Here is a 110,400-nt window from a genome sequence, read left to right as displayed (position 1 = left end):
CCTCCGCCCCCGCCGCTGACACCCGCGACAACCGCCGAGGGGCACCGTCAGGTCAGGATGACGGGACGAACCGGTGGGTGTCCAGAGACGTGCGCAGCATCTCCATGCCGATGCCCGGGGCGAGCGGGGCGCGGTAGCGGCCGCCGGCCAGCTCGACCGGCGCGACGAAGTGCTCGTGCAGGTGCTTGGTGTACTCGATCATCCGGCCCTCCTGGGTGCCGGTGACCGCCACGAAGTCGAACATGGAGAAGTGCTGCACCGCCTCGCAGAGCCCGACGCCCCCGGCGTGCGGGCACACCGGGACGCCGAACTTCGCCGCCAGCAGCAGGATGGCGATGTTCTCGTTCACGCCGGCGACGCGGGTCGAGTCGATCTGCACGATCGCGGCGCCCTCGGCCTGCAGGAGCTGCTTGAAGAGCACCCGGCTCATGCCGTGCTCGCCGGTCGCGATGGGCACCGGCGCCACCGCGCGCGCGATCGCGGCGTGCGCGAGGATGTCGTCGGGGCTGGTCGGCTCCTCGACCCAGGCGAGGTCGAAGGGCTCGAGTGCGCTGATCCAGTCGATCGCCTGGTCACGGTCCCAGCGCTGGTTGGCGTCGATGGCGATGCGGATGTCCGGGCCGACCTCCTCGCGCGCGATGCGCAGGCGGCGGATGTCGTCCTCCAGCCGGTCGCCGACCTTGAGCTTGATCTGCTGGAAGCCCTCGTCCACGGCCTCCCGCGCCAGCCGGCGCAGCTTGTCGTCCGAGTAGCCCAGCCAGCCCGGGGTCGTCGTGTAACCGGGATAGCCGGCGCTCAGCAGCTCGGCCTCCCTCGCCGCACGGCCGGGCTCGGCGGCGCGGAGGATGGCCAGCGCGTCCTCCTGGGTCAGCGCGTCGCTGAGGTAGCGGAAGTCGACCAGGCCGACCAGCTCCTCCGGCGTCATCCGCGCGAGGAGCTGCCACAGCGGGAGGCCCGCGCGCTTGGCCTTCAGGTCCCAGAACGCGTTGACCACGGCGCCGATGGCCATGTGCATGGCGCCCTTCTCCGGTCCGAGCCAGCGCAGCTGCGAGTCGTGGACGAACTCCCGCCAGAACCCGCCGAGGTCGTCGACGATCGCCTCGACGTCGCGGCCGATCACGCGGTGCGCCAGGGCCTCGATCGCCGCGACCTGGATGTCGTTGCCGCGGCCGATGGTGAAGACGAAGGCGTGGCCCTCCAGCCCGTCCGCAGCATCGGTGGTCACACGCAGGTAGGCGGCGGAGTAGTCGGGATCGGGGTTCATCGCGTCGGAGCCGTCCAGAAGGAGGGAGGTCTCGAAGCGCACGTCCACGGTCTCGAAGCCGGTCACGATACTCATAACCAACATCCTATTGGATATAGCAACCTCGACGCCAGTGTGAGACCCCTTACTCCTCGGTCGCCTCCATGCTCGCCGCGATGCGCGCGTACGACTTCTGGATGTGGTCGAGCATCGCCTGCTCGGCGCCCGCCGCATCCCCGGCCCGGAGCGCCGCCAGCACCGCCTCGTGCTCGCCGGAAGTCGCCTCGACCACGCCGTGCTGGAAGTAGATGCGGTACTGGTGCGTGTGCGCGCGCAGCCGGAAGATCGCGTCGGCGAGCAGGGCGTTGCCGGAGTGCAGCGCGATGAGCCGGTGGAACTCGGCGTCCTGGTAGGCGAAGTCCTTGTAGTCCTTGAACCGGTCCTCGCCGGCGTGCGCGACCGTCCCGCTGCGCTGCATGTCGTCGCAGATCCGCTGCAGCAGGTCCAGCGTCTCGGCGTCGATCCGGCCCGCTGCGCTGCGTGAGGCGTACGGTTCGAGCAGGCGCCGCATCTCGAACAGCTCGGCCAGGCCGTCCGCGTCGAGCAGCGGCGCGGCGGTGTAGCCCTTGAGCGCCTTCTTCACGACCAGCCCCTCGGACTCCAGGCGCGCGAGCGCCTCGCGCACCGGGGTCGGCGAGACGCCGAGCTGGCGCGCGATGCCGTCGATGCTGGCCCGGCTCCCCGGCTCGATCAGCTGGTCCATGAGCAGGCCGAGCACGGCGTCGTAGACGTCGTCGGCGAGCGCCCGGCGCGCGGGCAGGAAGTGTTCGCCGGCGGAAGGGTCGATGCTCATGTGCACATCCTAGGCGCGCGTGGCGGCAGGCTAGAGGAAAGAGGATGCAGGATCGGCGGCCGGCGTGAGCCCTTCGGCCGCCAGCTCCGCCCACAGCTCGTCCGGCACCGGCGGAGCGGCGAGCCCGGCGTTGCGGACGATCTGCTCCCCGCTCTCCGCGCCGAGCACGACGGTCGACACCGCCGGGTGCCGCAGCGGGAACTGGACGGCCAGCTGAGGGAGGACGACGCCGTACGGCGCCGCGACCTCGGCGATCCTGCGCGCGCGCTCGAGCAGCGCCGCCGGCGCCGCGCCGTAGTCGAAGGTCGCACCGGCGACCGGCCGGTCGGTCGCGAGGATGCCCGAGTTGAAGACGGCGGCGATCACCACGTCCACCCCCCGCTCCTGCGCCGCGGGCAGCAGGTCGGCGGCGGCCGTCCCGTCGAGCAGGGTGTAGCGCCCGGCGCACATGACGATGTCGAGGTCCGTGCGCCGCACGAAGCGCTCCAGCATCGCCGACTGGTTCATCCCGGCGCCGTACGACCGGATGACACCCTGCGACCGCAGCTCCTCCAGCGCCGGGAACGCGCCGTCGAGCGCCTCCCGCTCGTGCTCGTCGGGGTCGTGGACGAACAGGATGTCGATGCGGTCGAGGCCCAGCCGGTTCAGCGAGTCCTCGACTGACCGCAGCACGCCGTCGCGCGAGTAGTCGACGCGGCGTTTGCGCGTTGCGGGCACGTCGTACAGGTTGGCGATGTCGGTCTCGCCCGGCCGGTAGTCCGGATTCGGCTCGATGACGCGGCCGACCTTGGTCGACACGACGTAGTCGTCGCGCGGGAGGCCGCGCAGCCCCGCGCCGAGCCTCTCCTCGGCGAGGCCGAGGCCGTAGTGCGGGGCGACGTCGAAGTAGCGGATGCCGGCCTCCCACGCCGCGGGCACCACACCCGGCCAGACGTCGTCGGGTCGCGGGCTGTAGAGGTTCCCGAGCGCGGCGGCGCCGTAGCCGATCGGGCCGCGCGCCGCGCCGTCGTTCCCGGCGGCCATCAGGCCACCCGCCGGTCGTCGATCGCGTCGAAGTCCCACGCGATCCCGAGGCCGGGCGCGTCCGGCGCGACGCCGTGGCCGTCCCTGACCTCCAGCTCGCGCGTGGTCACGGCCCGCAGCTGCGGGATGTGCTCCAGGTACAGCGCATTGGGCACCGCGCAGCACAGCGAGACGTGCAGCTCCATGAGGAAGTGCGGTGCGACGGCGACGTTGAACGACTCGGCGAGGTGCGCGACCTTCAGCCACGGCGTGATGCCGCCGACGCGCGCGACGTCCACCTGCACGATGGAGGCCGCGCCGGACTGCAGGTACTCCCGGAAGTGCCCGACCGAGTACAGCGACTCCCCCACCGCGACCGGCAGCGTCGTCGACTGCGCGAGCCTGCGGTGCCCGGCCACGTCCTCGGCGGGCAGCGGCTCCTCGAACCAGAAGATGTCCAGCGGCTCGAACAGCGCCGCCCGCCGGATGGCCTCCGCCGCGGTCAGCGACTGGTTGGCGTCGACCATGATGTCCATGCCCGGACCGACCGCGTCGCGCACCGCGGCCAGGCGCGCGGCATCCTCGTGCCCGCGCGGCTTGCCGACCTTGATCTTCACGCCGGACAGCCCACGGCGCTGCGACTCGAGCGCCTGCGCCACGAGCTCGTCGGTGTCGTAGTGCAGCCAGCCGCCTTCGGTGTCGTACAGCGGGATGCTCGGCCGCGAGCCGCCCGCGGCGACCCAGAGCGGCAGCCCGGAGGCCGTGCAGCGCGCATCCCACACCGCGGTGTCCACTGCGGCGAGCGCGAGCGACGTGATCGCGCCGACCGTCGTGGCCCGCGTCGCCGAGAAGAGGGCGCGCCAGACGGCCTCGGGACGATGGACGTCCAGGCCGACCAGCACGTCGAGCAGGCAGGTGCGCAGCAGGCTCAGCACCGCCTCGCCGCCGGTCCCGATCGTGTAGCTGTAGCCGATGCCCTCCACGCCGCCGGCCGTGCGGAGCCGGACGAAGATCGTCTCCTGCTTGAGGAACGATTGCACGGCGTCGGTGCGGACGGACTCGACCTCGAGGTCGCTCAGCCATGCCTCGGCGCTGACGATGGTCCCGTCGACGGCGACGGCGACGGTGGGCGGGGCGATGGTCATGCGTCTCCTGCGTTGTCCGGAAGTCCTATTGCCTATAGGATATGTGTCGCGCGGACGATCCACAATCGTCCGCTGAGCGCAGGAGGAGCCATGACCGTCGACGCCCACCTCCATCTCTGGGACCTCGACCGGGTCGGCTACCCGTGGCTGACCGACGCGCTGGCGCCGATCAACCGCACCTTCACGATCGATGAGGTCCGCCCGCAGCTCGAGCAGGCCGGTGTCGACCGGGTGGTCCTGGTGCAGGCGGCCAACTCGCTGGAGGACTCCGCCGCGATGTTCTCGGTCGCGTCGCCGCTGATCGCGGGCGTCGTGGCCTGGATCGACCTGCTCGACCCGGCCGCCGCCGCCCGCCAGCTCGACGAGTGGTCCGCGCACGCGACGCTCGTCGGGGTGCGCCACCTCATCCACGACGAGCCGGATCCGGACTGGCTCGGCCGACCGGAGGTGCGCGCGTCCCTCGCGCTGCTTGCGGCGCGCGGGCTGACGTTCGACGCGATCGCCGTGCTCCCCCGCCACCTGGAGCACGTGCTCTCGCTCGCCGACGAGCTCCCGTCGCTGCGGCTCGTGGTCGATCATCTCGGCACGCCGCCGGTCGGGGCCCCGAGCGCCGAGCCCTGGTCCGGACTGATCTCCGCGCTCTCCCGCCGGGCGAACGTCTCGATCAAGCTCTCCGGGCTGACCACCCTCGGCGGCGGCTCGGACGCGGCGCGGCTGCAGCCGTACGTCGCCCACGCGCTCGACGCGTTCGGCGCCGAGCGCGTGCTCTACGGCGGCGACTGGCCCGTGTCGACGCTCGCCGGCACGTACGCCCGGACCATGGAGGTGACCCGGCAGCTCCTCGCGGGGCTGTCGCCCGAGGAGCGTGCGCACGTGCTCGGCGGCACCGCCGAACGCGTGTACCGCCTCACGTAGCGGGGACACGCCTCCGGCGGGTCAGCGCCGCCGGCGTGCCGCTTCGGCGAGCGCGGGCGGCGTCGCGTTGTAGCTGTCGTCGTTCAGCTCCGTGCCGGGCGGGACGATCGCGTCGATCCGGTCGAGCACGTCGTCCGGCAGCACCACGTCGGCCGCGGTCAGCAGCCCGTCGAGCTGCTCCTGGGTGCGCGGGCCGATGATCGCCGACGTGACGGCGGGATGCGAGGTCACGAACGCGATCGCCAGCTGCGGCATGGTCAGCCCGGCTTCCGTGGCGACCTGCTGCAGCTGGTCGAGGGCCCGGGCGCGCCGCTGGCCGGCCTCCGTCTCGGGGTCGTAGAGCGCGCCGCGCGACCGGGCGCGGTGACTCGTCTCGGGTCGCGGCCGCCCCGACAGCCAGCCGCCGTGCAGCGGGCTGTAGGTGAGCACGCCCATCCCGTACTGCTGCGCCACCGGGAAGACCGCGCGCTCGGGGACCCGGCCGAAGATCGAGTACATCGGCTGCTCGCTGAGGAACCGGTGCGTCCCGGCGGCCTGGGCCGCCCACTGGGCTTCGACGATCTTCTCGGCCGCGAACGTCGACGCGCCCACCGCGAGCACCTTGCCGGCGCGGATCAGGTCGTCGAGCGCGGTCAGCGTCTCGCTGAGGTCGGTCTCCCAGTCGTACCGGTGCAGCTGGTAGAGGTCGATGCGGTCGGTGCCCAGCCGGCGCAGGCTGTCCTCCACGGCGCGGACGATCCAGCGCCGCGACGCTCCCGCGGAGTTCGGGTCGGCGCCCATCGGGAGGCCGAACTTGGTCGCCAGCACGACCTCGTCGCGGCGGGCCGCGATTGCACGCCCGACGATGACCTCCGACTCGCCCGCCGAGTACACGTCTGCGGTGTCGACGAAGTTGATCCCGGCGTCGAGCGCGCTGTTGATGACGCGCGCCGACTCCTCGTGATCGGTGTTGCCCATCGCCCCGAACATCATCGTGCCGAGCGCGAGCTCGCTCACCGACCAGCCCGTCGCCCCGAATGTCCTGCGTCTCATCGTGTCTCCATCCCTTTCGTGCGGATGCTTCCATCGCATCACCGCGGCGCCGGGACTCCTACACCGATCCTGCGGACATCGTGCACGATCCTGCCAACCTGCTCGGACGTCCCGCCGTCGCGTTGCGCGCAGGCCCGTCGTGGTGCTTGTCTCGGGACATGGCAGCACTGGCCGACCTGCGCGATCTGATCATCCGGCACGCCCGCGGCGGCATCCGCCGGAACATCGTCGACGGGCTCAGCCTCGGTGTCGTGACCGGCGGCACGCCTCCGGCCGCCACCATGTCGGAGCCGTCGATGACCCTGATCGCCGGCGGCAGCAAGCACACCGCCGTCGGCGACCGCGAGTTCGTCTACGGCGCCGGCCAGTACCTCGTGGTCTCGATCGACCTGCCCGTGACGGGCAGGGTGGAGCACGCCACTCCCGACGACCCGTTCGTCGTGTTCAGCCTCAGCCTGCGGCCCGCCGTCATCGCGGCCCTGCTGCTGGACACCCTGGAGGTGGCCCGCCCGCCCGCGTTCACCGGCCTCGCCGTCGGGGAGGCGTCGGCCGGCCTGCTCGACGCCGTGACCCGGATGCTGCGCCTGCTCGACGACCCCGCCGACCTCGCCGCCCTCGGCCCCGCCACCGAGCGGGAGATCGTCTGGCGCCTGCTGACCGGGCCCCAGGGCGGGATCGTGCGGCAGATCGGCCTGGCCGACGGCAGCATCGCGCACATCTCCCGGGCGATCGGCTGGATGCGCGAGCACGTCGCCGATCCGGTGGCTGTCACCGACCTGGCCCGGATCAGCGGGATGAGCGTCTCCACCTTCCACCGGCACTTCCGCGCGGCGACCTCGATGACGCCCATCCAGTGGCAGAAGGCGCTGCGGCTGCGCGAGGCGCGCGGGCGCCTGCTCACCGGCGCGGCGGGCGTCGCCGAGGCGGGTTACGAGGTCGGCTACGCCAGTCCCTCGCAGTTCAGCCGCGAGTACCGGCGCGCCTTCGGGCGGCCGCCCGGGCAGGACGCCAGGGACCTGCGCGAGGCGGAACCCGGCGAGCGCGGGGTCCGCGAGGTCGCCTGGCTGGGCTGAGCCCCGCCGAACACGTGGAGAGCCGGGGCCGGCCGCACTGGCCGACCCCGGCTCCCGCCGTGCTCTCTGCTACTTGGTGACGGTGACCGTCATGGTCTTGCTGCTGGTCGTGCCGGCGGCGTTGGTGAAGTCGACACGGTACGTGTACGTGCCCTTCTCCTTCGCCTGGACGCTCAGCGTCGCCGTCTGGGCGTTCGGCGTGTTCGCGGTCAGGTCGCCCTGGCCCACGGCGACGCCGTTCTCGTAGAACGTGTAGGAGGTCGCGTTGGTCCCCCACCACATGTTCGCCGTGACGGTGTAGGTGCCGCCGCCGCTCCAGTTGTCGTTGCTGAGCACCGGCGTGCCCGGGTTGGCCTGCGTGACCTTCACCGTGGTGCTGGTCGTCGCGGTGGTGCCCTTGCTGTTCACCAGCTCACCCGTGTAGACGTAGGTGCCGTTCGTCTTCCCGCTGACCGGGATGGAGACGTTCTGCGCACCGACTCCGCCGAAGGTGAGCTTGGTGGTGGCGATCAGGTTCCCGTTCTCGTAGAGCCGGTAGATCGATCCCTCCTCGCCCCACCACAGGTTCATCACGACGTTGTACGAGCCGTCCTGCAGTCCGGTGTCCCAGCCGTTGTCGTTCGACAGCGCACCCTGGCCCGGCTTGCCGGTCGCGCCGTCGGGCACGGTGACCGGGTCGGTCAGGACCGACTCGGCGCTCTCGCCCGCAGCGTTGACCGCGGTGACGCCGAACTTCGCGGTGTCACCGGGCCAGACCCCGGTGATCGACGCGGACGTGGCGTCCGCTCCGACGGTGGCGACCGGATCCGTCACGCCGTCCCGGTAGACCCGGTAGCCGGTGATCGGGGTGCCGCCGTTGTCGGCCGGCGCCGTCCACGAGACCGTCACAGCCGACGTGTCCGCGCTCGCGGTCGCCCCGGTCGGAGCGGCCGGCGCGCTGACCGCGTGCAGCGTCCAGAAGTGGTCGGCGGTCTGGGCGTCGGTGGCCGACGTGTTCGTCGTGGCCGACGAACCCGGGATGACGGTGCCGTTCCGGCCGCTCCCGGAGGAGTCGACCAGGGTCGCTCCGCCGGCCTCGTCGAACGCGTAGTGGACGACGTCACCGCTGCCGGCCTGCCCGGAGGCGAGCGTGGCCACCTCGGCCGCGCTGAGCGCCCGGCTGTAGATGTTGAAGTCGTCGACCGTCGCGTTCAGGGCGGGGTCGCTGCCGTACTGGGACTTGCCGATGTAGTTCTTCGTGCTCTGGCCGAACGCCGACGGGTGCAGCGTCATGGCCGTGTTCGTCGCGACGACCTGACCGTTCACGTAGAGCGTGCCGGTGGTCCCGGCGACCGTGACGGTCACCAGCGACCACTGGTTCAGCGGCAGCGTCTTGGTGCTGCTGTTGAGGCGCTGCTCGCCACCGGCGCCGCTGGTGGTGATCGCGTAGCGCAGCTCGGTGCCGTCGTTCAGCGTCAGGAACATGCTGGCGTTGCTGCTGGAGCCGATGTCGAACAGACGCTGCCACGACGCGTTGCTGGCCGGGTTGACCCACGCGGAGACGGTGTAGTCGCCGGTGAGCCCGCTGACCGCGCCGGTGGGCAGGGTGGCGTAGGCCGTGCTGTTGCAGAACGACAGCGCGGAGCCGATCTTCCCCGGCTGGCGGGGTCCGGTCGCGGTGCAGCCCGAGGTGACCGAGCCGTCGGTCCACTGGACGACGCCCGCTCCGGACGCCTTGCTCATGCCCGCGACGGCCAGCACCAGGCCGGTGCCGTAGTTCGCGAACCGGTAGTCGCCCTTGCCGTCCGGCACGATCTGCCAGAGGTGGTCGTCGGTGCCGCTGTCGCCCCACACGACGGCGGGTGTGCCCGTCGCCGAGGCGGCGCCCTGGATGCCGAGCACCAGGCCGGTCGCCGGGTTCACGACCTTGTAGAGGCCCGATCCGGCGGCCACCAGCTTCCAGGTCTGCGTGGCGCTGCCGCCGGCCGCTGCGGTGTTCTGAACCGCCGCCGTGCCGGCGCCCGTGCCCGAGGCCTGGGTGTCGAGCGCGAGCCCGCTGTTGAGGTTGGTGATCGTGTAGGTGCCGGAGAGGTCGGTGGTGTCCGTGGCCGGGGTGACCACGATGTGGTACCCGTAGTTCGGGTTCATCACGACCGGGACCGTGATGGATCCGTCGGCGCCCACCTGGTAGGTGGTGTTCGAGATCGTGGTCGGCGCAGCCACGGCCACCGTGCGGCCGTAGGACGGCGTGAACTCGAGCTTGACGTTCACCTTCGAGCCGACCGCGAGCTTGTCGAGACCCGCGACCTTGATGCCTGCGGTCCCGGACGTGCCGCCCGTGATGACGTCGACCTCCTTCTTGTCGGAGGTGACCGAGGCCGCCGCGTCGAAGTTGGTGTTGCCCGGCGGGGTGGTGGTGACCATGTCGCCGTTCATGTCCGCGTACCACTTGTAGAGCCAGTACGCGCCGTTCGGGCTGCCGCCCTGCCCGGTGAGCAGGTCGCCGAGCGCCCCCGACTGGTTCCAGAACGCCAGCTCGGCGGTGTGGATGCCGAGGCGCTCGAACTTGGCGATGTACCCGACCAGCGAGCCGGGGATGCCGACCTCCGCCGGGGCGGCGTACTCCTCGATGTCGATCGGGCGGCGCTGGATGCCGAGGGCGTCCTCCATCGCCTGGACCTTGGCGACGTCGCCGGCGATCTTGGAGGAGGTCTCCAGCTCGTGCCAGGCGAGGATGTCGGGGACCGTGTTCGTGGCGACCGCGTTGGTGAGGAAGTTCTGCATGTCGCCGATGTTGTCGGAGAGGCTCGGGCCCTGGATCGGCGTCGTCGCGTCGAGGCTGCGGATGAGCCGGTAGGTGTGCGTCCAGAAGTCCTCGAACGTGCCGTTGGCGGCGAGCCAGGTGTTGTCCGACTCGTTCCAGGGCGCGTACGCGGCCAGGTTGCTCATGCCGGACGCCTTGACCTGCGAGACCTGGTCGGTGACGACCTGGTCCCACGTGCTCCAGCTGAACTGATACGGCCAGCCCGCGTAGTAGTCCGAGAGCCGGTCGACCACTTTGGCGCCGGCCGCGTCGGCCTTCTGCCAGGTCACGCCGATGTCGCCGGTGGGCTGCTGCTTGCCGCCGATCGGCTTCATGACGAACTCGCTCGGCTTGATCGCCTGGACGAGGCTGTCGGACGGGGTGGTGGCGTTGGCGAGGCCGTAGAGCGAACCGGTCGCGACATGGCTGACCGGGCGGAACGGCTGGTCGGCCTGCACCGTCAGCGTCGACGCCGCGGTGGGGGCTGCGGAGGCGGGAAGCGCGACCAGCGTGCCTCCGGCGGCGACGAGCGCCGCGCCGGCGACTGTCGCGGTGACCCGGCGCAGCGCCCTCCTCCGTTGGCGGCGCGGGAGGATCTCCGCGCCGTGGATCGGTGCTGACGACCGATCCGACCGAGTATCAGACATGATTGTTCTCCGTTGTTCAATCAGTGATGGAGCAGGCCGGCGAAGCGCGAGAAGTGGCCTGCGGTGATGTGCAATCGAACCGGTTCGACTCACACAGGAGCAAAATAGACCCGCAGATCGCCGCGCGTCAAGAAATCGGTGGCGAACCGATTCGACGCGGTGTCGGCCGGACGGCCGGACGGTCGCGCCGCTCCCGGCGGCCCGGGACGTGAAACAATCGGCGGAACGAGTTCCGAGGAGTCCCGCCATGGCAGCCACGATCGGCGATGTCGCCCGCGTCGCCGGGGTGTCCAGAAGCACCGTCTCGTACGCGCTCTCCGGCAAGCGGATGATCTCCGAGGAGACCCGCGCTCGCATCCAGGCCGCCATCGACGAGCTCGGCTTCACGCCGAACGCCGGCGCCCGGGCGCTCGCGACCGCGCAGACCAACGTGCTGGGCCTGTACCTCCAGTTCCAGGAGGACGAGTTCGCCCCGGCCATGCTGCAATACGTCCTGCCGGTCTCGAACTCCGCGCGCGCCGACGGCTACGACCTGCTGATGGTCACCGACACCGACCTCATCCAGGCGGTGCGGCGCACCACGTCGTCGCACATGGTGGACGGGGTCGTGCTGCTGGACGTCACCTACGACGACATCCGGCTCGACCCGCTGCGGGAGGCGCCGCAGCCGGCCGTGCTGATCGGCTACGCCCGCGACAGCGACGGCTTCGACTCCTTCGACCTCGACTTCGGCGAGGCGGCCCGGCTCGCCGTCGACCACCTCGCCGGCCTGGGGCACACCGAGATCGTCCTGGTCACACCGCCGCGGCACGTCTACGATCGCGGCGGCTCGTACGCCTGGCGCTTCCGGGACGCCGCCATCGACCGGGCCGCGCGCTACGGCATCCGGGTCTCGTCGCACTACGGCGACTCCCGCCAGCCCGGCATCGACGACGCCCTGGACGCCGCGTTCGACGCCGCCCCCGGCGCGACCGCCCTGATCGTCCACAACGACGCGACGGTCGCCGCGCTGCCCTCGTACCTCAAGGCGCGCGGCATCACCGCGCCCGACGACCTCTCGGTGGTCGGCATCTACTCGCAGGAGTTCGGCCAGGCGTTCTCCCTGCCGTTCACCGCCGTCGAGACCTCGCCCGACACGCTGGGCCAGCTCGCCGTGCAGCAGCTGGTGCGCAGGATCGCCGACCCGGCCGCCGCGGGAGCCCCCCGCGTCCGCCTCATTGAGCCGACCCTGATCGAACGCGGAAGCACCCGCGCGGTCGACTGAGCGCGCCCCGCGCTCACAAGATGCGCCACGAATCGCGGCTCTCCCCTGCGGTTTCGCGCGATTCGGCACGAATCGCGACTGCGTGAGAGAGCCTCCAAAACAATCGAACCGCTTCGACTTGTCAGCGCCCAAATCTGTCGCTAGAGTTATCGAACCGGTTCGACGATGAAAGGAGGCGCGGTATGGCGATCACAATCACGGATGTGGCCCGCCACGCGGGCGTCTCCGCCAGCACCGTCTCGTATGCCCTGTCCGGCAAGCGGCCGATCTCACCCTCCACCCGCGCCCGCATCGACGAGGCCATCGCCGACCTCGGCTTCACGGCCAACGCCGGCGCCCGGGCCCTGGCCACCTCGCAGACGATGGTGATCGGCCTGCTGACCCAGTTCCACCAGGACGAGTTCGCCCCCGCGATGCTGCAGTACGTCCTCCCGGTGTCGGACACCGCCCGGGAGCTCGGCTTCGACATCCTGCTCGTCACCGAACAGGATGCGACCGCCGCCCTGCGCCGGGTCACGAGCACCGGAATGGTCGACGGCGTCGTCCTCCTCGACGTGATCCACGAGGACCCCCGGCTCGACACCCTCCGCGCCGCACCGCAGCCCGGCGCGCTGGTGGGGCTGCCCAAGCACACCGAGGGCCTGGACGTCTTCGACCTCGACTTCGGCGAGTCGGCGCGCATCCTCGTCGACCACCTCCACGACCTGGGGCACCGGGAGATCGTCGTCGTCTCTCCCCCGAAGCACGTGTTCGAACGCGGCGGCGCCTACGGCTGGCGGTTCCGCGACGCCGCCCTGGAGCGCGGCGCACGCTACGGCCTGCAGATCCACCCGTACTACGGCGAGTCGAAGCAGCCCGGGATCGCGCAGAGCATCAACGCCATCCTCGACGCCCGGCCGAACGCGACCGCGCTCATCGTCCACAACGACGCCACGATCGCCGCCCTGCCCTCCGTGCTCGCCGCGCGCGGCACCCGGGTGCCGGAGGACCTCTCGGTCGTCAGCCTCTACTCCAAAGACTTCGGTCGAGCCTTCTCGCTGCCGTACACGGCGATCGAGAGCTCACCCGATCAGCTGGGCCAGCAAGCGGTCCGGCAGCTGGTGCGCAGGATCTCGTCACCCGAGCTCGCAGGGGCCCCGGTGACGCGGTTCATCGCACCCGAACTCACCATCCGCGGAAGCACACGAGAACCCCGTACCCATACGCAGCCCACCCATCCCGCGGAACCCGATAAGCAGTAACGATTCAAGGAGGAATACTGTGATCGCAAGAAAGCGCGCCCGCCTCATCGGCGCAGCGGTGCTCGCCGCCGCCGTCATCGGCGGCGTGACCGCATGCTCCGGATCCGGCTCCGGCTCGAGCAGCAGCGCCGGCGGCACCTACACGTTCTGGGATCCGTACCCCCAGTTCGACGCGTCCGCCGACTGGACCAAGCTCGTCGAGCAGTGCGGCACCGACGCCGGCGTCACCGTCAAGCGCACCGGCTACGACACCAGCGACCTGACCAACAAGGCGCTGCTGGCCGGCCAGCAGGGCAGCTCGCCCGACCTGCTCCTGGTCGACAACCCGGTGGTCTCCACCCTCGCCGACGCCGGGATCCTCACCACCACGGCGGAGAACAAGCTCGACACCTCCGACATCCAGAAGAACATCCTGGCCGCCGGCGTGCTGGACGGGAAGACCTACGGCGTCCCGATCGGCGCGAACACGCTGGCCCTGTACTACAACAAGGCCGTGCTCAGCGCCGCCGGCGTCGACGTCTCGACCATCAAGGACTGGAACAGCCTCACGGCCGCCCTGGCCAAGGTGAAGGCGGCGGGGAAGAAGGGCATCACCTTCTCCGCCATCGGCACCGAGGAGGGCAGCTTCCAGTTCCTGCCGTGGTTCTGGGGCTCCGGCGCCGACCTGACCAAGCTGGACTCCGACAAGGCCGTCCAGGCGCTGTCGCTCTGGACGGACTGGGTGAAGCAGGGCTACGCCCCGAACTCGGTCATCAACAACACCCAGACGACGTCGTGGCAGGAGTTCGCCACCGGTGACTTCGCCTTCGGCGAGAACGGCACCTGGCAGCTCGGCAACGTGAAGAAGGCCGGCATCGACTACGGCATCCTCTCGATCCCCGGCCTCGACGGCGGCTCCGCACCGGCTCCGACGGGCGGCGAGTTCATGACCATCCCGGTCCAGAAGGACACCGCCCGGTACGCCACCTCCAAGAAGATCGCCGAGTGCCTCACCAGCACCGAGAACTTCGTGAAGACGGACACCACGCTCTCCTACATCGCCCCGACCTCCGCCGCCCAGAAGCAGCAGGTCGCCGCGAACCCGGAGCTCCAGCCGTGGGTCGACGCCGTCGCCGCCGCGAAGGGCCGCACCAGCGACAACCTCGGGACCAAGTACCCGAAGATCTCGCAGCAGCTCTGGGGCGCCGTGCAGAACGCGCTGAGCGGGTCGCAGACCCCGGAGGCCGCACTCAAGGCCGCGCAGTCGGCCGCGGCAGCCGCCACGAAGTAGCACCACGCACCACCGAGTAAGGCAAACCGATGACAACAATTCAGACAGCGCCGCACGGTTCTGTCGGAGACGACGGTGGGGTGGCCCTCGCGGCCACCCCACCCCGCGCTCGTCGCCGCGGCCGGTCGGGCCAGTGGGCGGCCTGGGCGTTCCTCGCCCCGGTCGTGATCTACCTGGTCGTGTTCTACGCCTATCCGCTCTACCGCAACATCGAGCTCAGCGTCCGGGACTACACCGTCCGGTCGTTCGTGCAGGGCGACGCCCCGTTCGTCGGGCTCGACAACTACGTCAAGGTGTTCCAGAGCCCGACCTTCGGGCCGGCGTTCCTGCACACCGCCCTGTTCACGATCATCTCGATCGTCTTCCAGTTCGCGATCGGCATGGTGCTGGCCGTGTTCTTCCACCAGAACTTCCGGCTCAGCGCCACCCTGCGCGCCCTGTTCCTGGTCCCGTGGCTGCTGCCGCTGATCGTCTCGGCCTCCACCTGGTCGTGGATGCTGAACAGCGACTCCGGCGTGGTCAACGCCGCCCTGGAGGCGTTCGGCCTCCCGGGGATCAACTGGCTCACCTCGCCCGACTGGGCGCTGACCAGCGTGATCATCGCCAACATCTGGATCGGCATCCCGTTCAACCTGGTCATCCTCTACTCCGGCCTGCAGAACATCCCGGCGGACCTGTACGAAGCGGCGGCGCTCGACGGCGCCAACGGGTGGCAGAAGTTCTGGCGGATCACGTTCCCGCTGCTGAAGCCGGTGTCCGCGATCACCCTGCTCCTGGGGCTGATCTACACGCTGAAGGTCTTCGACATCATCTGGATCATGACCCGCGGCGGCCCCGGCACCGCATCGACCACCTTCGCGACCTGGTCGTACCAGCTCGGCTTCGCCTCCACCCTCCCGGACTTCAGCCCGGCAGCCGCGGTCGGCAACGTCCTGATCGTCATCGCGCTGATCTTCGGGATCATCTACATCCGCACCCAGCGAAAGCAGGACATCGCATGAACGGGAAGCGCCCCTGGTGGAAGACCGCGCTCGGTGTCGTCCTGACGCTGATCATGCTGTTCCCGGTCTACTGGATGATCAACGTCTCGCTCACGCCCACCACCGAGATGCGCAAGAGCCCGCCGAACCTCTTCCCCGTCCACGCGACGTTCGAGGGCTACCAGGCGGTCATCAGCCAGCAACTGCCGTACCTCGGCACCAGCCTGCTCATCGGTCTGGGCACCGTGGTGCTGACCGTGGCCCTGGCCGCGCCGGCCGCGTACTCGCTCGCCAAGCTGCGGCCGCGGGGTCGCGGCGCGCTGAACTTCGTCCTCCTGATCGCCCAGATGATCCCGGGCATCATCATGGCGATGGGGTTCTACGCCATCTACCTGAACCTCGGGATCCTCAACACGGTGTGGGGGCTGGTCATCGCCGACTCCACCCTGGCGGTGCCGTTCGGCGTGCTGATCTTCTCCGCGTTCATGTCCGGCATCCCGGAGGAGCTGATGAGCGCCGCGAAGATCGACGGCGCGGGGACCTGGCGCACGTTCCGTTCGATCGTGCTCCCGGTCAGCCGCAACTCGATCGTGACGGTCTCGCTGTTCGCGTTCCTGTGGGCGTGGTCGGACTTCATCTTCTCCTCCACGCTCAACGCAGGCGGCACGTTCCAGACCATCACGCTGGGCATCTACAAGTACATCGGCAACAACAACCAGGAGTGGAACGCGATCATGGCCACCGCCGTCGTCGCCTCCATCCCGGCCGCCGTCCTGCTCGTGATCGCCCAGAAGTACGTCGCCGCCGGCGTCACGGCCGGCGCGGTGAAGGACTGACATGGGCGCGATCGAGCAGTTCGCGTTCGACATCGCCGAGGTCCCGTTCTCGTACCGGGGAGCCTGGATCGACCTGTCGCGCGTCGTCGGCCTGCACCGGGTCGCCGACGACATCCACCTGGTCACGCACACCGGCGGGATGCACCCGGTCTTCCGGCTGGTGCCGCACCTGCAGGGCACCGCGGTGGCGGCGCAGACGCACGCCACGGCGGCCACGCTCGCCTGGCGCACGGAGACCGGCGAGGTGGAGGCCGTGTTCGACACCGCGCACGGCATCCGGTTCCGCGGGCGCGGGCTCGGACTGCGCTTCGTCGCCGGCGCCGACCTGACGCCCTTCACCGGCGGGTACCTGTTCCGGGACCCGCTGGACTCCTCCGTCACGCTCACGAGCTACGAGTCGGGGCGGCGCTACCGCTTCACCACGCTCGCCGGCTCGCCGACCGTGACCGGGCTGGGTGTGCTGCGGCAGGGCGACCGCTGGGTCGAGTTCGGCGGCGAGGACGACTGGGAGGTCATCCTCGAGGAGATCGGGACGGCCTCGCCCGCCCCGGCGGCCGGCGGCTCGTCCGGCGGCTCGTTCGACGACCTCGCCCGGGAGCGCGGCCGCGAGTTCGCCGACTATGTCGAGAGCGTCCAGGGCGACGCCCCGGACGACACCGCGGTCAAGGCCTGCTACGTGATGTGGTCGGCGACGGTCGCGCCCGCGGGCTTCGTGGGCCGGGAGGCCGTGCTGATGTCCAAGCACTGGATGGACAAGGTCTGGAGCTGGGACCACTGCTTCAACGCCATCGCCCTCGTCGGCGGCGACCAGGCCGCCGCGCTGGACCAGTTCCTGCTGCCGTTCGACCACCAGGACGCCGCCGGCGCGATCCCCGACTCGGTGACGCATTCCGAAGTGCTCTACAACTTCGTGAAGCCGCCCATCCACGGCTGGGCGTTCGGTCAGCTCCGCCTCCGGGCGCCGCGGCCGTTCTCCACACAGGAGCTCGCCGCCGTCTACGCGCACCTGAGCGCCTGGACCCGGTTCTGGCTGGACTTCCGGCGCGCACCGGGCCACCGGCTGCCGTACTACCAGCACGGCAACGACAGCGGCTGGGACAACTCCACCACATTCGACCGCGGAGGCGTGATCGAGTCGCCCGACCTGGCGGCGTTCCTCGTCCTCCAGGTCCGCGAGCTGCGGTACCTGGCGGGCGAGCTCGGCCTGTCCGCCCCGGAGTGGGATGCGACCGAGGAGGAGCTGCGATCGGCGCTGTTCGAGGAGCTCTGGACCGGCGACCGTTTCGTCGCCCGACTCGTCGACACAGGGGAGGCCGCGCCGGCGAGCAGCCTGCTGAACTGCCTCCCGATCGTGCTCGGCGAGCTCCTCCCCGCGGATGTCGCCGACGCGCTCGAGCGGCGGATCGCGGAGCACCTGACGACCTGGGGGCTCGCCACCGAACCGGTGGACTCGCCGCACTACGAGGACGACGGCTACTGGCGCGGCCCGATCTGGGCGCCCTCCACCGTCCTGATCGAGGACGGCCTGCGACGTGCAGGGCGCACGGGCCTGGCCGACCTGATCGGCGAACGGTTCCGCGCGCTGTGCGCGGCCTCCGGGTTCGCGGAGAACTTCGACGCCCGGACCGGCGCCGGTCTGCGTGACCGGGCGTACAGCTGGACCGCCGCCGCCTACCTCGCCCTGCGGACCGACGCCGTCCAGCGCACCGCGGAAGCGGCATGACAGGAGAACGATGACAGACACGACCGACCGCACCCGCCTCGGCGGCCCGGTGAACCCCAGCAACGGGCGGCTACGCCCGCTCGGCCCCGACGAGCTCCGCATCACGGGCGGGTTCTGGGGCGAGAAGCAGGAGCTCAACGCCACCAGCATCATCGGGCACTGCCTGACCTGGATGGAGCGGATCGGCTGGATCGGCAACTTCGACCGGGCGGCCGCGGGGACCGTCGCCGACCGGCACGACGGCATCGAGTTCGTGGACTCCGAGGTCTACAAGCTGCTGGAGGCGATGGCGTGGGAGCTCGGCCGCAGCGATCGGCCGGACCTCGAAGCGACCTACGCCCAGCTGGTCGCACGCGTCGCGGCGGCGCAGGAGCCCGACGGCTACCTGCACACCTCGTTCGGCAGGGCCGGGCAGCGCCCGCGCTACTCCGACCTCGAATGGGGACACGAGCTCTACTGCTTCGGCCACCTCTTCCAGGCGGCCGTCGCGCGCCTCCGCGGCGGCCACGACGACCTCCTCGTCGAGGTGGCGCGGCGGCTGGCCGATCACGTGTACGTGGAGTTCGGTCCCGACGGGCGCGACGCGATCTGCGGGCACCCCGAGATCGAGACCGCCCTCGTCGAGCTCGGCCGTGCGCTCGGGGAGCCGCGGTACCTGGAGCTGGCGCGCATCCTCGTCGAGCGGCGCGGCCGCCGCCGCCTGAAGACGAATCTCTTCCAGGGCAGCGAGTACTTCCTCGACGACCAGCCCGTGCGGCAGGCCGGGCACCTCCGGGGGCACGCCGTCCGGGCGATGTACCTGGCCTCCGGGGCCGTGGACGTCGCCGCCGAGTTCGGCGACGACGAGCTGCTGACCGCGGTCGAGCGGCAGTGGGAGAGCACGGTCGCGCGCCGGACCTACATCACCGGAGGCGTCGGAGCCCACCACCAGAACGAGGAGTTCGGCACCGACTACGAGCTGCCCGCCGACCGCGCGTACGCCGAGACGTGCGCGGCGATCGGCTCCGTGATGCTCAGCTGGCGCCTGCTCCTGCAGACCGGCGACCGCAAGTACGCCGACCTCATCGAGCGCACCCTCTACAACGCGGTGCTCGTCTCGCCGCGCGAGGACGGCAAGGCGTTCTACTACGCCAACACCCTGCACCAGCGGGTGCGCGGCAGCGTCCCGCGCGAGGAGGAGCTCAGCGAGCGCGCCGAGGCGAGCCTGCGCGCTCCCTGGTTCGAGGTCTCCTGCTGCCCGACCAACGTGGCCCGCACGCTCGCGAGCGTGGGCTCCTACGTCGCCACTGCCGATGCCGGCGGGGTCCAGATCCACCAGTTCGCGGACGCGCAGCTCTCGACCGTCCTCGACGGCGGCACCGCGGTCTCCGTCGAGATGCAGGCCGGCGGCTACCCCTTCGAGGGCGCCATCCTGCTGCGCGCCGAGTCCACCGAGGAGGTCGCGATCGACGTGCGGATGCCCGCGTGGGCGGACGGCGGCCGCGTGGAGTTCGACGGCGCGGAGGTGCCGGTGCAGAACGGCTACGCGGTCGTCCGCGCGCGGTTCAGCCCGGAACGGCCGATCCGGATCGAGCTGCCCACCGGCCCGCGCCTCGCCTACCCGGCCGCCGGCATCGACGCGGTCCGGGGCACGGTCGCTGTCGAGCGGGGTCCGCTGGTGCTGTGCGCGGAGTCGACGGAACTGCCCGACGGCTTCGACGTCGACGCGATCCGCCTCCACGAGACGGAGGGCATCGTCGCGACGGAGAACGGCGCCCGGGTCACCGTGACGCTCGTCGGCGACGCTCCGTCGCCGTGGCCGTACCGCCCCGACGGGGTGGAGGCCGTGGACCGGGCCGGCGTCCCGCTCGAGCTCACGCCCTACTTCCGCTGGGCGAACTCCGGCCCGAGCACCATGCGGGTCTTCCTGCCGCGCGCACTGTAGCGGCAGGGCGCTGCCACCTGGCCGCCGTCGAAGTCATCGGCGACGGCGGCCAGGTCTGGGAGCCGTCCGCTGGAGAAAGTAGTGTGCGGGTGTGACCATTACCGCGCGGCATCAGGTGGACCAGGCAGTCATCCCCGCCGGGTCGTTCGTGATGGGCGACGCCTCCGGCGACGGGAATCCGGGGGACGGCGAGACGCCGCTGCACCCGGTGCGCGTGGCGGCCTTCAGCATCGACGCGCACAGCATCACCAACGCCGACTTCGCGGCCTTCGTCGACGAGACCGGCTATCGCACCGAATCGGAGGCGTTCGGCTACTCGGCCGTCTTCCACCTCGCCTTCGCGGGCGACGACGCCGACGTGCTGGGCCGGCCGCCGCAGACCCCCTGGTGGCTCGGCGTCGGCGGCGCGGACTGGCGGCACCCGGGAGGCCGGCACAGCTCGATCGACGATCTCGGCGACCATCCGGTCGTGCAGGTCAGCTGGAACGACGCGCAGGCCTACTGCGCCTGGGCCGGCCGGCGGCTGCCGACCGAGGCCGAGTGGGAGTACGCCTCCCGCGGCGGGCTGGACGGCGCGCGCTACCCCTGGGGCGACGACCTCCTCGTCGACGGCGCCTGGAACTGCAACATCTGGCAGGGCGTGTTCCCGACCAGCAACGACCTCGCCGACGGCTATCTCACCACCGCGCCGGCCCGGCACTACGCCCCCAACGGCTACGGCGTCTTCCAGACCGTCGGCAACATCTGGGAGTGGTGCCAGGACTGGTACGACGCGCAGTACTACCGGCACTCCCCCGAGTTCGCCCCGGCCGGCCCGGAGCACGGGCAGCAGCGCGTGCTCCGCGGCGGCTCCTTCCTCTGCCACGACTCCTACTGCAACCGCTACCGCAACTCCGCGCGTTCGCAGAACACCCCCGACTCCGCCATGTCCAACGCCGGCTTCCGCACGGTCGGCGCACCGTGAACCTCCAGACAGGAGCATGACCATGTCCTCCATGATCGAACCCGACGAGGCCGCAGCCGTCGTCAAGGACTGCTGCGCACCCGGGCGTGCGGCCTTCCTGACCGCAGCGCCCGACCGCAGCCCTGCCGACACGGCGACTCCGGCAACGGGTGACGATGAGTGCTGAGAAGCGCTTCCCCCGTTCCGTCTTCTCCGTCGGCACCGAGCCGGACGCCCGGTTCAGCCTCGCCAACGAGCGCACCTTCCTCGCCTGGATCCGCACCGGGCTCGCGCTGCTCGCCGGCGGCGTGGCCCTGGAGGCCCTGAGCCTCGGCATCCATCCGGGCTTCCGGTTCGCCGCGTCCCTCCTCCTCCTCGTCGCCGGTCTGGTCACCCCGCTCCAGGCCTGGTACGGGTGGAAGCGCACGGAGGCCGCGCTCCGGGAGCAGACCCCGCTCCCCAGCGCGCCGCTGACCGTCTTCCTCGCCGTCGTCGTCACCGCTGTCGGCGTCCTCGTCCTGCTCGGCGTGCTGCTGCGATGAACCAGCCGTTCGATCCCGGCCTGCAAGCCGAGCGCACCGCCCTGGCGTGGCGCCGCACCTGCCTGGCCCTGCTGACCGGATCACTGATCGCCGCCCGCATCCTCCCCGAGCTCTTCGGCCCGTGGTCCGCGCTGGCGGGTCTCGCGGGGGTCGTCTGCGCCGCCATCCTGCTCGCGTCCGTGCACCGGCGCTACCAGCGCCAGCACCGCGGGCTGAACGGGGAGGGCGACCGCTTCCCCGTCGCCGACGGACGGCCCGTCGCGGCCCTCGCCACCGTCGCGTTCGCGGCCGCCCTGATCAGCGTCGGCGCCGTCGTATTCACGGTGCTGATCCTCGACCGCGGATAACCGGATCCACGCCCGATCCCGGTCAGTGGTGGAACAGCCGCAGCCCGGTCTGCACGTGCGCGATCCCGTGCCGGTGCGCCGCTGCTGCGACCTCGCCGGTCCGGGCCGAGCCTCCCGGCTCGACGATGGTCGTGACGCCGTATTCGGCGGCGTGCTCGACGTTGTCGCGGAACGGTAGATAGCCGTCAGAGACCAGCGTCACGCCGGTCAGCCGTTCCGCCCAGGACTCGCGCCAGCCCGGTTCGTCGTACTGCGCGCGGGCGGCAGTGCCGAACAGGCCGCCGAACTCCTCACGCTGGCCTCGCGTCATCTCGTGCCCGGCGAAGCGGATCTGCCAGTTGAGCCGGTCCTGCCGTCTCATGCCGGCGACCACCGGCAGCCCGCGCACGGCGGGGTGGCGGCGCAGCCACCAGACGCGCGCCTTGGCCCCGGCCAGGCGCACGCAGTCGACCCGGTTCTGCTGGCCGGCGCCGATGCCGATCGCGGCGCCGTCCGCGACGAGGACGACCGAGTTGGACTGCGTGTAGCGGGCCGTGACCATCCCCACGAGCGCGTCGGCTCGCGCCGCACCGACCAGAGCCGCCTCGCCGGGCAGTGCAGCGGCGAGGTCCGCGGTGTCGCTCTCCTGCTCGATCGTCGCCCCGAGCACCTCCCGTCGCTCGCGGGAGGGCCGCACGGCAGCTGGGTCGGCCTCGAACACCAGGAACCGCCCGGCCTTCTTACCCGCCAGGAGCGCGACCGCGCCCGGCTCGTACCCGGGCGCGATCACCGCATCGCAGATCACCGTGCGCAGAAACTCCGCCGTCGCGAGGTCGACCGGCCGCGACAGCGCCACCACGTCGCCGAACGAGGACTTCGGATCCGCGTCCCGCGCCCGCAGATACGCCGCCAGCAGTGAGTCCTCCGACACCGCCGACACACCCCAGGTCTCGCACGCGGTCCCATCCACCCGCCCCGAGACGGCGGCGCCCGCCGGCGAGACATGCTTGAAGGAGGCCGCGGCTGCACGCCCGGTCGACGCCTCCGCCTCGCTCACCAGCGCGAACGCGTTCAGCGCGTCGAGATAGTTGATCAGCGAGGGCTCACCGTTCAGCACAGCCGGCCCGCCGCTGATGAGTTCTGCTGTCTGATGCGGATTCATCCCGTAGCGCATCGCACGTCCCATCTCCTCGATCGGATGGGCACCCAGGCGGTCGATGCCGGTCACGCGCTCCCTGCCGGTGAACCCGGCCACGCCAGTCGCAGCATCAGGCTATCGCGCGCGGCGACCGGCCGAGAGCTACCCCCGCCCGCGTCAGCCGAGCAGCGCCTCGTGCGCCGCCTCGAGCAGCCGGTCGGTCCGGAACTCCTCGTGCGCGGTCACAGTGAGCACAGCATCGTGCGCGTCGTCGACGACCACGTACTGGCCGTAGCGCCCGTCGAACCGCCACAGATTCGACGGACCCTCCCAGGTGGCGATGCCGTAGTGCGCCTGCGACCCGGTTTCGCCGGTCTCGCGCCAGCCGGCGTGCATCCCGTCGATCCAGTCGGCGCTGACGATCCGCTCGCCCCGCCATTCGCCCCGGTCGCGCAGCACCCGTCCGATGCGGGCCAGCTCCTCGGTGCGCAGCTGGAGGCCGGTGCCCCCGACGATCCAGCCGAGCGGGCACCGCAGCCACTGCGGGTTGTCGATGCCGAGCGGGCCGAAGAGCCGCGGCAGCAGCCAGTCGCGCACGTCGCCGACCGCAGCCCCGAGCATCCGCATGGCGACGTAGGTGCTGGAGTCGGAGTAGAGGAAGCGCTCCCCCGGACCGCCGGTGGGACGGCGCAGCATCTCCTGAGCCAGGTCGTCGCCCGGCACGGGCTGGTCGCCGAACCACTGGAATTCGATCCCGCTCGACATGGTGAGCAGGTCGCGCAGCGTCACCCGCTCCACGCCCTCGCCGAGCTCGAGCTGCGGGAGGGCGTCCGCGACGGTCGTGTCGAGCGTCAGGATGCCCTCGTCCACGGCGATGCCGGCGGCCAGCGCGCTGACCCCCTTCGACACCGAGTACAGGTTGACCCGGTCGTCGCTGCGCCAGCGATGCTGAGCCTCATCACCACCCACGAGCGCGTGGGCGCCGTACGCACCCAGCCCCTCCCGGTCGACGGTTCGGACGAAGCGGCCCAGCAGGGCGTCAGCAGCGGTCATGTCCCTATTCTGTCGGGTCCGGAGGGTGCGGCGCTCACGCCCGCCGGTGGCCGAACGCGGCCGCAGTCAGGGTGAGGACCGCGGCGAGCGCGGGCCCGATCCCCAGGTTCACGTGCACGCAGGCGGCGCCGACGAGCGCTCCCGCGCCGATCAGTGCGACCGCGAGCACCCGGCGCACCCAGGGCTGCCCGAGCCGCGCACCGAGCCACGAGTCGGCGGCGAGACCGGTCAGCGTCGAGGTGACGACGACGGTCGTGACGTCCTTCACCGCGAGGTGGCGGGCGGCGGCGGCCTGCGCGCCCATGGCCGCCCCGAGGGCGCCGGTGATCGTCCACTGCGCGAACTCGGCGACGTGCGCGCCGCTCAGCGGCACCGCGGCGACCGCGACGGCGGCCAGGACGATCCCCACCGCCGCGAAGACACCGGTCGTGCGATGGGTCCAGCCGGGCGCCGCGGTCCGCAGCGTCCGGCCGGCCACCATCGCACCGACGACGTACCCGCCGAGGGCGACCAGCGGTCCGATCACCGGCAGCCCGTCGACGCGGAGCAGACCCATCCCGAGGATGACGACGTTGCCGGTCATGTTGCCGGTGAACACCCGGTCGAGGCCGAGGTAGCCTGTCGCGTCGATGACGCCGGTCGAGAAGGTGAGGGCCAGCATCAGGCCGACGCGGACCCGCTCCCCTCCCTCGGCCGGCGTCCGTGCGGGCGCCGCCGCAGTGCCCGCGGTCATCCGGCCAGGACTCCTGCGCGGTCTCGCAGGTGCCTGGGGGCGACCACGGATCCGGAGGCCGCAGCCTCGTAGAAGGCGACGGTGGCGGCCAGGTTCTCCCAGGCGTCCTCGACCCGCGCCAGCGCACCGCCGCCGGTCGCGGCCGCGACGATGGCGTCGAGCCCGACCGTGTGGTCGGACGGCGAGGTGAAGTGGTGCCAGCCGGTCACCGGGCCCGCCGTCTCCAGCACCGAGACGAGCCCGGTGGACGTGTCGAGCGCGATCGCACCCTCGGTCCCGATGATGCTCGTGGTGATGCGCCAGCCACCGGCCGGGCCGCTCCAGGTGTCCTCCACCGTGGCGATCGAGCCGCCCTCGAAACGCAGGATCGCGTGCCCGTAGTCCTCGACGGCCAGGTCGGGATGCAGGAGGTTCGCCACCTGGCCGCTGACCTGGATGACCTCCTCGCCGAGCAGCCAGCGCATCCGGTCGATCTGGTAGAGGCTGTGGTCGATCCAGCCGCCGCCGGGAGCGCGCTCCGGGTCGGTCCACCATCCGGAGCCCTCGGCGCCCGGCCAGCCCTGTGGCAGCGAGCCGACCAGGGCGAACGACGCAGAGGTGACCCGCCCGATGCGGCCGGAGGAGACCCACTGCTTCAGCAGCTGGTTCTGGTCGGCCGCACGGGAGCGCGACTCACCCGGGGTGAAGGTCACACCGGCCGCGTTCACGGCCGCGACGATGCGATCGGCCTCCTCCAGGGTGCGGGCGAGCGGCTTGACCGACACGATGTGCTTGCCGGCCGCTGCCGCCGCGATGCAGACCTCCGGGTTCTGGTCGACGCTCACGAAGCTCGCGATGACGTCGATCGACTCGTCGTCGATGACCTCCTGGAACGAGGTCGTCACGCGCGGACCGCCGCTCTGCTCCGCCACTTCGCGAGCGCGGTCGATGCTGAGGTCGGCGATGGCGACGAGCTCCGTCCTCGGGTCGGCGGCGACCGCCTTCGCGAGCGGGATGGCCGAGTACCAGTGGTCGAGTCCGACGAAGCCGAACCGCACCGTTTCTGACATGTTGTTCTCTTTTCTGCTGAGCGTTGGATCGGGCGGGCGGCTAGAAGGTCGTGGAGAGCTCCACGACGCGGCCTTCGCGCGCGGACTCGAACACGGCGAGCATGATCTCCAGCGCATGGCGTGCGTGCTCGGCCGTGAGCACCGGCGTCGCGCCGTCGCGGACGACATCCGCGAGGTGGTCGACGAGGAGCGCCCGCCGCAGCATCGCCCGGCGCGGGTCGGCGATCGCCGGCCACATGGTCGGCGCGATCCAGCCGTCGACCCCGGGGGCGAGGTCCGTGCGGTACACCTCCAGGTCGGGCCCGTCCTGCCGGTAGATCGCCATGGCGCCGGCGCGGCCGAAGACCTCGACCTTCGGGCTGCGCGAGGCGTGGACGTTGAAGGTGCCGTCGATCACGGCGAAGGTCGAGTCGCCGAAGTCGAGCATGAACAGGCAGTTGTCGGGCGTCGTCACCGGGATCTCCAGCCCGCCGAACGGGCCGCCGCGCACGACGCGGGTCGCCTCGGTCACGCCGGCGAAGGCGGTCACGCGCTTGGCGGGCCCGAGCAGGCCGGTGATCTCGTGGATGCCGTAGACGCCCATGTCGAAGAGCGGGCCGGAGCCGTCCTGGTAGAACCAGGTCGGGTCGAACGGCCAGCCGTCGGGGCCGCCGCCGGGGCCGGCGTGCGAGCTGCGCACCCGGGCGAACGCGACCTTGCCGACCGAACCCTCCCGGATCTGCTGCTGCGCCTCCACGTAGGGTGAGTACAGCATGTCCGGCGGGGCGCACAGCACAGTCAGGCCGCGGGCGGCGGCGGCCTCGATGATGGCGTCCGCTTCGGCGAGCGTCGTCGCGATCGGCTTCTCGACGACCACGTGCTTCCCGGCCTCGATGATCCGCATGGTCGTCTCGGCGTGCGCCGGGATGGGCGTGAGGTTGACGACCGCGTCGATGTCGGAGTGCTCGAGCAGCTCGTCGAGGCTCAGATAGGACTCCGGGATGCCGAAGCGCTCGGCCGCCGCGGCCGCACGACCGGGCACCGGGTCGGCGATCGACACGATCGTCACCTTGTCGGCGATGTGATGGACGTTGGGCAGGACGCCCTCGGGGATGGTCGCGATCCCGCCGGCGCCGAGGACGCCGAGGCGGAGCGGAGCGCGATCGGGGAGGGGTGCTGTCGAGTCGGTCACGAATGCATGCCTTTCGCTGGGGGATGCGGCAGTATCTGACTCAATGCAGAGCAGAGGGGGGCTGCCGGCGCGCTCGTCCGGGGCGGTTCGCTCCCGGGATGTTCTAGGATTATTCATTAAGAGTCTTTAGTAGTCAAGGCTCGGCACGGTACCGTGGAGCGCGCCTCCAGACCGATCCGAGGCGCCGATGGGAAGTGATGAAGTGCGAAGTCTGATGGATCAAGGGGTGACGTCACCCGCGGTGGCGCCCTCCCTCTTGCGCTCGATGAATCAGCGCTTCGTGCTCGACTGGCTGTACCGCAACGGCCCGGCCAGCCGGCCCCAGATCTCGCGCGCCATCGGCCTGTCGCAGCCCACGGTGTTCGCCACTCTCGCGAACCTGGAGGACGTCGGGCTGGTCCGCACCCGCGGCCAGTCGGAGGAGCAGGCCGGGCGCCCGGCGCTCATCTACGAGGTGGACGCCCGCGCCGGCCTGGTCGCGGCCGTCGAGCTCGGCCAGGATTGGGTGCGCATCGCGATCGCCGACCTGCTCGGCACGGTCGTCGCCCGCACCGAGGCGAAGAACACCGCCCGCAGCGTGAAGGCGCTGGTCGCGACCGTCGAGCGCCTGCTCGCGTCGGCGACCGCGGAGGCGCAGGTCGGCGCCATCAGCCACGCGGTCGTCGCCACCTGGGACGCCGCGGGTCCGGCCGCCGGGCAGCCCGGGGCCTCCGCACCGCCGTGGCGGCGACCGCAGCTGTTCGACGAGTTGCGGGCCGCGCTTCCCATGGCGGTCAGCGTCGAACGGGATGTGGATCTCGCGGCGCTGAGCGAGTTCACGTTGGGCGCCGGACGCGGCGCGGACCCGTTCGTCTACCTGCATGTCGGCGCAGAGGTCGGCTCCGCGCTCGTGACCGGAGGGCGGGTGTATCGCGGGGCCAACGGCGCAGCGGGAGAAATCGGCCGGCTGGAGCTGACGACGGCCTCCCCGGTCGGCGCACCGCCTGCTGGCGGCGCCGTCAGCACGCTCGAGGGCGCACTCCTGGGCGCGGACGCGGTGTCGTACGCGCAGGCGCTCGGCCTCTCGTCGGTCACGAGCGTCGGGCAGGTGATCGAGCTGGCGCGCCGTGGCGACGAGACGGCACGCCGCGCGGTCGCGCGGCAGACCGATGTGCTCGGAAACCTGCTCACCACGATCACAGCCTTCTTCGATCCAGAGCTCATCGTGGTCGGCGGCGGCATCGCGCAGCACCTCGACATGCTCGCCGTCGGGCTCGCCGGGCGGCTCGATGGAGACCGCACCCGACCGCGCTTCGTGGCCAGCGCACTCGGCGCGGACGCGATCGTCCAGGGTGCCGTGGTGCGCGGCGTGGAGATCGCGCGCGAAGCGGTGTTCGCTGAGCGCATGTCGGTCGACCCGGGCGCGTAGCCGGGACGCCGCAGGCGCCGCTCCCGTCGCGTGCGAAAAGTGTTTCTGGAATGTATCGGACGTGTGAAGTCTGATTTTGGCGCTTGACTTGTGAAAGAGTCTTAAAGAAGATTCTTGAACAACCGCAAAGCCCCAAAGGAGTGACAGTGAAGACAATCCGCTACATCGCAGCAGGCGTTGCCGCCGCTGTCGCCGCAGTCGCCCTCACGGGCTGCTCCGGCGGCAACGGCGCGCAGAGCTCGGGTGACGACAAATCGCTCACCGTCTGGCTCATGCAGGACACGCTGACCGACGCCTCCCAGAAGGCCATCGTCGATGGCTTCAAGAAGAAGACCGGCATCACCGCGAAAGTGGAGGTGCAGCAGTGGGACAACATCAACACCAAGCTGACCACCGCCCTTGCGACCGACACCCCGCCCGACGTGGTGGAGATCGGCAACACCGACGTGCCGCTGTTCGCGGCCAACGGCGCGCTGCTCGACCTCACCTCCGACAAGAAGGACCTCGAGGGGGCCAACACCTGGCTCAAGGGCCTCGAAGGGCCGGCGACCGTCGATGGCAAGCTCTACGCGGCGCCGTTCTACGCAGGCACCCGGGCTGTCATCTACAACAAGGACATCTGGGCGAAGGCGGGCGTGATGGACGCCCCCACCAGCTACGACGAGCTGACCAGCGACCTGGACAAAGTGCGCGCACTGAACCAGGCGCCCGATTTCAGCCCGATCTACCTGACCGGCACCTACTGGTACAACGCGCTGTCGTTCCTCTACGACGCCGGCGGAGCCCTCGCGAAGAAGTCGGGCGACAGCTGGAAGGGCCAGCTCGAGACGGCGCAATCGCAGAAGGGCCTCTCCGACTTCAAGACCTTCCAGAACGCCTACTCGACCGAGGGATCGCGCACGGCGCCGATGGACACCCCCAACCCCACCGACGTCTTCGCCACCGGCAAGACCTCCGCGATCATGGGCAACGGCAACGCGCTGAAGACGATCCTGCAGGCGAACGCCGGCCTGGTCGGCCACGTCGGCAGCTTCCCCTTCCCGAGCAAGGCCGACCCGGGCAAGAACATGCCCAACTTCCTCGGTGGCTCCGACATCGGCATCGCGGCGAAGGCCCAGCACCAGAAGGCCGCGCTGCAGTTCGTGAAGTACATCACGAGCGACGACATCCAGGCCAAGCAGGTCTCGGAGGCCTCGGGTCACATCCCGATCTCCGACCAGCTGATCGACACGGTCACCGCCACGCTGCCCGATGAGATGAAGGCCTTCTACCAGGGCGCGAAGCTCAGCATCTCCACCCCGGCCACCCCGGGCTGGGCCACCATCGAGTCCGACGCCTCCGTGACCGACTTCTTCTCGCAGGTCTCCTCCGGCAACAAGAGCGTCGCGCAGGCCGCGGCCGACTTCGACAAGCACCTCGACGCGGCGCTGAACGCGAAGTAGCACGTGATGACCGTCGACACATCGACGCGGGCGCAGCCCACCGTCGGCGAGCCGGGTGCGGTCGGGGCAACCCCCCGGCTGCGGCCCGGCCGCCGGGTGCGCACAGCCCGCCGGCCGCGCAGCTGGGCCCCGCTCATCCTGCTGGCTCCGGCCGGCGCGGTCCTCGCGGTGGTGCTCGGGTACCCGCTGGTCCGGCTGGTGGTGAACTCCTTCCAGGACTTCGGTCTGCGCGCGCTGTTCACCGGCGACACCGAGTGGATCGGCTTCGCCAACTATGCGGCCGTCTTCAGCGATCCGCAGTTCGGGCCGGTGCTGGTGCGGACGGCGGTCTTCACCCTCTCCCTGGTGATCGGCTGCCTCATCATCGGAATGGCCATGTCCCAGATGATGGTCCACCTGGGCAGAGGGGTGCGCACGGTCCTGAACTTCGTGCTCATCCTGGCGTGGGCGCTGCCGACGGTGAGCTCGACGCTGGTCTGGCAGTGGCTGTTCCAGCCGGTCTACGGCGTCTTCAACTGGGTGATCACGCGGCTCGGCTGGTTCGGCGACTTCACCTCGCACAGCTGGACGGGCAACGCCGGCGACGCCTTCTTCATCGTCTGGCTGCTCATCGTCTGGCAGTCGGTGCCGTTCGTGGCCCTGACCCTCTACGCCGGCCAGTCGCAGATCCCCGCCGAGTACTACGAGGCCGCGCAGCTCGACGGCGCGAGCGAGTGGCGGATCTACCGATCGATCACCCTGCCGTTCCTCCGGCCGGTGCTGTATCTGGTCGCCATCCTGCAGGTGATCTGGCACTTCAACACGTTCAACCAGCTCTGGATCCTCACCCAGGGCGGCCCGGACAGCAGCACCACCACCCTGAGCATCTGGTCGTTCCAGAAGGCTTTCGCCGCGAACTCGTTCGGGCAGGGATCGGCGATCGCCGTGATCACGGCCATCCTGCTGGTGATCCTGACCGCCTTCTACATCCGACGACTCATCCGGACGGGAGAGATGGAATGACCGCGAACCTGGCGACGAGAGTCCCGGCGGCCGCAGTGCGGGGGCGCCGGCGCCCGAAGCACCCTGTCGCGCTGACCCTGGCGATCGTCTGCATCGTCCTCTGGGCGTTCCCGATCTACTGGATGCTCAACACCTCGTTCAAGGAGCGGGACGCGATCACCACGACGACGCCGCAGTTCGTGCCGTCGCCGCCGAGCCTCGTCAACTACCTCGACGCACTGACGAAGCCCGGCTTCCTCAGCTCGCTCGGGAACAGCCTGGTCGTGTCGCTCGGCGTGGTCGTCGCGTCGATCGTGCTCGGCTTCCTCGCGGCTGCCGCAGTGTCGCGGTTCCGGTTCCTCGGCCGGCGCGCGATCCTGGTCAGCATCCTGGTGGTGCAGATGATCCCGGGAGGCGCGCTGCTCATCCCGCTGTTCCTGTCGTTCAAGAGTCTGGGCCTGCTGAACAGCTACTGGGGGCTGGGGCTCGCCTACATCGCCAGCGTGCTGCCGTTCAGCATCTGGGTGCTTCGCGGCTTCTTCCTCAACCTGCCGATCGAGCTCGAGGAGGCCGCGAAGATCGACGGCGCCGGCACGACCCGCATCCTGTGGAGCATCTACTTCCCGCTCGTGCTGCCCGGCTTGATCTCGACCAGCGTCTTCGCGTTCATCAACGCCTGGAACGACTACATCACCGCGTACGTGATGCTGAAGGATCAGGCGATGTACACCCTCCCGGTCTTGCTGGTGTCGTTCAGCACGAACGAGGGCACCGACTACGGCGGCCTGATCGCCGCGTCCGTGCTCTTCGCGCTGCCGGTCGTCATCTTCTTCATGATCGTGCAGCGCAACCTCGTCTCCGGGATGTCCGCGGGCGCCGTGAAGGGCTGATGCCCGTGGCGGACCGGGCGCGCACGAGCGGCGTGCGGCGGTGGCACCTCGCGGTCTGCGCAGTGTTCGCCGTCTCGGGGATGGGCGTCTCGACCTGGCTCTCCCGGATCCCGGACGTGCGCTCCGACCTCCACCTGTCGATCTTCGCGATGGGCCTGCTCTCGCTCGGGCTCTCCATCGGGTCGGTAACCGGCTTCACGGTCGCCGGCCGGGTCGCCGGGCGGATCGCGCCCCGGACGGCGATGTTCGCCGCACTCTCGACGGCGGCGGGCGGCAGCGCCGTCTCCGCCCTCGGCGTCGGGACCGGCTCGCAGCCCGTGGTCGCCGTGGGGCTCGCTGTGCTCGGATTCGGCGCCGGCGTCTGCAATGTCGCGATGAATGTGGACGCGGTGGCGATCGAGCGGGCCCGCGCGCGACCCGTGCTGCCCTGGTTCCATGCCATGTTCAGCATCGGCGGGGTGATCGGCGCCGGGCTCGGGGCGGCAGCGGCCGCCGCGCACGTCCCGGTGCCCGCGCACCTGCTGGCCGAGGGCATCCTCTCGGTGGCCGTCGCCGCCTGGGCGGTGCGCGGGGTCCCGGAATCCGGGAGCGCGCTCCGGGCGCACGCGGACGTCGCGCCGGTTCTGAGCGGGGGCGCCAAGACGACCGCCGCCCGCAGTGCCTGGCGTGATCGGCGCACGATCCTGATCGGCGTCCTGGTTCTCGGGATGTCGTTCGCCAATGGCGCCGCCAACGACTGGATCGCCCTGGCGATGGTCTCCGGCCACCACGCGACGACGACCCTGGCGGCGGTCACCTTCTGGGTGTTCGTGATGGCCACGACGACGACGCGGCTGGCGGGAACCGCCGTGATCGCTCGCTGGGGCCGGGTGCGCGTGCTGCGCTTCACCGCAATGCTCGGGGCCGTGGGGATCGCGCTGTTCATCTGCGCCCCCTCCCCCGGGCTCGCCGTCGCCGGCGCGGTGCTGTGGGGACTCGGTTCGGCGCTCGGGTTCCCGATCGGGATGTCGGCCGCCGGCGACGACGCGCGCACGGCGGCCAGGAACATCGGGGTGGTGGCGACGATCGGCTACGCCGCCTCGCTCGCCGGCCCTCCGCTGCTGGGGCTGACCGGAGACCGGCTGGGCCTGCTGCCTGCGCTCGTCGTCCCGCTCGTCTTCGTCGTGGCCGCAGCGGCCATCGCCGGCGTCGTTCGACCGCTCGCCCCCACGCTGCGCCGAAGCGAGCCGGCCGGCGATCGACTGACCGGCGATCAGGCGACGGCGAGCTCGTAACGCCGGGAGGTCTCGGCGGGCCGCCAGCGACCGCTCACGGCGACGGCCGACGGGTGGATGCCGTCCGGGCTCACGATGAGGTCGGCGACCGCGCCGGCCTCGATGACTCCCCGGTCGCTCCAGCCGAGCAGCCGCGCCGCGTTGGCGGCCGAGACGTTCGCCATCTGGAGTGGCGAGAGCGCGCCCCAGCTGCCGGCGCGCTCCGCCGCGTCGACGATGAACGCCGTCGAGCCCGCGAGCGTCTCGGTCTCGTGCAGGTACGCCGCTCCCGAGCGCACGTCGACCGTGCGGTCGACGAACGAGTAGCGGCCGTCGGCGAGCCCTGCTGCGGCCATCGCGTCGGTGACCAGCACCACGCGATCGCTGCCCGCCGACTCGAGCGTCAGCCGCACGGCGTCCGGGGCCAGGTGGTGGCCGTCGGCGATCAGCTCCACCGTCACGCGCTTGTCCAGGAGCGCCCGCGCCACCGGGCCGGGTGCGCGGTGCGTGAGCGCCGGCATGGCGTTGAAGAGATGCGTGACGTGTCGCGCCCCCGCATCCACCGCCGCCTCGAAGACGACGGCGCTGGCGTCGGTGTGGCCGATGCAGAAGAGGAGCTCGTCGGCGTGCCGATGGATCAGCTCCAGCGCGCCGTCGAGCTCCGGGGCGATGGTCATGGCGAGGGCGTGCCCGCCCGCGGCGTCGACGAGGGCGGCGAACAGCGCCTCGTCCGGCTGCCGGAGGGCGGTCGCCGTCTGCGCGCCGCGGCGGTGCGGCGACAGGAACGGGCCCTCGAAGTGGATGCCGCGGATGTTTGGCGCCGTGCCGTCCTCGATGGCCTGGGCGATCGCCCGCGCGGCGACGAGCATGGTCTCCGGCGCGGTGGTCCCGATCGTGGCGAGGATGCTGGTCGTCCCGCGGGCGAGGTGGGCGGCCGCCGCCCGGCGCACGTCGTGCACGTCGCCGGTGTAGAGCGCGCTCCCGCCTCCGCCGTGGCAGTGCACGTCGATGTAGCCGGGGAGCACCCACTGACGCTCGACGTCCACGTAGTCCACCGGATCACCGCCGCCGGGGAAGGTGGGCGGCTCGCCGGGACCGAGGGCTGCGATGCGCTCGCCCTGCACGGCGATCCACCCGTTGTCGACGATGCGGTCGGGGAGCACCAGGCGGCCGTTTGTGAGGACCCGGACGGTCATGATCAGACTCCTGCGCTGAGGGGTTCGGGGGTGTGGCGGCGGAAGACGTCGAGGACCTCGTCCCGCGCCGCTCCCACCGGTGACAGCGGCGACGGCGAGGCGCCGAGGCCGCGGTAGAGGCTGCTGAGCGCGTGCCCCATCGCGCCCAGCAGTCCCGCGTCGCTGCCGAGTCGCGAGCGCTCGATGCCGCTGGCCACGCCGACCCGCTGCTGCAGCCGCTCCTGCACCCGGCGGAAGCTGTCGGCGCCGAACGCCTCCGAGAAGCCTCCGGCGACCAGGATCGTGGCCGGCTCGTAGGCCAGCGCGACGACCCCCACCAGGTGCTCGAACGCCTCCTGAGCCTGCGAGACCAGGCCGCCGTAGAGGTCGGGCCGGGCGAACACGTCGGCGGTCGAGTCGAGGCGGTAGCCGAGGCTGCGGGCGTGGGCGGCGAGCCCGGCCCCGGAGAGCAGGTCGCGCATGCGCAGGTCGCTTCCCTGCAGCGGGAGCCGCCCGAACTCGCCGAGCAGCCCCTGTGCGCCGGAGAGCACCTCACCCCGCATGGACACCGCGCCGCTGAGGCCGGTGCCGAGGATGAGGAGCACGGTGGTCTCGGTCGGGTCGACCGCACCGTAGCGCAGCTCGCCGAGCAGGGCGAGGTTGGAGTCGTTGTCGATCTCCACGGGCGCGTCGACCTCCGCGCGCAGGGCGACGAGGAAGCCGGGCTCGCGGATCTGCGGAAGGTTCACCGCGCCCACCACCCTGCTCTTGTCTCCGGAGATGGCGGCAGCCAGCCCGACCGTCACCGCGCCGAGCGGGATGCCGTCGCCGTGTTCGGCGACGAGCTCGTTCACGCGGTCGCCGAGCCAGATCCCGAAGCTCCGCGCGTCGACGTCGTGCAGCGTCGGGAAGCGCTGCCGCATGATCGTGCGGCCGAGCCCATCCGAGAGCACCAGCCGGCAGTTGGTGCCGCCGAGGTCGATGCCGCACACCAGGGCGATGGAGTCGTTGAACCGGACGCTCCCCGCGTTGCGGCCGCGACCGGCCCGGGTGATCGTCGGCCCCTCCACCACGACCTGCGATTCGAGCAGCTCGCTGACGACGCGGAAGACCGTGGCCTGGCTGAGCCCGGTGGCGGCCACGATCTCCTGCCGGTCGGTCTCGCGGCCGGTGAGCAGTTGGTCGAGCACGCTGCTCCGGTTCGAGCGCCGAACGGCGGTTGGGGAGTCCATATTTCCTCTCAGGCTGAACTTTAATCGTCCTGAGAAGAATAACCCCACGCCCTCCCGTCTCCGCAAGCCTTTTGGTCAGCCGATTTTTGCGAAGTCTTCCGTCGGCGTTCACCCGGTCGTCGCCTCCGCGGGGCGATTTCGATTCACAGTGAGGATTATTTCCGGCGCAAGAGGACCGAGAACCGCGAAACGGCGAATAGAGTCGGATCACACCCTTCTACGAGCAGAGGAGCCCCTATGCGCACGGTCCGACTCGGCAACAGCGGTCTCGAGATCAGCGGAGTCGTGCTGGGCATGATGTCCTACGGCGACCCGGATCGCGGCAGCCACCCGTGGAGCGTCGGCATCGACGAGGCGCGGCCGTTCGTTCGCCGGGCCTTCGACGCGGGCGTCACGGCCTTCGACACGGCGAACGTGTACTCACTCGGTTCCAGCGAGGAGATCACCGGGACCCTGCTGGCCGAGCTCGGCCCGCGGGAGGATGTCCAGATCTTCACGAAAGTGAACGGGCGGATGCGCAACGGCCGCAACGGCGCCGGGCTCTCCCGCGCCGCCATCATGCACGAGATCGACGCCTCGCTCACGCGCCTGGGGACGGACTACGTGGACCTGTACCAGATCCACCGCTTCGATCCCCGCGTGCCCATGGAGGAGACGATGGAGGCGCTCCACGACGTCGTCAAGGCCGGCAAGGCCCGCTACATCGGCGCCTCCAGCATGTGGGCGTGGCAGTTCGCCGAGCTCCAGCGGGTCGCCGAGCTGAACCACTGGACCCGGTTCGTCTCGATGCAGGACCAGTACAACCTGCTCGACCGCGAGGAGGAGCGCGAGATGCACCCGTTCTGCATCGCCACCGGCGTCGGCGTGCTGCCCTGGAGCCCGCTCGCGCGCGGCAGGCTGACCCGCCCGTGGGACGCCCCCGGCTCGGGCACCCGCGCCGACACGGACGAGTTCGGCAAGACGCTGTATCGCACGAACGAGGAGTCGAACCGCTCCATCGTCGACGCGGTCGCCGCGATCGCCTCCTCGCGAGGCGTGCCGATGGCACAGGTCGCGCTGGCCTGGGTCGCCGGCCGGAACGCCGTGACCGCCCCGATCGTCGGCGCGACGAAGCCGCACCACATCGACGACGCTGCGGCGGCACTCGACCTCGCGCTGACCGAAGACGAGGTGACCCGGCTGGAGGCGGCGTACACGCCTCGGGAGCCTGCGGGATTCTGAGAGGCTATCCACTCCTGACCCGGTTTGGGGGCGTGAAGATATCCGCCGTGATCGCTAGCTTCGTCGGGCGACCCGAGGAGTAAAGATGAGCGCCCTTCCTGGCTGGTACGACAACCCGGAAGACACGTCCACCCAGCGATACTGGGATGGCGCGGCATGGTCGGATGCGACGCGTTCGAAGGTCGCCGCCATCCCGGCGGGCTGGTATCCCGACACCGAACGGCCTGCCGGACAGCGCTGGTGGGATGGCGCTCAATGGACTGATCAACGGACCGCGCCAACCAGCGCGCCCACGCCTCGCGCCGAGAAACCAATCGCGAAGCTCGGCAAAGGCGACGCACGCCATCTTGCCGCCGAACTCACCAACACGGTTGCCGAGCTCCAAGCAGTCATAGACAAGCACGGACTTCGCAGCTTCGCAGACATCGACTCGTATCAGGCCGCCGTCGAGGCTCAACTCGCCGCAGATCGCGCTCAGGCGGAGATCGCGATTGCAGAGGCGCAGGCATCCGCCGCCGGCGGCTTGGCGACGACCGAGAAGCGGCTCGGCGAGGTCCAGGCGCAGCTGGCCTGGTCTCAACAGCAGCTCGATCAGGTCAACCGCGAACGCGTCGATGTCGCGGATGTCGTGGCGCTCCAAGAGGTGGGCCTCTTCGACTACGAGCACCCGGCGCAGTCGTCGGCAAGCCTGGCAACCGAACTCGAGTCGGTGCGATCGCAGATCAAGAACATGATTCGAGACAAGCGGGCCGTGACGACCACAAGCGGGTTCACCTTCAACAACTCTGCTGCGCAAGGCAAGAAGTTCATCAACGACATGACCAAGGTTCTGCTCCGCGCTTACAACGCGGAGGCCGAGAACGCGATCAAAGCGACCAAGGCCGGCAACCTCTATTCGGCGCAGACACGTCTGACCAAGGCAGCGGAACAGATCGCCAACGGCGGCAAGATGATCCAACTACGGATCACCGAGCAGTATCACCGGCTCCGTCTGAAGGAACTCGAGCTTGCCAACTCCCACCTCCTGGCAGTGCAGCGCGAACGGGAGCTCGATCGCGAGCGACGGGCCGAACTGCGAGAACAGCAGAAGGCGGAAGCGGAACTACGACGCGAAAAGGAACGCCTCGAGAAGGAGCGCGCACACTACCTCTCAACCCTGGCGAATCTTGAAGCGAACGGCGACATGGCCGGAGCCGATCGCATTCGTGAACAGCTGACGGACGTCGAGCGAGCCATCGTCGACGTCGACTACCGCGCCGCGAACATTCGCGCAGGGCACGTCTACGTCATCTCCAACATCGGTGCTTTCGGGGAAGACATGGTCAAGATCGGCATGACTCGTCGACTCGAACCGATGGACCGCGTCCACGAATTGGGAGACGCCTCCGTGCCATTCCGCTTCGACGTGCACGCCCTCTTCTTCGCCACCGACGCAGTCGGGATCGAAAACTATCTCCACAAGCGCTTCGCGGAACAACGTGTCAACAAGATCAACCTGCGACGAGAGTTCTTCCGCGTCACACCCGCTGAAGTCCTCGAAGCGCTCCGAGAGCAAGCTGTGGAAGTCGTCGAGTTCACCACGGAACCCGCCGCACCGGAGTACAGGGCCAGCACAGGTCTGGTGGCCGCGCACTCCGCCTGATGTGAACCCGGACCGAACGCGAGCATTCCAGATGTGCGTGGCCCAGCGGCTCGCTGTGCCCTCAACTGGGAGCAGTGGGCACTCGACCGTCTCCAATACGCTCGGGGGCGTGCCCGCTCACCGTCGGGCGTGAAACGACACGAAAGAATTGACGCACGATGGCGAAAGAGACTCGATTCAGCTTCGACGGCGGGGCCGGGACCTACTTGGGGACCGCGCTCCTCGGCTTCCTGGTCACTGTCGTCACGGTCGGGATCTGCTATCCGTTCGCACTTGTGCTGATGCAGCGGTGGAAGGCCAAGCACACCTACATCGACGGTCAGCAGCTCGTCTTCACTGGTTCAGCCGTCGGTCTGTTCGGACACTGGATCAAGTGGTTCCTGCTCTCGGTCATCACCCTCGGCATCTATCTGTTCTGGGTGGCGCCGCGCCTTCAGCGTTGGATCACGGTCAATACGGAGTTCGCAGCTCCGGTCGCACCGGTGCAGCCTCTCGTTGCCGGTCACGCTTCGTCAGTCACGATCTCCGTCAACGGCTGAGCGTCCCGCCGCTGCAGGGAGCGGCGCAGGTGCTGAAGGTCGGCCCGACCTCCGAAGCTGGACAAGCTGTCCCAGCCTGCGGTGAGAGGCGCATCGGCCCATTCACGCCGCAACGGCCGCGCTCACACCGTCACCTAACCGCCATCCCGGGAATCCGCTCGCGAATCGCCCGCAGCGTGGCCTCGTCGGAGACGCCCTGGAAGTCCCAGCGCGGCGTGTAGGGGGCGTTCAGGGAGCGCACCTCCTCGTCGGTGAGCTCGACATCGAGCGACGCGATCGCGTCGTCGATCTGTTGCGTCGTGTTCGCGCCGACCAGCGGTGCGGTGACGACGGGCTGCCGGTGGAGCCAGGCGAGCGCGATCGTCGCCCGGCTGACGCCGTGGGCGGCCGCGACCTCGCCGACGGCGTCGATGATCGCGCGATTCGACGCTTCCTCGGCGGGTGTGTAGAGCAGATCGGCGTAGTCGCCGTCGCTTTCCGAACGCGCGGTCGCGCGAGCGTCGTCCCATGGGCGCGAGAGGCGTCCTCGCGCGAGCGGGCTCCAGACGATGGTGCCGACGCCCTCATCGATGCAGAGCGGGATCATCTCGCGCTCCTCTTCGCGGGCGAGCAGGTTGTAGTGGTCCTGCATGGAGACGAATCGCGCCCAGCCGTTCTGCTTCTGCAGGTGGAGGGCCTTGGCGAACTCCCACGCGAACATCGATGAGGCGCCGAGGTAGCGCACCTTGCCGGACTTGACCAGATCACTGAGCGCCTCGAGCGTCTCCTCGAGCGGAGTCGAGTGATCGTTGCGGTGCACCTGGTAGAGGTCGATGTAGTCGGTCCCGAGGCGTTCCAGGGAGTGGTCGACCTCGGTCATGATCGCCTTGCGGGACAGCCCCTTTCCGTTCGGCCCGGGGCGCATCGGGTGGCGGAGCTTGGTGGCGATGACCACATCGTCCCGGTCGGCGAAGTCGCCCAGAGCGCGGCCCAGGATCTCCTCGCTCGAGCCGTTCGAGTACATGTTCGCCGTGTCGAAGAAGTTGATGCCGGCCTCGAGCGCGTGCCGGATGAGCGGCCGGGCCTCGTCTTCGCTCTTCGACCACACCGGATGACCGCGGTCCGGCTCGCCGTAGGTCATCGCGCCGATCGCGATCGGCGACACGTCCAGGCCCGTCGTCCCGAGCTTCACGTAGTCCATACTTGCTCCTCGTCCGTCTAATTGCGGAGGATTCTCCGCGTGTTAAACTAACGGAGAACTCTCCGCATGTCAAAAAGGGGCATGATCGACACATGACCGTCGAGACACCGGGCTCCTACGGAACCCAGCGGCGCGCGGCCGCGAAGAACCGGGCAGCGATCATCGAGGCAGCGCATCAGTTGTTCGCCGAGAACCCACTCGTCCCCCTGAACGACGTCGCCAAGCGCGCGGGCGTCGGCGCGGGGACTCTCTACCGCCACTTCCCCACGCGTGAGGACCTGATCCTCGCCGCATATCAGCACGACATCGAACGCCTGGTCTCGACGGCGGACGACGTCCTCGCCCGGCAGAGGTCCGCCAAAGCGGCATTCATCGAGTGGTTCGAGACCCTGGCCGGTTACATCCGGATCAAACACGGCCTCGGCGACGCACTGCACAGCGCGGCCGCCCAAGAAGTCGTCGCGTCTTCGTGGGGTCCGACAGCCGAAGCCGTCGGCAGACTCGTCGACGTGTGCGTCGCCGAAGGCACGATGGCCCCCGGGCACGACCCCGTCGACATCATCATGCTCATGAGCTTCCTGTGGCGAGTCGCCCCGAACGACGACGGCATCGCGCAGGGACGACGCTTGATCGGGGTCGTCTTCTCCGGCCTGCAGAGCTCCCCGGACCCGCGCTGACCAACTACCTCTGAACGAGCGAGGCTCGGCTCACACCATCTGCCGGGCCTTGCCCACACTGTCCAGCAGCGACGAGCGCATCAGCATCGCGCGGTGGCGCACCGGGTCCGCGGCCGTGGCCGCCAGCTCCGCGGCGCGCAGCCGGCGCTGCTCCGGGTCCGTCTCCTCCAGCCGCTTCTTGTTGGCGACGGTCTGCTGCTGCACGAACTCGATGTTGAGCTCGCGGCGCCTCCGTTCGTACAGATCGAGACGCACGTCATCCGCTCCTCTGTCGACCTCGGTCACAGCCGCCGCGAACTCGACCGCGTCGTGGATGCCGCAGTTGAGCCCCAGGCCTCCTATCGGGTTGTTGACGTGCGCGGCGTCGCCGGCGAGGAACACGCGATCCGACCGGAAGGATGCGGCCACGCGCTGGTGGACCCGGTACGTCTTGCGGTGCACCACGTCGGCGGCGGGATCACCGTGCTCGGAGAGCCGGGACAGCCTGCGGTGGACGGCAGCGTCGGACATCGCCTCCTCGTCGGTCTCGTCCGCCGGGGCCGGGAACACCGCACGCCACCGCCCGCGGCCGTCGTCGCCGGCGACCTTGAACAGGTTCACCCACTCCTCCGGGTCGGCGAAGTAGTTGCGGTACGAGCAGTCCCACTCGGCCTGGAAGTCGAAGGTCGTGGTCAGCACGAGGAAGCGCTCGGGCCAGGTGTAGCCGTCGAAGGCGATCCCCTGCGACTTGCGCACCGTGCTGCGGCCGCCATCGGTGCCGACGGCGTAGTCGCCGGTGAACCGCTCGGTCTCGCCGTCGCGCTCGGCCGTCACGACGACACCCGTCGCGTCCTGGTCGATACCGGTCACCGTCGCACCGAGGTGGATGTCGACCGTGTCGTATCCGGCCAGGCGGGCCAGCGCCATCCGCTGCAGCTTGTGCTGCTCCAGCTGCACCACGAACGGATAGGGCGTGACGTCGGCGAGGAGTCCGTGGTCGAGCCGCGCGATCAGACTGCGGGAGGGGCGGTCCCAGTGGTCGAAGTAGCGGGCCACGAGACCACGCTCCACCACCTCGTCCATGAGGCCGAGCTCGCCGAGCATCTCCAGGGTCGAGGGGTGCAGGGTCGCCGCGCGCGGGGACTCGTCCACCGCCGTCCCGGCCTCGAGGAGCGTGACCTCCAGACCCTGCCGGGCGGCCGCCAGCGCAAGCACGGCACCGACCGGCCCGGCGCCGACGACGACGATCCGGGTGGCCATCAGGCGCGCGCCTCCGCCGTCACCGTGCCCGCCTCGGCCTGACCCACCGATGTCACCGCCGACAGCTGCTCGTACAGCCAGCGTCCCGACCGGCCGAACCAGTCGAGCCCGGCGAGCGGCACCCGCAGCGGTCCGCTGCGTGCGCGGGCGCGCTCGGGCGAGTCCATCACCTCGGTGCTGGCCAGCTCGTGGAGGGCGATGTGCGTCCACGGACCGCCTTCGCCGTCGAGCACCCGGTAGCGGCGCACGCGCAGCCAGTCGTCGGCCTCCAGCAGCATCGGCACGTGCTCGGTGCCGTACCAGCGGTCGAACTCCGTCTCCCATTCCTGCGGCACGCTGAAGGCGACGACCGACAGGAACGTGCCGTGCACTGGGTCGCCGTCGTCGGAGACCTGCTCGCACGTGAAGCGGGTGAAGCCGTTCACGGCGCCCAGCATGCGCCCGGTGAGCGCGGACGGCGAGGTCTTCACGCGGCGATAGCCGTCGGTCTCCAGTGCGGCCAGCGAGTCGAGCTCGTAGACCGCCAGGTACTCCGGCTCGCCGTCCAGCGCCCGCAGCCGGCGGGCGCCGCGGAAGCCCGGGAGCCCCATGCGCGCCGGGATGTGGTCGGTGTCGTACCACTCGTGGAATTCGCCGACCAGGTCGGCCGGGGGCTCCATCTGGGAGAACAGCATCGCGGGGTTCATCGAACGGTCCGACATGTCACGCCTTTGCTCGGGGGTGGGGTGTTCCTGCTTCTGGTCACGCGGACGACGCCGTCGGTGACGACGCAGGCGACGGCGGGGATGTCGCCGATGGCGAGGGCGCCGAACGCGTCCGCGGCTGTGGAACCGATCGGTGCGTCGAGCACGACCAGGTCGGCGGGTGCGCCGACGCGCAGCCGGCCGGCGTCGAGCCCGTAGACGTCGGCGACGTTCCCGGTGGCGGCCGTGACGACCTGCTGCGGCGTCATCGGACCGAGTGAGGCCAGCTCCGCCATGCTGCGCAGCATGCCGAGGGGGATGACACCGGTGCCGGTGGGCGTGTCCGTCGCGATGAGGATGCGATGCAGCGCGCCGATCGCCAGCGCACGCTCGGCGATGTCGATGGCCGAGCGGAGGTTGCCCGCCTGCACCAGCTGGAGCGCGATCCTGTCGCCCTCCTCCACGATGGCGCGGTTCTCGTCGGCGGTGAGCGAGGTGGGGCCGCCGTTGATGTGGCCCGCGACCTGCGGGCGCATCTTCAGCAGCAGCTCGGCGTCGATCTTGGCCTTGCTGCCGGGGATGGATCCGCCGCCGGAGTGGCACATCACGACGATCCCTGCCGCCTTCGCGTCGGCCACCATGGGCACGTACTCCTCGGCGTCGGGGAAGGCTCCGAAGCCGCCCTTCGCGAAGCGCACGCCGGTCTCGCGCAGCTCGCGGAAGTCCGCTGCCGTCAGCCCGGGCTCCAGGATGACGGCGCCGCCGTGCACGGCCATCCCACCCGGCCGGTAGTGCTGGAATGCGCGCTGGGCGGCGATGGCGAGGGCCTTCACACCCACCCGGTCGGTGGGGCGGCCGGGCACGTGCACTTCGCTGGCCGAGATGACGCGCGTGGTGCCGCCGTGGACATAGCTCTCGAGGAAGCCGACTGTATTCTGCCGCGGCGTGAAGTCGCCGAAGGTGGTGTGCACGTGGCTGTCGATCAGCCCGGGCACGACGGTGGCGCCGGCGGCGTCGATGACCGTCTCGTGGTCGGCGGCCGACACGTCCGCCGAGTCGCCGATCCAGGCGATGGCGCCGCCGTCCGTCACGACGGCGTCGCCCGGCAGCGCGGAGCCGCCCAGCGAGCCGTCGTGCGAGGCGCCGATGTTGATGACCGCGATGCTCAATGCAGGCCGTCCCCGACCGCGTCGGCCGCCCGGAGGCCGCCCACCCGGTCGTGCGGCCGACCGCCGGTGGCGACGGCGACGGCGATCACGAGTTCGTCGGGCTTGGGCGCGTCCGGCAGTGCAATGGTGACGGCGTCGTAATGGGAGCGCACATAGAGGGCGTCCTTGTGGGCGAGCGGAAGGTCGAGCACGGTGCCGGGCACCCCGATCTTGCTGGCCGACGAGATCCACGCGACGCCGCCGCCCACGGCATCGCGGAACGCGTCTCCGAAGACGGTGGTGACGCAGGCCACCACATGCTCCTGCTCGCCGGCCGTGCCGGCGATGCCGCCCTTGCCGTAGCTCTCGACCGGCCGGCCGCCCAGCAGAGCGACCGCGCGGCGGCCGAGCTCGGTGCCGAGGGCGGCGCTGGGCGCGGTGAGCGACGAGAGGTCCTCCACCCAGCGCCCGGCGAACGGGTTGGCGATCACGACGGCGACGGCGGCCTTCAGCAGCGGCTGGTCGAGCACCGGTCCTCCGGCGTGGCGCACCTCCTCCACCTGCGCGTGCCAGGAGCGCACGGCGTACGCGCCGTAGACCTCCTGCAGTGCGTCGGGCTGTACGGTTTCGATGGTCATCGGTAGTCCTCCTCGAGTGCCAGTAGCCAGGGCGCCGCCAGCTCGACCAGGGCGTCGCCCGAGGTCTCGAAGGCGTGCCCGTTCGAGCCGGGCTGCGACGGCAGCAGCACGGAGCGCACCGACGGGGCGATGCCCGCGGTGGCCGCGGCCTCCAGCTGGCCCGGCTCGAAGTAGTTGATGACGGGGTCGTGCTCGTCGCGCACCATCAGCAGCGGGTAGGGGATGCGCGCGATCCAGTCGATGCTGCGCGCACCCGCGGTGCCGGTCTGCCGGTAGGTGAGGAAGTGCGCGGCGGTGACCGTCATCTCGCGTCCGCCCAGCCAGCGCATCGGCTCGGGCAGGACACGCGCGAAGTCGCCCTCGTTCGCCGCCGCGACCGCGGCTTCGCCGAGCCGCCGGTATGCCGCCTCGTCGTCGATCAGGAGGTGCCTCGACTTCCAGGGCAAGTCGGCGAACATCCCGGTCAGCAGTACGCCGACGATCTCGCGGTGGAAGTGGGTCGCCGCGAAGAAGCCGACCTGGCTGGTGCCCAGGCTGTGCCCGTGCAGCACGATGCGCTCGTAGCCGAGGTCGCGCGCGGCCCAGAAGGCCGCCTCGATGTCGCGCACGGTCGCGTAGAAGCTGTCGGTGTTGACCGCGTCGAGGGACTGCCGGGTGTCGATGGCGAGCACCGGGACGCCCGCGGCGGCCAGCCCCTGCGAGAGCAGGTGCACCGGCTGGCTCAGGATGCTGCCGCCGCTGCCGTGGATGCTGATGACGAGCGGCGCGTGCGCCGCCGGCGCGTGCGGTGTCAGCAGCACGCCCGGCCCGGTGCGCCCGTCGAGCGAGGTGAGTTCGAGGAAGGCGGCCGCCGCGCCGTCCGGTGCCGTGTAGGCGCCGTGCGGCTCGGGGGCGGCGTCGAGCATCCGGTACGAGACCGTCGCCGCGGTGCGTGTGGAGGTGTCCGTCATCTGCGTGCTCACTTCCCGGTGTAGACCAGCGACGAGTAGTCGACCGTGCCGGTGAAGCCGGCGAACTTCTTCATCGCGTCGCCCCAGATCTTCAGGTCGCCGGGCGTGACCGTGGTGGTGTACTCGACGATCGGCGACACCTTGGCCTGCGCGATCGGTACCTTCGTGTAGTCGGCCACCACCTGGTACGCCTTCTCCTTGTTCTTCGCGATCCACTCGTCGGCGGACTTCAGCGCCGCGCGGAAGCCTTCGACGGCGGCCGGGTTGGCCTTCGCCCAGGTCTCGGACGCCGCCCAGTAGGTGCCGCCGAGGTAGCCGCTCGTGAGCGCCCGCTCGGGGTCGCCGAGCGACGTCAAGCCGTCGGCCTTGGCTGTGCTGATGAACGGGTAGATCATCTCGGCCGCGTCGATCTGCCCGGCCTTCAGCTGGTCGGCCATGTTGGGCGTCGGCACCTGCACGAACTGCACGGACGCGGGATCGACGCCGTGCTTGGCGAGCCAGGCCTTGGTCGCGGTGTTGAGGTTGCCGGTGAGCGTCGGCGAGCCGATCCGCTTGCCCTTGAGGTCGGCGATGCTGGAGATGCCGTCGCGCACGTAGACCTGCACGCCCTGGTACTGCGACGAGTCGCCGTCGTTCCCCGAGATCATGACCGCTTTGACGCCGGCGGAGGCCGCGCGGATGAGGATGGGTGCCACCGTGAAGCCGACGTCGTACTGGTTGCCGAGCAGCGATGGCACCACGGTGATGTCGGCGAGCGTGGTCGTCGTGACGTTCAGGTGGTTGGCGGCGAAGTAGCCCTCCTTCTGCGCCACGACGATGGGCAGCGAGTCGCTGGTGTTGTTGAGGGCCATCCGGACGGTGGTCGTGGCCGCGCCGGAGGCGGCCGAGGAGGCCGGGGCGGCCGAGCCGGATCCGGCGCTGCAGCCCGCGAGGGCGATCGCGGCGGCGGCCGCGGCGGCGAGGGCGCTGAGTGCGCGCATGTGACGCATGTCGTCTCCCAAGAGGTGAGGTGAGCTGTGGACGGGTTGCTCTCGGCCCGGGCCGAAGCAGTTAATTCAAGACACTGACTTGAGTCAAATAACGGGCTCGGATTCATCCTGCACCACCGAATGTTTCACGCGGGTAAATTGTTCACCTAGGTCATTGACTTGCAGAAAGCAGTATTCAACGATGACTCCCATGACCACTGCTTCGCCCACCCTGCCGGAGGCGGCCGCCGATGCCGACGCCCACGCTTTCTCGTGCACCGATCTCTTCGTCGAATACCGCAGGCAGAACGACTCGCTGCGCGTGCTCGAAGACGTCTCGTTCTCGTGCGCGCCCGGGGAGTTCGTGAGCATCCTCGGCCCGTCCGGCACCGGCAAGACCACCCTGCTGCGCATCCTGGCCGGGCTGCTCGCCCCCGGCGATGGCTCGTCCGTTCGCTTCGAGGGGGCCCCGCTGACCGGGCCCAACGACGGTGTCGCCATCGTGTTCCAGAACTACGGCGCATCGCTGCTGCAGTGGCGCACCGTCGAGCGCAACGTTGCGCTCGGGCTGGAGGGGCGCGTCGACAAGGCGGAGCTGCGCAGCCGCGTGACCACAGCGCTGGAGTTGGTCGGGCTCGCCGACCGCCGCGGCGACTACCCGTGGCAGCTGTCGGGCGGCATGCAGCAGCGCGTGCAGATCGCGCGGGCCTTGGTGACGCAGCCGAAGGTACTGCTGATGGACGAGCCGTTCGGAGCCCTCGACGCGATGACCAAGAACCAGCTGCAGGACGAGCTCCTGCGCGTGCGGCGCCTCACCGGCACGACCGTGGTGTTCGTCACGCACGACATCGACGAGGCGGTGTACCTCAGCGACCGGGTCCTGGTGCTCTCGGGCAAGCCGGCCCGGATCACCACCGAACTCGCGGTGGACCTGCCGAGCCCGCGCGACCAGGTGACGACCAAGGAGGACCCCGCCTACCTCGCCGCCCGGCACGCCGTCTATGCAGCCCTGCAGGGCGCCCACTGATGGCCGTCGCCGTCGCCGGCCGCGTTGCGCCCGGTCGCCGCCTGGGCCGCGGCCTCCTCGTCGGACTCATCGTCCCGGTCGCGCTCGTTCTGGTCTGGCAACTCCTGAAATCGATCGGCGCACTGCCGTACCAGAATATCCCCGCCCCCACCGACATCGGCGCCGCTGCGGTGCAGCTCGCCGCGGACGGCCAGCTCGGCGGCAACTTCCTGCACACCCTGCTCGCGTGCCTCGCCGGGTGGGCGCTCGGCTCGGCGCTCGGGGTGGTCCTCGGCACGGCCCTCGGGATGTCGCGCTGGACCTGGACCTACTCGATGGCGTCGGTGGAGGTGCTGCGCGCCATCCCGGCGATCGCGTTCATCCCGATCGCCGTGATCGTGCTCGCGCAGACCCTGCAGATGGAGATCGCCATCACCACGTGGGTCTCGATCTGGCCGGTCGCAGTCAGCACGATGAACGGCGTCGCCGGGGTGTCGCCCGCCCACAGCGAACTGGCACGGAGCCTGCGGATGTCGCGGATGGAGCGCATCCGCAAGCTGGCCCTGCCGACCGCCGCGCCGAAGATCCTGGTCGCGCTGCGCCTGAGCCTGTCCGGCGCGTTCGCGCTCGCCATCGTGGCCGAGATCGTCGGTGATCCCGCCGGGGTCGGCTACGCGCTCGTGAACGCCCAGCAGCAGGTGCGGCCCGACATCATGTTCGCGTACATCGTGCTGATCGGCGCGGCCGGCTTGGTCCTGAACGCGCTCATCACACTGGCGTTCCGCCGCCTCGCGCCCGGTTTCCACCTCGCCCAGACCTCGGGAGGCTCCGATGGCCGTTGATCTGACCGCAGCTGTCCGAACCCGGGCGACCCGCCCCGCACGGCCGCGGCGCACGGCCCCGCTGCGCGGCCTCCTGCCCCTGGTCGCGCTGCTCGCCGTGTGGGAGCTGGTGGGCGCCTTTCAGCAGAGCACGTTCTTCCCCCCGCCGTCGCAGTGGGTGACCCAGACCGCGACCCTCGCCGCCGGAGGCGCCCTGTTCGCGTCCGTCGGCCAGACCCTGGTGACCTTCGCGCTCTCGCTCGTGATCGCCACCGTGCTGGGAACGGTGCTCGGCATCCTGGTGGGGCGCGTGAGCGTGCTCGACCGCCTGCTGGGCCCGACCCTGGACTACCTGCGGTTCCTCCCCGGTGTCGCCCTGGTGCCGCTGGCGGTGCTGTTCATGGGCTACACCCAGTCGATGGAACTCGGCGTCGTGGTCTTCGGGGCCCTGTGGCCGGTGCTGCTGCAGGTCCGGCTGTCCGCCCGCGAGATCGACCCGATCCTCATGGACGTGCGGCGCAGCCTGCGCATGGGACCCGTCGCCACGTTCGTGAAGATCATCCTGCCCGCGGTCACTCCCGGCATCATGCTGGGCGTCGTGATCACGGCCCCGCTGACGCTCGTGCTCGCCTTGGTGGTGGAGATCAGCACGCAGGTCTCCGGCATCGGGAAGCTGCTGGAGGACGCGCAGCAGTCCTTCCTCTCGGCGCAGGTCTTCGGGCTGATCGTGATCGTCGGCGTGCTCGCGCTCGCGGTGAACGCCGTCCTGGCGCTCGTCGAAGCCCGGCTGCTGCGGTACCGGCCGCCGGCGGAGTAGGTGCCGGACGGTGTCAGTGCGCGTGCGGGTGCGCGTGCGCGTCGGGGTCGATGTCGGCGTCGGCGAGCAGTTCGCGCAGCCGCGGGTCGGAGTCGAGCCCCAGGTAGGACGCGAAGGTGGCCAGGGCCCCGAGCTTGCTCTCATCGCTGAGAGTGCGGTGGAACTGGAACACCTTCTCGTGCACCTCCAGGTCGATCGCCCGCAGCAGCTCGACCCCGCGCGGGGTCGCCCGCACCAGGATGACGCGCTTGTCCACACTCGTCCGGTACCGCTCGAGCAGTCCGTCCTCCTCCAGCCCGCGCACCAGCCGGGAGGTGAGCGCCGGCGCGATCGCCAGCCGCTCGGCCAGCGTCGACACCGACAGCGGCTCGTCGGCCCCGAAGACCTGCAGCAGTGCCTGGTGCCGCAACGGCTGCAGCCCCGCCGCCACGGCCTCCCCGTCGAGCAGGTGCAGAATGCGCCGCATCACGTACCGCCCGTGCGCGATCGCGCGCACGTGTGTCGCGAAGTCCGCCTCGCGCGCCTCCCCCGCTCCGCGGGCCCACACGCGTCCCGGCGGCAGGTGCGCCTCTTCCGGCTCCGCACCCGCCGCGTTCACGGCGGCGCGGGCCTCCGCCTTCGTCCCCGGGCTCTTCGCCATCTCACCCCATCGAATAGTGTCCGTAAGTCAATGACTTAGAGACACTGTATTCGACGCGCGCGGATGCCGGGAGTGTGCCGCGCCCAGCGGACGCGCCCCGGCGTGCGCACGCCGTCCAGCGCCACCGCTATGAGGACCTTCTACGGCCGCGTGTGGGACCGCCGGCCCCTCGCGGTCACCGCAGCGTGAGCGCGGTCCACGAGACCGGCGGAAGCGAGATGCGGACTTCGTTCTCGACGATGCGCGCGCTGTCATTGGCTTGAGGGCGACGCGCTCCGGGTCGGCCAGCGTGTTGGCCGCGTGGATGTCGTCGTCGTGGAGGCTCACGATCCAGTCGACGGAGACGTCGCCGAGGATGCTCGTGTCGATGCCGATCTCCACGGTGTCGGTCATGCTGCGATTGACGAGGAAGACTGCGGTGTCGCCGGTCTCCGGATCGTGCGTCGCCACGGCATCCACCACCGGCACCTCGCCGTAGCGCTCTGTCGGATACGTGGGGCATTCGAGCTTCAGCTCGAGCGTGCGGCCACGCGCGAGGCGCGACATCACGGCGAACGGGAAGAACGTCGTCTGCCGCCAGGCGCCTCCGCCCGGCTCCGTCATGATCGGCGCGATGACGTTGACCAGCTGGGCGAGGCTCGCGGCGGTCACTCGGTCGGCATGGCGGACGAGCGAGATGAGGAGGTTGCCGAAGACCACCGCGTCCATGACCGAGTAGGTGTCCTCGAGCAGCCGTGGCGCGACCGGCCAATCGTCGACGTCGGTGATCCGGTCGACCTCGGCATACCGCGACTGATACCAGACGTTCCATTCGTCGAAGGAGATGTTGATCGTCTTGTCGCTGCGGCGAACCGCCTTCACATGATCCGCGGTGGCGACCACCGAGTCGATGAATCGGTCCATGTCGACGGCAGACGCGAGGAAGCTCCCGTAGTCGCCCCCCAGGGGCTCGTAGTACGCGTGGCACGAGATGAAGTCGACCTCGTCGTAGGTCTCCTCCAGCACCGTGCGCTCCCAGGAGCCGAAGAGCGGCATCCCCGCGCCGGAGCTGCCGCAGACGACGAGCTCCAGCGTCGGGTCGTATTGCCGCATCGCCCGCGCGGTCTTGACGGCGAGCCGGCCGTACTCGCGGGGTGTCCCATGGCCCACCTGCCACGGGCCGTCCATCTCGTTGCCGAGACACCACATGCGGATGTTGTGCGGCTCGCGCGAACCGTTCGCGATCCGGAGATCCGATAGGGCGGTCCCGCTGCGGTGGTTGGCGTATTCGAGCACGTCGAGGGCCTGCTCGATGCCACGCGTACCGAGGTTCACGGCATACATGAGCTCGCCGTCGACCTTGCGGAGCCAGCGCGCGAACTCGTCCAGTCCGACCTCGTTGGTCTCGGTCGAGTGCCAGGCGAGGTCCAGCCGTCGCGGGCGCTGATCCACCGGCCCGATCCCGTCCTCCCACCGGTAGTCGGAGACGAAATTGCCGCCCGGGTAGCGCACCGTCGTCACGCCGAGCTCCCGAACGAGTTCGGCGACGTCGTTACGGAATCCGTCTGGATCGGCCTGTGGGTGACCGGGTTCGTAGATGCCGTCGTAGACGCACCGTCCGAGGTGCTCCACGAACGAGCCGAAGAGGCGGCGGTTGATGGGACCGACCACGAAGTGCGGGTCGATGGTGAGATGTGCAGAAGTCACGGTTCCTCGCGGGGTCGATGCGGCATGAACGGTTAACGGGTGCTGCGCTACTTCAGGCTGCCGATGGCCAGTCCCCCTCGCCAGTAGCGCTGCAGCGTCAGGAAGGCGATGATGAGGGGGATCACCGAGACAAGCGAACCGAGGACGATGATGCTCCAGAGGCTCTGCCCGCCGGCCGCGCCATAGGTCGATGCGGTGGACTGCCACAGACCGATTCCGACCGTCACCGGGTAGAGCCGGTTGTCCGAGAGCATCGCGAGCGGGAGGAAGTAGTTGTTCCAGCAGGAGACCACCGACAGCAGCAGCACCGTGACGATCGCGGGACGCAGAAGCGGGAGCGCCACCCGGAAGAAGGCGCGGAACTCGCCCGCGCCGTCGACCCGTGCAGCATCCAGAAGCTCATCCGGCACGGCGTCCCGTGCGTACACCGCCATCAGGTAGACCCCGAACGGGTTCAACAGGCTCGGGATGATGACGGCCCAGATGGTGTTGGTCAGCCCCGCGACCGAGAACAGCACGAACGTCGGGATCACCAGCGCGGTCGCCGGCACCATGACCGCTCCGAGGAGGATCGAGAACGATGCCCGGCGCCCGGCGAACCGGTATTTGGCGAAGCCGTAGCCGGCGAGCACGCAGAGTGCTGTCGCGCCCACACCGCCGACGACCGCGTAGAGGGCCGAGTTCAGCAGCCAGCGCCCGTAGATGCCGCCGCCGTAGGTGAACAGTGCGACCAGGTTGCCCAGGTAGTCGACGTTCGAGCCGAACCACAGCGCCGGACCACCGCCGAAGAGCTCGGCCGTGCTCTTGGAGCTGTTGACGATGACCCACCAGAACGGGATGAGGAAGTAGATGACGAGCACACCGAGCACGATATGGATGGGCACGCCGCCCGGCGTCCGCGTCGTGCGCTTGCGCTCGACGTTCATGGTGTCCATGCGTTCACGGAGTTCATGGCGTTCATGACAGGATGTTCCCCCTCTTGCGGGTCGCGAACATGAAGATGTAGACGCAGACGAAGACGACGGCGCCGAGCGCGAACGAGATCGCGGAACCGTAGTTGTAGTTCGCAAGCGAGAACGCCTGCTGGTACGCGTACATGTTCGGGGTGAAGTCGTTCGGGATGGCTCCGGCCGCCAGCGGCTGCAAGATCTTCGGTTCGTTGAAGAACTGGAGGGTGCCGATGAGTGCGAATACGAGGATCAGCACAAGTGCGGGTGCGACGAGGGGGATCTTGATCCGGAACGTGATCTGCCACTGCGACGCGCCGTCGATGCGCGCTGCCTCATATAGCGTCGGGTCGATCCCCTGCAGCGCGGCGTAGAGGATGATCATGTAATAGCCCGCCCACTGCCAGGTCACGACATTGAGCAGGCCGTAGAAGATCAGGCCCGTGCTGAGGAAGTCCGGCGCCGGTTTCCCGAAGGCTCCGAAGATGTCCGCCAGTGGCCCGAAGTTCTCGCTGTACAGGAACCCCCACATCAGCGCGCCGATGACCGTGGGGATCGCATACGGCAGGAAGATCATGAGCCGCGAGAACCGGGCGAACCGGGTGACGACGATGTCGAGCATCAGGGCGATGGCGAGTGACACGGCCATCTGGAGTGGGATGAGCACCAGCGAGAAGCTGATCACGAACTGGACGCCGCTCAAGAACGACGGGTCGCTGAACGCCTTCAGGTAGTTGCCGAACCCGACGAATCGGGTCCCTCCGATCAGCGACTTCTGGAACAGGCTCAGGTAGAGCGCGTAGCCGATCGGCAGCACCAGGAGGCCGAGGAAGATGATGCCGAACGGGCCCACGAACAGCCATCCGATGGCGTTCCTGCGGGTATGGGTCGTACGGCGACGTCCTCGTGGCCTGCCGGTGCCGTCACGGGCTTCGACGGTGTTGGCGGTTGCTGCGGTCATGATTCCTCCGGATCGGGAAGGGATCGTGGAGGGCCGGCCCTCTCCGGGCCGACCCTCCACGCGGGCTCACTTGACGGTGAACCCTTGCTCCTTCGCGTACTTGACGACGTCGTCCTGCAGCGCATCGGCCGCCTGAGACCCCGTCTTGGAGCCGTCGTTGATCGCGGCGATCTGCTTGGTGAACGCGGAGTAGTAGTACTGCCCGATCGGGGTGTACACCATGCCCTTGTAGGCGTTGGCCGCCGGAACGTAGACCTCCTTGTTGGCCTGCTGCCCGTTGAAGAACTTGACCTCGGCGTTGACGAACGCGGGATCCTTCAGCACGCTGAGGTTGAGCGGGAAGATGATCTGGTTCTCCCACCCGTCCTTCAGCGATGCATCGTCGGCGTAGACGCCGAACGCGACCTTCGCGGCGAGCTTGGGATCCTTGGCCTGCTTGGTGACCGAGAAGGCCGAACCACCCCAGTTCACCGAGATCGGGTTGCTCGGGTCCCACTGCGGCAGCGGAGCAGTCGCCCAGACTCCCGCGTCCGCGCCCTTGCCCACACCTGCGCCCTGCAGGTAACCGGGCGCCCACGCGGCCGAGAGGTACGTGGCGTACTTGCCGCCGATCACGCCGGAAATGTACTCCGGGGTGAACTGGTCCTGCTTCCCGACCAGCCCCTTCGAGACGAGCCCGGCCCAGTAGTCGAGCACCTGCTTGGACTTGTCGTCGTTCAGCTTGATGCCGATCGTGCCCTTATTGGCGGTGTTGTAGGTGAACGGGGTGGCACCGTTGTTGTAGAGCAGGGCAGTCACGTAGGCCGGCTGGTTCGCCGGGAAGTCGCCGAACAGCGGGCCGCCGGCATCCTTCACCTTCTGGGCCGCAGCGGCGTACTCATCCCAGGTCTTCGGGGGAGTCGTGATGCCGTACTTCTGGAAGATGTCCGTGCGGTAGATCATGCCCATCGGACCGCCGTCGATCGGAGCGCCGTAGACCCCGTCCCCGACGGACACGTCCTTCCACGCGCCGTCGCTGAAGTTGTCCTTCATGTCGTTGTAGCCGAGGCCCTTCAGGTCGACGAGAGCATCCTGCACCTGGAAGGTCGGGATGCGGTCGGCCTCGAGCATGACGACATCCGGAGCACCTTTGCCCGCGCTTACCGCGGTCTGGAACTTGTCGTACTCGGCGCCGCCGGCACCGGCGTTCGTCCAGCAGACCTGGACGTCGCTGTGCGCGTTGTTGAAGTTGTCGACGACCTTCTGGGTGTTCGGATACCACGCCCACAGCGTGACGACCGGGGCGTCCTTCTTCACGATCTTGTTCGTGCAATTGGACGTGTTCGCGTTGGCGCCATCGGTGCTCGAACCCCCACCGGATCCGGTACAACCGGCCAGTACTCCCGCGACCACAAGACTCGCCATGACGGCGATGACTCTGCTTCTGTTCACTGCTCGATTCCTTTCGGATGCTGAACCTCATTGTTGGTGCACCGCAATGCCGCGAACGGCGTGTGTCGTCGACATCGACGGCAACGCATCCGTTTCGGCGGATGCGGAATCGCAATCTACAACGTTGCATTCTCACGTTGTAGGAACGACTATGACTACCGAGCGCTTAGGTGTCAAGCAGTTTTCGGTACTCTGAGGGGCCGCGCGAAGGAGCGTCAATGACAACTACCCTGCACGATGTCGCCCGGGCCGCCGGCGTGTCGATCAAGACCGTTTCCAACGTGATCCATGACTATCCGTACGTCCGCCCCCTGACACGGGCGAAGGTCGAGGCCGCGATCGCCGAGCTGGGCTATCGTCCGAACCTGTCGGCACGCGGGCTGCGATCGGGCAGGACGGGCGTGATCGGGCTGAGCGTGCCGAAGCTCCGGGAGAACTACTTCGCCGAGCTCGCCGACGCGGTCATCCAGGCCGCGCAGGAGCGGGGGCTCGGAGTGGTCGTCGAGCAGACCAACGAGGTTCGCGAGACCGAGATCCAGTCGCTCACCGGGGGGCGGCTGCGATTCCTCGACGGGTTGCTCTTCAGCCCGGTGAGCCTCGGCCAGGACGACGTGGAGCTGCTCGACGTCGACTTCCCGCTCGTCCTCCTCGGCGAGCGGATCTTCGCCGGGCCGACCGATCACGTCACCATGCACAACAGTTCCTCCGCCGTGGCGGCCGTCGAGCACTTGCTGGGTATCGGTCGACGGCGCATCGCCGTCGTCGGTGAGATCGACGAGCGACCGGATGTCGCCAGCTCGGCCAACCTCCGGCTCGAGGGATACCGTCAAGCCCTGGAGTCCGCCCGGATCCCGTTCGATCCTCTGCTCGTCCGCCGTGTCGACGGGTGGACCCGACAGGCCGGTGCCGCCGCCATGAGAGCGCTCCTCGCCGACGGCGTGGACTTCGACGCGGTATTCGCCCTCAACGACACACTTGGCCTCGGCGTCCTCCGCGCGCTTGGAGAGGCAGGCGTGCACGTGCCCGACGACGTCGCGGTCATCGGTTTCGACAACATCGACGAATCGCAGTACTCCGTGCCGTCGATGTCCACGGTCGACCCGGGCCGGACCGAGATCGCGCGGCTCGCCGTCGACCTGCTGATCGAGCGCATCAACGAGAAGGGCGATCGCCGCCCGCCCCGCACGCTGCGCCCCGACTTCCGTATCGTCCGCCGCGAGTCGACCGGGTTCCCAGGCGAGGAGGAACGCGCGAACTGAGAGCATCACCCGCTAAACCGAAAACCCCCCGGAACCGTGAGATTCCGGGGGTTTTGTAGCGAGGGCGGGACTCGAACCCGCGACACCACGATTATGAGCCGTGTGCTCTAACCACCTGAGCTACCCCGCCGGGGTCTCCCGTCGTCGCGACCGGGAGACGGAGCCCCCTGTGGGAATCGGACCCACTACCTCTTCCTTACCAAGGAAGTGCTCTACCAATGAGCTAAGGGGGCGAAGCCGGGGCATCCGGAGAGGTCCGGGCCGTTTTCGGCAACCGTACGAGGATACCATCCTCGCGCGGGTGCTTCGTACCACCCGGACCCCCCGGTGAGCCCCGTTTCGCGTGACCTCGGCTGCCGGATCAGGCGGCCTTCGCGGCCTCCGATGCGCCGTCGAGCGCGGCGAGCTCGTCGGCCGTCAGCTCGAGCTCTACGGCGGCCAGGAGGTCGGGGAGCTGGTCGAGCGTGCGGGCGCTCGCGATCGGTGCGGTGATGGTCGGCTGGGCGGCGAGCCAGGCGATCGCCGTGGTGGCGACCGAGACGCCGTGCGCGGCCGAGACCTCGTCGAGTGCCGCGAGGACGCTGCGGCCGGTCTCGTCCAGGTACTTGGACGCGCCGCCGGCGCGCGCGCTGTCGACGGTGACGCCGTCGCGGTATTTGCCGGTCAGGAAGCCGGCGGCGAGCGCGAAGTACGGCATCACGCCGAGCTGCTCCCGCTCGGCCAGCGGACGGTACTTCTCCTCGTACGCGCGCTCCACGAGGTTGTAGTGCGGCTGGAGGGCGACCGCGCGGTGGAGGCCTTCGCGCTCGGTGATGGCGAACCACTCCTCGATGCGCTCGGGCGAGTAGTTGGAGATGCCGATGTAGCGGACCTTGCCGGCGTCGACCAGCTCGGAGAGCGCGGCGACGGTCTCCTCCAGCGGCACCGACTGGTCGTCGAAGTGCGCGTAGTAGAGGTCGATGTGGTCGCTCTGCAGGCGCTCGAGCGAGGCGTCGGCGGCACGGCGGATGTTGTCGGCCGCGAGTCCCTTGAAGTCGGGGTGCTGGCTCACCTTGGTCGCGAGCACCACGTCGTCGCGGTTGCCGCGGGCCGTGAACCACTCGCCGAGGATGAGCTCCGAGTCGCCGCCGGTGTTGCCCGGCACCCATGCCGAGTAGCCGTCGGCCGTGTCGACGAAGTTGCCGCCCGCGGCCGTGTAGGCGTCGAGCACGGCGAACGAAGTGTCGCGGTCGGCCGTCCAGCCGAACACGTTTCCACCCAGTGAGAGCGGGAAGACATGGAGGTCGGAGGTCCCGATGGCGCGGCGCGGTGAAGTCATTCCGTGATCCTTTCGTGGCTGTCAACTCACGCTAACGCCGGGCGGCCCGGGCTATTCCGAATGTGTCGAAGATGTGAAGACGTGAACTTCCGGCCGTACTGTGGAGGAATGACCCCCGCCCCCGCTGCCGCTCCGGAGCGCGCGCTCAGCGCCGACTGCAGCTCGTGCTCGGGGCTGTGCTGCGTCGCGCTCGCGTTCGCGCGGTCCGCGGACTTCGCGTTCGACAAGCCGGCGGGCGAGGAGTGCGTGAACCTGGACGACGGCTTCGGCTGCCGCATCCACCCGCAGCTCCGCGAGCGAGGCTTCAAGGGCTGCACGGTGTTCGACTGCTTCGGCGCCGGCCAGCTGGTCACGCAGCACACCTTCGAGGGCAGGTCGTGGCGCACCGACGCGGGAGTCCGCGCCGAGATGTTCGCGGTCTTCCCGATCGTCCGCCAGCTCCACGAACTCCTCTGGTACCTCCGCGAAGCCCTCGCGATGCCCGCCGCCACGGCACTGCGTCCCGCTCTTCGCGCCTCCTGGGACGAGGTCGCGGCCGCCGCCGACGCCTCGCCCGCCCGCATCCTCGAACTCGATATCGACGAGTTGCGGGATCCCGCGGCCGCGCTGCTGCGGGAGGCCGCTGCCCTCACCCGCGCCGCGGCGACCCGGGATGCCCGCCCGGCCTCCACCGTCCCTACCCGCAGCAAGCGCCCCCGCGTGCGCGCCGGCGCCGACCTGCGCGGCGCGGATCTCCGCTGCGCCGCCCTCCCGGGAGCCGACCTCCTCGGCGCCGACCTGCGCGGGGCGGACCTCCGCGCGGCCGAACTGCGTGGCGCCCTGCTGATCGCGGCCGACCTCCGCGACGCGGACCTGACCGCCGCCGAGCTCATCGGGGCCGACCTGCGCGACGCCCGGCTGGACGGCGCCCTCCTCGACCGCGCCATCTACCTCACGCAGCCCCAGGTGGACGCGGCCCAGGGCGACGCCCGCACCCGCCTCCCGGCTGCGCTGCGCCGCCCGTCGCACTGGGTCCGCGCACCTCACTGAGCGGACCGCGAAGCCGCCGCACCCCCCTCCGCACGGTCCATCACAACCCACCCGTTCCCCTTTCACCCGGCCTGGAGGGCTACCATTGCTCGCAGCGCCGACGACGGCGCGCCGATCCCGGTGCCGCAGCGACGGCGTGCGGTGAATGGCGGCGCCCCCGACCGTTCGCTGACGCGCGTTCGCTGGGACACTCCGTCCTCCGCCAAGACAGGTGATCCTCATTCCGACTTCCGAATCCTCCCGCACGCTCTCGCCCAGCACGCCCGGCCGCGAGTGGTGGCGCTCCGCGGTCATCTACCAGGTGTACCCGCGGTCGTTCGCCGACGACGACGGCGACGGGATGGGCGACCTGCCCGGCATCACCCGCGGTCTCCCCGCGCTGCGCGCCCTGGGCGTCGACGCCGTCTGGCTGTCGCCGTTCTACACGTCCCCGCAGAACGACGCGGGCTACGACGTCGCCGACTACCGCGACGTCGACCCCAGCTTCGGCACGCTCGCCGACTTCGACACGCTGCTGGAGACCGCGCACGGCCTCGGGCTGCGGGTCATCATCGACATCGTCCCGAACCACTCCTCCAGCGATCACGTCTGGTTCCAGGAGGCCCTCGCCGCGGCCCCCGGCAGCCCCGAGCGCGGGCGCTACCTGTTCCGCGACGGCGCGGGCCCGGACGGCGACGAGGCGCCCAACAACTGGGAGTCCATCTTCGGCGGCCCGGCCTGGACGCGGATCACCGAGGCGGACGGCACCCCCGGCCAGTGGTACCTCCACCTGTTCGACAAGTCGCAGCCCGACTTCGACTGGGAGAACCCGTGGGTGTGGGAGCAGTTCCGCGACATCCTCCGGTTCTGGCTCGACCGCGGCGTCGACGGCTTCCGCGTGGATGTCGCGCACGGCATGATCAAGGAGGCCGGCCTCCCCGACTACACCCCGCCCGCGAACGCCGGCAGCATGGGCGGCGGCGCCGTCGCGACGACCACCGGCGGCATCGTGCTGGAGCCGGAGATCAGCGCGCACGCCGAGGGCGAGCCGGTGACGCCTCCCTACTTCGGCCAGGACGGCGTCCACGACATCTACCGCGACTGGCACACCGTGCTGGAGGAGTACGAGGGCGACCGCGTGCTCTGCGGCGAGGCCTGGGTCGAGCCGATGGAGAAGCTCGCCAACTGGGTCCGGGCCGACGAGATGCAGCAGACCTTCAACTTCGGCTACCTGGAGACGCCGTGGGACGCGGTCGCGCTCCGTGCGGTGATCGACCGTTCCATCGCCGTGTTCGCCAGCGTCGGCGCCCCGAGCACGTGGGTGCTCTCCAACCACGACGTGGTCCGGCACGCGACCCGGCTCGCGCTCACCGGCGACAACCCGCAGGGCCACGGCATCGGGCCGAAGTCGGCCGGCATCCCGGACACCGCATTCGCCCTGCGCCGCGCCCGCGCCGCGACGGCCCTGATGCTGGCGCTGCCCGGCTCGGCGTACCTCTACCAGGGCGAGGAGCTCGGCCTCCCGGAGGCCATCGACCTCCCGGACGACGCGCGCCAGGACCCCACCTGGTTCCGCACGAACGGCGAGCGCTACGGCCGCGACGGCTGCCGCGTGCCCATCCCGTGGGAGGGTTCGGACCCGTCCTACGGGTTCGGTCCCGGCCCGAAGAGCTGGCTGCCGCAGCCCGCGATCTGGGCCGAGTACACCCGCTCGTCCCAGGAGGGCGTGCCCGGGTCGACTCTGACCATGTACCAGGAGGCGCTGGTCGCCCGCCGCGAGCACGACCTCGCGTTCGGCGAGCTGCGCTGGTCGAACGCGGGCGAGGACGCGCTGCTGTTCCGCTCGGGGCACGTCACGGTCGTCGTGAACTTCGGCAAGGCTCCGCTGCAGCTCCCCGAGGGCACGGTCATCCTGGCGAGCGCCCCGCTCGAGAACGGCATGCTCCCCCGCGACACCACCGCCTGGCTGGTCTGACCCGCAGGTCTGCCCCCGCCTGCCACTCCGAACGGAGGAGATCCGGCCGTCCCCCGGCCCGATCTCCTCCGTTCGCCGTTCCCCGCCGGCGTGTCGGAGCGGATCTCCTCCGTTCAGACCGGCGGGTCAGCTCGCGTTGGCCCGCAGCCATGCAACGGGGTCCACGGCCGTTCCGTTCACCCGGATCTCCAAGTGCAGGTGCGGCCCCGTCGAGATGCCGGTGTTGCCGACCGTCCCGACGATGTCGGCGACGGCGATCCGCTGTCCGGCCTCCACCCGCACCGATCCGGTCTGCAGGTGGCAGTACTTGCTGCTGACCGGCTTCCCGTCGATCACGTGGTCGATCGTGACGTTCACGCCGCAGCCGCCGTCGTCACGGGCGACGACCTCCCGGACCACGCCGTCGGCGATGATCTGGATGGGGACGCCGGCGCCCGGAGCGAAGTCCACGCCGAGGTGGTTGGTGGAGGCGCCCGCCGTCGGTGCGGTGCGCGGCCCGAATCCGGAGGTGATCGGCACCCCGACCGGGAACGGCCACTGGACGGCGCCGGCCGGGTTGTTGCGGAAGGTGTCCGCGATCCGCATCGAGCGGAGCGCGGCCACCTGCTCCCCGGAGGTCGCGGCACCGCTGTCACGGACGATCGACTCCCGCTCGGCCGAGGTCACGCTGTCGAGCGCCTGAATCTCCCCCTCGGACGCCGGAGCGTTCAAGAAGTGGGTGGAGGCGGTGCGGGCGCGGACATCGTCATGCGTGAGGAGGGCCATCGCCGGGACGGTGGTCGCGACCGCGATGCCGAGCACCGAGAGCATCGCCACGACGCTCACGCCGCGGCCGAACCGAGGCTCGCGCGCCCGCTGGGCCGCTAGCTCGCGCTGCCGCACCTCCCGGCGGGTCTGTCCCCGCCCCGTGGAGGGTGCGTCGATACCCGTCCGTGGTCTGGTCTCTTGGCGCACCCGATCCAATATAACGAAACGATAACTGCCTCACCACTCGGATGGCCGGCTCGTCACTCCCAGCGCTGGTAATACCCCTGCACGAGCGGATCGAGCTGCTCGAACAGTCCCGGCGCCGCCGCGAGCAGCAGCGCCTTGCCCGCCGGGGTGTCGCCGAGCCCGCCGACGCGCGCGCCGGCCTCCTGAGCGATGAGCGCTCCCGCCGCGTGATCCCACGGGTTCAGCCCGCGCTCGTAGTAGGCGTCGAGCCGCCCGCATGCGACCGAGCACAGGTCGAGCGAGGCCGCGCCGATGCGCCGGATGTCGCGAACCTGCGGGATCAGCTCGGCCACGAAGGCCGCCTGCTTGCGCCGGATCTCCGCGTCGTACCCGAAGCCGGTCCCGACGAGCGCCAGCGGCAGGTCCACCCCGCTGTTCACCTGGATGGGTCGGCCGTTCAGCCGGGCGCCGCCTCCCGCGGCGGCCGTGAACACCTCCCCCGTGACCGGATTCACGACCGCGCCCGCGAGCGTCCGCCAGCTCGCCGGGTCGGGGTCGCCCTCCACGACGGCGACGCTCACCGCCCACGCGGGGATGTCGTAGAAGTAGTTGACCGTCCCGTCGATCGGGTCGACCACCCAGGTCAGCCCGCTGCTCCCCGCGTCGCCGCCGGACTCCTCGCCGAGGAACCCGTCCCGCGGCCGCGACGCCTCCAGCGCACTGCGGATCAGGTCCTCCGACTCCCGGTCGGCGCGCGTGACGATGTCCGTGATGCTCGACTTGGAGGCCGCGACCTCCACCCCGTCCCGCCGCCGCTGCAGGGCGAGTGCGGCCGCCCGACGGGCGACGGTGGTGGCGATCTCGAGCAGCTCGTTGGGGGTGGGCATGGGATCAACCCTGGCATCGATCGGCGGCGGAGACCACTTGACGGTAGGCGGGGTCGCTGCGGAGCGGCTCAGAACGCACAAGAGCCCGGCCGATTCGGCCGGGCTCTTCTCCCATGGTGGCGAGTGAGGGATTCGAACCCCCGAAGGCTACGCCGGCTGATTTACAGTCAGATCCCTTTGGCCGCTTGGGTAACTCGCCATGTGCGCTCCGACCACCAGTCAGCTGCTGAGCGAAGGCGCCATGTAAGGATACTCGGCGCGCGCCGCCGAACGAAATCGGCGCGGTCAGGCCGCGAGCAGCACCGTCGGGGCGTCCGCCGGGCGGGTGTCGGCGCCGTCGCGCACGAGGGTGAGGACCTCCGCCTCCGCGAACTCCGAGACCACCTGCGCGAGCAGTTCGCCCTCCGTCACGTCCAGCACCCGGCAGAGCGCAGCGAGGATCTCGGACGACGCCTCCTTGCGGCCGCGTTCGATCTCCGAGAGGTACGGGATGCTGATCCGCGAGGTCTCCGAGAGCTCGCGCAGCGTTGCGCCCCGCTCCGTCCGCAGCCGGCGGAGCACGGAGCCGATCGCGTGCCGCATCAACATGCCAGAAGCCTAAGCCGCGGCCCGGCGTCCGCGCCCGGCGGGTTCGTGGATTCCGCCCACAGCAGAATCCGCGCGTCCGGTCCCGACTTCGCGACACACCCCGGCGCATTCCGTGGATGTCGGTGGCGGCGCGCACAATCGGGGGCATGAGAACGTTGGAGATTTGCGAACGGTGCGATGGCACGGGAGCCGACCCCCGGCAGCACAGCGAGGAGATCACCGTCTGCGTCGAGTGCAACGGCGACGGCTGCCACGTCACCTACTTCGCCGAACTGCAGCAGACGGCCTGATCCGGGACGGTGCCGACGCCTTCGACCAGGCGCCGGCACGCTTTCTCGGGCGCTACGACCGGGCGGGAGCAGGCTCGCCGGTGTAGAAGTCGATCGGCCCGTCCGGAGACTGCCGTAGGGGCCTGTCGAACTCGCCCGCGCGGTACATCGGCGTGACCTCATAAGACTGGCGGGCTGCTCGCGGCTGTGCCCACGCGACCCCGTTGGCGATGACCCGCTGGACATCCGGGTGATGGTAGACGGGGTACACCTCGTCGCCGGGACTGAAGTAGAACACCCGGCCGTAGCCGCGGTTGTAGGTGACACCGCTGCGGAACACCTCTCCGCCGGAGAAGCTGCTGATGAAGATCAGCTCGTCCGGTTCGGGGATGTCGAAGAACTCGCCGTACATCTCCTGCCCCGGGATGATGATCGGCTGCGGGACACCGTCCGTGATGGGGTGGCGGGGTGCGACCGTCCAGACCAGTTCGCCGTCGCCGTCGTTGCGCCACCGGAGGCTGCAGGTCGTGCCCATGAGGCGTTTGAATATCTTCGAGTGGTGACCGGAGTGGAGGACGATGATCCCCATCCCTTCCAGGACGTTCCGGTGGATGCGTTCGACGACCTCGTCGGCGACCTCCTCGTGTGCCGTGTGGCCCCACCACAGCAGCACGTCGGTCTCGGCGAGCACGTCCTCGGTGAGGCCGTGCTCGGGTTCGTCGAGGACGTGCGTGCTGACCTCGACACCGTCGCCGAGAAGCGCACGGATCCCGTCGGCGATGGTGGAGTGCATCCCGTCCGGGTAGAGGTCGCGGACGCGCTGGTTCACCTGCTCGTGCCGGTTCTCCCCCCAGACGACGACACGGATGGGCGTTGATGCTGTCATGCGATTTGTCCAATCTTCTCGGGGGCGGCGAGTGTCCCCCAGTGTCCGGTTTCGATGCCTGCGCGCGCGCTGCCCCACGAACGCAACCGGTCGGAGATGTCGGCCGCCGTCTCGTCGGTCAGCGCCTGACGGTATGCGTCTTCGAGGAGGTCGTCGATGAGCACGTCGGATCCGCCGCGCGCGCTGCTCTCCACCGCGCCTTCGACCATCGCCAGGCTGAGGATGTTCGCCCGGACCTCGTTCTGCGGGGTCGTCCCCGACCGCACGGCGAATACGAACTCGGCGAGCGACCCCGCGAGCTCCTCCTCGGCGTCGCCGATGACCGGCTCGACCCCGTCCGCGTCGACCACCACGGTCTGCTCGCCGTCCCAGCTCGCCGCACCCCGTTCCGCCTGGACGCGCCAGGCGGCGTTCCAGGATGTTCGGAGTCCCGGGGTGCAGCGGCTGCCGGCGTAGACGAACCGGGCGCCGGATCGGAGCGCGAAATCGGCGGTCGCCGACGCGTCGCCGCGGAACCAGCTCCATGGCGGGTTCCACGCCGAGCAACGCACGCTGACCGGTTCGTCTCCCGTCACGTAGCGCATCGCATCGAAGTGGTGGATGGACATGTCGACGAGCAGCGGGTGCGCCATCTCCTCGCGGAATCCCGGTTCGTGGTCCTCGTGGAAGAACTCCTGCGTGATCGTTCCGATCGGTCCGAGCCGGCCGACGGCGTCGCGGAGTGCGGTGAGGTGGTTGAAGTAGCGCCGGGACTGGCTGACCATCAGCAACCCGCCGGTCACGTCGGCGATCGCCACTTGGCGCAGCGCCTCCGATAGTGTCGGCGCGAGCGGTTTCTCGGAGAGCACAGGGAGGCCGAGCCGGAGTGCCTGTTCGTTGACGACCCGGTGCGCGTTCGGCACCGTCACATTGATGACCGCGGCAGCCGCCGACCGGGTGACGACGTCCGCCAGGTCGGTGCCGACCACAGCCTGCCCGAGGCCGACCTGCGCAGCGGCGGTCGTGGCGAGGTCCAGATCCAGGTCGACGATTCCGACCGGGTCGGCGTGTTCGTTGTGCGTGAGAAGTCTGAGCCATTCGCGGCCCATCGCCCCAGCGCCGACCACGATGACCGGCAGTCGTTCTGACATGTGCATCCTTTCGAAGTCCATCCGCCTCATCCCTTGAGAGCGCCGCCGAGGCTCGACTTCAACAGGTACTTCCGAAGCACCAGGTAAAGGACGGCCGGGGGAACCATGTAGATCAGTGCGCTGGCGGCGAGCACGCCCCAGTCGGTCTGGTTGAACGCGCTGAAGGCGCGGAACAGGCCGATGGAGAGCGGGTACAGGTCGGGCGACTGGAGCAGGACGAGAGGGGTGAGGAAGTCCCCCCAGACCGCCATGAACGTGAGCATCGCCGCGGCCCCGAGGCCGGGGCCCATCAGCGGGAACACCACCCGGCGCATGCCGCCGAGTCGCGAGCAGCCGTCCATCCGCGCGGCCTCCTCGATCTCCTGGGGGACCGCGTCGACGGTTCCTTTCAGGAGCCACAGCGTGATCGGGAGCGACGCGGCCGCCTCCACGAGGATCAGGCCGAGGTAGCTGTCGTCGAGGTGCAGCTGCACGAGCATCAGATAGAGAGCGACGATCGTGGCCGGAGCCGGGATGACCCGGACGAGAAGGATGGCGAACATGAAACTGGTGCGCCCGGGGAATCGGAACCTGGAGAGGGCGTACGCGCCGACCATCCCGCATGCCAGGTTGAGGGCGGTCGCCGCGATCGAGATGATCAGGCTGTTGGCGAGCAACCGTGGCGTGTCCGGCTCGGTGAAGAAGCGCACGAAGTTGCTCAGGCTGAGCGCAGGCAGCTGCACTGTCGGCCCGGCATGGGCGTCGACGGCGCTGAGGACCAGCCAGGCGAACGGGACCAGGCAGAACAGACCGAGCGTCGTGATCAGGACGTACTGCAGCGTCCGCTGAACGACCTGCCACGGCGCCGGCCGGCGATGCGGTTCGCCCCCGCTGCGGCGCGTCCCGGTGTCGTCCTCTTCGGCAAGGGTTTCCAGAGCGATCGTCGCGCTCATCAGACCTCCACTTTCGCGAGCCGGACATAGGTGAGACCGAGGATCAGCAGGATGACCAGCAGCACCACGGAGGCCGCGCTGCCCAGCCCGATCTGGGAGTACTGGAACGCGTGCTGGAAGATGTAGATCGACACCAGCTGGGTCTGCGCGCCCGGTCCACCCTGGGTCAGGAAGTACACCAGCCCGAAGACGCCGACCGTGGTGATGGTGGTCAACAGCAGGTAGAGGAACACCGGCCCGCGGATCAGCGGCAGTGTGACGTTGCGGAACACCTGCCGGGCGGAGGCTCCGTCCATCCGCGCGGCCTCGATGAGCTCGTCGGGGACGTCTTCGAGAGCCGCCTGGAACATGATCATGGCGAAGGCGATGCCACGCCAGACGTTGATCACGATGATGCAGACCATCGGGGCGGCTTGCAGCCAGGCGACCGGTTGAGCCCCGAAGAAGTGGATGAGCCGGTTGAGGGTCCCATCACCGCGCGGCGAGAGGACGGACGCCCAGGTCAGGGAGGCGACGACCTCCGGTACGACCATCGGCAGGAGCACGGCGGCGCCGAACAGTCCTTTGCCGCGCATCCACTTGCGGCTGAGCAGCAGTGCCGCGACCATGCCGAGCACGGTCTGGCCGACGATCGCCGAGAACAGGACGAAGACTCCCGTGCGCCCGAGGGAGGTGAGGAAGTCGCTCGACCCCAGCAGGTAGGTGTAGTTGTCGACACCGACGAACTGCGGGTTGCGAGCGGCGAACCCGGTCAGCTGGGTGTTGGTGAAGCCGAGATAGATGCTGTAGGCCGCCGGCGCGATCACGAAGATCGCGATCAGCAGGACCGACGGCCCCAGCAGCAGAGGCAGCAGGCCTCTGCGCTGGAGCCGGCGGCGCTTCCGTCCGGCCGGAACGGAAATCGAGCTCATTTCGCGACCAGGGAGCTTCCGAGGAGGTTGGCGGCGTCGCTGGCGAACGACTGCGCTGCCTGCTTGCCGTCGGCGTCGCCGGTGAGGATCTTCTCGGTGGCGGTCTGGACCGCCTGCGAGACCTGGTCGACACCGTCGCCTGCCGGGGCGACGACGCTGGTCTTCAGCTTGGCCTCGGCGTCGAGCAGGGAGGGCTGGCTCTTGTAGGGCTCGATGTCGGAGATGCCCGAACGGGGAGCCGCCGCTCCGATGGCGACCAGCTGCTCGGCGAGCGGCTTGCCGGAGGACAGCCACTGCGCGAGTTCGATCGATGCCTCGGTGTTCTTGCTCTTCGCGTTGACGGCGTACACGAACCCGGCGCCTCCGACAGAGTACGGAGCGGTCCCGTCGCCGAGTGCGGGATAGTCCCAGGTGCCGACCTTCTTCTCCACGTCGGGGATCGGCGCGGCGCCCTGAGGGCCCCAGTCGTACTTCCAGCCCCAGGTGCCCTGCGCGGAGACCGGGAGGGTGCCCTTCACGAAGTCGACGTACTTCGTCTGCTGCCACGGGTTCGGGTTCAGCAGGTCCTGCACGGGGAGCAGCTTGTCGGCGACGAGCTTGCTGTACAGATCGAACGTCGCGGTCAGGCCGGAGCTGGTCACGGTCCACTTGCCGGTCTTGGCGTCGTAGAAGGTGCTGCCGGTGCCGGACATCAGCGGGAGGAACCCCTCGGCCCAGGTGCCGCCGCCCCAGGCGGTTCCCGCGGGAAGCACGATGGAGGGCTGACCTGTCTTGGCCGCCACCTGCTTCAGCCTGCTGATCAGATCGGTCCAGGTCTTCGGCTGCGACGTGTCGACGCCCATGCTCTCCAGGACGTCCTTGCGGTAGAAGAGGTTCTGGACATTGGCTTCGTGCGGGATCGAGTAGTAGTGGCCGTCCGGCTGCTTGGAGACCGTCTTCACCGTCGGGTAGAAGCTCTTCCAGCCGTCCCACTTGTTCAACGCGTCGTCGAGCTGGAGCAGGTATCCGGCAGACGCGTAGCCGGAGACGGTGCTCGCGCCGACGTCGATCACGTCCGGCGCCGTCCCGGAGTGGAACTGCTGGGTGATCTTCGTCTTGAACTGGTCGTCCGTGAGGATGTCCGACCGCAGGTCGACCGTGATCTTCTTGCCCTGGGCGGCCATGTCCTTCTCGAACTGCGGGATGAGCTTCTTGACCGCGTCGGCTCGAGCCTGCTGGTACTCGACGATCGTGATCGTCGTCGGCCCGCTCGAGTCTTGGCTGCTGGAGCAGGCCGTGAACGTGCCGATGGTGAGGGCGGCGAGTGTCGCTGCCGCGAATACACGATTGCGCTTCATTGCGTTTCACCTCTCTGCGCTTCGCCGGAAGTCGGGTTAGGACTCTTTTGTCCATTGCTTTTATCAAAGCGCGGGAGCAACGCTAAGCCAGGTCTGCATGTTCTGTCAAAGTCTTTGCGATCAGCGAGCCGCCTATACGGGGATCCGCGTGATTCAGGGGTCAAACTCATCGGATGTTTTTATCCACCTGATAGAATTAAATCGGAGCGAACGAAGCCCCTAAACTCACCACCGGAGGACATCGATGCGACGCGGCAGCAACCAGATCCGGCTGGCGGACTTCAACCAGGCCGTCATCCTCGACCTGGTACGCCGCACGCCGGGTGCCAGCCGCGCCGACCTGCAGAGGTCCTCCGGACTGAGCTCGCAGACCGTGTCGAACATCAGCCGCCGACTCCTCGACGAGAACCTGATCCTCGAAGGCGAACCGGGCAACACCGAGCGCGGCCGGCCCAGCATCCCGCTGGTCGTCAACGAGAACGGGGCCTACTCGGTAGGCGTCCACATCGACCCGGCGCTCCTCACCGTGGTGCTGCTGGACCTCAGCGGCGACGTCCGGCACAAGACCCATCTCCGGACGCCGCAGGCCACCGATCCCGGACGCGTCACCGCGGTCATCGCCGACGCCGTCGACGCGGTGATCGCTGAAGCCGGCATCGAGCGCGATCGCGTTCTCGGGCTGGGCATCGCCGCCCCCGGGCCGCTCGACGTCATCTCGGGCGTCATCGTGGATCCGCCGCAGCTGCCGAGCTGGCGCAACGTCCAGCTGCGCCGCGACCTCCACGACGCGACCGGGCTCCCCGTGCTCCTCGAAAAGGACGTCACCGCCTCTGCGACCGCAGAGCTCCGCTCCTCGACCAAGGAGACCAACGACTTCGTCTTCCTCCACCTGGGATTCGGCGTGGGCGCGTCCGTCGTCATCGACAATCAGGTGCTGCGCGGAGTGAGCAACAACTTCGGCGAAGTCGGCGAGATGATCGTCGACCCCAGCGCCGAATGGCTGCAGTGGAGCGGGCGGCGCGGCAGCCTCGCCGCAGCATGCGTGCCGGAGGCGCTCGTCGTCCAGGCGGCGGATGCCGGGCTGGTGCCCCTGCCGGATCTCAGGGACTACGTCGCGATCGACAACGCCTGCACCCGCCTGTGCGAGCTCGCCGACTCCGGCCACGCCGGCGCCGCTCGGATCCTCGAACGGTCGGCCGAGAGGGTCGCCGTCGGGCTGGGTGTCCTCGTCAACCTCCTCGACGTGCCGAACGTCGTGCTGGGCGGACCGCTTTGGGACCGGCTCAGCAGCCTCTTCCTTCCGCTGCTTCCCGCGCTCGTCAAGAAAGAACTCATCGTCTCTCGGGAGCTCTCGGTCACCGGCTCCGCCATCGGCGAGCACATCGCAGCCCAAGGAGCTGCGGCGCTGGTCATGGAGCACTTCCTCGCTCCGCACGCCACCGCACTGATGGTCTACTGACGGTTCGCGTGCCGCACCGCGGCGCCGCGACCGCGTTTCACTCCGCCGGCGCGACCCGGTGGTTCTGGATGTGCTCGTACACCACAGAGGTCCGCACGTCGGCGACCTCCCGCCGCTGGGTGAGCCGGTCGATGACGAACCCGTAGAGGGAGTCGTTGTCGTGGACCGCCACGTGGATGATGAAGTCCTCGTTGCCGGTCGTGACGAACAGTCCGATCGTCTCCGGCAGGGAGCTCACCCAGTCGCGGAAGCCTTCGATGACGGCGCGGGACGGCGGGCGGATCCGCACCGCGATGAGCGCTTGGACCGGCCGGCCGATCCGGCTGAGCTCGACGTCGAGCACGGCGCGCTTGATGATCCCGCGCTCGCGCAGGGCTCGCGTTCGCTCGAGCGCCGTGCTCGGTGAGACGCCCACGGCGGCGGCGATGTCGCGGTTGGTGCGGCGCGCGTCCGTTTGGAGTTCGCGGAGGATCGCCTTATCAAGTTCGTCCACGACCGCCATCGTAGTCGCGCTGCCGAACGATGTTCGGATTCCGTGCGCAATCACCGCGGCTTGTGTAGCTTCGAGCCGACATCACCGATTGTTTGCGAGGTATCAATGGCTACTACCGTAGGTTTCACGGACGAGGAGATCGACACGGCCGCCCCGACCCGGGCCGCCCGACTGAAGTGGGTGCTGGTCGTGAACGGCGCCCTGCCCGTCGGGCTGGCCGCCAACGCGGCGGCCTGCACTGCCGCCGCGACCGCGCCGCACATCGCCGGGCTCCTGGGCGAGGACGCGGTCGACGCGTCGGGCGCCGCGCATCCGGGTCTCCCTTGGGCGGGGTGCAGCGTGTTGCAGGCCTCGGCTGCGGAATTGTCGGCGATCCGTGGCCGTGCCGCCGCGGCCGCCGATTCCGTGTACCTCGCCGACATGCCGGCCGCCGCGCAGCTGACTCGCGTCTACGACGAGTACCGCCAGACCATGGCGACGACCCCGGCGGAGGACGTGGAGTACTACGCGGTCAGCATCGTCGGACCGCGCAACCGGGTGGACAAGATCGTCGGCCGGCTCCCCCTGCTCTGAACGCCGGCATCGAGCGCCCGCGTCAGTGCGCAGCCTTCGGCTGGACGTCGAAGCCGAGCCGGGGCAGGATCTTCGCCGCCCCCGACTTGCCGCCCTCGAACTCGTCCGGCTGGAGGCGGGTCCCCGTCGCGATCTCGTACGCGCGGCCCAGGATCGCCTTCGGCGGGTAGGTGCGGCCGTTCCAGATCAGGTCGTAGGTGAGCGTCGGCGCGAAGCCGTGCTCGGCGAAGAACCCGTCCGCTCCGAGGTCGTCGTATTCGCCGAGCGCCGTGACGACGTGGTCGGCGGTGATGGGAGCCCAGTCGATCGGATGTGTCATTTCTTCCCCTTCGTTGAGTGACGATTCACACGTCCTCGGACTGCACGGCCTCGAGGGTGTGTGCGCGAGCCGTGTTGATGGCCGCCGAGAGCGATTCGATGTCGTACGGGCCTTCGTGGCGTTGCCCGTTGATGAAGTACGTCGGGGTTCCGGCGGCGCCGCTCTGGTCCGCCGAGCGGATGTCCGCCGAGACCCGGTCCGCGTACGCCCGGGATCGCAGGTCGTCCATGAAGCGGTCGGGATCGATGCCGATCTGGACTGCATAGGACTCCAGGTCCACCAGCGAGAGCTTGTCCTGGTGCCCCATCAGCATGTCGTGCATCTGCCAGAACGCGCCCTGCGCGCCCGCGGCTTCGGTCGCCTCCGCAGCCCGCAGCGCGTTGGGGTGCACGTCCGAGAGGGGCAGGTGCCGCCACACGAAGGCCAGGTCGGGGTGACGTTCGAGGAGCGCTTCGGCTGTCGGCGCCGCGCGGCCGCAGTAGCCGCACTCGAAGTCGCCGTACTCGACGAGGGTCACCGCCGGGTGGATGGTGCCGCGGATGTGGTCGACGTCCGAGTCGACGGGGGTGAGCAGGTCCTGTGACCGATCCGGGGATCCCACCAGGGCGCGGGTCCGCTTGACCGACGGGATGAACCGGACGCTCTTGAACACCGCCCAGGTGAGCAGCGCCGAGCCGACGACGGAGAGGAAGATGCCGATCTTGGCCTCTGCGAGCGCCGAGCCGTTCAGGGCGATGCTGGCCACCAGCAGCGAGACCGTGAAGCCCACTCCCGCGGCGGTGCCGCTTCCGATCACGGACAGCCAGCCGACCTGCGGCCGGATCCGGCCTCCGGAGATCTTGTAGAGTACCCAGGCCGTGCCGGCGAGCGAGATGGGCTTGCCCACGATGTAGCCCAGCACGATCCCGATCGTGACCGCACTGCCCGCGGCGCGTGCGAGGAGCTCCGGAGTGATGACGACGCCGGCGTTCGCCAGCGCGAAGATCGGGACGACGACGTACGACGTCCACGGGCTCAGCCGGAACAGGATCCGCTCGTTCTCCGACAGGGAATCGGTCAGCCCGGTCGTGGCGGAGTGCGCGAGCTGCGGCGTCGGCATCTCGCGGAACTGGCGGACGAGGCCGGTGGCCCGTTCGAGGTCGGTCCGCAACGGTACGTAGGCCGTCGTGGCCAGGCCGATCGCGAGGCCGGAGACGACCGGGTCGATGCCGCTGAGCAGCAGGCAGAACCACATCGCGATCCCGAGGATCACGGCCACCTGGCGGCCGATGGTCCTGCTGAACCGGCGGGCGATGATGATCCCGACGAACGCCACGACCGCCAATGTGGCGGGGAGGGGCGCGATCGGGCCGCTGTACAGCGCTCCGATGATGACGAGCGCCGCCAGGTCGTCCACGACGAACACCGTCAGCAGGAACGTGCGGACCCGTTTCGGGGCGTTCTTCGCCAGCAGTGTCAGCACACCGAGCGCCAGCGCCGTGTCGGTGGACATGGCCACGCCCCAGGCGCGCGCCGTGGGCAAGCCGTGGTTGACCGCGAGGTAAATGGCGACCGGCACAGCCATGCCCAGCAGCCCGGCGGTCAACGGGAGGATGAGCCGGCGTCGTTCGCGGAGGTCGCCGAGGTCGAACTCCCGGCGGGCCTCCAGGCCGACAGCGAGGAAGAACAGGGTCATCAGTCCGCTGTTCACCCAGGTGCGGAGGTCGTACTCGATCGCGAACGGCCCCAGCCGGACGCCGAGCGGAGTCGTCCAGAACGCCTCGTACCCGCCGAGGTTCGCCCAGCCGACCGCGACGACGACGGCGGCGACGAGCAGCAACGACGCGAGGGCGCCGGCGCGCCAGACACCCTGGAAGCTCCGCTTCGGCTGGACGAGAACGGTGCGCGGCGCCGTGCTGTCGCGGCGGCGGGGATTCACCGGGCGTCGCGTGCCCGGCCGGGCGCGACGCGTGCCGGGTCGTGCGGGATGAGTCGAGGTCACGTGTCCGCCTTTGCCCTTACGTGGATGCCTCGACGGTATCGGACGCATGCTAACCTGTCAACGAGTTTATACAGGTTAGGGGAAGCACGGTGCGGGAAGACGAGGACGTCCTGCTCGATCTGCTGAACACGACACCCGTGTCGGGCACGGTGGAGGTCGACGAGCTCGCCGACGACGAGGTGGCGTCGGCATGGCTGGCCGAGCGTGGATCGCACACGATGCCGAGCGCGGCCCGAGCGGTGCGTGCGGCGATCCAGGACGTGGTCCGGGGCGTCAGCGCCCCCTCCGCTCTCGAGCCGTTCCTGAACGATGTCCGTTCGGTGCCGGTCGTCGACGGCGGCGGCGTGCGCTGGGAGACGGCCATCCCGCCGGAGGCCGCGTTCGCCTCCCGGATGGTGTTGACCTGGGGCGACCTCCAGTCCCGGCGACCGGGGCGGCTGCGCCCGTGCGCGAATCCCGAGTGCCGCCGGTTCCTGATCGACCGGTCCAGGGCGAACACGGCGCAGTGGTGCTCGATGGCGCTGTGCGGCAATCGGATGAAGGCCCGGCGCCACTACGAGCGGTCGCGCGGATCGTCGGCGGAGGGACTCGCGCTCTAGACGAGCTGCCGCTGCTGCCTGCGGAACCGCGCGGGCGTCTCGCCGACCGCGGTGCGGAACGCGCGCGTGAAAGCGGACTCGGACTGGTAACCCACGCGTGCCGCGATGGTGGAGACGGTCGAATCGGAGCCGACCAGCAGGTCCGCCGCCGTCATCAGCCTGGCCTGGATCAGGAACGCGCCGAAGGTCATCCCCGTCGCGGCGTGGAAGCGGCGGATGAAGGTGGCGCGCGACATCGCCAGCTGTCGGCTCAGGGCGACGATCGACCAGTCGTCGCCGGGCTGCGCCAGGACCCGCCGGATGACGTCCCCGAGCTGGTCGTCGGGGCTGGCCGTCCACAGCCGCGTGCGTCCGTCGGCGCCGCCCGACGTGCGCAGCACCAGGGCGATCAGCACCGTGCAGAACGCCGACATGATCGCGGCGGAGCCCTCCGTGTCGTGCTCGGCCTCCGTCCGCATCAGCTCCGCGAGCCGCGTCAGGGTGGCGCGGCCGTCCTCCGAGTCGAACACCGAGGCGAGCGTCGGCGTGGGCAGCGAACCGAACAGGATCGCGCCGGCGCCGGCGCCGACGTTGTAGTGGCCGCAGAACAGGTCCATCACCGGGGCGCCGCCCTCGGCACTCGCCGTGAACGCGAGCGAGGTGCCCTGGCGCTCGACCGTGCCGCGGAACGACCGGGTCCCCGCGGTTAGGATCCGATGGACCTCTCCGGACGGGATGACCACCACATCGCCGGCCTTCATCGGGTAGAGCTCCCCGCCGACCTCGAGGGTGCACTCCCCCTCCAGGAGCACGTGGAACGGGATGTCGCGCACCCCCTCGGGTTCGACCTCCATCCGGGTCGAGCCGGCGAGCCGGCAGCGCTTGTCGAGGGTCGCCTCCAGCCGCGCCATGCGCAGAAGCCGACTGATTCCGTCCATGATGAGACTCTAGAGCACTTTTCTGAGCCTGTGGCACTAATCCGTATCGCTGGATGCGGGGACACTGGGAGCTATGAACACCACAACAGCTCTCACAGCGGACGTCCTCGTCATCGGATTCGGCAAGGGCGGCAAGACCACGGCGCACGCTCTCGCCGACGCGGGCAAGCGCGTCATCCTCGTCGAGCAGTCCGAGGAGATGTACGGCGGCACCTGCCCCAACGTCGGCTGCGTGCCGACCAAGATGCTGGTGCACTACTCCACCTCCAAGCGGCTGGAGGACGAGGCCCAGGAGTTCTTCGCGAACTCCATCGAGGGCGTCCGCGCGCTCACCGCGTCGTTCCGCGCCGGCAACTTCGAGGCCCTCGACGGCAAGGACACCGCCACGGTCATCACCGGCGCCGCCCGCTTCGTCGACGCGCACACCGTCGCCATCGGGAAGGGCGACGACGAGATCACCGTCACCGCTCCGACCATCCTGGTCAACACGGGCTCCGAGCCGATCGTGCCGGCGATCGAGGGGTTGGCCTCCAGTCCGCACGCGGTCAGCAGCACCGAGCTGACGAAGGCGGACGCGCTGCCGTCGCACCTCGTCATCATCGGCGGCGGCTACCTCGGGCTCGAGTTCGCCTCCATCTACCGGCACTTCGGGTCGGAGGTCACCATCCTGGAGGCCGCGGAACGTCTGCTGCCGAAGGAGGACGACGACGTCGCCGAGGTCGCGACCGGGATCCTCGCCGGGGACGGCATCACGCTGGTCACCGGAGCCGTCGTCACCGGCGTCACCGACACGGCCGACGCGGCGACCATCCACTACACGAAGGACGGCGAGTCGCACTCGGTGACCGCCGACGGCTTCCTCGCGGCCACCGGCCGCCGCCCGGCCACGGAGCGGCTGAACCTCGCCGCGGCGGGCGTGGCGACCACCGATCGCGGCGCGATCATCGTCGACGAGCACCTGCGCACCAGCCAGCCGCACATCTTCGCCCTCGGCGACGTCAACGGCGGCCCGCAGTTCACCTACGTGTCCCTTGACGACGCCCGCATCGTGATCGACCAGCTGCTCGGCGAGGGGACCCGGTCGACCGCCGACCGCGTCGCCGTGCCGCGCACCCTGTTCATCACGCCTCCGCTGGCGACCGTCGGGCTGACGGAGAAGGAGGCGCGCGCCGAGGGCCGGAACATCAAGGTCGCCCGCGAAATGGTGGCCGACATCGTCGCCATGCCCCGCGCCTACACGGTCGAGGAGACCCGCGGCGTGATGAAGTTCATCCTCGATGCCGACACCGACCAGCTCCTCGGCGCCGCCATCCTCAGCATCGACGCGCAGGAGATCATCAACCTCGTGGCGCTCGCGATGCGCCAGAAGGTCACCGCGGCGGAGCTGAAGTCCGCGATCTACACCCACCCCAGCAGCACGGAGGCGCTCAACGAGGTGCTGGGCGTGATCGTCGCCTGAACGGCGACTAGTATCCGCGGCGCGCGTCATAGACGTTCCGGAGCGGCCGGCCGGCCAGGTACCGGCGGAGGTTGTCGCAGAAGAGCTCGACGATCTGCCTGTTCTGGTCGGCCGCCATCGCGGCGGAGTGCGGAGAGATCAGCACGTTCGGCAGTGTCCACAGGGGCGAATCGCCCGGCAGGGGTTCGTGCCAGGTGACGTCGAGCGCCGCGCCGCCCAGGTGCCCGGTCTCCAGCGCGGCGATCAGCGCGGGCTCGTCGACCACCCGGCCGCGAGCGATGTTCACGATGACGCACCCGGGCTTCAGGGCCGCGATGACCTCCGCGTCGATCACGCGCTCGGTGCTCGGCGTGAGCGGGAGGGCGAGCACCAGGGCGTCCAGCCCCGGGGCGAGCCCGGCGAGCTGCGCGACGGTGACACTCCCCGGCCGTCCGGGGTCGGCGCTCCCCTTGGAACGGACGACCGGTACGGCGTCCACGCCCAGGAATCGGAGCTTCTCGATCGTCCGGGAGCCGACCGCTCCCGTTCCGACCACCCCGACGCGCAGCCCGGACAAGGTCCGGCTCACGTGCCGGGTCCAGTCGCGTTCGCGCTGCTTCTGCAGCAGGCCGGGGATGTCCTTCACGAAATAGAGGAGAGCCACCAGCACGAACTCCGAGAGCGGTTCGGCGTGCACGCCCGCCGCCGTGGTCACGGCGACCCGGTCCAGGTCCAGGTCGAACTGCGGCATCGCCTGACCGAGCCCGGAGCTCGCCGCCTGGATCCACCTCAGGTTCGGCATGTTCTGCGCCGCCAGGTGCGGCTCCCTGCGATCGAAGTCGAAGGCGATCTCCGCGCGCGCGAGCATGCTGTGCCACCGCGCGTCCTGCTCCCGGGTCAGCGGGTGGAACACGCCGGCGTGGTCGGCGGCGTATTGCGGCACGGCGAGCAGGTCGGGGTCGAACATCACGTCGAGCCGGTCGTCCACCGCGCGGATGACGTCGACGAGCTCGGTGTGGAGGGGCGACGCGATCACGAGTGGGACCGGGCGCCGCCCCACGGCCGTGGTCACACTCCGGACCCGTCGGTGCCGAGTTCGGCCAGGGTCGCGGCTGCGATCGCGGCATCCTGATCGGGCGTGCCGCCGGCGATGCCGAGACCGCCGGTGTGCACGCCGTCGAACACCAGCGGGACGCCGCCCTTGATGCCGGTGAGCAGGCCGCCGGTGCCGTGCTCCAGCAGCGTGACGGACTCCGGCGGCATCGCTGCGCTGGCCTTCCGTGTGGAGGACGCGGTGATCGCCTTGCGCCGGCTCGTCTCCACACTGTGCGGAGGTGCCCCGTCGGCCCGGCCGGCGGCGACCAGGACGAGGCTGGGATCCATCACCGTCACCACGGCCTTGACACCGGCGGCCTCCGCCAGTCGGAGGCCGATCGCCACGGCACGCGCGGCGGTCTCGTAGCTCACGGTGGGAACTGAGTAGAAGGTGCTCATCGGGCGCTCCAGTCGTCGGCGTGCCGGACGCCGGTGTCGAATATGTCAGCGCAGCCGAGCGTAGCACGTCATTGGAAGATAGTTTCCGACCTGTGGAATTACTCGCTCGGATGCCCGCAATGTATGGAACATCTTTTTCCATATGATTGTCATCGGAGGTCTTCCATGGCGGAGAGTGGCGGGGTTCAATCGGTCGAGCGTGCCTTCGGCCTGCTCGAGATCCTGGGCGAGCGCGGCGGAGAAGCCGGGATCAGCGAGCTCGCCGACGCCTCGGGGCTCGCGCTCCCCACCATCCACCGGCTGATCCGCACCCTCCTGCGACTCGGTTACGTCCGCCAGCTGCCGTCCCGCCGGTACGCGTTCGGCCCCGGACTGGTCCGGCTCGGCGAGCAGGCCAACGCCCTCATGGCGACCTGGGCGCGGCCCTCTCTCGAGCGGCTGGAGAGGTCCGTGCGCGAGACCGCGAACCTCGCCGTCCTCGACGGGGACATGGTCACCTATGTCGCCCAGGTGCCTTCCCGGCACCAGATGCGGATGTTCACCGAGGTCGGGCGCCGCGTGTATCCGCACTCGACGGGCGTCGGCAAGGCCCTGCTCGCCCAGCTGCCCGACGACCAGGTCATCGAGATCGTCCGGCGCACCGGGCTGCCGCGCTACACGGCGAACACGATCGTGGACGAGGCCGCTCTGCTGGCCGACCTGGCGGCGATCCGCGCGCGCGGCTACTCCATCGACGAGGGCGAGCAGGAGGTCGGGGTGCGCTGCTTCGCCATTGCGGTCCCCGGCCCCGCCTCGATGACCGCGGTGTCCGTCTCGGGTCCTGACAGCCGGATCACGCTCGAATCCGCGGACTGGATCGTGCCCGCCCTGAACGAGACCGCACAGTCGCTGCGAGACGCGTTCGGCGCAGGCGGGGACGCCGGCTAACTCCTCCACTCCCAACGCACCGGGCGCCGACATCGGCGGCTGTCCGGCAGTCGACTGCGCGCTCGCATTCGACGGAAAATGAAAAGCATTTTCCAATCTACGGATAATCGGGGTAGTGTCGAACGCGTGGCTCAAGCGAGCCCTGCTGACGAGGAGGTCGGAACGTCGATGGAAAATCTCCGGAACACGCCCGTGGGAAGTGAGCTCTTCCTCTCGATCGCGCTCCGCATCCCCGGCGAATCCGCCACCGAACAGCCACTCCCCTGGGCGATCGAACAGCTGCGACGGGCCGTCGACGACCGCGGTGGCGCGCTCGTCACCGACGCGACGACAGCGCGCGTGATCATCACGCTGGAGCCCACCCCCGGAGCGGCCTTCGCCGACGACGAGGCGTTCCGCTTCCGGCGCACGGACGACTCCATCACCGTGCAGGGCGCATCGCGGGGACTGGCCTACGGCATCACTGAACTGGCCGACCGGATCCGGTACGCGACCGACCCAGTGGCCGAACTGCTCCACCTCGCCGACGCGGATTCCACCCCGGCGACACCGGTGCGCTCCGTCCTCCGGGCCTTCTCCAGCGACGCGTTCGACCTCGACTGGTACAGGGATCGCGACTTCTGGACGAACTACCTGGATCACCTGGCCGCCAACCGGATCAACCGCATGCAGCTCGCGCTCGGGATGCCGTACAACTACTCCCACGACCCGGGCGTCTACGACAACTACTTCGGGTTCGCCTATCCGTTCCTGATCGACCTGCCCGGCTGGCAGGTCCGCGCCGTCGGAGTGGACGCGGACGAGCGCGCGCGCAACCTGGCCGCTCTGCGCTTCGCCAGCGACGCGGCAGCGGAGCGGGGCATCGAGTTCTTCCTGGGCCTGTGGAGTCACGCGGTGCAGCCCGAGCTCGAGGCGAACCAGAACCTGCGGTACCCGATCCGGGGACTCGCCGAGAGCGACACCGCGGAGTACTCGGCCCAAGCGCTGTCTGCGATCCTCGCGGAGTGCCCGAGCATCGGCGGCGTCACCTTCCGGGTGCACTACGAGGGCGGCGTGCACGAGGCCGGGCGCGTGGACTTCTGGACGACGATCTTCGCCGGCCTGGCCTCCTGCGACCGCCCGGTCACGCTCGACATGCACGCCAAGGGCGTCGACGCCGAACTGCTGGACGCGGCGCACGCCGCCGTCGACCGGGTCAGCCTCTCCCCGAAGTACTGGGCAGAGCACCAGGGACTCCCCTATCACCAGGCCCGGGTCCGGGATCTCGAGCGAGCGCGCCCGGCGGACACCGACGGCCTCGCCGGGGTGACGCGGAACACCCGGCGCTTCACCCGCTACGGATACGGCGACTTCCTTCCGAGCTCCCGGAAGACCGACCTGATCTTCCGCATGTGGCCGGGAACCCAGCGGCTCCTGCTCTGGGCGGACCCGGAGTTGTTCGCCGGCTACGGCCGCGAGGGCACCATCGGCGGCGCCCAGGGGGTCGAGCTCTGCGAACCGCTGACCTTCCGCGGCCGCAAGAACTCCGGCCACGGGCCCCGCGATCTGTACGTCGACGACGAGCTCCACCAGTCGCCCGCGGATGACTGGCGCAAGTACGCCTACACCTACCGGCTCTGGGGGCGGCTGCTCTACAACCCGGACGCCGACCCGGAGGAGTGGCGTCGCTACCTGCGCGCCACCGTGGGCGAGGCGGCCGAGCCCGCGCTGTCCGCCGCCGGGCGCATCCTCCCGCTGACGACCGTCGCGGTGGGGATCAGCGCCTCCTGCAACTACTACTGGCCGGAGGTGCCCGTCAACCTCCCCCTGCTGACGTCGATCGAGCATCCGTACGCGTTCGACACTCCGGAGCCCCACGACTGGGCGGGTGCGAGTCCGTTCGACCCCGAACTCTTCGACACCACCCGGCAGTTCGTCGACGGGATGATCGACGGAGCTCCCTCCGGCCGCATCACCCCGCTCTGGGTCGCGGACACGATCGAGCGACTGGGCGAGACGGCCCTCGCCGAGGCGGCCGCGATCCGGCCGGACGGCGCAGACGGTCCGCAGCGCCGGCGCATCGCCGTCGATGTCGCGATCCTCGCCGAGTTGGGCCGGATGCAGGCGCGGCGGCTGCGCGGTGGCGTGCAGTTCGAGCTGTTCCAGCGCACCGGCGACGCCGGCCGGCTCGCGGCGGCCCTCCAGCACCTCGAGGCGTCGCGCGCAGCGCTCGCCGCCGTCGTGCGACAGGCCGACGGCGTCTACTTCCGTGACCTCGGATTCGGCGACCGGCCGACCGAGCGCGGGCACTGGCGGGACCGGCTGGAACAGCTCGACGTGGAGCTCGCCGAACTGCGAGCCCTGCGGACCGACGAGACCGGAACGCCGGCAGCCGACCCGACGACGGTCGATGCCCGGATCAGCGGGATCTCGCTCTCTGAGACCCGGCACGACGAGTCCGGGGACTTCCAGCTCCACGTCCACGGGCTGCCGGACGGCGGCGACGTCGTCTTCCACGTGCGCCCGCTCAACCAGGGCGCCGAATGGGAGACCGCCCGTGCGACCAGCTCACAAGGCGTGGTCAGCCTGGTCGTCCCGGCAGAGACGTCCGCGACCTACCCGCTGCAGTGGTACGCCACGCTGCAACTGCCCGGCCGGCCGCCCGTGAACCATCCCGAGCTCGGGGATGACCTCAGTGGCAGACCGTATCGGGTCGTCGCCGCTGCGTGATGCAGATCGCAGCACCAACACCTCACCACAAAGAGAATGGAATGAAGATGTTCCGCAGCAAGATAGCGATGCGCGCTCTCGCCGCCGTCGCAGCAAGTGCCGTGGTCGCCCTCACCGTTGCCGGCTGCTCCGGCGGCTCGCAGGCGAAATCCTCCGCTTCGGCGACGGGTTCGAGTTCGGTGAGCGGCGCCCTCACCGTCTCCTACCTGTCTGGGAACCCGTTCACCGATGACACCCTCAAGAAGTTCACGGCGGCGCACCCCGGCGTGACGATCCGCGACGTCCAGTCGGTGTCGAACACCTATCAGGCCCAGATCCGCGCGCAGCTGAACGCCGGCCAGGGCCCGGACGTCATCTACATCTGGACGGGCTCGGGCAACGCGATGGCGGCCCAGATCCTCGGCGGAGCCGGCAAGCTCGCCGACCTGAGCAAGGAGCCGTGGGCGAAGACCATGGACCCGGCCGCCAAGACCCTGACCAGCCTGAACGGCAAGCTCTACGGCCTGACCACCGTCCAGAACCCCTACGGCTACTTCTATAGCACGGCCAAGATGAAGGAGCTCGGCATCACCCCGCCGACGACGTTCTCCGGACTCATCGACACCTGCAAGGACGTGCGCAAGAAGGGCTCGGTGCTGATCGCGCTGGGCGCCCAGACCGGATATCTGGCCTACGGCATCCCGGCGCAGCTCGCGAACTCGATCGCCTACACCAAGGACCCGAACTACCTCACCAAGCTCGGCAAGGGCCAGGAGACGTGGACCGACTCCACCGTCTGGAACAGCTCGCTGAAGAAGGCGCTGACCGAGTACCAGCAGATGATCAAGGCCGGTTGCTTCCAGGACAACGTCACCGGGTACTCCGAAGACGCGGTCAAGCAGATGGTCGCGAGCGGCAAGGCCGTCGGCACGTACCTCATCAGCGCCGGGCTCCCCGCACTCCGGACCCTGGCTCCGAAGATGAAGCTCGACTTCGCCACCCTGCCCGCCACCGAGAAGGCCTCCGACCTGGTGCTGACCGCCAACCCCGGCAGCGCGTGGGGCGTCTCCGCGACGTCGAAGAACAAGGCTGCGGCCGTGGCCCTGGTCGATTACATGGGAACACCTCAGCATGAGGCGCTGGACGCGCAGGCGAACTTCGGCTTCCCGTACAGCGTGGACAAGAATCTGAAGGTGCCGGCCGAACTCGACGGCGCCGGCAAGCTGTACAAGCAGGGCAAGGTCCTGATGTTCCCGACCGCCCTCTGGCCCAACCCCGAGGTCAAGCAGACCATCATCGCGGAATGCCAGAACCTGTTGAACGGCAAGGAGACCGTCGACGGTGTCCTGACCGCCGTCCAGGCATCCTTCGGCGGCAAGTGATCTGACCGCGCCGGGACGGCCCCGTTCCGCACCCGCCGAACGGGGCCGTCCTGTCGAGAGAAGGAACTCTCCATGACCACCATCACCCAGGCACCGCCCACGCCCCCGACCGAGCGCATCGCGACGCGCACCGCACGGCGGAAGGGCTTCGGGATCTCACCGTGGTTCGCCTTCCCCGCGCTCGCCTTCTTCACGGCGATCGTGGCGATCCCGACCATCCTCGGCGTCTACTACGCCTTCACCAACTGGGACGGCATCAGCGCCGCCCCCTCCTTCATCGGCTTCGACAACTTCGTCGCCCTGTTCAAGAACCCCGAGACCATCCAGGCCCTCGGCAACACGCTGCTGATGGCCGTGGTCATCACCATCGTCCAGAACGCCATCGGGCTCGCCCTCGCGGCCGGCGTGAACAGCCGGATCAAGTCGAGGAACGTGCTGCGGACCTTCCTGTTCGCCCCCGTGGTGATGACTCCGATCATCGTGGGCTATCTGTGGCAGTTCCTCTTCATCCCGAACGGCCCCATCGCGAGCCTCGCCAAGCTCGTCGGCATTCCCAACCTCAACATGCTCGGCGACCCCGCGACAGCGATCTGGGGCGTCATCATCGTGGTGATCTGGCAGCACGCCGGCTACTCGATGGTGATCTTCCTCGCGGGCATGCAGGGCATCCCCGAGGAGATCACGGAGGCCGCGGCGCTCGACGGCGCGGGAGCCTGGAAGCGGTTCGCGCACATCACCTGGCCGCTGTTGCGCACCCCGCTCGTGATCAACATCACGCTGTCGCTGATCATGTCGTTCAAGCTCTTCGACCAGGTCATGGCGACCACGCAGGGCGGTCCCGGCTACTCGACCCAGACCCTGTCGACGCTGCTGTACTTCGAGGCGTTCCAGTTCAACCAGTTCAGCTCCGGCATCGCACTCGGTGTCGTCGTGTTCCTCCTCACCGCTGTCATCTCGTTCACGCAGATGCGCCTCTTCCGCGATCGGAACGCCACATGAACCGCTACACCTGGAGGACGCTCGTCCTCGAAATCGTGATGATCGCCGTCACGGCGGCGTTCGCCTTCCCGCTGTGGATGCTGATCTCCGTCGGCTTCCGCACCGCCCCCGAGGTCGCGCAGAACCCGATGGGATTCCCGACCTCGTTCAACCTCGACAACTTCATCGGCGCATGGACCCAGGGCGAGCTGGGCTCCGCCTTCATCACGAGCGTCACCATCACGGTGACCTCGGTCGTCGTCCTGGTCATCTGCGGCGCCACCGGCAGTTACTACTTCGCGCGCTCGCGCGGGGCCGCAGGGATGCGGTTGTACGCGATCATCGCCGCCGGCCTGATGGTCCCGTTCCAGATCGGGCTGCTGCCGCTCTACCGGATCATGGCGAGCATCGGGCTCACCGGCAACCCGCTCGCCATCATCCTGATCAGCGCCGGCGTCCACCTCCCGCTCACCGTCATCCTCTACACCGGCTTCATCAAGCAGATCCCGGCGGAGTACGAGGAGGCCGCCCGCGTGGACGGCGCAACCTCGTTCCAGATCTTCTGGCGCGTGCTCATCCCGCTCCTGCTGCCGGTCACCGCCACGGTCGTGATCCTCAACGGCATCGGAGTGTGGAACGAGTTCTTCACCCCGCTGCTCTACCTTGGCGGCACGGACACCGTCACCATCCCGGTGCGCATCTACGGCTTCGTCGGGGAGTACGGGGCCGACTGGGGGAAGGTCTTCGCCGGGCTGGTGATGGCGAGCCTGCCGGTGCTGCTCCTCTTCTTCCTCTTCCAGCGCTACATGATCAAGAGCTTCGGCAGCGGCCTGAAAGGCTGACCGCGGCCTCCCGAAACCGGAAACACTAGGAGTAGGCAATGACACGAATCGACCGCATCGAGACGTTCCTCCGCGACCAGGTCCTGCTGGTGCGGGTGTCCACCGACGACGGGCACGAGGGCTGGGGGCAGACGGCGCCCTACGAGGCGGCACTGACGGAACAGGTGCTGCACACGATGGTGGCCCCGCTGTTCCTCGGGCAGGAGCCCTGGGACGTCGAAGCGCTGGTGAACCGCACCCTGCGCACCCACTACAAGTTCCTCGGCGGCTTCCTGCACCGCGCTGTCGGCGGCCTGGACACGGCCCTCTGGGACCTGCTCGGCAAGGCCGCGGGGCAGCCGGTGTACCGGCTCCTCGGCGGAGCCGCCCGCACGAGCGTCCCGATGTACGTGTCGAGCATGATCCGCACCACGACCCCGGAGGAGGAGGCGGAGCGGATCGCGGAGCAGATCGCCGACAAGGGCTTCCGTGCCGTCAAGACACGCGTCGGCCTCGAGATGGGCGCCGACGTCGACAAGTGGCCGGGACGCACCGAGGCCATCATCCCCGTGATGCGGGATGTGCTGGGCGACGACGTGGAACTCAGCGCGGACGCCAACGGCGGGTTCTCGGCCGCCCGCGCGGTCCGGGTGGGCCGGATCCTGGAGGACTACGGCTACTTCCACTTCGAGGAGCCGCTGCCCTACACCGACATCGAGGGCACGGCGAGCGTGGCCGCCGTTCTCGACATCCCCGTGTCGGGCGGCGAGCAGGACTACTCCCTCTCGCAGTTCCGCCGGATGCTCGCGATGCGGGCCGTGGACATCGTCCAGCCCGACGTGGGCTACATCGGCGGGGTCTCCCGAGCGCGCAAGGTCGCCATCATGGCGGAGGCCGCGGGGATTCCCTGCACGCCGCACTGCGCGAACCACTCGATGCTCCAGCTGTTCAGCCTGCACCTGGCCATCGCCATGCCCGCGTGCAGCCAGTACCAGGAGTGGAGCGCGGAGAAGCCGTCGTGGTCGCAGGGGATCTACTCCCCGATGCTCGAGGTCGTCGACGGCGAGGTGGCGCTCCCGACGCGGCCGGGCTGGGGCGTCGACATCGAACCCGAGTTCCTGAAAGCCGCGACTGTCACAGCGAGCGCGTGACTTTCGCTCCACGTTCGTAAGATGGAACGGTGATCGCAGCGCATTCGCCTGCACTCACTCGTGGCCGCCTCCGGTTCGGAGGACACCGGCCCGGTCAGCAGTCGTGATCAAGTTGGGATGATTATCGTGGCAGACTCCTCGTTCGACGTCGTCAGCAAGGTCGACAAGATGGAGGCGGACAACGCCGTCAACCAGGCGCGCAAGGAGGTCGAGCAGCGCTACGACTTCAAGAACGTCGGCGCCTCGGTCGAGTGGAGCGGCGAGAAGGTGCTGCTCAAGGCCAACACCGAGGAGCGCGTGAAGGCGGTGCTCGAGGTCCTCGAGTCCAAGTTCATCAAGCGCGGCATCACCCTCAAGTCGCTCGACACCGGCAAGCCGTACCCGTCGGGCAAGGAGTTCCGCATCGAGGTCGGCCTCAAGGACGGCATCGAGCAGGACGCCGCCAAGAAGATCAACAAGCTGATCCGCGACGAGGCGCCCAAGAGCGTCAAGTCGCAGATCCAGGGCGACGAGCTGCGCGTCAGCTCAAAAAGCCGGGACGACCTCCAGGCGACAATGGCCCTCTTGAAGGGAGCCGACCTGGATGTGGCCCTGCAGTTCGTGAACTTCCGCTGAGCGCGCCGCGCAGCCAGCGGACGACCTGCCCGTAGGCCGCGGCGCGCGCGGGCTCCCGCGACAGGAACACGTCGTGGAGCGCCCCGTCGATGCGGGCGACGGTCACGGTGGGCGCGAGCCGGAGCGCCCGCACGGCGATGTCCTGCACGAGCAGCACCACGTCCGAGCTCAGCATGTCCTCCGTCCAGTACGGCAGCAGCGTCGACCGTGCCGACAGCAGCGTGAGCACGGGCGCGTCGATAGCGAGGCCCGCCGCCACGCGGGTGTGGCCGGCCAGGATGGCGGTGAGCCAGGCGGGGTGGACGGCGAAGCCGCGCACCGGGCGCCAGGCCAGGTCGTAGTCCCACTCGCCGTCCAGCGTCCGCGACACCGAGCGGGTGTAGAAGCCGAGGTCGACGTTCGGCATGGCGGCCTTCGGCTCGATCCGGGACTGGAGGTCGACCAGCGGGGCGAGCATCGCCCGGCCGGCCGAGTGCGCCTGGAACTCCAGCCACGGGCTGTTGAGGACGAGTGCGGACGCCCGGCCGGGATGCCGGTCCGCCCAGAGGCTCAGCGTGAGCCCTCCCGTCGAGTGCCCGAGCAGGATCAGCCGGCGGTGGGAGCGCTCGCCCTCCGCGTGGCCCATCGCGGTCAGTGCGGCCTCGATGTCGGCGTCGTAGCTGTCGAGCGAGTCGACGAATCCGGGTGTCTGGCCCGGCCGGAGGCTGCGGCCGTACTTGCGCAGGTCCAGCGCGAAGAACCGGGCGCCCTGGTCGTGCCAGAACCGCGCGAGCCCGGTCTGGAAGAAGTAGTCCGACCAGCCGTGCACGTACAGCACGTCGGTCTCGTCGGCGGGGCGGCCCGGCCGGAGGTCGGCGAGGTGCGGCCACGGCTCGTAGCGCACGAGCGTCGCGACGACCTCGCCCTCGGCGTCGTGGCCGAGCGGGAGCGTCGCCTGCTGGAACCCGGCGCCGAGGATGTCCGGGCGCCAGTCGTGAGGGCCGACCATGCCCTCAGCGTGCCAGATCGGACGGCCGGTCGGCGAGCACCTGCGTTCTACTCCGCCGGCGCGGCCTCCACCGCGGCGCCGTTCGACGCCCGCAGCATGTCCTCGCGCGGCACGACCTTGATCCGGGCGCGCCCGCGCGCGGCGCCGAGCGCCTGCTCGTGGGTGTCGAGGTTGTGCCAGCCGTTCAGGTTCGTGTACTCCACACCCCGGTCGCGCAGCAACTTCTCCACAGATTCCTCGGAGGGGTCAACGGGAGACCACCAGTTGCCCTGATCGTTGATCACATGCTTGATCGTCTCCATCGCATCCGACTTGGTGTGACCGATGAGGCCCACCGGGCCCCGCTTGATCCACCCCGTCGCGTACACGCCGTACATCCGCTCGTTGTCGCTGTTGCGCAGCACCTGGCCCTCGTGGTTCGGGATCACGCCGTGCTTCTTGTCGAACGGGATCCCCGGCAGCGGCGAGCCGAAATAACCGACAGCGCGGTAGAGCGCCTGGATCTCCAGCTCGCGGATCTCCCCCGTGCCGCGCACGCCGCCGGCGCCGTCGGACTCGGTGCGCTCGTAGCGGATCGCGCGCACGTTCCCGTCCTCGTCGCCGAGCACGCCGAGCGGCTTCGCGTAGAAGTGCAGGTGCAGCCGCCGGGAGGCCGCGCCCACCTCGCGCTGACGCCACTGCTGCAGGACGCGGTCGATGACCATCACCTGCTTGTTGCTCGCGATCGCGTCCTTGGAGTGCTCGTCGTACTCGAAGTCCTCGTCGTACAGGATCATGTCGACGTCACGCAGCTCGCCGAGCTCTCGCAGCTCCAGCGGCGTGAACTTCACCTGCGCCGGGCCGCGCCGTCCGAAGACGTGCACGTCGGTCACGGGCGAGCTCTTGAGGATCTCGTAGACGTTGTCCGGGATCTCCGTCGGCAGCAGGTCGTCGGCGTGCTTCGCCAGGATGCGCGAGACGTCGAGCGCCACGTTGCCGTTGCCGATCACGGCGACGGACTTCGCCTCCAGCGGCCAGGTGCGCGGCACGTCGGGGTGGCCGTCGAACCAGCTCACGAAGTCGGCCGCGCCGTACGAGCCGCCGAGCTCGATGCCCGGGATGTCGAGGTCGGAGTCGTGCACGGCCCCGGTGGCGAAGATCACGGCGTTGTAGTGCCGCTTGAGGTCGTCGAGCGTGATGTCCACGCCGTAGGTCACATTGCCGAAGATGCGGATGTCGCCGCGGTCGAGCACCTCGCGGAGGGCCGTGATGATGCCCTTGATGCGCGGGTGGTCGGGGGCGACGCCGTAGCGCACGAGCCCGTACGGCGCGGGGAGGGCCTCGAAGAGGTCGATGGACACGTCGAAGCCCCGCTCCGCCTTGAGCAGGATGTCAGCGGCGTAGATCCCGGCCGGGCCGGCGCCGACGATCGCCAGTCGCAGTTTCGTCATGCGTTGATTCCTTCGTGCTCAGCTCGAACGTTCGACGATCGTGTCGGCGAACCGCACGAGCGCCTTCTTCACGGGGCCGTCTGGCAGCGGCGCGAGTGCCTCGACCGCCTCCCGCGCCCAGCGGTGCGCCTCTTCCAGCGTGTCCGTCGTGACCTCGTGCTCGCGCAGGGCGGCGATGGCCGCCGTGGCCGCGGGGGTGATCTCGCCCTCCTCGGCGGTGCCCATGACGTCGCGCTCGAGCCGTTCGAGCAGAGCGCGCGCCCCGGGGTCGGTGGCGGCGCGTTCCCGCAGCTTCAGTACGGGGAGCGTGGCGACGCCTGCCCGGAGGTCGTTGCCCGGGGTCTTGCCGGTCTCGGCGACGCCGACGGACGAGAGGTCGATGACGTCGTCGATCAGCTGGAACGCGACGCCGATCTTCTCGCCGAAGGTCACGACGGGCTGCTCGTACGCCCTGTCGGCGTTCGAGAACGCCACGCCCATCTGGGCGGCCACGCTGATGAGGGACCCGGTCTTGTCCTGGAGCACACGGATGTAGTGCGCGATCGGGTCCTCGCCGTCCTGCGGTCCGATGGTCTCGTGGAGCTGCCCGAGGCACAGCCGCTCGAAGGTGTCGGCCTGCAGCTGGATGGCGCGCTCGCCCAGAGCGGAGACGAGCTTGCTGGCCCGGGCGAACAGGAGGTCGCCGGTCAGCACGGCAACGGAGTTGCCCCAGACGAACTGCGCCGTCGGCACTCCGCGGCGCATCTGCGAGTCGTCCATCACGTCGTCGTGGTAGAGCGAGGCGAGATGGGTGATCTCGACCGCCTGCGCGGCCTGCAGCACGCGCGGGGTGTTGCCGTCGCCGAGCTGCGCGGTGAGGAGCGTGAGCATCGGCCGCACGCGCTTTCCGCCCGCCTCCAGGAGGTACCGAGTGGTGACGTCGGCGAGGTTGTCGGCGAACCGCATCTCGCGGTGCAACGCCTCTTCGACCTGCGCGAGACCGTCGTCGACGGCGTTCGCGACCTGACGGTCCTCGCCGCGGACGAAGATCCGCTCGGTCAGGCCGAGCTGGCTGCTGAGCGACGCGGGTCGCCGCACAACCGGAACGCTACGTGGCACTTACTCCCCCTCGGCTGGGACGGCGGCGGGCTTGGCGGTGGTGCGCTTCGCGGCGGTGGGCTTCACAGCGGCAGGCTTGGCAGCCGCAGACTTCGTGACGGGCTTGGCAGCAGACTTCGCAGCGGCGGCCTTCTTCACCGCGGGCTTCGCCTGAACAGCAACCGGCTTCCAGCCGCGGTGGAGCGCCACGATGCCCGCGGTGAGGTTGCGCCAGGCGACGCGCTCGAAGCCGGCGTCGCGCAGCCACGACGCCAGCGCCTGCTGGTTCGGCCAGGCTTCGATGGACTCCATCAGGTACTCGTAGGCCGCCGGGTTGGAGCTCGCCACGCGCGCCAGGACGGGCATGCCGTACCTCAGGTAGGCCCCGTATCCGGCACGCACCGCGGCGAGCGGGGGCTGGGAGAACTCGCACACCACGACCCGGCCGCCCGGCTTGGTCACCCGGTAGAACTCGGCGAGCGCCGCACGCGGGTCGACGATGTTGCGCAGGCCGAACGAGATCGTGACCGCGTCGAACGTGTCGTCGTCGAACGGCAGCGCCGTCGCGTCGGCCTGCACGAACCTGACGAACGGGTTGTCGGCCTGCCTGCGTCTACCGACCTCGATCATGCCCTCCGAGAAGTCGGCGGCGACCACGCTCGCGCCGTTGCGCGCCAGGGACGCGCTGGAGGTGCCGGTCCCCGCCGCCACGTCCAGGATCGTCTCGCCGGCGCGCGGCCCTACGGCCCGCGTCGTCGCCAGGCGCCACAGCGTCGCATTGCCCATCGAGAGGACGGTGTTGGTCCGGTCGTAGTGGGTCGACACCTCGTCGAACATGGCGGCGACCTGGGAGGGCTGCTTGCTGAGGTCGGCCTTACTCACCCCCCCAGCTTAGGCTGCGGCGACATACCGCGCATTTCCGCGCGGCCGAGGACGCACGCACCACCGGGCCAACGTCCAGCCGCCGCGCATCCGGCGCCCAGCGGCCCGGGCGTAGGCTGGTCCGGTGAGCGCACCCTCGACCACCCGCCGGGCTACGGGCGTGACCGCCCTGTCGGTCGAGACCACCCCCCTCGACGACGTCCGGCATCTCGTTCCGTTCCTCGACTCCCGCCGGCCCCTGGTGTGGATCCGCAAAGGCGAGGGGATCGCCGGAATCGGCGAGGCGCTGCGGCTCGAGTTCCGCGGCCCGGATCGCATCCGCCGGGCGTCCGACGCGTGGCGGGCGACCGTCCAGGCGGCGACCGTCACCGACTCCGTCCGAACGCCGGGGACCGGCCTGGTCGCGTTCGGAACGTTCGCGTTCGACGACGAGAGCTCGGCCACGAGTGTCCTGATCGTGCCGGAGGTCGTCCTCGGGCGACGCGGTGGACGCAGCTGGATCACCCGGATCACGCGGGTGGACGAATCCGCCGAGCCCGGCGAGCCCGGCGCTGCCGCGGGACGTGTCGACGGTACGGATGCGACGGCTGCGCTCGACCGACGCTCCCGCACCCGGAACGAGCTCCCCCGGCCGATCGCGTTCGGGGACGAGTACCGGCTGAGCCTTCTCCCCGCCGGACTCGACGAGGGCGGCTACGAGTCGGCCGTCGCGACGGCGGTGGAGCGGATCCGCGAACACGACCTCTCCAAGGTGGTCCTGGCCAGGGAGCTGTCCGCGCACCTCCCCCTCGAATCGGACGTGCGGCGCGCGCTGGTCGAGCTGGCCCTCGGCTACCCGGACTGCTGGACGTTCGCGGTCGACGGGCTGATCGGCTCCTCGCCGGAGACCCTGGTGCGGGTGCACCACGGCACGGTGACCGCGCGCGTGCTCGCCGGCACGATGTCCCGCGGCCGCGACGCCGACAGCGACCGAGCTTCGGCACAGGCGCTGACGGGGTCGGCCAAGGATCAGGGTGAGCACCGCTTCGCGGTGTCCAGCGTGCTGGACGCGCTCCGTCCGCACAGTGCGGACCTCGCGGCCAGCGACGAGCCGTTCACCCTCAAGCTGCCCAACCTCTGGCACCTCGCCACCGACATCGCCGGCACGCTGAGCGACGGGTCGAGCTCGCTCGACCTCGCGGACGCGCTCCACCCGACCGCCGCGGTCGCGGGCACGCCGACGCGCGAGGCGATCGCGCTCATCCGCGAGCTGGAGCCGTTCGACCGCAGGCGGTACGCCGGCCCGGTCGGCTGGGTCGGCGGCGACGGCGACGGCGAATGGGCGATCGCGCTGCGGTGCGCCCAGCTCGACGAGAGCGGCGACCTCACGGCTTACGCCGGCGCGGGCATCGTGGCCGACTCCGACCCCGCCAAGGAGTACGCGGAGACGACCATGAAGTTCCGCCCGATCGTCGAAGCGTTCGGCTGAGCGACCCGCGCGCCTGCTTCTCGCGAGGCTGGCTCCCCGCCAGGCTGGCTCCCCGCGAGGTTAGCTCCCCGCGAGGTTAGCTCCCCGCGAGTCTGGCCTTCTGCAGCTCCACGTCGTAGTCCGGCTCCGGCCAGTCCAGCTCCAGCTCCTCCAGGGCGTGGATGAGCAGGTGCTGCACGGCGAGCCTGGCGAACCACTTGCGGTCGGCCGGCACGACATACCAGGGCGCGTACGCCGTCGACGTGCGGTCGAACACGACCTGGTAGGCGTCCTGGTAGCTGTCCCAGAGCAGCCGCTCGTCGACATCGCCCGGGGTGTACTTCCACTGCTTCTCCGGGCGTTCGAGCCGGTCGGCCAGGCGCTTCTTCTGCTCGCCCTTGCTCAGGTGCAGCATCACCTTCACGATCGTCGTCCCGGACTCCGCCAGCTCCAGCTCGAACTCGTTGATCGCGCCGTAGCGGCGCTCGATCTCGGCGTCGTCGGCGAGGCCGCGAACCCGGCCGATGAGGACGTCCTCGTAGTGCGAGCGGTCGAAGACACCGACCTCGCCGGCCGCGGGCACGTGGTTCCAGATCCGCCAGAGGAAATCGTGGGCCAGTTCGAGCTGGCTCGGCTTCTTGAAGCCCGCATACCGGACGCCGCCCAGGTTCATCTGCCCGACGACGTGGGTGACGATGCCGCCCTTGCCCGCGGTGTCCATCGCCTGGAGGACGAGCAGCACGCTGCGGCGGTCGCCGAGCATCCCGGCCGCGAACAGGCGCTCCTGCAGGTCGGCGAGGATGGCAGCGCCCTCGGCGAGCGCCTCTTCGCCGTCCCTCTTCGCGCCGTCGAACCCCGGCGTCGCCCGGGCGTCCTGGTCGGCGAGCACGAACCCCTCGCCGACCCGCAGCAGCGGATCGGGATCCTCAACCCAAAACGTCTCGCGTCCCACGTCGCCTCCTCGCCCCGGGCCGCACCATCCGACGGTGGACCGTACCGCGATCGTACGGCGTGATCACGCCCCCACGACATCGAGCACGGGCTCGAAGGCGTCCGGCCGGTGGATGACCACGCGCGTCCGCACGCCCTCCGGGAACAGCCGGGCCACGTCCGCGTCGGTCGCGCGATCGTCCACGATGACGTCGATCGTCTCGCGCCAGCGGCCGTCGGGCATCCGCTGCAGCGTGGCCTCCCAGGTCAGGCCCGGCGTCTCGCGGGCCTGCAGCCGGAGGTGGATGCCGACGGCGCGACGCCGGCCGAGCAGCGACAGCAGACCCCGGTAGATCGCCGCCCGCCGGGTGGGCGCCAGCCAGGGTTCGAGCGCGCGCACCAGCACATCCGCGCTCCAGAGGATGGTCGTCGCGAGGCCGCCGCGCGACTGGTAGACGTCGACCGCGTACACGCCGGCGAGGCGGCGGAGGGACTGGCGCAGCGCGCCGCGCGTGATGCCCTCCTCCACCGTGCTGTGCAGGTAGAGGGGAACCGCGGCCTGCGCCGTGAGGGTCCCCGCCCGCAGCGCCGCCCGGTCGTGGACGCGCTGGCCGTCGCCGAAGAACGGCCGGAGCTCCGCGAGCAGGCCGGCCACGGCGTCCCCCGGCGGGTCCGCCTCGATCGCGCCGGCGGTGTCGGCGTAGGCCGTGGCCTGGTGCAGCGCGCCGAGCCGGAAGCCCGGGGCGAGCGACGGCCCCGCTTTGACGGTGACCAGCACGCGCGAGCCGTCCAGGTCGAGCCGCACCGGGTTCTCGCGTCCGTCGATGCGCGGGACGAGGTCGAGCGCGTGTTCGAGCGCGAGCGTGCGCACCCCGGGCGGGATGGGCAGGCGGCCGAGCGGCGTGCCGGCGACCACCAGGTGCGTCACCGTGAATCCCGCGGCGTGCGCCCGGACCGCGACCTGCGAGGCGACCATCCCGCCGAGGCTGAACCCGGAGAGGACGACCGGCTCGCCGGGTCGGATGCCCGCCTCCCGCATCGTCTCCAGTGCCGCCCGCGTGATGGTGGCCTCGTGCTCGGCGCCGATCACGAGGTCGGCGGTCAGGTCGTTCGGCGCGATCCCGGGCCGGGGATGCCAGGACTTCGTGCTCGGGAACTGCACGATCCAGTGCCGCACGCCCTCATGCTCACGCTCCACCAGCCGGATCACCGCCGTGTCGATGCGCTCGTCCAGGTCGGGGTCGCAGAGGTCGTCGATCTCGCGCTGGCTCAGCAGCAGGTCCCGGAGCGTGTGCACCGACCGGCGGCGCATCGCCCCGGCGGCGAGGCCCGGCTGGCCGAGCGGGTCGGGAGACGGGCCGAGCTCCAGGCCGAGCAGGCCGGCCGGGACGTCCGCGAGTCCGGGCGTCGGCGTGTACTCGTCGCCCGCACCGGGGTCGCACCACCAGGTGAAGAAGTCGTGGAGGAGCGGGAATCGGCGTTCCAGGAGGTCGTCGTAACCGAGCAGCACGGCGTCGTGCCCGTCGCGCAGCAGCCCGCGCCTGCGCCCGAGCGCGACGGTCTTGCGGAGCAGCGCCGGCAGGGTGAAGACGGCGAGGTAGGGACGCGCCCGCCAGCGCGGCAGCACGATCCCGACCAGCCCGATTAGCAGGGCGACGGGCGCGAGCACCCAGCCCGCGACGCGGGCGAGGCCGCCGGTCAACCGGGGCACGGCCGAGAGGTAGAGCGCGCTCAGCGCCGTCCGCCTGGCGCGACGGCGACGCGGCGGAGGCACGGGGAACGGGTACCGGATGTTCCCGGCCCGCTGGACCGCGAACCAGACCCACTCGCCCGCGAGCGCGAGGAGGCCGCCGACTGCCACGAGGACGATTGCGACCACACCGAGCACGAACAAGGCGAGCCCCAGCGCGAGAGCGACGGGCACGCCCACCACCAGGCCGGCGACCAGCCCCGCCCAGCCGGCGGGCGTCCTCCCCCGGCGCACGCACGGGGGCAGCTGGGTGAGCATGCGGTCAGCCTAACCGCGACCGCCGTCGCCGCCGCCGAGGACTGCCGTCTAGCCAGACTCCGCGCCGCACCGCTACGTTGTGCTCACCGATCGAGAGGAGCCCGTCGTGAACGGTTTCTGGAACTTCATCTGGCTGATCTTCTGGGCGTTCGCCTTCGTCGCCTACCTGATGGTCCTCTTCACCATCCTCGTCGACCTGTTCCGCGACGATAAGCTGAACGGCTGGTGGAAGGCCGTCTGGGTGATCTTCCTCATCTTCGTGCCGTTCCTGACCGCCCTGGTGTATCTGATCGCCCGCGGGCGCGGGATGGCCGAGCGCAACGCCCGCGATCGCCGGACCGTACCGGAGGACACGGACTACTACACGCATCCCACGCCCTCCGCCACACCCGCCGCCGACATCGAGCAGGCGAAGGCGCTGCTGGACAAGGGCGTGATCAGCCAGAACGAGTTCGACGCCCTCAAGGCGAAGGCGCTCGGCAACCGCTTCTGACCGGTCCTCCCAGGCTTCTGCAATCCGACACGCCATAAACTCGTGACACGATGGTCTTGCATCCGACGCGGGTGGATGTAATATTCATGTATGCCTGTACCCATCGCAGAGGCCGTCAGTCCGCGACGGCTCATCCGAGACGAAGTGTTCGTCCGTCTTCTCGACGCCATCGTCGACGGGGACCTCACTCCTGGAGAGCAGCTTTACGACGCTGAGATCGAGAAGTGGGTCGGGGTCTCCCGCACGCCCGTCCGCGAAGCCCTGAACCAGCTCGCGGCCATGGGCCTGGTCGAGATCATGCCGCAGAAGCGCACCCGCGTCACGCCGATCGACCCCGACCGCCTCCGCGACCTCATCGAGACCGTCGGGAGCCTCGTCACCGGGATCGTGCGGGACGCGACGCCCCTCCTCACCGAGGGCGACAAGGACGCCCTCCGGGAGTTCACGGAGCGCATGGGCGACGGCGACAACATGGCGGAGCTCGTGCGCGAGCGCGTGCTGACCGACGGCTTCATCAACGTCTTCGTGCGCCGCCTCGACAATCGCACCCTCGCCAAGCTGTTCACGCGCCACCTGCCGGAGGTGCGCCGGGCGCTGATCGCCGCGCCGTCGTCGCAGGCCTTCGTGAAGGGCGCCCCGCACCTCGCCGCGGCCGTGGACGCCGCGGTCGCCGGCAACGGCGCCAAGGCCGCCAAGGCCGTCGCCGACTTCTGGAACAAGGGGCTCGTCACCGTCGTCGACGAGTTCGGACCAATTGGGAAGGAGGGGCGCTGATGCCGCTCCCCGTCAAAGACTCCGCTCCCGTCGAGCGCCAGCTCCTGCGCGACGTCGTCTACAACCGCCTGTACGAGGGCATCCTCGACGGCACCCTCGAACCCGGTGAGACACTCCTCGACGAGAAGCTGACCGCCTGGCTCGGCGTCTCCCGCACGCCGATCCGCGAGGCGCTGATGAAGCTCGCCGACATCGGGCTGGTCGAGATGGCGCCGAACCGCTACACGCGCGTCGCCCCCATCGACCTCCGCGCCATCGACGAGGCGATCTACACGGCGGGCCTGCTGCACGAGTACGCGGCGCGCACCTCCGTCCCGAACCTCGACGTCGCGGCACTGAGCCGACAGGACAAGGCGCTCAAGGAGATCCGCAAGGCAGCCAAGGCGAACAACCTCCCGGCGCTCGGGCACGCGGTGAACGACTTCTTCCTCGAGTTCGAGCGCAGCAGCGGCGACGACGTGCTGCTCGCGATCAGCGAGGGACTCAGCCCGCAGGTGCTGCGCTACGTCTCGGTGTGGAAGCTCCCGTTCGGCACCGACGAGCTGCCCGCGCGCGTCACCGAGATCCACGAGGCCGCCAAGGCGCACGACGGCGCGAAGGCCGGCGACCTGGTCCGCGCGCTGTTCGCGCCGGCGCTCACGCAGTTCCTCTCGGACTACCGTCGCTCCGACGCGGACATCGAAGAGAGCCCCGTGGCCTGAGCGACCTCCCGCACGTCCGTGCCCGGCGCCGACTCAGGCGCCGGGCACGCGTGCGTTCAGGGACCGGCGCGACGCGCTCAGTACTCGGCGTCGACGGACGCGCGGCCGGAGACGACCGACCGGATGTACGACGCGACCTTCTCGTGCTCGGGGTGCACGACATAGCGCTGCAGAGCAGCCTCGTCCGCGAAGTCGCTCACCAGCACGATGTCGAACTCGTTGACCGGCAGGGAGTTGATCGCCACCTCGAAGCGCTGGATCTCCGGGACCACCGCCGGAAGCGACTCCAGCCCCGCCTTGATGCGCGCGGCCTGGTCGATCCGCTCGACCTCCTCGGTCGACGCGAGCTTCCACATGACGACATGACGCAGGGTCAACGGTCCTCCTCCAGCAGGGCGGTGCGGAGGCGCGCCTGGTCGACGCGCCAGTAGGTGTGCTGCCGGCCGTCCACGAGCACGACCGGGATGTCCTCCACGTAGCGCTCGTGCAGCTCGGGGTCGTCGAGGATGCTGAGCTCCTCCACGCGCACCTCGGGGGCGCCGGCGGGGAGGCCGTCGATCACGGAGCCGATCGCCTCCCGCGCGTCGTCGCACAGGTGACAGCCCGGCTTGCCGATGAGCGTGACGGTGACGGTGGACACGCAGACCAGCCTAGCCCGCTCGCGCACAGCGAAAAGCGCCGGGCCTCACGGACCGGCGCTCGAGCTGCAGACGCTGAGGTCTACTTCTTGTTGCGACGCTGGTGGCGCGTCTTGCGAAGAAGCTTGCGGTGCTTCTTCTTCGCCATACGCTTGCGACGCTTCTTGATAACGGAACCCACGTAGACCTCACAAAGTTAGGGGTTTGCCGCGAAGAACGCGGCGACACGAGCAGTCAGTCTACCCGACTTCACGCCGAGTCCGCGACGCCGCCGTCCAGGTGCGGGGCGACGGCCTCCAGCGCGTGCGCCACGGCGGACTCCGGGACGCGGAACGACCGGCCGAAACGGATCGCCGGGAGCTCACCGGAATGGACGAGCCGGTAGACGGTCATCCGGGAGACGCGCATCATGTCGGCCACCTCCGCGACCGTCAGGAAACGCACCTCGCGTAGAGCGTTGGAGCCCCCATCGTGAACCATGCGGTGTCCCTTTCTTGCCCGTCATCGTACTCGGGTCGTGACGACGGGGAACTAGGGAACTCTAGTCCCTCCGCCACTTCTTCGGGGTGACGCGTTCCACCCGGCGGCGGGTGTCCGCCAGGACCTTGCCGACGGTGCTGGCGAACTCGCGCGTCTCATCGGCGAGCTGCGCCGAGTAAGCGGACAGGTCGACGTCGGACGCGGTGAACGGGATGACCCAGTCCTCCACGACCTCCAGCGGCGTCGGGTCCAGGCGGTAGTACCGGTGCTGGCCCTCCTCGCGGACGGCGACCAGCGACGCCTCGCGCAGCACCTTGAGGTGCTTCGACACCGTGGGCTGGCTGAGCTCCAAGGTCGCCACGATCTCCGAGACCGAGATCTCTCCGGCGGAACGCGAGTCATCCGAGTTGCGGTCGAGCAGGACTCTCAGGATGTCGCGCCGAGTCGGGTCGGCGATCACGTCGAAGATGTCGGCCATTGCACCAGGCTAGTCGTACGGGTGTCGGAGTACCATGACCGAAGCTGTCGGTCCGAGGCTGTCGGGGAGGAACGGACGATGCGCACGACGCAGCCGGTTCGGCGCGGGCCCACCGCTACCACGCGACGGGTGCGCGCGGCGCTGAACGGCTTCATCCAGCGCAGCCCGTCGCGCTTCGCGATCCTGGTCTTCGCGCTGCTGATCCTCGTCTTCACGCTGCTCTTCTCGCTGCCGGTCTCGTCGGCATCCGGAACCTGGACGGGACTGGCCGACTCGCTCTTCACCGCGGTGTCGGTGATCTGCGTGACCGGCCTCGCGACCGTGGACATGGCGACGCACTGGTCCGTCTTCGGCGACCTGCTCGTGTACATCGGCGTGCAGGTCGGCGCCGTGGGCGTCCTGACGATGGCGAGCATCCTCGGGCTGGTGATCTCCCGCCGCCTGGGACTGCGCGCCAAGCTCATCGCCGCCAGCGACAGCAACCCGCTGCGCATCCACGCCGGCCCGGTCGCCGAGGGGCAGGCGGTGCGGCTCGGCGACGTGGGCAAGCTGTTGCGCACGGTCGCGATCAGCCTGGTCGTGATCGAGGGCGCCGTGGCGCTGCTGCTGTTCCCGCGCATGCTCATCGCGGGGATTGACGTCGGCACGTCGGCCTGGGAGAGCCTGTACTACTCGGCGATGGCGTTCACCAACACCGGCTTCTCACCCAACGCCGAGGGGCTCACGCCGTTCCTCGAGGACTACTGGTTCCTGTCGGCGCTGATGATCGGCGTCTTCCTCGGCGCGATCGGCTTCCCGGTCATCCTCGCCCTCGCCTCCAACCTCCGCCAGCGACGCCGGAGGTGGTCCATCCACGTCAAGCTGACCCTGCTGACGTCGGTCATCCTGCTGGTCGCTGGCGCGGTGCTGTACATCGCGCTCGAGTACGACAACCCGAAGACCTTCGGCCATCTGGACGCCGGGCACACCGTGTTCCAGTCGTTCTTCCTGTCGACGATGGCCCGCTCGGGAGGCTTCTCCACCATCCCGATCTCCGATCTGCACGGGTCGAGTCTGCTGGTGACCGACATGCTGATGTTCATCGGCGGCGGGTCGGCCTCCACTGCGGGCGGCATCAAGGTGACGACGCTGGCGGTGCTGTTCCTCGCGGCGTTCGCGGAGGCGCGCGGCGTGGAGTCGATGGACGCGTTCAAGCGCCGCATCCCGATCGACGTGCTGCGGCTCTCGGTCGCGGTCGCGCTCTGGGGCGCGACGATCGTCGCGGTCGCGAGCATCCTGATCCTGCAGATCACCAAGGCGCCGCTGGACCACGTGCTCTTCGACGTCATCTCCGCGTTCGCGACCTGCGGTCTGTCCACGGGGCTGACCGAGCGCCTGCCGGACGCCGGCGTCTACGTGATGGCGGCCACGATGTTCTGCGGTCGCGTTGGTACAGTGACTCTCGCCGCGGCGCTGGCGCAGAGCCAGCGCAGGCAGCTCTACCAGAACCCCGAGGAGAGGCCGCTCGTTGGTTGACCGGATGAAGCACAACGCTCCCGTCCTCGTGATCGGCCTCGGCCGGTTCGGCGCGGCCACCGCCGGGCAGCTCGACCGGCTGGGCCGCGAGGTTCTCGCCATCGACACCGACGCCGCCCTTGTGCAGAAGTGGGCCGACCGGGTCACCCACACGGTGCAGGCGGACGCCCGCTCGATCGAGACCCTGCGCCAGATCGGGGCGGAGGACTTCTCCATCGCGGTCGTCGCGGTCGGGTCGTCCATCGAGGCGAGTGTGCTCATCGCCGCGAACCTGGTGGACCTCCACGTGCCGCAGATCTGGGCGAAGGCGATCTCGCAGTCGCACGGCAAGATCCTGGAGCGGATCGGCGCCAACCATGTCATCTACCCGGAGGCCGAGGCGGGCGAGCGCGTGGCCCACCTGGTGTCGGGCCGGATGCTCGACTTCATCGAGTTCGACGACGACTTCGCACTGGTCAAGATGTACCCGCCGAGGCCGATCCAAGGCGTAGACCTGACGACGTCCGGCGTCCGCAGCAAATACAACATCACCGTCGTCGGCGTGAAGAGCCCCGGCAAACCCTTCACCTACGCCACCGCCGACACCGTCGTCTCCAACCACGACCTCATCATCATCTCCGGAACCTCCACCGACATAGAACGCTTCGCCGCCCTCGACACCTAACCGCCCTCCCCCATCCAACAGTTCCGGAGTTGTGTACAGCTGCGACCGGCGTGTTGCGTGCATAACTCCGGAAGAGATGGCCTGGGTGTTGATAACTCGAACGGGTGACGGTCAGCGCGGCAGGGTCGAGGGATGGAGACACACGACGGGCTGGTTGATCACGCGGGGTTCACGGTGCAGCAGGGCCGCGCGGCCGGCATGACTCGGCGGCAACTCGACGGGTCCGCGATGCAGCGGCCGTTCCGCGGCATACGCAGCGTCGGCGTCGGATATGAAGGCCACCGAGACGCGTGTCGCGCCTACTCGGCGTTCGAGCGCGGGCGGCACGCGTTCAGCCACCATTCCGCGGCGATGCTCCACGGATTTCCGCTACCCAACTGGGCGGTCCCGAAGGACATCCACGTCGCGGTATTCGCACCGGCGAAACCTCCGCAGATGATCGGGGTCGTCGGTCACGAGCTGCGATCGGCCGGTCACAAAGTCGTCAACGTCGACGGTCTGCGCGTCATCGCCGCCGAGGACGCATGGGCGCAGCTCTCGCGGACGCTCCCGTTCGAGGATCTGGTCGTCATCGGGGATTGGCTCGTGACCGGAGACGAGCCGCATTCGAACGTCCCTTCGGCGTGGACGGTGGCGGATCTCGAGCGAGCGGTCCGCCACCACGGGCGTCGCCCCGGCATCCGTCGTCTACGTATGGCCTTCGAGGCAGTCCGTTACGGCCCGCTCTCGCCTCAGGAGACGCGGTTACGGCTCCTGTTGGTCGGCGCGGGGTTGCCTGCGCCCGAGCTGAATTATCGGGTCCTCCACGACGGCCGATCGGTCGCGATGGTCGATCTGGCCTATCCGGATCGACGCGTGGCGATCGAATACCTTGGCGACATCCACCGAACCGACCGCGCGGCCTTTCGCGAGGACATCGCCAGACGGGAGCGCCTCACGGAGCGCGGCTGGACCGTCGTCTTCCTCACCGCGGACGACCTGAAACCCCCCATCCCGCGCGCCCTCCTGTCCGTCCGCCGAGCACTCGCACGATCAGTTCCGGAGTAATGCACGCCGGCAATCGGCGTGTTGCGTGCAGAACTCCGGAAGAGATGGCTGCGGACGCGGGGGGCGGGCTACTCGGCGGCTAGTTCGCGGGCTCGGGTGAGGGCGGCGTCGGTGGCGCGGGTGAAGAGGGTGGGGAGGTTGGCGGCGGTGAGGACCTCGATGGCGCGCTCGGTGGTGCCGTTGGGGCTGGTGACGCGGCGGCGGAGCTCGGCGGGGTCCTCGCCGGAGGCGACGAGCAGTTCGGCGGCGCCGAGGAAGGTGCCGTTGACCAGGGTGCTGGCCTGCTCGGGGGTGAAGCCCTTCTCGACGGCGGCGGCGGTCAGCGCCTCCACGAGGAGGAACACGTACGCGGGCCCGGATCCGGAGATGGTGCTGAGCGCGTCGAGCTGCGACTCGGGCACCTCCACGACCTCCCCCACGGTCTCGAACAGCGCACGGACCAGGGCGAGGTCGTCTGGCCGCGTGCGGGTTCCGGGGCTGATCCCGGTGACGGCCTTGCCCACGACGGCGGGCGTGTTGGGCATCGAGCGGACCACGACGACGGACGACGGCAGCAACGACTCGAAGGTCGCGACCGTGACTCCGGCCGCGACGCTGACGACGACCGCGCCGGGCGTCAGTGAGTCGGCGATCTCGCGCAGCAGGTCGGGCACCATCCCGGGCTTGACGGCGACGATCACGAGCTCGGCGCCGTCGACAGCGAGGCGGTTCGCATCGGCGTCGTCCGCGGTCGAATACGCGGTCACGCCCGCGACGCCGGAGAGCTCGGCGGCCTTCGCCGCGGACCGGTTGGTCACCCGGATGCCGCCGGACACGGTCACGCCCGGAGCGGTCAACCCGGACAGGATGGCGCGGCCCATCGAGCCCGCCCCGAGCATCGCGATGGTGGGCAGCGTGACGTTCTGCGTGTCGCTCATGGGCCCATCCTAGGATGAGGGCATGAGCGCAGAAGGTGGCACCAGGGCGATCGTCGCGGCCTTCGCCGCCAACCTGGGGATCGCGCTGACCAAGTTCATCGCGTGGGCGTTCTCCGGGTCCTCCTCGATGCTGGCGGAGGGCGTGCACTCGGTCGCGGACTCGGGCAACCAGCTCCTCCTGCTGCTCGGCGGACGCCAGGCCAAGAAGAAGGCCGACAAGGAGCACCCGTTCGGCTACGGCCGCGAGCGCTACGTGTACGCGTTCGTCGTCTCGATCATCCTGTTCTCCGTCGGCGGCGTCTTCTCGCTGTACGAAGGCGTGGAGAAGCTGACGCACCCGCACCCGCTGGACAACTGGTGGCTGCCGCTGCTGGTGCTGTTCATCGCGATCGGCCTGGAGTCGTTCTCGCTGCGCACGGCCGTCCGCGAGTCGAACCCGCTCCGCAAGGGGATGTCGTGGCCGCAGTTCATCCGCCGTGCGAAGGCTCCAGAGCTGCCGGTAGTCCTGCTGGAGGACGTCGCGGCGTTGATCGGTCTGGTCTTCGCCCTCATCGGCGTCGGACTCACGATCATCACGGGCAACGGCGTCTGGGACGGCGTCGGGACCGTGCTGATCGGCCTGCTGCTGGTCTCGGTCGCGATCGTCCTGGGCATCGAGACCAAGAGCCTCCTGGTCGGCGAGGGCGCCTCGGACGCGGACGTCGACGCCATCCGGCAGGCCATCCTGGCCGGCGACGAGGTCGAGCGCATCATCCACATGCGCACGCTCTACCTCGGGCCGGACGAACTGCTCGTCGGCGCCAAGCTGGCGGTCGCAGGCGACTTGAGCATGCTGGAGGTCTCGGCCGCGATCGACATGATCGAGCGCCGCATCCGCGACGCGGTCCCGGTCGCGCGCGTCATCTACATCGAGCCGGACGTGTGGGTCGACCCGAACGAGCAGCATCCCGCCACCGACACCATCATCGTCAAAGGACTCGAGTGACCCGCACCGCGCTGATCCTGCAGCACGACCCGTCCATCCACCTCGGCAACATCGGGCCCGTCCTCGTCGAGCACGGCTATGACCTGCGCATCGTAGACGTGACGGCGGAGGACGTGGCCGCGATCGATCCGGAGGCGGCCGACCTCGTCGTCGTGCTGGGCGGCGAGATGGGCGCGTACCAGACCGACGAGTTCCCGTTCCTCGCCGCCGAGCGAGACCTGCTGCGCGCCCGCCTCGACGCGGAGCGGCCGACACTCGGCGTGTGCCTCGGCGCGCAGCTCATGGCCGGCGCCCTCGGCGAGCGCGTCTACAAGGGTGAAACCACCCAGATCGGTTTCCGGCGCGTGGAGCCGACGGAGGCCGGGGCGGCGTCGCCGATCCGGCACTTCGACGGGGTGCCGGTGGTGGAGTGGCACGGCGACACGTTCGACCTGCCGGAGCGGGCGACCCGGCTGGCGTCGTCGAGCGATTACTCCAACGAGGCGTTCTCGATCGGCGGCTTCGCGCTGGCGGTGCAGTTCCATCCCGAGGTGACGGACGAGATGCACGAGCAGTGGGTGGCCGACGGGTACAACGAACTCGACGAGCACGCCCTCGACCCGGAGGCCCTGCGCGAGGACCGCGAGCTGTACTCCGCCCGGATGCAGGAGGCCTCCCGCGCCGCCTTCTCCGAGTGGCTGGAGTCCCTCCCCCGCTGACACCAGCCATCGCTTCCTGAGTTGTGCACGCCGCCGACCGGCGTGTCGCGTGCAGAAGTCCGGAAGAGATTGTTGGGGGTCAGCGCTTGGCGCGGAAGAAGTCGAGGAGGAGGTCGGCGCACTCCTCGGCGAGGACGCCCGGGTACACCTCGACCTGGTGGTTGAGCCTGCGGTCGCGGAGCACGTCGTAGACCGAGCCCGCCGCGCCGGCCTTCTCGTCCCACGCGCCGAAGACCACGGTCGGGACGCGCGCGGCCAGCACCGCGCCGGCGCACATCACGCACGGCTCCAGCGTCACGACGAGCGTGCAGCCCTCCAGGTGCCAGTCGTCGCGAGTCGCCGCGGCGGCGCGCAGCGCGAGGATCTCGGCGTGGGCGGTCGGGTCGCGATGCAGTTCGCGCTCGTTGCGCCCGGTGCCGATCACGGCGCCGTCCTCGTCCAGCACGAGCGCCGCGACCGGCACGTCGCCACTGTCGAAGGCGAGCCGCGCGTCCGCGACGGCGCGGCGCATCCACCGCTCGTAGTCGGCGGGAACGGGAAGGGTCACTGCTGCTCCTGGCTCGGGCCGGTCCGCGGTAGGGCGGCTTCGGCTAGCCTTGAGCCTATGCGAGTGCACGTAGCTGACCACCCCCTGATCACCCACAAGCTCTCCGTGCTCCGCAACAAGGAGACCCCGGCGCCGGTGTTCCGGGCGCTCACGGAGGAGCTCGTCACCCTGCTGGCCTACGAGGCCACCCGCGCAGTGCGTGTGGAGCCCGTGGAGATCCAGACCCCGGTGACGACCACGATGGGCGTCACCCTCAGCCAGCCGCGTCCGCTGGTCGTGCCGATCCTGCGCGCGGGCCTCGGGATGCTGGAGGGCATGGTCAAGCTGATGCCGACCGCCGAGGTCGGCTTCCTCGGCATGGTCCGCAACGAGGAGACGCTCGAGCCGACCACGTACGCCGAGCGCCTCCCGATGGACCTCTCCGACCGCCAGTGCTTCGTGCTCGACCCGATGCTCGCCACCGGCGGCTCGCTAGGCGCCGCGATCGAGTTCCTCTTCACCCGCAACGCCGTGGATGTCACCGCGATCTGCCTGCTCGCCGCCCCCGAGGGCCTGGCGGCCCTGGAGAAGGCGACAGAGGGCCGTGACGTCACCATCGTGCTGGGCGCTCTGGACGAGCGGTTGAACGAGAACGGGTACATTGTGCCCGGTCTGGGCGACGCCGGTGACCGTTTGTACGGCACTGTGTAGAGCGTCCAGCTCTCCTGCAACATTCCGTCACGATTTGACACGACGTGTCACGGGGCGGTTTACTTCTCAACATGACTGACAACTCGCGCACCCTGACCTCCTTCGAGGCCCCTGGGGATGCCGGCATGATGATGCCCGGCCGCGACTCGGTCACGTGTTGCCGAATGTGTCGCTAATCTGACGACCCTTTCGCCGAGCGGTCGCCCACCGACGCAGACGAGCGTCGGCTCCGGGCACAGCTCCCCGGGCGCGCCACACGAACGCACCCGTGCATCAGTCCCTTTCTGAACAGGGACACCTCGTCACACCGGAAATCCCGTTCCGGCTCACCCCTCGCAGAAGCCCCTCGTCGGAGCTTCGCCGCAGGAGGCCAGCCGCACCCGGGTCCGGACGCATCATCACACCAAAGGACTCCCCTCCCATGTCTCTTGCAACCATCGACACCCTCCGCCCCTCCGCTGCTGTCGCCCCGGCCGCCGTCGCGCCCGCCCCGGCCCCCCGCCTCCGCGCCGTCCCCGAGGGGACCGAGGCCCGCGGTTTCGTCCTCTACGTCGGCATCGACGAGCTGAAGGCCGCCGCCGCCGGCACCGACCTCGGCCGCATCGTCGAGGCCCTCAAGCAGCTGACGGCCGAGCTCGTTCCGGCCGCCGAGACCTACGCCGCCGTCGCCCTGGCCCCGGCCGGCGCCGGCGGACGCGATGTGGATGTGGTCCGCCTGGCCCTGCAGGACCCGGCCGCGATCGCCAAGCACCGCCACACCACGACCGTCGACGAGGACGAGGACCGCGCCGCCTCCGGTGTCGTGGTCGACATCTCGCGCAAGCGCCTCATCCTCGACAACCAGACCGTCTCGCTCACCTACAAGGAGTTCGAGCTGCTGCAGTACCTCGTGCTGCGCGAGGGCCGTACCATCGAGCGCGCCGAGCTCATCGCGTCGCTCTGGTCGAACGCCGACGAGGACGAGATCCCGAACGAGCGCACCATCGACGTGCACGTGCGCCGCCTGCGCGCCAAGCTCGGCCGCTACGAGGACATCGTGCGCACCGTCCGCGGCGTCGGCTACCGCTTCGACCGCCACGCCGACGTCTCCATCCGCTACGCCAGCGCCCCCTCCCCCGACCTCTTCTAAAACCAACAGTTCCGGAGTTGTGTACGTAAGCGACGGCGTGTCGCGTACATAACTCCGGAACTGTTGGTGTGGGGTTAGGCGCTGCGTTGGTAGATGCGGAAGGCGTTGGTGGCTAGGGCGGCCATGACGACGGCTAGCGCAGCGAGGAGGGCGGCGTGGGCCCAGAGGGTGGGCCAGTCGGGGGTGGCGCTCAGGGCCTCGCGGCCTACGATCACGGCCCACTCGAAGGGATTGTAGGCGGCGGCGGTCTGGACCCAGTCGGGCGACAGCTTCGTGTTCATGATCGCGGAGCTGAGGAACATCAGCGGCAGCGTGATGAGCTGCGAGATGCCGATCAGCGCGGTCTGGTCGCGGGCGAGCAGCGCCACCGCGTTCGAGAACGAGCAGAACACGGCGGTGAGCAGCACGACCCCGAGCAGGAGGAGCAGCATCCCGCCCAGCCCGCCGTCGAACCGTGCGCCCGCCCAGAATGCGATACCGACCACGATGAGCGACTGCAGCACCGCGAGGATCGACTGGTAGACGAGCGTCGAGACGATCATCGCGCCGCGGTTGGTGGGCGAGGTGAGGAACCGGTCCATCACCCCGCGGTCCATGTCCTGGATGTACACCGTGCCCGACCAGGCGCTCCCGAACAGCGCGAGCATCATCACGACGCCTGGCGTCAGGTACTCCAGGTAGCTCTGGCCGACCCCGAACCCGGGGATCTCGATGACGGACTTGAAGAGCTGCCCGAACAGGAGCAGCCAGATCACCGGCTGCACCAGGTTCATCACCAGGAACGCGGGCATCCGCAGGGCCCAGCGCAGCTGGCGGCCGGTGAGCAGCAGCGTATGGGTCAGGAAGGTCGGCCCGGGGCGTCGCGCTGCGCGCGCGGGAACGGTCGCGATGGCGGTCATGATGCGGTCTCCAGAACGTGCTCGGCGGACTCCTGAGCCCGCGTGAAGGTGCGGCCGGTGTGCCGCAGGTAGACGTCGTCGAGGCTGGGCCGGGCGACAGTGGCGGAGGCGACGGCGACCGCCGCGGCCTCCAGTGCGGCGAGGGCGGCGGGGAGGGTCGCCGCCCCGTTGTCCGCGCGGGCGCGGAGCGTGCGGCCGTCGCCGCCGACCTCGCGGAGGGCGTCCACGCGTTCGAGCGCCGTGAGCGCGGCGAACGGATCGGCGTCGGGCGACAGCTCCACGATGACGGCGTCGCCGCGGAGGCCGTTCTTGAGCTCCTCGGGGGTGCCCCCGGTGACGATGCGGCCGTGGTCGACGATCGCCAGCCGGTCGGCGAGGCGGTCGGCCTCGTCCAGGTAGTGGGTGGTGAGCAGGACGGTGAGGTTCTCCGCCCCGGTCATCCGCTCCAGCTCCGCCCACAGCTCGGCGCGGGCCTCCGGGTCGAGGCCGGTGGTGGGCTCGTCCAGGAAGAGCACCTCCGGCCGGTGCATGAGCCCGATGGCGACGTCCAGCTTGCGCGCCATCCCGCCTGAGTAGGCCTTCACCTGGCGCTTGGCGTGCTCGGCGAGACCGAAGCGGTCGAGGAGTTCGCGGGCGCGGGCCTTGGCGTCGCGGCCGCTCATGCCCTGCAGCCGGCCGGCGAGGACGAGGTTCTCGGCACCGGTGTCGTTGGGGTCGGACACCGGCTTCTGCGCGACGAAGCCGATCGCCCTGCGCACTCTGCCGGGGTTGCTGCTGACGTCGATGCCCGCGACGAACGCCGAGCCGGCGTCGGCGCGCGCCAGGGTGGACAGGATCTTCATCGTGGTGGACTTGCCGGCGCCGTTGGGGCCGAGCAGACCGAAGACGGTGCCGGTGGCGACCTCGAAGCCGAGGTCGTCGACGGCGCGGATGGCGGGCTTGCCCCGGCCTCCGCTGTAGGACTTGACGAGGTGCTCGGCCGCGATGGCCGAGCCGTTCTGTGATGCCACGGGTGGCTTCCTTTCATCTCGGGCAGCCACCGGGCGGGCATATCATGGAAATGCCCTCGGTGACTGTTGACGCAGGTTCCGCAAGGAACGAATCGAAGGTGTGGATGGCCGGAGAGTTGCCGCTCTCCGGCCATCGTTCTGTGCAGTGCCCAGACTGTGGACTCAGGTGTCCGCCCGGCTCGGCGCTTCCGCCGTGCCGAACAGATCGGCCGCCTCCTGTCCGAAGTCTCCGGCGGCGATCCGGTCGCGGACCTCCGCCATGTCGTAGCCCTGGCCGAACAGCTGCCACAGCCGCTCCCACCAGTCGATGCCGCCCAGCGACCGGTCGCGGATGCCGGCGGCGAGGTCGGCGATGAACGCCCGCTCGGCCTCCAGCATCGCGACCCGGTAGCGGGACTCGATCATGAACAGCTCGGGGAGCGGCATGGCGAGTGCGCGCGCGTACACCTCTGCGCGCTCGGCGAGCTCGGCCTCCAGCAGATCGCGCCGGCGCTCGAGGAGCTCGACCGCCACGTCGGGCGACAGCATGGGCAGCAGGGAGAGGCCCGTCTCGATCGCGGGGTACTCCTTGACGGGGAAGGCAATCAGCTCGCGCATCCAGTCGTCGGCCTCCGCGCGGCCCTCCGCGGTGATCTCGTAGACCACGCGCTCGGGCCGGTTGCCTTCGCGCTCGGTCTGCGCGACCCGGATGAAGCCGTGCTTCTCGAGCGACTTGATGACGGCGTACAGGGAGCCGAAGTTGAGCCGGATGCTGTCCTCCTTGCCGCGCTCCCGCATCGTCGTCGTCATCTCGTACGGGTACATCGGCTTCTCCCAGAGGCAGGCCAGCACAGCCAGCGCCAGGGGGTTCGACACCGCACGCTTAGCCATTGCTCACCTCCGAATACTTTGCTTAGAGTATTCGCTTTGGAGTGGTGGGTCAAGTGGTCATACGAACAGCCGTCTTGCGCCCGTAGGAAACAGGTCCGCAGCGAAAGCTGAGGTGAAAACCAGCCCGATCATGATCAAGCCGAAGCTGCCGATTCCAATGAGCGCGATGATCGCCAGATGAAGTGCGCTCGACAAAGCGACCGCGACGATACGTGCCTTGCCGCGGACCCAGATAAGGACAGCGATGGCGATTTCAATGGCAATCGATCCGAAGGTGATGACGAACGATCCGAGCGGAGACGCGGTAGATGATCGAGCACTGGATTTTGAGGGCTATCGCCGCCGCGTGCGGGATTCCAACCCACCAGGGACGTGATGCCGTTTCGGCAACATGCTTAGGCGACGCGCCTATCCCTGGGGTGGCGCGCTCCGGGCGATGACGGCTTTCGCGGCCTGGTTTGCGGCGCGCCCAGCCAAGAGCGACATGATCACGATGACGCCGAATCCACTCAGCGCGAGGGTGTTTCCCACCGCCTCAGAGGGACCGGAGAGTTCGATGACGAGGAGCGCGGCCAGATGCCCGACCGCGACCAGCGAGATGGCAAGGAGATACGGGCGTGAGGACCGCTGTGCGGCCTCCCATGCCTCATCCGAGTGAAGTGTGTACTTGGTGCGGATGCCGATCGCCAGATTTCGCGTGAGCGAGCCCGAGCGAATCGAAATCATGAGCACGACTGAGACAAGCCCCAAGACTGCGAGGCCGATCATCGGTGGGAAGAACACCCGCACCCTCGCTTCCTCGGCCATCCGACAACCATCTACTCGCATTTCACACGTTAGTGGTTAGTAACTACGCTAAGAAATTAGCGAAACGGATCGCAGAAGTCAAGCACTCCTCTCAGACCGACCGGTCCACCCTCAGCGGGGGGATAACCGACCCAAAGGGAACTCGCAGCAAAAATAACGACTTGATAACTAGCACCCGTTACCTCTTCGTTATATAGTTCAAGAGCAATGGTTGTTTGCTGTGGCAGCCATCGCGGAATGTGATTGCAGGACACTCTTGGTGCAAGGGAGAGGGCCGGCCGCTAGCCTCTGCGGCCGGCCCTCAATCTCTTAATCCGCGGGCCGGCTTCTGAAGCCGTGCTGGCACGGATGGGCACTGTCGGCGCATGATGAGAAGATGCGAATGCATTGACTACTCGAGCGCGAAGGGGTGGCGTCATGAGCATGGGCACGACCGCGACAGGTCCGGTGAAGCGGGTCAGGACGACAGCGGTGTCGGCGTGGGAATCGCTGTTCCGGGCGCAGGTCGCCGTCATGCGGACGCTGGCGGCCGAGTTCCCGACCAGGGACATCTCGTTCAACGAGTACG

General features: G+C 69.7%; 109 protein-coding genes, 3 tRNA genes and 1 pseudogene (2 of these 113 running past the window's edge). 53 read left to right on the top strand and 60 right to left on the bottom strand.

Annotated elements, in window-relative coordinates; all coding sequences use genetic code 11:
* On the top strand, positions 1-19 hold the final stretch of the coding sequence (locus AC3A3H_RS13460; RefSeq protein WP_487615053.1) for an SDR family NAD(P)-dependent oxidoreductase. It extends 728 nt beyond the left edge of the window; 19 of the gene's 747 nt are visible here — the last part of the coding sequence; its start codon lies beyond the left edge, outside the window; it ends in the stop codon at positions 17-19.
* 33 nt (positions 20-52) lie between these two features.
* Here AC3A3H_RS13460 and AC3A3H_RS13455 read toward each other — a convergent pair whose 3' ends face one another.
* The 4 genes from AC3A3H_RS13455 to AC3A3H_RS13440 are packed head-to-tail and all read right to left on the bottom strand — an operon-like array spanning position 53 to position 4,243.
* The gene (locus AC3A3H_RS13455) at positions 53-1,339 is read right to left on the bottom strand and encodes an enolase C-terminal domain-like protein (RefSeq protein WP_487615052.1); all 1,287 of its coding nucleotides are present in this window, start codon (positions 1,337-1,339) and stop codon (positions 53-55) included.
* A gap of 49 nt (positions 1,340-1,388) precedes the next feature.
* The gene (locus AC3A3H_RS13450; RefSeq protein WP_487615051.1) at positions 1,389-2,096 is read right to left on the bottom strand and encodes a GntR family transcriptional regulator; all 708 of its coding nucleotides are present in this window, start codon (positions 2,094-2,096) and stop codon (positions 1,389-1,391) included.
* A 30-nt stretch (positions 2,097-2,126) separates the two neighbouring features.
* Positions 2,127-3,119 carry an aldo/keto reductase gene (locus tag AC3A3H_RS13445; RefSeq protein WP_487615050.1) on the bottom strand — a complete coding sequence of 331 codons (993 nt, stop codon included), beginning with the start codon at positions 3,117-3,119 and terminating at the stop codon, positions 2,127-2,129.
* The gene (locus AC3A3H_RS13440; protein WP_487615049.1) at positions 3,119-4,243 is read right to left on the bottom strand and encodes a mandelate racemase/muconate lactonizing enzyme family protein; all 1,125 of its coding nucleotides are present in this window, start codon (positions 4,241-4,243) and stop codon (positions 3,119-3,121) included. The genes AC3A3H_RS13445 and AC3A3H_RS13440 overlap by 1 nt, the downstream gene beginning before the upstream one ends.
* A 90-nt stretch (positions 4,244-4,333) precedes the next feature.
* Between AC3A3H_RS13440 and AC3A3H_RS13435 the strand changes: the two genes are divergently transcribed.
* Positions 4,334-5,158: an amidohydrolase family protein gene (locus AC3A3H_RS13435; RefSeq protein WP_487615048.1), complete on the top strand. Its 825-nt coding sequence runs from the start codon at positions 4,334-4,336 to the stop codon at positions 5,156-5,158.
* A 21-nt stretch (positions 5,159-5,179) separates the two neighbouring features.
* On the opposite strand, the gene AC3A3H_RS13430 is transcribed toward AC3A3H_RS13435, so the two are convergent.
* Positions 5,180-6,190: an aldo/keto reductase gene (locus AC3A3H_RS13430; RefSeq protein WP_487615047.1), complete on the bottom strand. Its 1,011-nt coding sequence runs from the start codon at positions 6,188-6,190 to the stop codon at positions 5,180-5,182.
* A 158-nt stretch (positions 6,191-6,348) separates the two neighbouring features.
* Here AC3A3H_RS13430 and AC3A3H_RS13425 point away from each other — a divergent pair, with 158 nt between their 5' ends.
* Positions 6,349-7,263, top strand: a complete 915-nt coding sequence (locus AC3A3H_RS13425) for an AraC family transcriptional regulator (RefSeq protein ID WP_487615046.1) — start codon at positions 6,349-6,351, stop codon at positions 7,261-7,263.
* A 69-nt stretch (positions 7,264-7,332) separates the two neighbouring features.
* Here the strand turns inward: AC3A3H_RS13425 and AC3A3H_RS13420 are convergent, their stop codons facing one another.
* Positions 7,333-10,692: a LamG-like jellyroll fold domain-containing protein gene (locus AC3A3H_RS13420; protein WP_487615045.1), complete on the bottom strand. Its 3,360-nt coding sequence runs from the start codon at positions 10,690-10,692 to the stop codon at positions 7,333-7,335.
* Between the two features lie 247 nt (positions 10,693-10,939).
* Here AC3A3H_RS13420 and AC3A3H_RS13415 point away from each other — a divergent pair, with 247 nt between their 5' ends.
* The 11 genes from AC3A3H_RS13415 (at position 10,940) to AC3A3H_RS13365 (ending at position 21,762) form a co-directional block, all read left to right on the top strand.
* Positions 10,940-11,956 carry a LacI family DNA-binding transcriptional regulator gene (locus AC3A3H_RS13415; protein WP_487615044.1) on the top strand — a complete coding sequence of 339 codons (1,017 nt, stop codon included), beginning with the start codon at positions 10,940-10,942 and terminating at the stop codon, positions 11,954-11,956.
* 182 nt (positions 11,957-12,138) lie between these two features.
* Positions 12,139-13,197: a LacI family DNA-binding transcriptional regulator gene (locus AC3A3H_RS13410; protein WP_487615043.1), complete on the top strand. Its 1,059-nt coding sequence runs from the start codon at positions 12,139-12,141 to the stop codon at positions 13,195-13,197.
* A 19-nt stretch (positions 13,198-13,216) separates the two neighbouring features.
* Positions 13,217-14,467, top strand: coding sequence for a sugar ABC transporter substrate-binding protein (locus AC3A3H_RS13405; protein ID WP_487615042.1), 1,251 nt, complete (start codon positions 13,217-13,219; stop codon positions 14,465-14,467).
* A 29-nt stretch (positions 14,468-14,496) separates the two neighbouring features.
* Positions 14,497-15,468, top strand: a complete 972-nt coding sequence (locus tag AC3A3H_RS13400) for a carbohydrate ABC transporter permease (protein ID WP_487615041.1) — start codon at positions 14,497-14,499, stop codon at positions 15,466-15,468.
* Positions 15,465-16,283, top strand: coding sequence for a carbohydrate ABC transporter permease (locus AC3A3H_RS13395; RefSeq protein WP_487615040.1), 819 nt, complete (start codon positions 15,465-15,467; stop codon positions 16,281-16,283). Before AC3A3H_RS13400 ends, AC3A3H_RS13395 begins: the two co-directional genes overlap by 4 nt.
* Position 16,284: 1 nt before the next feature.
* Complete coding sequence (locus AC3A3H_RS13390) at positions 16,285-18,006, top strand: amylo-alpha-1,6-glucosidase (protein WP_487615039.1); 1,722 nt, start codon at positions 16,285-16,287, stop codon at positions 18,004-18,006.
* A gap of 10 nt (positions 18,007-18,016) precedes the next feature.
* Complete coding sequence (locus AC3A3H_RS13385; RefSeq protein ID WP_487615038.1) at positions 18,017-19,930, top strand: glycoside hydrolase family 127 protein; 1,914 nt, start codon at positions 18,017-18,019, stop codon at positions 19,928-19,930.
* 91 nt (positions 19,931-20,021) lie between these two features.
* Positions 20,022-20,894, top strand: a complete 873-nt coding sequence (locus AC3A3H_RS13380; protein ID WP_487615037.1) for a formylglycine-generating enzyme family protein — start codon at positions 20,022-20,024, stop codon at positions 20,892-20,894.
* 22 nt (positions 20,895-20,916) lie between these two features.
* The gene (locus tag AC3A3H_RS13375) at positions 20,917-21,060 is read left to right on the top strand and encodes a hypothetical protein (RefSeq protein WP_487615036.1); all 144 of its coding nucleotides are present in this window, start codon (positions 20,917-20,919) and stop codon (positions 21,058-21,060) included.
* Entirely contained in the window at positions 21,050-21,415 is a 366-nt protein-coding gene (locus AC3A3H_RS13370) for a YidH family protein (RefSeq protein ID WP_487615035.1), read from the top strand. The genes AC3A3H_RS13375 and AC3A3H_RS13370 overlap by 11 nt, the downstream gene beginning before the upstream one ends.
* Positions 21,412-21,762 (top strand): DUF202 domain-containing protein, encoded by a 351-nt coding sequence (locus AC3A3H_RS13365; protein WP_487615034.1) that lies wholly within the window; start codon positions 21,412-21,414, stop codon positions 21,760-21,762. Before AC3A3H_RS13370 ends, AC3A3H_RS13365 begins: the two co-directional genes overlap by 4 nt.
* A 22-nt stretch (positions 21,763-21,784) precedes the next feature.
* Here AC3A3H_RS13365 and AC3A3H_RS13360 read toward each other — a convergent pair whose 3' ends face one another.
* From AC3A3H_RS13360 to AC3A3H_RS13340, 5 genes are read right to left on the bottom strand one after another with little or no spacing between them, the layout of a single operon-like run.
* Entirely contained in the window at positions 21,785-22,996 is a 1,212-nt protein-coding gene (locus tag AC3A3H_RS13360; protein WP_487615033.1) for a hypothetical protein, read from the bottom strand.
* Positions 22,997-23,056: 60 nt separating this feature from the next.
* Positions 23,057-23,932, bottom strand: a complete 876-nt coding sequence (locus AC3A3H_RS13355; protein WP_487615032.1) for a serine hydrolase domain-containing protein — start codon at positions 23,930-23,932, stop codon at positions 23,057-23,059.
* A 34-nt stretch (positions 23,933-23,966) separates the two neighbouring features.
* A complete protein-coding gene (locus AC3A3H_RS13350) occupies positions 23,967-24,665 on the bottom strand; it encodes a YoaK family protein (RefSeq protein WP_487615031.1) in 699 nt (232 codons plus the stop codon).
* Positions 24,662-25,714 (bottom strand): Gfo/Idh/MocA family protein, encoded by a 1,053-nt coding sequence (locus AC3A3H_RS13345; protein WP_487615030.1) that lies wholly within the window; start codon positions 25,712-25,714, stop codon positions 24,662-24,664. The genes AC3A3H_RS13350 and AC3A3H_RS13345 overlap by 4 nt, the downstream gene beginning before the upstream one ends.
* Before the next feature lie 40 nt (positions 25,715-25,754).
* Positions 25,755-26,885, bottom strand: a complete 1,131-nt coding sequence (locus AC3A3H_RS13340) for a Gfo/Idh/MocA family protein (RefSeq protein WP_487615029.1) — start codon at positions 26,883-26,885, stop codon at positions 25,755-25,757.
* A gap of 226 nt (positions 26,886-27,111) precedes the next feature.
* On the opposite strand from AC3A3H_RS13340, the gene AC3A3H_RS13335 reads away from it, so the two are divergent.
* The 5 genes from AC3A3H_RS13335 to AC3A3H_RS13315 all read left to right on the top strand — a co-directional run bounded on the left by AC3A3H_RS13335 (position 27,112) and on the right by AC3A3H_RS13315 (position 32,880).
* Positions 27,112-28,293: an ROK family protein gene (locus tag AC3A3H_RS13335; protein ID WP_487615028.1), complete on the top strand. Its 1,182-nt coding sequence runs from the start codon at positions 27,112-27,114 to the stop codon at positions 28,291-28,293.
* Positions 28,294-28,439: 146 nt separating this feature from the next.
* Positions 28,440-29,735, top strand: coding sequence for an extracellular solute-binding protein (locus AC3A3H_RS13330; RefSeq protein WP_487615027.1), 1,296 nt, complete (start codon positions 28,440-28,442; stop codon positions 29,733-29,735).
* 6 nt (positions 29,736-29,741) lie between these two features.
* Positions 29,742-30,737 (top strand): carbohydrate ABC transporter permease, encoded by a 996-nt coding sequence (locus tag AC3A3H_RS13325; RefSeq protein ID WP_487615026.1) that lies wholly within the window; start codon positions 29,742-29,744, stop codon positions 30,735-30,737.
* Entirely contained in the window at positions 30,734-31,606 is an 873-nt protein-coding gene (locus AC3A3H_RS13320) for a carbohydrate ABC transporter permease (RefSeq protein ID WP_487615025.1), read from the top strand. Before AC3A3H_RS13325 ends, AC3A3H_RS13320 begins: the two co-directional genes overlap by 4 nt.
* Positions 31,606-32,880, top strand: a complete 1,275-nt coding sequence (locus AC3A3H_RS13315; RefSeq protein ID WP_487615024.1) for an MFS transporter — start codon at positions 31,606-31,608, stop codon at positions 32,878-32,880. Before AC3A3H_RS13320 ends, AC3A3H_RS13315 begins: the two co-directional genes overlap by 1 nt.
* On the opposite strand, the gene nagA is transcribed toward AC3A3H_RS13315, so the two are convergent.
* Both nagA and AC3A3H_RS13305 read right to left on the bottom strand, forming a co-directional pair.
* Positions 32,859-34,055 (bottom strand): N-acetylglucosamine-6-phosphate deacetylase, encoded by a 1,197-nt coding sequence (nagA, locus tag AC3A3H_RS13310; protein WP_487615023.1) that lies wholly within the window; start codon positions 34,053-34,055, stop codon positions 32,859-32,861. The genes AC3A3H_RS13315 and nagA overlap by 22 nt on opposite strands.
* A 2-nt stretch (positions 34,056-34,057) precedes the next feature.
* Positions 34,058-35,266 carry an ROK family protein gene (locus AC3A3H_RS13305; protein WP_487615022.1) on the bottom strand — a complete coding sequence of 403 codons (1,209 nt, stop codon included), beginning with the start codon at positions 35,264-35,266 and terminating at the stop codon, positions 34,058-34,060.
* A 237-nt stretch (positions 35,267-35,503) separates the two neighbouring features.
* On the opposite strand from AC3A3H_RS13305, the gene AC3A3H_RS13300 reads away from it, so the two are divergent.
* From AC3A3H_RS13300 to AC3A3H_RS13290, 3 genes are all read left to right on the top strand, one after another.
* A complete protein-coding gene (locus AC3A3H_RS13300) occupies positions 35,504-36,487 on the top strand; it encodes an aldo/keto reductase (protein ID WP_487615021.1) in 984 nt (327 codons plus the stop codon).
* Between the two features lie 85 nt (positions 36,488-36,572).
* Entirely contained in the window at positions 36,573-38,129 is a 1,557-nt protein-coding gene (locus tag AC3A3H_RS13295) for an SNIPE associated domain-containing protein (protein WP_487615020.1), read from the top strand.
* 158 nt (positions 38,130-38,287) lie between these two features.
* Entirely contained in the window at positions 38,288-38,668 is a 381-nt protein-coding gene (locus tag AC3A3H_RS13290) for a DUF898 family protein (RefSeq protein WP_487615019.1), read from the top strand.
* A 130-nt stretch (positions 38,669-38,798) separates the two neighbouring features.
* On the opposite strand, the gene AC3A3H_RS13285 is transcribed toward AC3A3H_RS13290, so the two are convergent.
* Entirely contained in the window at positions 38,799-39,848 is a 1,050-nt protein-coding gene (locus AC3A3H_RS13285) for an aldo/keto reductase (protein ID WP_487615018.1), read from the bottom strand.
* Between the two features lie 92 nt (positions 39,849-39,940).
* On the opposite strand from AC3A3H_RS13285, the gene AC3A3H_RS13280 reads away from it, so the two are divergent.
* Positions 39,941-40,525, top strand: a complete 585-nt coding sequence (locus AC3A3H_RS13280; protein ID WP_487615017.1) for a TetR/AcrR family transcriptional regulator — start codon at positions 39,941-39,943, stop codon at positions 40,523-40,525.
* Between the two features lie 30 nt (positions 40,526-40,555).
* Here the strand turns inward: AC3A3H_RS13280 and AC3A3H_RS13275 are convergent, their stop codons facing one another.
* Genes AC3A3H_RS13275 through AC3A3H_RS13250 form a run of 6 tightly spaced genes read right to left on the bottom strand, consistent with a single transcriptional unit; the run spans position 40,556 to position 46,163 of the window.
* Positions 40,556-41,764: an FAD-dependent oxidoreductase gene (locus tag AC3A3H_RS13275; protein WP_487615016.1), complete on the bottom strand. Its 1,209-nt coding sequence runs from the start codon at positions 41,762-41,764 to the stop codon at positions 40,556-40,558.
* Entirely contained in the window at positions 41,764-42,465 is a 702-nt protein-coding gene (locus AC3A3H_RS13270) for a hypothetical protein (RefSeq protein ID WP_487615015.1), read from the bottom strand. The genes AC3A3H_RS13275 and AC3A3H_RS13270 overlap by 1 nt, the downstream gene beginning before the upstream one ends.
* Positions 42,447-43,616 (bottom strand): amidohydrolase family protein, encoded by a 1,170-nt coding sequence (locus tag AC3A3H_RS13265; RefSeq protein WP_487615014.1) that lies wholly within the window; start codon positions 43,614-43,616, stop codon positions 42,447-42,449. The genes AC3A3H_RS13270 and AC3A3H_RS13265 overlap by 19 nt, the downstream gene beginning before the upstream one ends.
* On the bottom strand, positions 43,613-44,233 hold the full coding sequence (locus AC3A3H_RS13260; protein WP_487615013.1) for an amino acid synthesis family protein: 621 nt from the start codon (positions 44,231-44,233) through the stop codon (positions 43,613-43,615). The genes AC3A3H_RS13265 and AC3A3H_RS13260 overlap by 4 nt, the downstream gene beginning before the upstream one ends.
* Positions 44,230-45,195, bottom strand: a complete 966-nt coding sequence (locus AC3A3H_RS13255; protein ID WP_487615012.1) for an alpha/beta fold hydrolase — start codon at positions 45,193-45,195, stop codon at positions 44,230-44,232. The genes AC3A3H_RS13260 and AC3A3H_RS13255 overlap by 4 nt, the downstream gene beginning before the upstream one ends.
* Complete coding sequence (locus AC3A3H_RS13250; RefSeq protein WP_487615011.1) at positions 45,192-46,163, bottom strand: ABC transporter substrate-binding protein; 972 nt, start codon at positions 46,161-46,163, stop codon at positions 45,192-45,194. The genes AC3A3H_RS13255 and AC3A3H_RS13250 overlap by 4 nt, the downstream gene beginning before the upstream one ends.
* Positions 46,164-46,362: 199 nt before the next feature.
* Here AC3A3H_RS13250 and AC3A3H_RS13245 point away from each other — a divergent pair, with 199 nt between their 5' ends.
* From AC3A3H_RS13245 to AC3A3H_RS13235, 3 genes are read left to right on the top strand one after another with little or no spacing between them, the layout of a single operon-like run.
* The gene (locus tag AC3A3H_RS13245; protein WP_487615010.1) at positions 46,363-47,178 is read left to right on the top strand and encodes an ABC transporter ATP-binding protein; all 816 of its coding nucleotides are present in this window, start codon (positions 46,363-46,365) and stop codon (positions 47,176-47,178) included.
* Positions 47,178-47,999 carry an ABC transporter permease gene (locus tag AC3A3H_RS13240; RefSeq protein ID WP_487615009.1) on the top strand — a complete coding sequence of 274 codons (822 nt, stop codon included), beginning with the start codon at positions 47,178-47,180 and terminating at the stop codon, positions 47,997-47,999. Before AC3A3H_RS13245 ends, AC3A3H_RS13240 begins: the two co-directional genes overlap by 1 nt.
* Complete coding sequence (locus AC3A3H_RS13235) at positions 47,989-48,795, top strand: ABC transporter permease (RefSeq protein WP_487615008.1); 807 nt, start codon at positions 47,989-47,991, stop codon at positions 48,793-48,795. The genes AC3A3H_RS13240 and AC3A3H_RS13235 overlap by 11 nt, the downstream gene beginning before the upstream one ends.
* 13 nt (positions 48,796-48,808) lie before the next feature.
* Here AC3A3H_RS13235 and AC3A3H_RS13230 read toward each other — a convergent pair whose 3' ends face one another.
* From AC3A3H_RS13230 to AC3A3H_RS13210, 5 genes and pseudogenes are all read right to left on the bottom strand, one after another.
* Positions 48,809-49,435, bottom strand: coding sequence for a MarR family winged helix-turn-helix transcriptional regulator (locus tag AC3A3H_RS13230; protein ID WP_487615007.1), 627 nt, complete (start codon positions 49,433-49,435; stop codon positions 48,809-48,811).
* A 175-nt stretch (positions 49,436-49,610) separates the two neighbouring features.
* Positions 49,611-51,121: pseudogene (gene arfA, locus AC3A3H_RS13225) on the bottom strand (arabinosylfuranosidase ArfA).
* Between the two features lie 47 nt (positions 51,122-51,168).
* Positions 51,169-52,056 carry a carbohydrate ABC transporter permease gene (locus tag AC3A3H_RS13220; RefSeq protein WP_487615006.1) on the bottom strand — a complete coding sequence of 296 codons (888 nt, stop codon included), beginning with the start codon at positions 52,054-52,056 and terminating at the stop codon, positions 51,169-51,171.
* A gap of 22 nt (positions 52,057-52,078) precedes the next feature.
* Positions 52,079-53,029 carry a carbohydrate ABC transporter permease gene (locus AC3A3H_RS13215; protein ID WP_487615005.1) on the bottom strand — a complete coding sequence of 317 codons (951 nt, stop codon included), beginning with the start codon at positions 53,027-53,029 and terminating at the stop codon, positions 52,079-52,081.
* A 66-nt stretch (positions 53,030-53,095) separates the two neighbouring features.
* Entirely contained in the window at positions 53,096-54,460 is a 1,365-nt protein-coding gene (locus tag AC3A3H_RS13210; RefSeq protein ID WP_487615004.1) for an ABC transporter substrate-binding protein, read from the bottom strand.
* Between the two features lie 218 nt (positions 54,461-54,678).
* On the opposite strand from AC3A3H_RS13210, the gene AC3A3H_RS13205 reads away from it, so the two are divergent.
* Positions 54,679-55,719 carry a LacI family DNA-binding transcriptional regulator gene (locus tag AC3A3H_RS13205; RefSeq protein WP_487615003.1) on the top strand — a complete coding sequence of 347 codons (1,041 nt, stop codon included), beginning with the start codon at positions 54,679-54,681 and terminating at the stop codon, positions 55,717-55,719.
* A gap of 56 nt (positions 55,720-55,775) precedes the next feature.
* Here the strand turns inward: AC3A3H_RS13205 and AC3A3H_RS13200 are convergent.
* The 3 genes from AC3A3H_RS13200 to AC3A3H_RS13190 form a co-directional block, all read right to left on the bottom strand.
* Positions 55,776-55,849: transfer RNA gene (locus AC3A3H_RS13200), tRNA-Met, on the bottom strand.
* 31 nt (positions 55,850-55,880) lie between these two features.
* Positions 55,881-55,952 (bottom strand) — tRNA-Thr (locus AC3A3H_RS13195).
* Between the two features lie 128 nt (positions 55,953-56,080).
* Positions 56,081-57,037: an aldo/keto reductase gene (locus tag AC3A3H_RS13190; RefSeq protein WP_487615002.1), complete on the bottom strand. Its 957-nt coding sequence runs from the start codon at positions 57,035-57,037 to the stop codon at positions 56,081-56,083.
* 108 nt (positions 57,038-57,145) lie between these two features.
* On the opposite strand from AC3A3H_RS13190, the gene AC3A3H_RS13185 reads away from it, so the two are divergent.
* Both AC3A3H_RS13185 and AC3A3H_RS13180 read left to right on the top strand, forming a co-directional pair.
* Positions 57,146-58,066, top strand: coding sequence for a pentapeptide repeat-containing protein (locus tag AC3A3H_RS13185; RefSeq protein ID WP_487615001.1), 921 nt, complete (start codon positions 57,146-57,148; stop codon positions 58,064-58,066).
* Positions 58,067-58,277: 211 nt separating this feature from the next.
* Positions 58,278-60,020, top strand: coding sequence for a glycoside hydrolase family 13 protein (locus AC3A3H_RS13180; RefSeq protein ID WP_487615000.1), 1,743 nt, complete (start codon positions 58,278-58,280; stop codon positions 60,018-60,020).
* Positions 60,021-60,146: 126 nt separating this feature from the next.
* Here the strand turns inward: AC3A3H_RS13180 and AC3A3H_RS13175 are convergent, their stop codons facing one another.
* The 4 genes from AC3A3H_RS13175 to AC3A3H_RS13160 form a co-directional block, all read right to left on the bottom strand.
* A complete protein-coding gene (locus tag AC3A3H_RS13175; protein WP_487614999.1) occupies positions 60,147-60,845 on the bottom strand; it encodes a M23 family metallopeptidase in 699 nt (232 codons plus the stop codon).
* Positions 60,846-61,027: 182 nt separating this feature from the next.
* Positions 61,028-61,840 (bottom strand): inositol monophosphatase family protein, encoded by an 813-nt coding sequence (locus AC3A3H_RS13170; protein ID WP_487614998.1) that lies wholly within the window; start codon positions 61,838-61,840, stop codon positions 61,028-61,030.
* 114 nt (positions 61,841-61,954) lie between these two features.
* Positions 61,955-62,039 (bottom strand) — tRNA-Tyr (locus AC3A3H_RS13165).
* Between the two features lie 86 nt (positions 62,040-62,125).
* Complete coding sequence (locus AC3A3H_RS13160) at positions 62,126-62,428, bottom strand: helix-turn-helix domain-containing protein (protein WP_487614997.1); 303 nt, start codon at positions 62,426-62,428, stop codon at positions 62,126-62,128.
* Positions 62,429-62,574: 146 nt separating this feature from the next.
* Here AC3A3H_RS13160 and AC3A3H_RS13155 point away from each other — a divergent pair, with 146 nt between their 5' ends.
* On the top strand, positions 62,575-62,718 hold the full coding sequence (locus AC3A3H_RS13155; protein WP_434316366.1) for a hypothetical protein: 144 nt from the start codon (positions 62,575-62,577) through the stop codon (positions 62,716-62,718).
* A gap of 52 nt (positions 62,719-62,770) precedes the next feature.
* Here AC3A3H_RS13155 and AC3A3H_RS13150 read toward each other — a convergent pair whose 3' ends face one another.
* From AC3A3H_RS13150 to AC3A3H_RS13130, 5 genes are read right to left on the bottom strand one after another with little or no spacing between them, the layout of a single operon-like run.
* Positions 62,771-63,583, bottom strand: a complete 813-nt coding sequence (locus AC3A3H_RS13150) for a ThuA domain-containing protein (protein ID WP_487614996.1) — start codon at positions 63,581-63,583, stop codon at positions 62,771-62,773.
* On the bottom strand, positions 63,580-64,713 hold the full coding sequence (locus AC3A3H_RS13145; RefSeq protein WP_487614995.1) for a Gfo/Idh/MocA family protein: 1,134 nt from the start codon (positions 64,711-64,713) through the stop codon (positions 63,580-63,582). The genes AC3A3H_RS13150 and AC3A3H_RS13145 overlap by 4 nt, the downstream gene beginning before the upstream one ends.
* 26 nt (positions 64,714-64,739) lie before the next feature.
* The gene (locus tag AC3A3H_RS13140) at positions 64,740-65,645 is read right to left on the bottom strand and encodes a carbohydrate ABC transporter permease (protein WP_487614994.1); all 906 of its coding nucleotides are present in this window, start codon (positions 65,643-65,645) and stop codon (positions 64,740-64,742) included.
* Positions 65,645-66,556, bottom strand: coding sequence for a carbohydrate ABC transporter permease (locus AC3A3H_RS13135; RefSeq protein ID WP_487614993.1), 912 nt, complete (start codon positions 66,554-66,556; stop codon positions 65,645-65,647). Before AC3A3H_RS13135 ends, AC3A3H_RS13140 begins: the two co-directional genes overlap by 1 nt.
* Positions 66,553-67,893: an ABC transporter substrate-binding protein gene (locus AC3A3H_RS13130; RefSeq protein WP_487614992.1), complete on the bottom strand. Its 1,341-nt coding sequence runs from the start codon at positions 67,891-67,893 to the stop codon at positions 66,553-66,555. Before AC3A3H_RS13130 ends, AC3A3H_RS13135 begins: the two co-directional genes overlap by 4 nt.
* A 244-nt stretch (positions 67,894-68,137) precedes the next feature.
* On the opposite strand from AC3A3H_RS13130, the gene AC3A3H_RS13125 reads away from it, so the two are divergent.
* Positions 68,138-69,352 carry an ROK family transcriptional regulator gene (locus tag AC3A3H_RS13125; protein ID WP_487614991.1) on the top strand — a complete coding sequence of 405 codons (1,215 nt, stop codon included), beginning with the start codon at positions 68,138-68,140 and terminating at the stop codon, positions 69,350-69,352.
* Positions 69,353-69,389: 37 nt separating this feature from the next.
* Here the strand turns inward: AC3A3H_RS13125 and AC3A3H_RS13120 are convergent, their stop codons facing one another.
* Positions 69,390-69,854, bottom strand: a complete 465-nt coding sequence (locus AC3A3H_RS13120) for an Lrp/AsnC family transcriptional regulator (RefSeq protein WP_487615073.1) — start codon at positions 69,852-69,854, stop codon at positions 69,390-69,392.
* A gap of 96 nt (positions 69,855-69,950) precedes the next feature.
* On the opposite strand from AC3A3H_RS13120, the gene AC3A3H_RS13115 reads away from it, so the two are divergent.
* On the top strand, positions 69,951-70,418 hold the full coding sequence (locus tag AC3A3H_RS13115) for a DUF2000 domain-containing protein (protein WP_487614990.1): 468 nt from the start codon (positions 69,951-69,953) through the stop codon (positions 70,416-70,418).
* Positions 70,419-70,440: 22 nt separating this feature from the next.
* Here AC3A3H_RS13115 and AC3A3H_RS13110 read toward each other — a convergent pair whose 3' ends face one another.
* Together AC3A3H_RS13110 and AC3A3H_RS13105 are read right to left on the bottom strand one after the other, a co-directional pair.
* Complete coding sequence (locus AC3A3H_RS13110; protein ID WP_487614989.1) at positions 70,441-70,737, bottom strand: ScoMcrA-related endonuclease; 297 nt, start codon at positions 70,735-70,737, stop codon at positions 70,441-70,443.
* A 25-nt stretch (positions 70,738-70,762) separates the two neighbouring features.
* A complete protein-coding gene (locus AC3A3H_RS13105) occupies positions 70,763-72,718 on the bottom strand; it encodes a Na+/H+ antiporter NhaA (protein ID WP_487614988.1) in 1,956 nt (651 codons plus the stop codon).
* A gap of 89 nt (positions 72,719-72,807) precedes the next feature.
* On the opposite strand from AC3A3H_RS13105, the gene AC3A3H_RS13100 reads away from it, so the two are divergent.
* Positions 72,808-73,317, top strand: coding sequence for a CGNR zinc finger domain-containing protein (locus AC3A3H_RS13100; RefSeq protein WP_487614987.1), 510 nt, complete (start codon positions 72,808-72,810; stop codon positions 73,315-73,317).
* Here the strand turns inward: AC3A3H_RS13100 and AC3A3H_RS13095 are convergent.
* Positions 73,314-74,234, bottom strand: coding sequence for a cupin domain-containing protein (locus tag AC3A3H_RS13095; RefSeq protein WP_487614986.1), 921 nt, complete (start codon positions 74,232-74,234; stop codon positions 73,314-73,316). The genes AC3A3H_RS13100 and AC3A3H_RS13095 overlap by 4 nt on opposite strands.
* A 73-nt stretch (positions 74,235-74,307) precedes the next feature.
* Between AC3A3H_RS13095 and AC3A3H_RS13090 the strand changes: the two genes are divergently transcribed.
* Positions 74,308-75,693: an FAD-dependent oxidoreductase gene (locus AC3A3H_RS13090; RefSeq protein ID WP_487614985.1), complete on the top strand. Its 1,386-nt coding sequence runs from the start codon at positions 74,308-74,310 to the stop codon at positions 75,691-75,693.
* Positions 75,694-75,700: 7 nt separating this feature from the next.
* Here AC3A3H_RS13090 and AC3A3H_RS13085 read toward each other — a convergent pair whose 3' ends face one another.
* Entirely contained in the window at positions 75,701-76,744 is a 1,044-nt protein-coding gene (locus AC3A3H_RS13085) for a D-2-hydroxyacid dehydrogenase (RefSeq protein ID WP_487614984.1), read from the bottom strand.
* Positions 76,741-77,166, bottom strand: coding sequence for a GlcG/HbpS family heme-binding protein (locus AC3A3H_RS13080; protein WP_487614983.1), 426 nt, complete (start codon positions 77,164-77,166; stop codon positions 76,741-76,743). Before AC3A3H_RS13080 ends, AC3A3H_RS13085 begins: the two co-directional genes overlap by 4 nt.
* 165 nt (positions 77,167-77,331) lie before the next feature.
* Between AC3A3H_RS13080 and AC3A3H_RS13075 the strand changes: the two genes are divergently transcribed.
* From AC3A3H_RS13075 to AC3A3H_RS13045, 7 genes are all read left to right on the top strand, one after another.
* A complete protein-coding gene (locus tag AC3A3H_RS13075) occupies positions 77,332-78,093 on the top strand; it encodes an IclR family transcriptional regulator (protein WP_487614982.1) in 762 nt (253 codons plus the stop codon).
* 168 nt (positions 78,094-78,261) lie between these two features.
* On the top strand, positions 78,262-80,802 hold the full coding sequence (locus tag AC3A3H_RS13070; RefSeq protein WP_487614981.1) for a hypothetical protein: 2,541 nt from the start codon (positions 78,262-78,264) through the stop codon (positions 80,800-80,802).
* 41 nt (positions 80,803-80,843) lie between these two features.
* On the top strand, positions 80,844-82,163 hold the full coding sequence (locus tag AC3A3H_RS13065) for an ABC transporter substrate-binding protein (RefSeq protein WP_487614980.1): 1,320 nt from the start codon (positions 80,844-80,846) through the stop codon (positions 82,161-82,163).
* 72 nt (positions 82,164-82,235) lie between these two features.
* Positions 82,236-83,162 carry a carbohydrate ABC transporter permease gene (locus AC3A3H_RS13060; RefSeq protein WP_487614979.1) on the top strand — a complete coding sequence of 309 codons (927 nt, stop codon included), beginning with the start codon at positions 82,236-82,238 and terminating at the stop codon, positions 83,160-83,162.
* Positions 83,159-83,983, top strand: a complete 825-nt coding sequence (locus tag AC3A3H_RS13055; protein ID WP_487614978.1) for a carbohydrate ABC transporter permease — start codon at positions 83,159-83,161, stop codon at positions 83,981-83,983. Before AC3A3H_RS13060 ends, AC3A3H_RS13055 begins: the two co-directional genes overlap by 4 nt.
* A 38-nt stretch (positions 83,984-84,021) precedes the next feature.
* The gene (locus AC3A3H_RS13050; RefSeq protein WP_487614977.1) at positions 84,022-85,113 is read left to right on the top strand and encodes a mandelate racemase/muconate lactonizing enzyme family protein; all 1,092 of its coding nucleotides are present in this window, start codon (positions 84,022-84,024) and stop codon (positions 85,111-85,113) included.
* Positions 85,114-85,230: 117 nt separating this feature from the next.
* Positions 85,231-85,728: a YajQ family cyclic di-GMP-binding protein gene (locus tag AC3A3H_RS13045; RefSeq protein ID WP_487614976.1), complete on the top strand. Its 498-nt coding sequence runs from the start codon at positions 85,231-85,233 to the stop codon at positions 85,726-85,728.
* On the opposite strand, the gene AC3A3H_RS13040 is transcribed toward AC3A3H_RS13045, so the two are convergent.
* From AC3A3H_RS13040 to AC3A3H_RS13025, 4 genes are read right to left on the bottom strand one after another with little or no spacing between them, the layout of a single operon-like run.
* A complete protein-coding gene (locus tag AC3A3H_RS13040) occupies positions 85,634-86,716 on the bottom strand; it encodes an alpha/beta hydrolase (RefSeq protein WP_487614975.1) in 1,083 nt (360 codons plus the stop codon). The genes AC3A3H_RS13045 and AC3A3H_RS13040 overlap by 95 nt on opposite strands.
* 47 nt (positions 86,717-86,763) lie before the next feature.
* Positions 86,764-88,146 carry an FAD-dependent oxidoreductase gene (locus tag AC3A3H_RS13035; protein WP_487614974.1) on the bottom strand — a complete coding sequence of 461 codons (1,383 nt, stop codon included), beginning with the start codon at positions 88,144-88,146 and terminating at the stop codon, positions 86,764-86,766.
* A gap of 18 nt (positions 88,147-88,164) precedes the next feature.
* Entirely contained in the window at positions 88,165-89,223 is a 1,059-nt protein-coding gene (locus AC3A3H_RS13030) for a polyprenyl synthetase family protein (RefSeq protein WP_487614973.1), read from the bottom strand.
* A gap of 21 nt (positions 89,224-89,244) precedes the next feature.
* Positions 89,245-90,105: a demethylmenaquinone methyltransferase gene (locus tag AC3A3H_RS13025; protein ID WP_487614972.1), complete on the bottom strand. Its 861-nt coding sequence runs from the start codon at positions 90,103-90,105 to the stop codon at positions 89,245-89,247.
* A gap of 124 nt (positions 90,106-90,229) precedes the next feature.
* On the opposite strand from AC3A3H_RS13025, the gene AC3A3H_RS13020 reads away from it, so the two are divergent.
* Positions 90,230-91,573, top strand: a complete 1,344-nt coding sequence (locus tag AC3A3H_RS13020; protein ID WP_487614971.1) for an isochorismate synthase — start codon at positions 90,230-90,232, stop codon at positions 91,571-91,573.
* A 76-nt stretch (positions 91,574-91,649) separates the two neighbouring features.
* On the opposite strand, the gene AC3A3H_RS13015 is transcribed toward AC3A3H_RS13020, so the two are convergent.
* Positions 91,650-92,504 carry a PPK2 family polyphosphate kinase gene (locus tag AC3A3H_RS13015; RefSeq protein ID WP_487614970.1) on the bottom strand — a complete coding sequence of 285 codons (855 nt, stop codon included), beginning with the start codon at positions 92,502-92,504 and terminating at the stop codon, positions 91,650-91,652.
* 63 nt (positions 92,505-92,567) lie between these two features.
* Entirely contained in the window at positions 92,568-94,490 is a 1,923-nt protein-coding gene (locus tag AC3A3H_RS13010; protein ID WP_487614969.1) for a hypothetical protein, read from the bottom strand.
* Positions 94,491-94,596: 106 nt separating this feature from the next.
* On the opposite strand from AC3A3H_RS13010, the gene AC3A3H_RS13005 reads away from it, so the two are divergent.
* The 3 genes from AC3A3H_RS13005 to AC3A3H_RS12995 all read left to right on the top strand — a co-directional run bounded on the left by AC3A3H_RS13005 (position 94,597) and on the right by AC3A3H_RS12995 (position 96,458).
* Positions 94,597-94,983, top strand: a complete 387-nt coding sequence (locus AC3A3H_RS13005; protein WP_374939528.1) for an SHOCT domain-containing protein — start codon at positions 94,597-94,599, stop codon at positions 94,981-94,983.
* Positions 94,984-95,073: 90 nt separating this feature from the next.
* Positions 95,074-95,757: a GntR family transcriptional regulator gene (locus tag AC3A3H_RS13000; protein WP_487614968.1), complete on the top strand. Its 684-nt coding sequence runs from the start codon at positions 95,074-95,076 to the stop codon at positions 95,755-95,757.
* On the top strand, positions 95,757-96,458 hold the full coding sequence (locus AC3A3H_RS12995) for a GntR family transcriptional regulator (protein ID WP_487614967.1): 702 nt from the start codon (positions 95,757-95,759) through the stop codon (positions 96,456-96,458). Before AC3A3H_RS13000 ends, AC3A3H_RS12995 begins: the two co-directional genes overlap by 1 nt.
* 77 nt (positions 96,459-96,535) lie before the next feature.
* On the opposite strand, the gene AC3A3H_RS12990 is transcribed toward AC3A3H_RS12995, so the two are convergent.
* From AC3A3H_RS12990 to AC3A3H_RS12970, 5 genes are all read right to left on the bottom strand, one after another.
* Positions 96,536-96,835: a Dabb family protein gene (locus AC3A3H_RS12990; RefSeq protein WP_487614966.1), complete on the bottom strand. Its 300-nt coding sequence runs from the start codon at positions 96,833-96,835 to the stop codon at positions 96,536-96,538.
* The gene (locus AC3A3H_RS12985) at positions 96,832-97,098 is read right to left on the bottom strand and encodes a glutaredoxin family protein (protein ID WP_487614965.1); all 267 of its coding nucleotides are present in this window, start codon (positions 97,096-97,098) and stop codon (positions 96,832-96,834) included. The genes AC3A3H_RS12990 and AC3A3H_RS12985 overlap by 4 nt, the downstream gene beginning before the upstream one ends.
* An 80-nt stretch (positions 97,099-97,178) precedes the next feature.
* Entirely contained in the window at positions 97,179-97,277 is a 99-nt protein-coding gene (locus tag AC3A3H_RS12980; RefSeq protein ID WP_003792170.1) for a 30S ribosomal protein bS22, read from the bottom strand.
* A gap of 68 nt (positions 97,278-97,345) precedes the next feature.
* Positions 97,346-97,576: a helix-turn-helix domain-containing protein gene (locus tag AC3A3H_RS12975; RefSeq protein WP_487614964.1), complete on the bottom strand. Its 231-nt coding sequence runs from the start codon at positions 97,574-97,576 to the stop codon at positions 97,346-97,348.
* Positions 97,577-97,637: 61 nt separating this feature from the next.
* Entirely contained in the window at positions 97,638-98,054 is a 417-nt protein-coding gene (locus tag AC3A3H_RS12970; RefSeq protein ID WP_487614963.1) for an ArsR/SmtB family transcription factor, read from the bottom strand.
* A 78-nt stretch (positions 98,055-98,132) separates the two neighbouring features.
* Between AC3A3H_RS12970 and AC3A3H_RS12965 the strand changes: the two genes are divergently transcribed.
* From AC3A3H_RS12965 to AC3A3H_RS12955, 3 genes are all read left to right on the top strand, one after another.
* Complete coding sequence (locus AC3A3H_RS12965) at positions 98,133-99,569, top strand: TrkH family potassium uptake protein (RefSeq protein WP_487614962.1); 1,437 nt, start codon at positions 98,133-98,135, stop codon at positions 99,567-99,569.
* Positions 99,570-99,573: 4 nt separating this feature from the next.
* The gene (locus AC3A3H_RS12960) at positions 99,574-100,233 is read left to right on the top strand and encodes a potassium channel family protein (protein WP_487614961.1); all 660 of its coding nucleotides are present in this window, start codon (positions 99,574-99,576) and stop codon (positions 100,231-100,233) included.
* Positions 100,234-100,365: 132 nt separating this feature from the next.
* Positions 100,366-101,280, top strand: a complete 915-nt coding sequence (locus AC3A3H_RS12955) for a hypothetical protein (RefSeq protein WP_487614960.1) — start codon at positions 100,366-100,368, stop codon at positions 101,278-101,280.
* Positions 101,281-101,348: 68 nt separating this feature from the next.
* Here the strand turns inward: AC3A3H_RS12955 and proC are convergent, their stop codons facing one another.
* On the bottom strand, positions 101,349-102,197 hold the full coding sequence (gene proC / locus AC3A3H_RS12950) for a pyrroline-5-carboxylate reductase (RefSeq protein ID WP_487614959.1): 849 nt from the start codon (positions 102,195-102,197) through the stop codon (positions 101,349-101,351).
* A gap of 22 nt (positions 102,198-102,219) precedes the next feature.
* Between proC and AC3A3H_RS12945 the strand changes: the two genes are divergently transcribed.
* Positions 102,220-103,182, top strand: a complete 963-nt coding sequence (locus AC3A3H_RS12945; RefSeq protein WP_487614958.1) for a cation diffusion facilitator family transporter — start codon at positions 102,220-102,222, stop codon at positions 103,180-103,182.
* On the top strand, positions 103,179-103,880 hold the full coding sequence (locus AC3A3H_RS12940; RefSeq protein WP_487614957.1) for a glutamine amidotransferase: 702 nt from the start codon (positions 103,179-103,181) through the stop codon (positions 103,878-103,880). The genes AC3A3H_RS12945 and AC3A3H_RS12940 overlap by 4 nt, the downstream gene beginning before the upstream one ends.
* 79 nt (positions 103,881-103,959) lie before the next feature.
* Here AC3A3H_RS12940 and tadA read toward each other — a convergent pair whose 3' ends face one another.
* The gene (tadA, locus tag AC3A3H_RS12935) at positions 103,960-104,427 is read right to left on the bottom strand and encodes a tRNA adenosine(34) deaminase TadA (protein ID WP_487614956.1); all 468 of its coding nucleotides are present in this window, start codon (positions 104,425-104,427) and stop codon (positions 103,960-103,962) included.
* Positions 104,428-104,484: 57 nt separating this feature from the next.
* Between tadA and upp the strand changes: the two genes are divergently transcribed.
* Together upp and AC3A3H_RS12925 are read left to right on the top strand one after the other, a co-directional pair.
* Positions 104,485-105,117 (top strand): uracil phosphoribosyltransferase, encoded by a 633-nt coding sequence (gene upp, locus AC3A3H_RS12930; RefSeq protein WP_487614955.1) that lies wholly within the window; start codon positions 104,485-104,487, stop codon positions 105,115-105,117.
* A 421-nt stretch (positions 105,118-105,538) separates the two neighbouring features.
* A complete protein-coding gene (locus AC3A3H_RS12925) occupies positions 105,539-106,246 on the top strand; it encodes a winged helix-turn-helix domain-containing protein (protein WP_487614954.1) in 708 nt (235 codons plus the stop codon).
* Between the two features lie 74 nt (positions 106,247-106,320).
* On the opposite strand, the gene AC3A3H_RS12920 is transcribed toward AC3A3H_RS12925, so the two are convergent.
* The 4 genes from AC3A3H_RS12920 to AC3A3H_RS12905 all read right to left on the bottom strand — a co-directional run bounded on the left by AC3A3H_RS12920 (position 106,321) and on the right by AC3A3H_RS12905 (position 109,832).
* Positions 106,321-107,145 carry an ABC transporter permease gene (locus AC3A3H_RS12920; protein ID WP_487614953.1) on the bottom strand — a complete coding sequence of 275 codons (825 nt, stop codon included), beginning with the start codon at positions 107,143-107,145 and terminating at the stop codon, positions 106,321-106,323.
* Positions 107,142-108,155 carry an ABC transporter ATP-binding protein gene (locus AC3A3H_RS12915; RefSeq protein WP_487614952.1) on the bottom strand — a complete coding sequence of 338 codons (1,014 nt, stop codon included), beginning with the start codon at positions 108,153-108,155 and terminating at the stop codon, positions 107,142-107,144. The genes AC3A3H_RS12920 and AC3A3H_RS12915 overlap by 4 nt, the downstream gene beginning before the upstream one ends.
* Positions 108,156-108,317: 162 nt before the next feature.
* Positions 108,318-109,025, bottom strand: a complete 708-nt coding sequence (locus AC3A3H_RS12910; RefSeq protein ID WP_487614951.1) for a PadR family transcriptional regulator — start codon at positions 109,023-109,025, stop codon at positions 108,318-108,320.
* 408 nt (positions 109,026-109,433) lie between these two features.
* Positions 109,434-109,832: an SdpI family protein gene (locus AC3A3H_RS12905; protein ID WP_487614950.1), complete on the bottom strand. Its 399-nt coding sequence runs from the start codon at positions 109,830-109,832 to the stop codon at positions 109,434-109,436.
* Between the two features lie 417 nt (positions 109,833-110,249).
* Between AC3A3H_RS12905 and AC3A3H_RS12900 the strand changes: the two genes are divergently transcribed.
* A protein-coding gene (locus tag AC3A3H_RS12900; protein ID WP_487614949.1) for a MarR family winged helix-turn-helix transcriptional regulator crosses the window boundary here: on the top strand, positions 110,250-110,400 show its 5' end (the start). 317 nt of this gene lie beyond the right edge of the window; the window shows 151 of its 468 coding nt (coding positions 1-151); its start codon is at positions 110,250-110,252; its stop codon lies beyond the right edge, outside the window.

The sequence above is a fragment of the Leifsonia sp. Soil_N53 genome, from assembly GCF_057655165.1.
This window is presented reverse-complemented; position numbering and strand designations above follow the sequence as displayed.

Coding starts and splice junctions, on each gene's coding strand:
- AC3A3H_RS13455 (WP_487615052.1), bottom strand. CDS start 1,339: ATGAGTATCGTGACCGGCTTCGAGACCGTGGACGTGCGCTTCGAGACC.
- AC3A3H_RS13450 (WP_487615051.1), bottom strand. CDS start 2,096: ATGAGCATCGACCCTTCCGCCGGCGAACACTTCCTGCCCGCGCGCCGG.
- AC3A3H_RS13445 (WP_487615050.1), bottom strand. CDS start 3,119: ATGGCCGCCGGGAACGACGGCGCGGCGCGCGGCCCGATCGGCTACGGC.
- AC3A3H_RS13440 (WP_487615049.1), bottom strand. CDS start 4,243: ATGACCATCGCCCCGCCCACCGTCGCCGTCGCCGTCGACGGGACCATC.
- AC3A3H_RS13435 (WP_487615048.1), top strand. CDS start 4,334: ATGACCGTCGACGCCCACCTCCATCTCTGGGACCTCGACCGGGTCGGC.
- AC3A3H_RS13430 (WP_487615047.1), bottom strand. CDS start 6,190: ATGAGACGCAGGACATTCGGGGCGACGGGCTGGTCGGTGAGCGAGCTC.
- AC3A3H_RS13425 (WP_487615046.1), top strand. CDS start 6,349: ATGGCAGCACTGGCCGACCTGCGCGATCTGATCATCCGGCACGCCCGC.
- AC3A3H_RS13420 (WP_487615045.1), bottom strand. CDS start 10,692: ATGTCTGATACTCGGTCGGATCGGTCGTCAGCACCGATCCACGGCGCG.
- AC3A3H_RS13415 (WP_487615044.1), top strand. CDS start 10,940: ATGGCAGCCACGATCGGCGATGTCGCCCGCGTCGCCGGGGTGTCCAGA.
- AC3A3H_RS13410 (WP_487615043.1), top strand. CDS start 12,139: ATGGCGATCACAATCACGGATGTGGCCCGCCACGCGGGCGTCTCCGCC.
- AC3A3H_RS13400 (WP_487615041.1), top strand. CDS start 14,497: ATGACAACAATTCAGACAGCGCCGCACGGTTCTGTCGGAGACGACGGT.
- AC3A3H_RS13395 (WP_487615040.1), top strand. CDS start 15,465: ATGAACGGGAAGCGCCCCTGGTGGAAGACCGCGCTCGGTGTCGTCCTG.
- AC3A3H_RS13390 (WP_487615039.1), top strand. CDS start 16,285: ATGGGCGCGATCGAGCAGTTCGCGTTCGACATCGCCGAGGTCCCGTTC.
- AC3A3H_RS13385 (WP_487615038.1), top strand. CDS start 18,017: ATGACAGACACGACCGACCGCACCCGCCTCGGCGGCCCGGTGAACCCC.
- AC3A3H_RS13375 (WP_487615036.1), top strand. CDS start 20,917: ATGTCCTCCATGATCGAACCCGACGAGGCCGCAGCCGTCGTCAAGGAC.
- AC3A3H_RS13370 (WP_487615035.1), top strand. CDS start 21,050: ATGAGTGCTGAGAAGCGCTTCCCCCGTTCCGTCTTCTCCGTCGGCACC.
- AC3A3H_RS13365 (WP_487615034.1), top strand. CDS start 21,412: ATGAACCAGCCGTTCGATCCCGGCCTGCAAGCCGAGCGCACCGCCCTG.
- AC3A3H_RS13355 (WP_487615032.1), bottom strand. CDS start 23,932: ATGACCGCTGCTGACGCCCTGCTGGGCCGCTTCGTCCGAACCGTCGAC.
- AC3A3H_RS13350 (WP_487615031.1), bottom strand. CDS start 24,665: ATGACCGCGGGCACTGCGGCGGCGCCCGCACGGACGCCGGCCGAGGGA.
- AC3A3H_RS13345 (WP_487615030.1), bottom strand. CDS start 25,714: ATGTCAGAAACGGTGCGGTTCGGCTTCGTCGGACTCGACCACTGGTAC.
- AC3A3H_RS13325 (WP_487615026.1), top strand. CDS start 29,742: ATGACCGTCGACACATCGACGCGGGCGCAGCCCACCGTCGGCGAGCCG.
- AC3A3H_RS13320 (WP_487615025.1), top strand. CDS start 30,734: ATGACCGCGAACCTGGCGACGAGAGTCCCGGCGGCCGCAGTGCGGGGG.
- AC3A3H_RS13315 (WP_487615024.1), top strand. CDS start 31,606: ATGCCCGTGGCGGACCGGGCGCGCACGAGCGGCGTGCGGCGGTGGCAC.
- nagA (WP_487615023.1), bottom strand. CDS start 34,055: ATGACCGTCCGGGTCCTCACAAACGGCCGCCTGGTGCTCCCCGACCGC.
- AC3A3H_RS13305 (WP_487615022.1), bottom strand. CDS start 35,266: ATGGACTCCCCAACCGCCGTTCGGCGCTCGAACCGGAGCAGCGTGCTC.
- AC3A3H_RS13300 (WP_487615021.1), top strand. CDS start 35,504: ATGCGCACGGTCCGACTCGGCAACAGCGGTCTCGAGATCAGCGGAGTC.
- AC3A3H_RS13295 (WP_487615020.1), top strand. CDS start 36,573: ATGAGCGCCCTTCCTGGCTGGTACGACAACCCGGAAGACACGTCCACC.
- AC3A3H_RS13290 (WP_487615019.1), top strand. CDS start 38,288: ATGGCGAAAGAGACTCGATTCAGCTTCGACGGCGGGGCCGGGACCTAC.
- AC3A3H_RS13285 (WP_487615018.1), bottom strand. CDS start 39,848: ATGGACTACGTGAAGCTCGGGACGACGGGCCTGGACGTGTCGCCGATC.
- AC3A3H_RS13280 (WP_487615017.1), top strand. CDS start 39,941: ATGACCGTCGAGACACCGGGCTCCTACGGAACCCAGCGGCGCGCGGCC.
- AC3A3H_RS13275 (WP_487615016.1), bottom strand. CDS start 41,764: ATGGCCACCCGGATCGTCGTCGTCGGCGCCGGGCCGGTCGGTGCCGTG.
- AC3A3H_RS13270 (WP_487615015.1), bottom strand. CDS start 42,465: ATGTCGGACCGTTCGATGAACCCCGCGATGCTGTTCTCCCAGATGGAG.
- AC3A3H_RS13260 (WP_487615013.1), bottom strand. CDS start 44,233: ATGACCATCGAAACCGTACAGCCCGACGCACTGCAGGAGGTCTACGGC.
- AC3A3H_RS13250 (WP_487615011.1), bottom strand. CDS start 46,163: ATGCGCGCACTCAGCGCCCTCGCCGCCGCGGCCGCCGCCGCGATCGCC.
- AC3A3H_RS13245 (WP_487615010.1), top strand. CDS start 46,363: ATGACCACTGCTTCGCCCACCCTGCCGGAGGCGGCCGCCGATGCCGAC.
- AC3A3H_RS13240 (WP_487615009.1), top strand. CDS start 47,178: ATGGCCGTCGCCGTCGCCGGCCGCGTTGCGCCCGGTCGCCGCCTGGGC.
- AC3A3H_RS13235 (WP_487615008.1), top strand. CDS start 47,989: ATGGCCGTTGATCTGACCGCAGCTGTCCGAACCCGGGCGACCCGCCCC.
- AC3A3H_RS13230 (WP_487615007.1), bottom strand. CDS start 49,435: ATGGCGAAGAGCCCGGGGACGAAGGCGGAGGCCCGCGCCGCCGTGAAC.
- AC3A3H_RS13220 (WP_487615006.1), bottom strand. CDS start 52,056: ATGGACACCATGAACGTCGAGCGCAAGCGCACGACGCGGACGCCGGGC.
- AC3A3H_RS13215 (WP_487615005.1), bottom strand. CDS start 53,029: ATGACCGCAGCAACCGCCAACACCGTCGAAGCCCGTGACGGCACCGGC.
- AC3A3H_RS13205 (WP_487615003.1), top strand. CDS start 54,679: ATGACAACTACCCTGCACGATGTCGCCCGGGCCGCCGGCGTGTCGATC.
- AC3A3H_RS13190 (WP_487615002.1), bottom strand. CDS start 57,037: ATGACTTCACCGCGCCGCGCCATCGGGACCTCCGACCTCCATGTCTTC.
- AC3A3H_RS13185 (WP_487615001.1), top strand. CDS start 57,146: ATGACCCCCGCCCCCGCTGCCGCTCCGGAGCGCGCGCTCAGCGCCGAC.
- AC3A3H_RS13170 (WP_487614998.1), bottom strand. CDS start 61,840: ATGCCCACCCCCAACGAGCTGCTCGAGATCGCCACCACCGTCGCCCGT.
- AC3A3H_RS13160 (WP_487614997.1), bottom strand. CDS start 62,428: ATGTTGATGCGGCACGCGATCGGCTCCGTGCTCCGCCGGCTGCGGACG.
- AC3A3H_RS13155 (WP_434316366.1), top strand. CDS start 62,575: ATGAGAACGTTGGAGATTTGCGAACGGTGCGATGGCACGGGAGCCGAC.
- AC3A3H_RS13150 (WP_487614996.1), bottom strand. CDS start 63,583: ATGACAGCATCAACGCCCATCCGTGTCGTCGTCTGGGGGGAGAACCGG.
- AC3A3H_RS13145 (WP_487614995.1), bottom strand. CDS start 64,713: ATGTCAGAACGACTGCCGGTCATCGTGGTCGGCGCTGGGGCGATGGGC.
- AC3A3H_RS13140 (WP_487614994.1), bottom strand. CDS start 65,645: ATGAGCGCGACGATCGCTCTGGAAACCCTTGCCGAAGAGGACGACACC.
- AC3A3H_RS13135 (WP_487614993.1), bottom strand. CDS start 66,556: ATGAGCTCGATTTCCGTTCCGGCCGGACGGAAGCGCCGCCGGCTCCAG.
- AC3A3H_RS13130 (WP_487614992.1), bottom strand. CDS start 67,893: ATGAAGCGCAATCGTGTATTCGCGGCAGCGACACTCGCCGCCCTCACC.
- AC3A3H_RS13125 (WP_487614991.1), top strand. CDS start 68,138: ATGCGACGCGGCAGCAACCAGATCCGGCTGGCGGACTTCAACCAGGCC.
- AC3A3H_RS13120 (WP_487615073.1), bottom strand. CDS start 69,854: ATGGCGGTCGTGGACGAACTTGATAAGGCGATCCTCCGCGAACTCCAA.
- AC3A3H_RS13115 (WP_487614990.1), top strand. CDS start 69,951: ATGGCTACTACCGTAGGTTTCACGGACGAGGAGATCGACACGGCCGCC.
- AC3A3H_RS13110 (WP_487614989.1), bottom strand. CDS start 70,737: ATGACACATCCGATCGACTGGGCTCCCATCACCGCCGACCACGTCGTC.
- AC3A3H_RS13095 (WP_487614986.1), bottom strand. CDS start 74,234: ATGGACGGAATCAGTCGGCTTCTGCGCATGGCGCGGCTGGAGGCGACC.
- AC3A3H_RS13090 (WP_487614985.1), top strand. CDS start 74,308: ATGAACACCACAACAGCTCTCACAGCGGACGTCCTCGTCATCGGATTC.
- AC3A3H_RS13080 (WP_487614983.1), bottom strand. CDS start 77,166: ATGAGCACCTTCTACTCAGTTCCCACCGTGAGCTACGAGACCGCCGCG.
- AC3A3H_RS13075 (WP_487614982.1), top strand. CDS start 77,332: ATGGCGGAGAGTGGCGGGGTTCAATCGGTCGAGCGTGCCTTCGGCCTG.
- AC3A3H_RS13070 (WP_487614981.1), top strand. CDS start 78,262: ATGGAAAATCTCCGGAACACGCCCGTGGGAAGTGAGCTCTTCCTCTCG.
- AC3A3H_RS13065 (WP_487614980.1), top strand. CDS start 80,844: ATGAAGATGTTCCGCAGCAAGATAGCGATGCGCGCTCTCGCCGCCGTC.
- AC3A3H_RS13060 (WP_487614979.1), top strand. CDS start 82,236: ATGACCACCATCACCCAGGCACCGCCCACGCCCCCGACCGAGCGCATC.
- AC3A3H_RS13055 (WP_487614978.1), top strand. CDS start 83,159: ATGAACCGCTACACCTGGAGGACGCTCGTCCTCGAAATCGTGATGATC.
- AC3A3H_RS13050 (WP_487614977.1), top strand. CDS start 84,022: ATGACACGAATCGACCGCATCGAGACGTTCCTCCGCGACCAGGTCCTG.
- AC3A3H_RS13045 (WP_487614976.1), top strand. CDS start 85,231: ATGATTATCGTGGCAGACTCCTCGTTCGACGTCGTCAGCAAGGTCGAC.
- AC3A3H_RS13040 (WP_487614975.1), bottom strand. CDS start 86,716: ATGGTCGGCCCTCACGACTGGCGCCCGGACATCCTCGGCGCCGGGTTC.
- AC3A3H_RS13035 (WP_487614974.1), bottom strand. CDS start 88,146: ATGACGAAACTGCGACTGGCGATCGTCGGCGCCGGCCCGGCCGGGATC.
- AC3A3H_RS13010 (WP_487614969.1), bottom strand. CDS start 94,490: ATGCTCACCCAGCTGCCCCCGTGCGTGCGCCGGGGGAGGACGCCCGCC.
- AC3A3H_RS13000 (WP_487614968.1), top strand. CDS start 95,074: ATGCCTGTACCCATCGCAGAGGCCGTCAGTCCGCGACGGCTCATCCGA.
- AC3A3H_RS12995 (WP_487614967.1), top strand. CDS start 95,757: ATGCCGCTCCCCGTCAAAGACTCCGCTCCCGTCGAGCGCCAGCTCCTG.
- AC3A3H_RS12975 (WP_487614964.1), bottom strand. CDS start 97,576: ATGGTTCACGATGGGGGCTCCAACGCTCTACGCGAGGTGCGTTTCCTG.
- AC3A3H_RS12970 (WP_487614963.1), bottom strand. CDS start 98,054: ATGGCCGACATCTTCGACGTGATCGCCGACCCGACTCGGCGCGACATC.
- AC3A3H_RS12965 (WP_487614962.1), top strand. CDS start 98,133: ATGCGCACGACGCAGCCGGTTCGGCGCGGGCCCACCGCTACCACGCGA.
- AC3A3H_RS12960 (WP_487614961.1), top strand. CDS start 99,574: ATGAAGCACAACGCTCCCGTCCTCGTGATCGGCCTCGGCCGGTTCGGC.
- AC3A3H_RS12955 (WP_487614960.1), top strand. CDS start 100,366: ATGGAGACACACGACGGGCTGGTTGATCACGCGGGGTTCACGGTGCAG.
- proC (WP_487614959.1), bottom strand. CDS start 102,197: ATGAGCGACACGCAGAACGTCACGCTGCCCACCATCGCGATGCTCGGG.
- AC3A3H_RS12945 (WP_487614958.1), top strand. CDS start 102,220: ATGAGCGCAGAAGGTGGCACCAGGGCGATCGTCGCGGCCTTCGCCGCC.
- upp (WP_487614955.1), top strand. CDS start 104,485: ATGCGAGTGCACGTAGCTGACCACCCCCTGATCACCCACAAGCTCTCC.
- AC3A3H_RS12925 (WP_487614954.1), top strand. CDS start 105,539: ATGTCTCTTGCAACCATCGACACCCTCCGCCCCTCCGCTGCTGTCGCC.
- AC3A3H_RS12920 (WP_487614953.1), bottom strand. CDS start 107,145: ATGACCGCCATCGCGACCGTTCCCGCGCGCGCAGCGCGACGCCCCGGG.
- AC3A3H_RS12910 (WP_487614951.1), bottom strand. CDS start 109,025: ATGGCTAAGCGTGCGGTGTCGAACCCCCTGGCGCTGGCTGTGCTGGCC.
- AC3A3H_RS12905 (WP_487614950.1), bottom strand. CDS start 109,832: ATGGCCGAGGAAGCGAGGGTGCGGGTGTTCTTCCCACCGATGATCGGC.